At 67.3% G+C, this 112707-nt stretch carries 111 protein-coding genes, 3 pseudogenes and 1 other annotated feature; of the genes and pseudogenes, 50 read left to right on the forward strand and 64 right to left on the reverse strand.

From position 1 onward, the window contains the following. The first annotated feature begins 135 nt into the window (after positions 1-135). A complete protein-coding gene (locus RHM57_RS02375) occupies positions 136-762 on the forward strand; it encodes a TetR/AcrR family transcriptional regulator (protein ID WP_134563855.1) in 627 nt (208 codons plus the stop codon). Between the two features lie 89 nt (positions 763-851). Further along, a complete protein-coding gene (locus tag RHM57_RS02380; RefSeq protein WP_134449786.1) occupies positions 852-1364 on the forward strand; it encodes a CarD family transcriptional regulator in 513 nt (170 codons plus the stop codon). A 3-nt stretch (positions 1365-1367) separates the two neighbouring features. On the opposite strand, the gene RHM57_RS02385 is transcribed toward RHM57_RS02380, so the two are convergent. Beyond that, positions 1368-1793: a MarR family winged helix-turn-helix transcriptional regulator gene (locus RHM57_RS02385; RefSeq protein ID WP_134449787.1), complete on the reverse strand. Its 426-nt coding sequence runs from the start codon at positions 1791-1793 to the stop codon at positions 1368-1370. A gap of 147 nt (positions 1794-1940) precedes the next feature. Beyond that, the gene (locus tag RHM57_RS02390; protein ID WP_134449788.1) at positions 1941-3272 is read right to left on the reverse strand and encodes a bifunctional o-acetylhomoserine/o-acetylserine sulfhydrylase; all 1332 of its coding nucleotides are present in this window, start codon (positions 3270-3272) and stop codon (positions 1941-1943) included. A gap of 134 nt (positions 3273-3406) precedes the next feature. Between RHM57_RS02390 and RHM57_RS02395 the strand changes: the two genes are divergently transcribed. Then, positions 3407-3760, forward strand: a complete 354-nt coding sequence (locus RHM57_RS02395; protein ID WP_322189558.1) for an alpha/beta hydrolase — start codon at positions 3407-3409, stop codon at positions 3758-3760. 283 nt (positions 3761-4043) lie between these two features. Continuing rightward, positions 4044-4826, forward strand: coding sequence for an SDR family oxidoreductase (locus RHM57_RS02400; protein ID WP_134563858.1), 783 nt, complete (start codon positions 4044-4046; stop codon positions 4824-4826). Between the two features lie 105 nt (positions 4827-4931). Here the strand turns inward: RHM57_RS02400 and RHM57_RS02405 are convergent, their stop codons facing one another. Genes RHM57_RS02405 through RHM57_RS02415 form a run of 3 tightly spaced genes read right to left on the reverse strand, consistent with a single transcriptional unit; the run spans position 4932 to position 8930 of the window. Beyond that, positions 4932-6557 (reverse strand): cation acetate symporter, encoded by a 1626-nt coding sequence (locus RHM57_RS02405; RefSeq protein ID WP_322189559.1) that lies wholly within the window; start codon positions 6555-6557, stop codon positions 4932-4934. Continuing rightward, on the reverse strand, positions 6554-6910 hold the full coding sequence (locus tag RHM57_RS02410; protein ID WP_134560628.1) for a DUF485 domain-containing protein: 357 nt from the start codon (positions 6908-6910) through the stop codon (positions 6554-6556). The genes RHM57_RS02405 and RHM57_RS02410 overlap by 4 nt, the downstream gene beginning before the upstream one ends. 58 nt (positions 6911-6968) lie before the next feature. Next, the gene (locus tag RHM57_RS02415; RefSeq protein WP_322189560.1) at positions 6969-8930 is read right to left on the reverse strand and encodes an AMP-binding protein; all 1962 of its coding nucleotides are present in this window, start codon (positions 8928-8930) and stop codon (positions 6969-6971) included. Between the two features lie 88 nt (positions 8931-9018). Here RHM57_RS02415 and RHM57_RS02420 point away from each other — a divergent pair, with 88 nt between their 5' ends. From RHM57_RS02420 to RHM57_RS02460, 9 genes are read left to right on the forward strand one after another with little or no spacing between them, the layout of a single operon-like run. Beyond that, entirely contained in the window at positions 9019-9753 is a 735-nt protein-coding gene (locus tag RHM57_RS02420; RefSeq protein WP_322189561.1) for a GntR family transcriptional regulator, read from the forward strand. A 53-nt stretch (positions 9754-9806) separates the two neighbouring features. After that, complete coding sequence (locus RHM57_RS02425; RefSeq protein WP_134449794.1) at positions 9807-11342, forward strand: MmgE/PrpD family protein; 1536 nt, start codon at positions 9807-9809, stop codon at positions 11340-11342. Further along, positions 11342-12253 (forward strand): methylisocitrate lyase, encoded by a 912-nt coding sequence (prpB, locus tag RHM57_RS02430; RefSeq protein ID WP_134560634.1) that lies wholly within the window; start codon positions 11342-11344, stop codon positions 12251-12253. The genes RHM57_RS02425 and prpB overlap by 1 nt, the downstream gene beginning before the upstream one ends. A gap of 46 nt (positions 12254-12299) precedes the next feature. After that, positions 12300-13523: a bifunctional 2-methylcitrate synthase/citrate synthase gene (locus RHM57_RS02435; RefSeq protein WP_322189562.1), complete on the forward strand. Its 1224-nt coding sequence runs from the start codon at positions 12300-12302 to the stop codon at positions 13521-13523. Continuing rightward, a complete protein-coding gene (locus RHM57_RS02440) occupies positions 13492-14103 on the forward strand; it encodes a phosphoribosyltransferase (protein WP_134449797.1) in 612 nt (203 codons plus the stop codon). Before RHM57_RS02435 ends, RHM57_RS02440 begins: the two co-directional genes overlap by 32 nt. Then, positions 14100-14837, forward strand: coding sequence for a Type 1 glutamine amidotransferase-like domain-containing protein (locus tag RHM57_RS02445; protein WP_322189563.1), 738 nt, complete (start codon positions 14100-14102; stop codon positions 14835-14837). Before RHM57_RS02440 ends, RHM57_RS02445 begins: the two co-directional genes overlap by 4 nt. Positions 14838-14840: 3 nt before the next feature. Beyond that, a complete protein-coding gene (locus RHM57_RS02450; protein WP_322189564.1) occupies positions 14841-15536 on the forward strand; it encodes a uracil-DNA glycosylase in 696 nt (231 codons plus the stop codon). Between the two features lie 27 nt (positions 15537-15563). Next, a complete protein-coding gene (locus RHM57_RS02455; protein ID WP_134449800.1) occupies positions 15564-16142 on the forward strand; it encodes a GNAT family N-acetyltransferase in 579 nt (192 codons plus the stop codon). A gap of 3 nt (positions 16143-16145) precedes the next feature. Next, positions 16146-16535, forward strand: a complete 390-nt coding sequence (locus RHM57_RS02460) for a hypothetical protein (protein WP_134449801.1) — start codon at positions 16146-16148, stop codon at positions 16533-16535. A 28-nt stretch (positions 16536-16563) separates the two neighbouring features. Here the strand turns inward: RHM57_RS02460 and RHM57_RS02465 are convergent, their stop codons facing one another. Together RHM57_RS02465 and RHM57_RS02470 are read right to left on the reverse strand one after the other, a co-directional pair. Further along, positions 16564-17220: a hypothetical protein gene (locus RHM57_RS02465; RefSeq protein ID WP_322189565.1), complete on the reverse strand. Its 657-nt coding sequence runs from the start codon at positions 17218-17220 to the stop codon at positions 16564-16566. A gap of 57 nt (positions 17221-17277) precedes the next feature. After that, positions 17278-19350 (reverse strand): MMPL family transporter, encoded by a 2073-nt coding sequence (locus RHM57_RS02470; RefSeq protein WP_322189566.1) that lies wholly within the window; start codon positions 19348-19350, stop codon positions 17278-17280. 61 nt (positions 19351-19411) lie between these two features. Between RHM57_RS02470 and RHM57_RS02475 the strand changes: the two genes are divergently transcribed. The 3 genes from RHM57_RS02475 (at position 19412) to RHM57_RS02485 (ending at position 22152) form a co-directional block, all read left to right on the forward strand. Beyond that, positions 19412-19978 (forward strand): MarR family winged helix-turn-helix transcriptional regulator, encoded by a 567-nt coding sequence (locus RHM57_RS02475; RefSeq protein WP_134563866.1) that lies wholly within the window; start codon positions 19412-19414, stop codon positions 19976-19978. 82 nt (positions 19979-20060) lie between these two features. Further along, a complete protein-coding gene (locus RHM57_RS02480; RefSeq protein WP_134449805.1) occupies positions 20061-20573 on the forward strand; it encodes a Fur family transcriptional regulator in 513 nt (170 codons plus the stop codon). A gap of 37 nt (positions 20574-20610) precedes the next feature. Then, positions 20611-22152 (forward strand): catalase, encoded by a 1542-nt coding sequence (locus tag RHM57_RS02485; RefSeq protein ID WP_322189567.1) that lies wholly within the window; start codon positions 20611-20613, stop codon positions 22150-22152. 37 nt (positions 22153-22189) lie between these two features. Here RHM57_RS02485 and RHM57_RS02490 read toward each other — a convergent pair whose 3' ends face one another. Both RHM57_RS02490 and RHM57_RS02495 read right to left on the reverse strand, forming a co-directional pair. Then, entirely contained in the window at positions 22190-23062 is an 873-nt protein-coding gene (locus tag RHM57_RS02490; protein ID WP_134560645.1) for an SDR family NAD(P)-dependent oxidoreductase, read from the reverse strand. Then, positions 23059-23430: a Fe-S oxidoreductase gene (locus RHM57_RS02495; RefSeq protein WP_134561919.1), complete on the reverse strand. Its 372-nt coding sequence runs from the start codon at positions 23428-23430 to the stop codon at positions 23059-23061. Before RHM57_RS02495 ends, RHM57_RS02490 begins: the two co-directional genes overlap by 4 nt. Before the next feature lie 43 nt (positions 23431-23473). Between RHM57_RS02495 and RHM57_RS02500 the strand changes: the two genes are divergently transcribed. After that, on the forward strand, positions 23474-26446 hold the full coding sequence (locus tag RHM57_RS02500) for a hypothetical protein (RefSeq protein WP_322136331.1): 2973 nt from the start codon (positions 23474-23476) through the stop codon (positions 26444-26446). 31 nt (positions 26447-26477) lie between these two features. On the opposite strand, the gene RHM57_RS02505 is transcribed toward RHM57_RS02500, so the two are convergent. From RHM57_RS02505 to RHM57_RS02535, 7 genes are all read right to left on the reverse strand, one after another. After that, the gene (locus tag RHM57_RS02505; RefSeq protein WP_134560651.1) at positions 26478-27251 is read right to left on the reverse strand and encodes an ABC transporter permease; all 774 of its coding nucleotides are present in this window, start codon (positions 27249-27251) and stop codon (positions 26478-26480) included. Then, the gene (locus tag RHM57_RS02510; RefSeq protein ID WP_322136329.1) at positions 27248-28225 is read right to left on the reverse strand and encodes an ATP-binding cassette domain-containing protein; all 978 of its coding nucleotides are present in this window, start codon (positions 28223-28225) and stop codon (positions 27248-27250) included. Before RHM57_RS02510 ends, RHM57_RS02505 begins: the two co-directional genes overlap by 4 nt. A 114-nt stretch (positions 28226-28339) precedes the next feature. Then, entirely contained in the window at positions 28340-29785 is a 1446-nt protein-coding gene (locus RHM57_RS02515; RefSeq protein ID WP_322140676.1) for an NAD(P)/FAD-dependent oxidoreductase, read from the reverse strand. A gap of 31 nt (positions 29786-29816) precedes the next feature. Further along, positions 29817-30668, reverse strand: coding sequence for a crotonase/enoyl-CoA hydratase family protein (locus RHM57_RS02520; RefSeq protein ID WP_277612980.1), 852 nt, complete (start codon positions 30666-30668; stop codon positions 29817-29819). Positions 30669-30810: 142 nt separating this feature from the next. After that, complete coding sequence (locus RHM57_RS02525) at positions 30811-31644, reverse strand: arginase family protein (protein WP_134449814.1); 834 nt, start codon at positions 31642-31644, stop codon at positions 30811-30813. A gap of 96 nt (positions 31645-31740) precedes the next feature. Continuing rightward, complete coding sequence (locus tag RHM57_RS02530; RefSeq protein ID WP_134561924.1) at positions 31741-32472, reverse strand: PspA/IM30 family protein; 732 nt, start codon at positions 32470-32472, stop codon at positions 31741-31743. 82 nt (positions 32473-32554) lie between these two features. Further along, positions 32555-34672 (reverse strand): TPM domain-containing protein, encoded by a 2118-nt coding sequence (locus RHM57_RS02535; RefSeq protein WP_322140677.1) that lies wholly within the window; start codon positions 34670-34672, stop codon positions 32555-32557. A 193-nt stretch (positions 34673-34865) separates the two neighbouring features. On the opposite strand from RHM57_RS02535, the gene RHM57_RS02540 reads away from it, so the two are divergent. From RHM57_RS02540 to RHM57_RS02550, 3 genes are all read left to right on the forward strand, one after another. After that, positions 34866-35627, forward strand: a complete 762-nt coding sequence (locus tag RHM57_RS02540) for a gamma-glutamyl-gamma-aminobutyrate hydrolase family protein (protein ID WP_134449817.1) — start codon at positions 34866-34868, stop codon at positions 35625-35627. A gap of 44 nt (positions 35628-35671) precedes the next feature. Next, a complete protein-coding gene (locus tag RHM57_RS02545; RefSeq protein ID WP_198413723.1) occupies positions 35672-37072 on the forward strand; it encodes a M20/M25/M40 family metallo-hydrolase in 1401 nt (466 codons plus the stop codon). 249 nt (positions 37073-37321) lie between these two features. Beyond that, a complete protein-coding gene (locus RHM57_RS02550; RefSeq protein WP_322140678.1) occupies positions 37322-39952 on the forward strand; it encodes an ATP-binding protein in 2631 nt (876 codons plus the stop codon). Between the two features lie 37 nt (positions 39953-39989). On the opposite strand, the gene RHM57_RS02555 is transcribed toward RHM57_RS02550, so the two are convergent. The 7 genes from RHM57_RS02555 to RHM57_RS02585 form a co-directional block, all read right to left on the reverse strand. Next, on the reverse strand, positions 39990-41309 hold the full coding sequence (locus RHM57_RS02555) for an RNA polymerase sigma factor (RefSeq protein WP_322136324.1): 1320 nt from the start codon (positions 41307-41309) through the stop codon (positions 39990-39992). Beyond that, positions 41306-41683: a YciI family protein gene (locus RHM57_RS02560; RefSeq protein ID WP_134558712.1), complete on the reverse strand. Its 378-nt coding sequence runs from the start codon at positions 41681-41683 to the stop codon at positions 41306-41308. The genes RHM57_RS02555 and RHM57_RS02560 overlap by 4 nt, the downstream gene beginning before the upstream one ends. A 67-nt stretch (positions 41684-41750) precedes the next feature. Then, positions 41751-42488 carry a PIG-L deacetylase family protein gene (locus RHM57_RS02565; RefSeq protein WP_134561798.1) on the reverse strand — a complete coding sequence of 246 codons (738 nt, stop codon included), beginning with the start codon at positions 42486-42488 and terminating at the stop codon, positions 41751-41753. Continuing rightward, a complete protein-coding gene (locus RHM57_RS02570) occupies positions 42485-43732 on the reverse strand; it encodes a glycosyltransferase (RefSeq protein ID WP_322140679.1) in 1248 nt (415 codons plus the stop codon). Before RHM57_RS02570 ends, RHM57_RS02565 begins: the two co-directional genes overlap by 4 nt. A gap of 55 nt (positions 43733-43787) precedes the next feature. Beyond that, on the reverse strand, positions 43788-45017 hold the full coding sequence (locus tag RHM57_RS02575; protein ID WP_322140680.1) for a multidrug effflux MFS transporter: 1230 nt from the start codon (positions 45015-45017) through the stop codon (positions 43788-43790). After that, a complete protein-coding gene (locus RHM57_RS02580) occupies positions 45014-45838 on the reverse strand; it encodes an aldo/keto reductase (RefSeq protein WP_134561799.1) in 825 nt (274 codons plus the stop codon). The genes RHM57_RS02575 and RHM57_RS02580 overlap by 4 nt, the downstream gene beginning before the upstream one ends. A gap of 76 nt (positions 45839-45914) precedes the next feature. Then, positions 45915-46505, reverse strand: a complete 591-nt coding sequence (locus tag RHM57_RS02585) for a TetR/AcrR family transcriptional regulator (protein WP_134447203.1) — start codon at positions 46503-46505, stop codon at positions 45915-45917. A gap of 169 nt (positions 46506-46674) precedes the next feature. On the opposite strand from RHM57_RS02585, the gene RHM57_RS02590 reads away from it, so the two are divergent. From RHM57_RS02590 to RHM57_RS02605, 4 genes are all read left to right on the forward strand, one after another. Then, positions 46675-47928, forward strand: coding sequence for an aminotransferase class III-fold pyridoxal phosphate-dependent enzyme (locus tag RHM57_RS02590; RefSeq protein WP_322136320.1), 1254 nt, complete (start codon positions 46675-46677; stop codon positions 47926-47928). 128 nt (positions 47929-48056) lie between these two features. Further along, positions 48057-49685: an ABC transporter substrate-binding protein gene (locus tag RHM57_RS02595; protein WP_134558715.1), complete on the forward strand. Its 1629-nt coding sequence runs from the start codon at positions 48057-48059 to the stop codon at positions 49683-49685. A gap of 109 nt (positions 49686-49794) precedes the next feature. Further along, positions 49795-50808, forward strand: coding sequence for an ABC transporter permease (locus RHM57_RS02600; protein WP_322189568.1), 1014 nt, complete (start codon positions 49795-49797; stop codon positions 50806-50808). Beyond that, complete coding sequence (locus RHM57_RS02605) at positions 50805-51680, forward strand: ABC transporter permease (RefSeq protein WP_134447197.1); 876 nt, start codon at positions 50805-50807, stop codon at positions 51678-51680. Before RHM57_RS02600 ends, RHM57_RS02605 begins: the two co-directional genes overlap by 4 nt. 70 nt (positions 51681-51750) lie before the next feature. On the opposite strand, the gene RHM57_RS02610 is transcribed toward RHM57_RS02605, so the two are convergent. Continuing rightward, positions 51751-53442 (reverse strand): ABC transporter ATP-binding protein, encoded by a 1692-nt coding sequence (locus RHM57_RS02610; protein WP_322140681.1) that lies wholly within the window; start codon positions 53440-53442, stop codon positions 51751-51753. Positions 53443-53645: 203 nt separating this feature from the next. On the opposite strand from RHM57_RS02610, the gene RHM57_RS02615 reads away from it, so the two are divergent. Then, on the forward strand, positions 53646-55823 hold the full coding sequence (locus RHM57_RS02615; RefSeq protein WP_134447193.1) for a glutamine synthetase III: 2178 nt from the start codon (positions 53646-53648) through the stop codon (positions 55821-55823). Between the two features lie 72 nt (positions 55824-55895). Here the strand turns inward: RHM57_RS02615 and RHM57_RS02620 are convergent, their stop codons facing one another. Next, complete coding sequence (locus RHM57_RS02620; protein WP_322136316.1) at positions 55896-58433, reverse strand: FAD-dependent oxidoreductase; 2538 nt, start codon at positions 58431-58433, stop codon at positions 55896-55898. Between the two features lie 166 nt (positions 58434-58599). Between RHM57_RS02620 and RHM57_RS02625 the strand changes: the two genes are divergently transcribed. Together RHM57_RS02625 and RHM57_RS02630 are read left to right on the forward strand one after the other, a co-directional pair. Continuing rightward, a complete protein-coding gene (locus tag RHM57_RS02625; RefSeq protein WP_134447189.1) occupies positions 58600-58767 on the forward strand; it encodes a hypothetical protein in 168 nt (55 codons plus the stop codon). A gap of 458 nt (positions 58768-59225) precedes the next feature. Then, entirely contained in the window at positions 59226-60104 is an 879-nt protein-coding gene (locus tag RHM57_RS02630; RefSeq protein ID WP_322189569.1) for a hypothetical protein, read from the forward strand. Between the two features lie 76 nt (positions 60105-60180). Here RHM57_RS02630 and RHM57_RS02635 read toward each other — a convergent pair whose 3' ends face one another. Next, complete coding sequence (locus tag RHM57_RS02635) at positions 60181-61866, reverse strand: HNH endonuclease signature motif containing protein (protein ID WP_322136314.1); 1686 nt, start codon at positions 61864-61866, stop codon at positions 60181-60183. A 233-nt stretch (positions 61867-62099) separates the two neighbouring features. Here RHM57_RS02635 and RHM57_RS02640 point away from each other — a divergent pair, with 233 nt between their 5' ends. Together RHM57_RS02640 and RHM57_RS02645 are read left to right on the forward strand one after the other, a co-directional pair. Next, positions 62100-63002 carry a VOC family protein gene (locus tag RHM57_RS02640; protein WP_322140682.1) on the forward strand — a complete coding sequence of 301 codons (903 nt, stop codon included), beginning with the start codon at positions 62100-62102 and terminating at the stop codon, positions 63000-63002. Further along, complete coding sequence (locus RHM57_RS02645) at positions 62999-63643, forward strand: phospholipase (RefSeq protein WP_322189570.1); 645 nt, start codon at positions 62999-63001, stop codon at positions 63641-63643. Before RHM57_RS02640 ends, RHM57_RS02645 begins: the two co-directional genes overlap by 4 nt. Here RHM57_RS02645 and RHM57_RS02650 read toward each other — a convergent pair. The 3 genes from RHM57_RS02650 to hxlB all read right to left on the reverse strand — a co-directional run bounded on the left by RHM57_RS02650 (position 63632) and on the right by hxlB (position 65340). Continuing rightward, positions 63632-63958, reverse strand: a complete 327-nt coding sequence (locus RHM57_RS02650; protein WP_134447179.1) for an antibiotic biosynthesis monooxygenase family protein — start codon at positions 63956-63958, stop codon at positions 63632-63634. The two genes, RHM57_RS02645 and RHM57_RS02650, sit on opposite strands and share 12 nt — an antisense overlap. Positions 63959-64053: 95 nt before the next feature. Next, the gene (gene hxlA, locus RHM57_RS02655) at positions 64054-64677 is read right to left on the reverse strand and encodes a 3-hexulose-6-phosphate synthase (RefSeq protein ID WP_134558723.1); all 624 of its coding nucleotides are present in this window, start codon (positions 64675-64677) and stop codon (positions 64054-64056) included. Positions 64678-64755: 78 nt separating this feature from the next. Further along, a complete protein-coding gene (hxlB, locus tag RHM57_RS02660; RefSeq protein WP_322140683.1) occupies positions 64756-65340 on the reverse strand; it encodes a 6-phospho-3-hexuloisomerase in 585 nt (194 codons plus the stop codon). Between the two features lie 101 nt (positions 65341-65441). Here hxlB and RHM57_RS02665 point away from each other — a divergent pair, with 101 nt between their 5' ends. The 3 genes from RHM57_RS02665 to RHM57_RS02675 all read left to right on the forward strand — a co-directional run bounded on the left by RHM57_RS02665 (position 65442) and on the right by RHM57_RS02675 (position 67607). Beyond that, positions 65442-66740 carry a LuxR C-terminal-related transcriptional regulator gene (locus RHM57_RS02665; RefSeq protein WP_322189571.1) on the forward strand — a complete coding sequence of 433 codons (1299 nt, stop codon included), beginning with the start codon at positions 65442-65444 and terminating at the stop codon, positions 66738-66740. 94 nt (positions 66741-66834) lie between these two features. After that, positions 66835-67038 carry a hypothetical protein gene (locus RHM57_RS02670; RefSeq protein WP_134561807.1) on the forward strand — a complete coding sequence of 68 codons (204 nt, stop codon included), beginning with the start codon at positions 66835-66837 and terminating at the stop codon, positions 67036-67038. Positions 67039-67049: 11 nt separating this feature from the next. Further along, on the forward strand, positions 67050-67607 hold the full coding sequence (locus RHM57_RS02675; protein ID WP_322189572.1) for a hypothetical protein: 558 nt from the start codon (positions 67050-67052) through the stop codon (positions 67605-67607). A gap of 43 nt (positions 67608-67650) precedes the next feature. On the opposite strand, the gene RHM57_RS02680 is transcribed toward RHM57_RS02675, so the two are convergent. The 3 genes from RHM57_RS02680 to RHM57_RS02690 form a co-directional block, all read right to left on the reverse strand. Continuing rightward, a complete protein-coding gene (locus RHM57_RS02680; RefSeq protein ID WP_322136307.1) occupies positions 67651-68031 on the reverse strand; it encodes a VOC family protein in 381 nt (126 codons plus the stop codon). 135 nt (positions 68032-68166) lie between these two features. Next, positions 68167-68859: an alpha/beta fold hydrolase gene (locus RHM57_RS02685; protein ID WP_134447165.1), complete on the reverse strand. Its 693-nt coding sequence runs from the start codon at positions 68857-68859 to the stop codon at positions 68167-68169. A 74-nt stretch (positions 68860-68933) separates the two neighbouring features. Then, complete coding sequence (locus RHM57_RS02690; protein WP_322136306.1) at positions 68934-69554, reverse strand: dihydrofolate reductase family protein; 621 nt, start codon at positions 69552-69554, stop codon at positions 68934-68936. A gap of 203 nt (positions 69555-69757) precedes the next feature. On the opposite strand from RHM57_RS02690, the gene RHM57_RS02695 reads away from it, so the two are divergent. The 3 genes from RHM57_RS02695 to RHM57_RS02705 all read left to right on the forward strand — a co-directional run bounded on the left by RHM57_RS02695 (position 69758) and on the right by RHM57_RS02705 (position 73851). Next, positions 69758-70384, forward strand: a complete 627-nt coding sequence (locus RHM57_RS02695; RefSeq protein ID WP_322136305.1) for a TetR/AcrR family transcriptional regulator — start codon at positions 69758-69760, stop codon at positions 70382-70384. A gap of 76 nt (positions 70385-70460) precedes the next feature. Continuing rightward, positions 70461-71603 (forward strand): DUF6544 family protein, encoded by a 1143-nt coding sequence (locus RHM57_RS02700; RefSeq protein WP_322136304.1) that lies wholly within the window; start codon positions 70461-70463, stop codon positions 71601-71603. A gap of 109 nt (positions 71604-71712) precedes the next feature. Further along, positions 71713-73851, forward strand: coding sequence for an elongation factor G-like protein EF-G2 (locus RHM57_RS02705; protein WP_322189573.1), 2139 nt, complete (start codon positions 71713-71715; stop codon positions 73849-73851). 16 nt (positions 73852-73867) lie between these two features. Here the strand turns inward: RHM57_RS02705 and RHM57_RS02710 are convergent, their stop codons facing one another. The 9 genes and pseudogenes from RHM57_RS02710 to RHM57_RS02750 all read right to left on the reverse strand — a co-directional run bounded on the left by RHM57_RS02710 (position 73868) and on the right by RHM57_RS02750 (position 82489). After that, positions 73868-74305 (reverse strand): VOC family protein, encoded by a 438-nt coding sequence (locus RHM57_RS02710; protein WP_322136302.1) that lies wholly within the window; start codon positions 74303-74305, stop codon positions 73868-73870. 10 nt (positions 74306-74315) lie between these two features. Then, the gene (locus RHM57_RS02715; RefSeq protein ID WP_134447153.1) at positions 74316-74741 is read right to left on the reverse strand and encodes a hypothetical protein; all 426 of its coding nucleotides are present in this window, start codon (positions 74739-74741) and stop codon (positions 74316-74318) included. A 55-nt stretch (positions 74742-74796) separates the two neighbouring features. Then, positions 74797-75771 carry an NAD-dependent epimerase/dehydratase family protein gene (locus RHM57_RS02720; RefSeq protein ID WP_322136301.1) on the reverse strand — a complete coding sequence of 325 codons (975 nt, stop codon included), beginning with the start codon at positions 75769-75771 and terminating at the stop codon, positions 74797-74799. Between the two features lie 692 nt (positions 75772-76463). Further along, positions 76464-77219 carry an IS21-like element helper ATPase IstB gene (gene istB / locus RHM57_RS02725; RefSeq protein WP_322136270.1) on the reverse strand — a complete coding sequence of 252 codons (756 nt, stop codon included), beginning with the start codon at positions 77217-77219 and terminating at the stop codon, positions 76464-76466. Beyond that, positions 77216-78454 (reverse strand): Mu transposase domain-containing protein, encoded by a 1239-nt coding sequence (locus tag RHM57_RS02730; protein ID WP_322136269.1) that lies wholly within the window; start codon positions 78452-78454, stop codon positions 77216-77218. Before RHM57_RS02730 ends, istB begins: the two co-directional genes overlap by 4 nt. Positions 78455-78490: 36 nt before the next feature. Next, positions 78491-78877 (reverse strand): annotated as a pseudogene (locus RHM57_RS02735) (GNAT family N-acetyltransferase). Positions 78878-78919: 42 nt separating this feature from the next. Further along, entirely contained in the window at positions 78920-79369 is a 450-nt protein-coding gene (locus tag RHM57_RS02740) for a hypothetical protein (RefSeq protein WP_322136300.1), read from the reverse strand. A 233-nt stretch (positions 79370-79602) separates the two neighbouring features. Then, positions 79603-81276, reverse strand: coding sequence for a formate--tetrahydrofolate ligase (locus RHM57_RS02745; RefSeq protein WP_322136299.1), 1674 nt, complete (start codon positions 81274-81276; stop codon positions 79603-79605). Between the two features lie 622 nt (positions 81277-81898). Then, positions 81899-82489, reverse strand: coding sequence for a helix-turn-helix domain-containing protein (locus tag RHM57_RS02750; RefSeq protein WP_322140684.1), 591 nt, complete (start codon positions 82487-82489; stop codon positions 81899-81901). 102 nt (positions 82490-82591) lie between these two features. Between RHM57_RS02750 and RHM57_RS02755 the strand changes: the two genes are divergently transcribed. From RHM57_RS02755 to RHM57_RS02780, 6 genes and pseudogenes are all read left to right on the forward strand, one after another. Continuing rightward, entirely contained in the window at positions 82592-82798 is a 207-nt protein-coding gene (locus tag RHM57_RS02755) for a hypothetical protein (protein ID WP_322189574.1), read from the forward strand. A gap of 162 nt (positions 82799-82960) precedes the next feature. Further along, positions 82961-83371, forward strand: a complete 411-nt coding sequence (locus tag RHM57_RS02760) for a hypothetical protein (protein ID WP_322136296.1) — start codon at positions 82961-82963, stop codon at positions 83369-83371. Positions 83372-83571: 200 nt separating this feature from the next. Further along, the gene (locus RHM57_RS02765) at positions 83572-83853 is read left to right on the forward strand and encodes a glutaredoxin domain-containing protein (protein WP_322189575.1); all 282 of its coding nucleotides are present in this window, start codon (positions 83572-83574) and stop codon (positions 83851-83853) included. Between the two features lie 34 nt (positions 83854-83887). Further along, positions 83888-84253 carry a single-stranded DNA-binding protein gene (locus RHM57_RS02770; RefSeq protein WP_322136294.1) on the forward strand — a complete coding sequence of 122 codons (366 nt, stop codon included), beginning with the start codon at positions 83888-83890 and terminating at the stop codon, positions 84251-84253. Between the two features lie 71 nt (positions 84254-84324). Next, on the forward strand, positions 84325-84690 hold the full coding sequence (locus tag RHM57_RS02775) for a hypothetical protein (protein WP_322136293.1): 366 nt from the start codon (positions 84325-84327) through the stop codon (positions 84688-84690). Between the two features lie 619 nt (positions 84691-85309). Next, a pseudogene (locus RHM57_RS02780) lies at positions 85310-86521 on the forward strand (IS3 family transposase). Next, positions 85588-85700 (forward strand) — a sequence feature (AL1L pseudoknot). It overlaps the preceding pseudogene by 113 nt. A 119-nt stretch (positions 86522-86640) precedes the next feature. Here the strand turns inward: RHM57_RS02780 and RHM57_RS02785 are convergent. After that, on the reverse strand, positions 86641-87564 hold the full coding sequence (locus RHM57_RS02785) for a DNA-processing protein DprA (RefSeq protein ID WP_322189576.1): 924 nt from the start codon (positions 87562-87564) through the stop codon (positions 86641-86643). A 422-nt stretch (positions 87565-87986) separates the two neighbouring features. On the opposite strand from RHM57_RS02785, the gene RHM57_RS02790 reads away from it, so the two are divergent. Continuing rightward, positions 87987-88352, forward strand: a complete 366-nt coding sequence (locus RHM57_RS02790) for an ArsR/SmtB family transcription factor (protein ID WP_134558752.1) — start codon at positions 87987-87989, stop codon at positions 88350-88352. Here RHM57_RS02790 and RHM57_RS02795 read toward each other — a convergent pair. Then, positions 88325-88510, reverse strand: coding sequence for a hypothetical protein (locus RHM57_RS02795; RefSeq protein WP_322189577.1), 186 nt, complete (start codon positions 88508-88510; stop codon positions 88325-88327). The two genes, RHM57_RS02790 and RHM57_RS02795, sit on opposite strands and share 28 nt — an antisense overlap. A gap of 36 nt (positions 88511-88546) precedes the next feature. On the opposite strand from RHM57_RS02795, the gene RHM57_RS02800 reads away from it, so the two are divergent. Continuing rightward, positions 88547-89464 carry a cation diffusion facilitator family transporter gene (locus RHM57_RS02800; RefSeq protein ID WP_166790631.1) on the forward strand — a complete coding sequence of 306 codons (918 nt, stop codon included), beginning with the start codon at positions 88547-88549 and terminating at the stop codon, positions 89462-89464. Positions 89465-89504: 40 nt separating this feature from the next. On the opposite strand, the gene RHM57_RS02805 is transcribed toward RHM57_RS02800, so the two are convergent. From RHM57_RS02805 to RHM57_RS02855, 11 genes are all read right to left on the reverse strand, one after another. Then, positions 89505-89723, reverse strand: coding sequence for a helix-turn-helix domain-containing protein (locus RHM57_RS02805; RefSeq protein WP_322136291.1), 219 nt, complete (start codon positions 89721-89723; stop codon positions 89505-89507). A 14-nt stretch (positions 89724-89737) separates the two neighbouring features. Next, a complete protein-coding gene (locus RHM57_RS02810; protein ID WP_322136290.1) occupies positions 89738-90163 on the reverse strand; it encodes a recombinase family protein in 426 nt (141 codons plus the stop codon). Then, positions 90090-90332, reverse strand: coding sequence for an SHOCT domain-containing protein (locus RHM57_RS02815; RefSeq protein ID WP_198413625.1), 243 nt, complete (start codon positions 90330-90332; stop codon positions 90090-90092). The genes RHM57_RS02810 and RHM57_RS02815 overlap by 74 nt, the downstream gene beginning before the upstream one ends. A gap of 62 nt (positions 90333-90394) precedes the next feature. Continuing rightward, a complete protein-coding gene (locus tag RHM57_RS02820; protein WP_322136288.1) occupies positions 90395-91009 on the reverse strand; it encodes a DUF3105 domain-containing protein in 615 nt (204 codons plus the stop codon). Positions 91010-91321: 312 nt separating this feature from the next. Beyond that, positions 91322-91534, reverse strand: a complete 213-nt coding sequence (locus tag RHM57_RS02825) for a hypothetical protein (protein ID WP_134558755.1) — start codon at positions 91532-91534, stop codon at positions 91322-91324. A gap of 1 nt (position 91535) precedes the next feature. After that, the gene (locus RHM57_RS02830; protein WP_322136287.1) at positions 91536-91820 is read right to left on the reverse strand and encodes a hypothetical protein; all 285 of its coding nucleotides are present in this window, start codon (positions 91818-91820) and stop codon (positions 91536-91538) included. Beyond that, positions 91817-92488 (reverse strand): peroxiredoxin family protein, encoded by a 672-nt coding sequence (locus tag RHM57_RS02835; protein ID WP_322189578.1) that lies wholly within the window; start codon positions 92486-92488, stop codon positions 91817-91819. Before RHM57_RS02835 ends, RHM57_RS02830 begins: the two co-directional genes overlap by 4 nt. Beyond that, positions 92485-93462: a cytochrome c biogenesis CcdA family protein gene (locus RHM57_RS02840; RefSeq protein WP_322140686.1), complete on the reverse strand. Its 978-nt coding sequence runs from the start codon at positions 93460-93462 to the stop codon at positions 92485-92487. Before RHM57_RS02840 ends, RHM57_RS02835 begins: the two co-directional genes overlap by 4 nt. A gap of 110 nt (positions 93463-93572) precedes the next feature. Next, positions 93573-94652, reverse strand: coding sequence for a M56 family metallopeptidase (locus RHM57_RS02845; RefSeq protein ID WP_134558759.1), 1080 nt, complete (start codon positions 94650-94652; stop codon positions 93573-93575). After that, on the reverse strand, positions 94649-95014 hold the full coding sequence (locus tag RHM57_RS02850; RefSeq protein ID WP_243013566.1) for a BlaI/MecI/CopY family transcriptional regulator: 366 nt from the start codon (positions 95012-95014) through the stop codon (positions 94649-94651). Before RHM57_RS02850 ends, RHM57_RS02845 begins: the two co-directional genes overlap by 4 nt. A 140-nt stretch (positions 95015-95154) precedes the next feature. Further along, positions 95155-95748 (reverse strand): DUF305 domain-containing protein, encoded by a 594-nt coding sequence (locus RHM57_RS02855; protein ID WP_322136281.1) that lies wholly within the window; start codon positions 95746-95748, stop codon positions 95155-95157. A 922-nt stretch (positions 95749-96670) separates the two neighbouring features. Between RHM57_RS02855 and RHM57_RS02860 the strand changes: the two genes are divergently transcribed. Then, positions 96671-99070: a heavy metal translocating P-type ATPase gene (locus tag RHM57_RS02860; protein WP_322189827.1), complete on the forward strand. Its 2400-nt coding sequence runs from the start codon at positions 96671-96673 to the stop codon at positions 99068-99070. Between the two features lie 7 nt (positions 99071-99077). Beyond that, positions 99078-99635, forward strand: a complete 558-nt coding sequence (locus RHM57_RS02865) for a hypothetical protein (RefSeq protein WP_134558764.1) — start codon at positions 99078-99080, stop codon at positions 99633-99635. A gap of 52 nt (positions 99636-99687) precedes the next feature. On the opposite strand, the gene RHM57_RS02870 is transcribed toward RHM57_RS02865, so the two are convergent. The 6 genes from RHM57_RS02870 to RHM57_RS19530 all read right to left on the reverse strand — a co-directional run bounded on the left by RHM57_RS02870 (position 99688) and on the right by RHM57_RS19530 (position 104503). After that, positions 99688-99933 carry a hypothetical protein gene (locus RHM57_RS02870; protein WP_322136279.1) on the reverse strand — a complete coding sequence of 82 codons (246 nt, stop codon included), beginning with the start codon at positions 99931-99933 and terminating at the stop codon, positions 99688-99690. Further along, positions 99930-100859, reverse strand: coding sequence for a prolipoprotein diacylglyceryl transferase (lgt, locus tag RHM57_RS02875; RefSeq protein ID WP_322189579.1), 930 nt, complete (start codon positions 100857-100859; stop codon positions 99930-99932). The genes RHM57_RS02870 and lgt overlap by 4 nt, the downstream gene beginning before the upstream one ends. A gap of 80 nt (positions 100860-100939) precedes the next feature. Further along, a complete protein-coding gene (locus tag RHM57_RS02880) occupies positions 100940-102277 on the reverse strand; it encodes a peptidoglycan DD-metalloendopeptidase family protein (RefSeq protein WP_322140687.1) in 1338 nt (445 codons plus the stop codon). Continuing rightward, positions 102270-102869, reverse strand: coding sequence for a M23 family metallopeptidase (locus RHM57_RS02885; RefSeq protein ID WP_322189580.1), 600 nt, complete (start codon positions 102867-102869; stop codon positions 102270-102272). Before RHM57_RS02885 ends, RHM57_RS02880 begins: the two co-directional genes overlap by 8 nt. Before the next feature lie 479 nt (positions 102870-103348). After that, entirely contained in the window at positions 103349-103813 is a 465-nt protein-coding gene (locus RHM57_RS02890) for a hypothetical protein (RefSeq protein WP_322136276.1), read from the reverse strand. Positions 103814-104020: 207 nt separating this feature from the next. Then, positions 104021-104503, reverse strand: a complete 483-nt coding sequence (locus RHM57_RS19530; protein WP_369125151.1) for a DUF4395 family protein — start codon at positions 104501-104503, stop codon at positions 104021-104023. Between the two features lie 466 nt (positions 104504-104969). Between RHM57_RS19530 and RHM57_RS02895 the strand changes: the two genes are divergently transcribed. From RHM57_RS02895 to RHM57_RS02905, 3 genes are all read left to right on the forward strand, one after another. Further along, on the forward strand, positions 104970-105299 hold the full coding sequence (locus RHM57_RS02895; protein ID WP_134558771.1) for a metal-sensitive transcriptional regulator: 330 nt from the start codon (positions 104970-104972) through the stop codon (positions 105297-105299). A gap of 94 nt (positions 105300-105393) precedes the next feature. Next, positions 105394-105714: a heavy-metal-associated domain-containing protein gene (locus tag RHM57_RS02900; protein WP_134558772.1), complete on the forward strand. Its 321-nt coding sequence runs from the start codon at positions 105394-105396 to the stop codon at positions 105712-105714. Then, entirely contained in the window at positions 105714-108023 is a 2310-nt protein-coding gene (locus RHM57_RS02905) for a heavy metal translocating P-type ATPase (protein ID WP_322189581.1), read from the forward strand. Before RHM57_RS02900 ends, RHM57_RS02905 begins: the two co-directional genes overlap by 1 nt. 33 nt (positions 108024-108056) lie before the next feature. Here RHM57_RS02905 and RHM57_RS02910 read toward each other — a convergent pair whose 3' ends face one another. From RHM57_RS02910 to RHM57_RS02920, 3 genes are all read right to left on the reverse strand, one after another. Further along, entirely contained in the window at positions 108057-109088 is a 1032-nt protein-coding gene (locus RHM57_RS02910) for a LacI family DNA-binding transcriptional regulator (protein ID WP_134564075.1), read from the reverse strand. Between the two features lie 80 nt (positions 109089-109168). Beyond that, positions 109169-110545: a HAMP domain-containing sensor histidine kinase gene (locus RHM57_RS02915; protein WP_322189582.1), complete on the reverse strand. Its 1377-nt coding sequence runs from the start codon at positions 110543-110545 to the stop codon at positions 109169-109171. After that, a complete protein-coding gene (locus RHM57_RS02920; RefSeq protein WP_322189583.1) occupies positions 110542-111231 on the reverse strand; it encodes a response regulator transcription factor in 690 nt (229 codons plus the stop codon). The genes RHM57_RS02915 and RHM57_RS02920 overlap by 4 nt, the downstream gene beginning before the upstream one ends. Positions 111232-111371: 140 nt before the next feature. On the opposite strand from RHM57_RS02920, the gene RHM57_RS02925 reads away from it, so the two are divergent. Both RHM57_RS02925 and RHM57_RS02930 read left to right on the forward strand, forming a co-directional pair. Continuing rightward, positions 111372-111971, forward strand: a complete 600-nt coding sequence (locus RHM57_RS02925; RefSeq protein ID WP_322136273.1) for a sulfocyanin-like copper-binding protein — start codon at positions 111372-111374, stop codon at positions 111969-111971. Between the two features lie 69 nt (positions 111972-112040). After that, complete coding sequence (locus tag RHM57_RS02930) at positions 112041-112337, forward strand: SHOCT domain-containing protein (RefSeq protein ID WP_322136272.1); 297 nt, start codon at positions 112041-112043, stop codon at positions 112335-112337. Between the two features lie 72 nt (positions 112338-112409). On the opposite strand, the pseudogene RHM57_RS19535 reads toward RHM57_RS02930, so the two are convergent. Beyond that, positions 112410-112664: pseudogene (locus RHM57_RS19535) on the reverse strand (transposase); the annotation flags it as partial. Between the last annotated feature and the right edge of the window lie 43 nt (positions 112665-112707).

The raw sequence follows: 112707 nt of genomic DNA on the forward strand, positions 1-112707 counted from the left end.
AACGTCCCTTTGTTACGCGCGGCTTGTTTCGTGCGGCTGGAGACGTGCGGTTGGAGACGTGCGGTTGTTGCGGCGCTCATCCGGCCCCCTTGCCCACTTCTCGGACAGGTGTCCGAGAAGTGCTAGACTGTCCTGATGACCCGCACCGAGTATGTCCGAGAAAGCGTGGTGCGCGGTACAATCAGCGCCGTGCGTGCCTCGGACCCCCGGGCGGAACGCACCAGGCAGGCCATTTTCGCAGCGGTCCGCACGCTCATGACCCAGCGCGTCGCATCCGTCTCGGTCAGCGACATCGTGCGCACGGCCTCGATCAGCCGCAGTTCGTTCTACGCGCACTTCAGCAGCCTCGACGATCTCGCGACCGGGTTCCTCCGCGAGCAGTTCGCCGAGATCGGCGTGACCGGGTTCGACCTGCTGAGCGACGACCTCACCGGGGCCCAGGCCGCACGGGTCGGTTACCAGCGGCTCATCTCCCACATCGTGGAGCACTACCCGCTGTACTCGAGTGTGCTCGACCTGCCGATCACCCGCACGGCATACGACGACGAGATCGAAGCGTACTCGCGCCGCCTCGTCGAATCGCTCGTCGTGCTCTCCGGCACGCCCAGGGTCGTGCACCCCGAGTCCTTCGCCACCTACGTGGCCGGGGGAGCGCTCACCCTGATCAGCGCCTGGATGCGCGGCCAGCTCGACGTCACGGACGACGAGATCGTCGACCAGCTCGTCGAATTCCTCCCCGAATGGCTGGTCGACGCGGCCTGACGCCGCGAACCCGGTACCCCACACACCACCACACAACCGACCGACGATGGTCGCGAGAACCCCGCATCACCAACGAACAGAGGCAGCATATGAATTTCACCGTGGGAGAAACCCTGGTCTACCCGCACCACGGCGCGGTCACCATCACTGAAATCACGACCCGCGCCGTGAAGGGGATCGAGAAGAAGTTCATGACCCTCACCGTGCACGCGAACGACCTGACGATCAAGCTGCCGATCGAGAACGCCGAGCTCGTCGGCGTGCGCGACGTCATCGACAGCGCCGGCGTCCAGGCCGTGTTCGACGTTCTCCGCGAATCCTTCGTCGAGGAGCCGGGGAACTGGTCACGCCGGTACAAGGCCAACCAGGAGAAGATGGCGAGCGGCAGCGTCTACCGTGTCGGCGAGGTCGTCCGCGACCTGTGGCGTCGTGACCAGGAGCGCGGCGTGTCCGCCGGCGAGAAGAACATGCTCGTCAAGGCCCGCCAGGTGCTCGTCTCCGAACTTGCACTCGCCCAGAGCTCGACGAGCGAAGAGGCATCCGCCGTCCTCGACACCGTGCTCGCGAGCTCGATCCCCGCGACCGGTACCACGGCGGCCTAGGGATCACTCCGGCTCGCCGGTCCAGCCGAGGTTGCGGGCCACCCGCTCGAGGGTGGCCAGGGTCGTGGCGTAGTCGGCAGGGCTGACGTCCTGGGTCGCGGCATCCCGGTTCACCGAGACGACCTCGGCGAGGCGCTGGTAGGCGAGCCTGCCGCGGTCGGTGATCGCGTACCCGGACTCCGACACCGTGACCCAGCCGCTCTCGACGAGTTCGGCGAGGTGTTCGACGACGGTCTCACCCTCGGTGTCGAGGAACGGGGCGACCCCGCTCGTGAGCTGCTCGACCGAGGCCGGTCCGCGGGACAGCATCCCGAGCAGCTGCCACTGCCGCCTCGTCACCCCGTGTTCCTCGAGGGTCGTCGCGAATTGCTCGTTGATCAGTTGGTCGACGAGTTTGAGCCAGTATCCGATCGGTCGCAGGTCAGTCATACCGACAGGATATTCACGGACCCGTCATCCGGATCGTTCTCTGAACCAATTCGACGGAGATTGTGCCTCGCGCGGCCCGAAAACGGCCTGCAACGTACAATTCCGGCAGAATCTCCGTCGAATCGGTCAGGGGTGCTGCGGTGCGGGTCAGGCGTTCGCGCGCGAGGCCTCGACTACGGCGCGGGCGGCGGCGAGCCCGTGCTCGAGGTCGGCCTTGAGGTCGGCGATGTTCTCGATGCCGACGGACAGGCGCACGAGCCCGGGGGTCACGCCGCTCGTGAGCTGCTGCTCCGGCGTGAGCTGGGCGTGGGTGGTCGAGGCCGGGTGGATCACGAGCGAGCGGACGTCGCCGATGTTGGCCAGGTGGCTGAAGAGCTCGAGGTTGTCGACGAGCGCGCGGCCGGCATCCACCCCGCCCTTGAGCTCGAAGGAGACGACCGCGCCGACGCCCTTGGGCGCGTATTTGTTGGCGGTCGCATACCAGGGGCTCGACGGCAGGCCGGCGTAGTTGACCGAGGCGATGTCGGGGTGGCTCTCGAGCCATTCCGCGATGTCCTGGGCGTTCTGCACGTGGCGCTCGATGCGCAGGCTCAGGGTCTCGATGCCCTGGATCAGCTGCCAGGCGCTCGCGGGGGCGATCGCGCTGCCGAGGTCCCTGAGCAACTGAACGCGTGCCTTGATGATGTACGCGATGCCGTCGCCGACCGCGCCCGTGTAGCTGACGCCGTGGTAGGACGGGTCCGGCTCGGTGAGGCCGGGGAACTTCTCGACGTTCTTCGACCACTCGAAGGTGCCGCCGTCGACGATGACGCCGCCGATGATCGTGCCGTGGCCGCCGAGGAACTTGGTGGCGGAGTGGACGACGATGTCGGCGCCGTGTTCGAAGGGGCGGATCAGGTACGGGGTCGCGATGGTGCTGTCGACGATGAGCGGGACGCCGTTCTGGTGGGCGACGTCGGCGACGAGCGAGATGTCGAGCACGTTGATCTTGGGGTTGCCGATGGTCTCGGCGAAGAACAGCTTGGTGTTCGGGCGCACGGCGCGGGCCCACTCTGCTGCATCGTCCTGGTCCTCGACGAAGGTCGTCTCGATGCCGAGTTTGGCGAGGGTGTACTTGAAGAGGTTGTAGGTTCCGCCGTAGATCGAGCTCGAGGAGACGATGTGGTCGCCGGCCTGGGCGATGTTGAGCACGGCGAAGGTCGATGCGGCCTGGCCGGAGGCGAGCAGCAGCGCCGCGGTGCCGCCTTCGAGCGCGGCGATGCGCTCTTCGACGACGGCCTGGGTCGGGTTCATGATGCGGGTGTAGATGTTGCCGAACTCGGCGAGGGCGAAGAGGTTCTGGGCGTGCTGCGCGCTGTTGAACACGTAGGACGTGGTCTGGTAGATCGGGGTGGCGCGTGCGTTGGTGACCGGGTCGGGGTGCGCGCCAGAGTGCACCTGCTTGGTTTCGAACTGCCAGGCGGCCGCGTTGTCGCTCATGAAGAACTCCCTGTAATCCGTGACGAGCGTGGACCGTCCATCGCTCTTGGGTGCGAGTTTAGGCACGCGCTCGCGGGGTCGGCAATGTCGCCGAAACACGGCGTCATCTACGGGTGTGCCGCGGTCCGCCGCTCGTGTACACAGCGGGGTGGCTCAGTCACCTCGAGCTCAGCTGGCAGCTGCCCGAGGAGCGGGCGTTCTACGAGAGTCTGGCGGCGGACCGCCGGCTCATCCGGTACGACCGCGCCGGATGCGGCCTGTCGGCTCCGACGAGCCGGCCGCCGTCGATGGACTTCGAGCTAGAGCAGCTCGCCGCGGTCGTCGCGAAGCTCGGTCCGGAGCCGTTCGACCTCATCGGCACGTCGATGGGTGCGCTGGTCGCTGTGGCGTGGGCGGCGGTGCATCCGGATACCGTGCGACGGCTGGTGCTCCACGGCGGCGCGTCCGTCGCCTGTGCGGAGACGCTCACGTCGATAGCGGATGGGTGACGGGAGTCGCCCGCCCGATCCACCTCGGTGCACGAGTCCAGGTCTGGGAGGTGAGGATCAGCGACGGCCGCGACCGTCTCGTCTGCGTTTCGCGGTGCACGCTCGCGGTGATCGACAGGCCTAGCGACTACGTATCACCGCAGCTGCGCCCCTCGAGGAGCGGATCGCCGGACTGAGCGCGCAGGCGAGCGATGGCCGGGCGAACGACAGGGAAGCACGGCGTCATCTACCGGGTGTGCCCCGGGTGTGCCCCGACCGCCGCTCGTGCCGCCAGAATGGGACCATGGCAAACAAGCGAGTTGTAGTGACCGGTGCGAGTTCGGGAATCGGGGCGGCCACGGTGCGACTGTTCCGGGCCCACGGCTGGGACGTCGTCGGCGTGGCCCGGCGTGCCGACCGGCTCGCGGCCCTCGCAGCGGAAACCGGCGCCGATGTCTTCACGGCCGACCTGACGGTGCAGGCGGACGTCGACGCCCTCCGCGACTATCTCGCGGCATCCGGCCCCGTGCACGCCCTCGTGAACAACGCCGGCGGCGCCCGCGGCCTCGACAGCGTCGAGACCGCCCCTGTCGAAGACTGGGCCTGGATGTTCGAGATCAATGTGCTTGCGGTCAAGCGGGTCACGAGTGCCGTGCTCCCGCTGCTGCGAGAGACACTCCGCACGGATGCCGCTGGCAGCGCCGATATCGTCACGGTCACCTCCATCGCCGGGCACGTCGCGTACCTCGGCGGTGGCGGATACAACGCCGCCAAGTTCGCGGCCCACGCCCTCGTGGAGGTGCTGCGGCTCGAGCTCAACGGCGAGCCGATCCGGGTGATCGAGATCGCGCCCGGCATGGTCAAGACCGAGGAATTCGGCCTCGTCCGCTTCGGCGGCGACACGGAAAAGGCCGCTGCCGCATACGCCGGCGTGGAGCACCCGCTCACCGCGGAGGACATCGCCGAGACGATCGTGCTGAGCGTCGAACTGCCCGCCCACGTCAACCTCGACCTGATCACGGTCAAGCCCGTCGCTCAGGCGGCCCCGACGCGCGTCGCGCGCGGCCCCCTCGTCCCGAAGGACTGACCCGCGGCATCCGCTGGCCCGGCCAGACCCGGCCCGTGAACCGCACTCTTCCGGTCGAGAGTCACCCGTGGAGCGGGAACTCTCGACCGGAAAGGTAGCTGCGGGCTAGTGCTCGACGGCCTTCTCGGCGCCGTGGCCGGTGAGGGAGCGGACCGACATCTCGGCGGCGAGGAGAGGGTCCTCCTTGCGGGTGCTCGTGACGGAGCCGAGCCAGCCGAGGAAGAAGCCGATCGGGATCGAGACGATGCCGGGGTTGCTGAGCGGGAACCACGCGAAGTTGACCCCCGCGCCGAACATCGACGTCGGCGTGCCGGAGAACACCGGGGAGAAGATGATCAGGATCATCGCAGCGGCGAGGCCGCCGTACATGCTCCAGACCGCTCCGCGGGTGGTGAAGCCGCGCCAGAACAGTGAGTAGAGGATCGTCGGGAGGTTCGCGCTCGCCGCGACGGCGAAGGCGAGCGCCACGAGGAACGCGATGTTCTGGCCCTGCACGCCGATGCCGCCCGCGATCGCGAGGATGCCGATCACGATGACGGTGCGGCGGGCGACCTTCACTTCGCTGTCCGGGTCGCCCTTGCCCTTCTTGATCACGCTCATGTAGATGTCGTGCGCGAACGAGGTCGCCGCGGTGATCGTGATGCCGGCGACGACCGCAAGGATCGTCGCGAAGGCGATCGCCGAGATGAAGCCGAGCAGGAGCGGTCCTCCGAGCGCGAGCGAGAGGAGCGGCGCCGCGGAGTTGACCCCGCCGGGAGCCGCCGCGATGACGTCCGCGCCGACGAGCGCCGCTGCGCCGAAGCCGAGCACGAGGGTGAAGAGGTAGAACGCGCCGATGAGCCAGATCGCCCAGACCACGGAACGACGGGCCTCCTTGGCGCTCGGGACCGTGTAGAAGCGCATCAGCACGTGCGGCAGGCCCGCGGTGCCGAGGACGAGCGCGATCGCGAGGGAGATGAAGTCGAGCGGATTGTGCCCGTACTTGAGCCCCGGCACGAGGATGGCCTCAGCGGGCTTGCTGATCGAGGCCGCGACGGCAGAGTCGAGCAGGCCGGAGAAGTTGAAGCCGTTGATCGCGAGCACCCAGATCGTCATCCCGAGGGCTCCGATGATCAGGAGGAACGCCTTGATGATCTGGACCCAGGTGGTGCCCTTCATCCCCCCGATGAGCACGTAGAGGATCATCAGGCCGCCGACCACGACGACGACGACCGACTGGCCGAGCTTGTCGTTGATGCCGAGTAGCAGCGACACGAGGCCGCCGGCGCCGGCCATCTGGGCGAGGAGGTAGAAGAAGCACACGGCGAGGGTCGTCGTGGCTGCCGCAACCCTGACCGGGCCCTGCTCGAGCCGGAACGAGAGCACGTCGGCCATCGTGTACTTGCCGGTGTTGCGCATCAGCTCTGCGACGAGCAGCAGCGCGACGAGCCACGCGACGAGGAACCCGATCGAGTACAGGAAGCCGTCGTACCCGCTGATCGCGATCGCTCCGACGATGCCGAGGAAGGACGCCGCCGAGAGGTAGTCTCCCGCGATCGCGAAGCCGTTCTGCGGCCCGGTGAAGGACCGGCCGCCGGTGTAGTAGTCCGCGGCGGAACGGTTGTTGCGGCCGGCCCGGATCACGACGATCAGGGTGACAGCCACAAAGGCGAGGAAGATCGAGATGTTCAGGACGGGGTTGGTCTCCGTGGCCTTCACGGCGGTCTGGACGATCATGGCGCCGGCGCTCATTTCTGCTCCATCTTTTCGAGCTCTGCGCGGAGCGCTGCGCCCATCGGGTCGAGGGTCTTGTTCGAGAAGGACACGTACCACATGGTGATCGCGAAGGTCGTGACGAACTGGCCGAGGCCGAGCACGAGGCCGAGGTTGACCGATCCGACGACCGGGATGGCCATCACGGCGGGCAGGTAGGCGGCGACGAGCACGAACCCGAAGTACCAGACCAGGAAGAACACGGCGAGCGGGATCACGAACCGGTTCCTCCTCCTCTTCAGCTCGAGGAAGCGGGGCGATTGGGCGAAAGCGACGTAGTCGATCGACGACGGCGTCGCTCCCGGTCGTGCATCTCTCAGTGATTCCGTCATGGGGGCTCCTTTGCTCCGGTGAGGATGGTGCTGGGTGGTGCGGTCTGGGGGAGAGGATTCAGCTGGTGTGGGCGGTGCCGTGCACGGCGAGCTTGAGCGCATCGAGCACGGCAGGGTCCTCGATCGTCGGGGGAACCGTGTACGGCTCGCCGTCGACGATCTGGCGGATCGTCTTGCGCAGGATCTTGCCAGAGCGGGTCTTCGGCAACCGGTCGAGGATCGTCACGTCACGGAAGGCGGCGACCGGGCCGACGTGCTCGCGCACGAGTCCGACGAGTTCCTTGGCGAGGGTGTCGTGGTCGATCGTCGCCCCGGCCTTGAGCGTCACGAAGCCCGCGGCGCGCTGGCCCTTGAGCGGGTCGTGCACTCCGAGCACGGCGCACTCCGCGACCGACGGATGCAGGGTGAGTACCTCCTCGAGGGATCCGGTCGACAGCCGGTGCCCGGCCACGTTGATCACGTCGTCGGTGCGGCCCATCACGTAGAGGTAGCCGTCGGCGTCGAAATGGCCGGAGTCGCCCGTTGCATAGTAGCCGGGGAAGGCGGAGAGATAGGCGCTCGCATACCGCTCCGCGCTGCCCCAGACACCGAGCAGGGTTCCGGGCGGAAGCGGCAGGCGGATGGCGATGTTGCCCTCCTTGCCGACCTTCGTCACGGGCCGGCCCTTCGAGTCGAGGATCTCGATGGCGTAGCCCGCGACCGGGAACGTCGCCGATCCCGGCTTGGTCGGGATTTCCTCGATGCCGCGCGGGTTCGCGCAGATCGCCCAGCCTGTCTCGGTCTGCCACCAATGGTCGATCACCGGGCAGTGCAGCCCGTCGTTCGCCCAGTGGTACGTCTCGGGGTCGAGTCGTTCCCCGGCGAGGAAGAGGCCGGTCAGGCTCGAGACGTCGTACTTCTGCAGCTCGGCGAGCTCAGGGTCGACCCGGCGGATGGCCCGGATCGCGGTCGGGGCGGTGAAGAGCACGGTGACCTTGTAGTCCTCGACGACCCGCCAGAATGCGCCGGCGTCGGGGGTGCCGATCGGCTTGCCCTCATAGATGACGGTCGTCGCCCCGACGAGGAGCGGCGCGTAGACGATGTAGGAGTGCCCGACGACCCAGCCGACGTCCGAGGCCGCCCAGAAGACGTCTCCGGGCCCCGCGGCGTAGATGTTGCGCATCGACCAGGCGAGCGCGACGGCGTGTCCGCCGTTGTCGCGCACGATGCCCTTCGGATTCCCCGTCGTTCCCGAGGTGTAGAGGATGTACAGCGGGTCCTCAGAGCGGAGGCTCACGGGTTCGGCAGGGGTCGCGGCATCCTCTTCGGTCGCCCAGTCGAGCCAGGTGACGGCGTCCGTGCCCGTGTCTGTGTCCGTGACGGCGTAGTCCGCCGCGCTCCCGGGGATCGACTCGCGGTCCCGCACGATGACGGTGCGGACCGAACCCTGCGACCGGTCAAGCGCCTTCTTCACGAGCGGCAGGTATTCGACGACGCGGCCGGGCTCGAGCCCGCCCGACGCGGTCACGATCACGGTGGGCCGGGCGTCGTCGATCCGCACGGCGAGTTCGCTCGCCGCGAAGCCGCCGAAGACCACGGAGTGCACGGCGCCGATCCTGGCGCACGCAAGCATGGCCACGATCGCCTCCGGGATCATCGGCAGGTAGACGATCACCCGGTCGCCGACGCCGACGCCCTGGGCGCGCAGCACCCCGGCGAACCGGGAGACGCGGTCGAGCAGCCGGCTGTAGCTGATGCTGACCCGGGTGCCGCTCATCGCGGAGTCGTAGATGACCGCGGCCTGGTCGCCGCGGCCGGCGAGCACGTGCCGGTCGAGGGCGTTGTAGCTCGTGTTGAGCTCGCCGTCCGGGAACCAGCGCCAGGTCCCGGGCTCGCGCTCCTCGAGCGCGGTGCGCGGGGGCACGGTCCAGTCGATGAAGGCGGATGCCTCGAGCCAGAAGTCGGCGCGGGTCGCGGCATCCGTCGAGCGCAGCCAGGAGTCGCGGTAGCTCCCCGCCGTGCCTGTCGCTGTGTATGTCACTGTGAACCTCCCCATTGAAGCTCCTATGTATACATAGAATTCAGGAAGTCTTGCACACGCCGGGTAAAAAGGGAATAGCATGGCGTCTGTGTATACAGAAACCCCAACGTCGGGGAACACCACTCCGGTGGGTACCCGCACGGCCGCACCGCCGGTCGCCGTCGTCAGCGCGAGCGAACGCGCCTACCGCCAGCTGCGCGACGAAATCCTCGACGGAGTCCTCGCCCCGGGCGCCGGCCTCCTCGAGGTCGAGCAGTCCGACCGCATCGGCGTCTCGCGCACGCCGCTCCGGGCCGCCATCGCCCGCCTGATCGCCGACGGGCTCGTCGCCGGCCGCGCCGGCCGCGGCTTCATGGTCACGGAGATGTCCGTCGACAGCATCCACGAACTGTACGAACTCCGCCGCGCCCTCGAGGAGCACGCGGCCAGGATCGCGGCGACCCGGCGCGACCCCCACGTCTTCCTCGAGCTGCGCGACCAGTTCCGCACGGCACCCGAACTGCTGCTGCTGGGCGAGGCCGGACTGCACCGGTACTACGAGCTCATCGACGACTTCGACGACGCGCTCGACGCGGCAGTCGGCAACCCGTTCCTCGTCACCGCGCTCGCCAACGTGCGCACCCACCTCGCCAGGATCCGCAGGCTCGCCAGGCACAACCCGGCCCGGCTGCGGGCGGCGGCGGCCGAGCACCTGCTCATCATCGAGGCCATCGTCGCCGGTGATACCTCGCTCGCCGCCCACGCCACCCACGTCCACCTCCACCAGAGCCTCAGCAACGTCCTCGCCGCGCTCGAGGCGAACCCGGCCGCCCAGGCCGACTGAAGCACCAGCGCCCACCCGAACCACCGTCCAACCGAACCACCGAAGGGAACCCTGTGCAGCTTCACGATGTTCGAGTCCACCGCAGCGACGAAGACCTGGCCCGCACGGATCAGCTCGCCTGGAAGATCGCCGAGTGCGCGTCCGACCCGGTGGAGGTCTCCGCCGAGGTGACCGAGATGATCATCAACCGGGTCATCGACAATGCCGCCGTCGCAGCGGCCTCGCTCACCCGGCGACCGGTCGTCGCCGCGCGCTCGCAGGCGCTCGCGCATCCGCGCTCCTTCAACGGCGTCGGCGCGACCGTGTTCGGCGAACAGCGTTCCCGCCGGGTCTCGCCGGAATGGGCGGCGTGGGCCAACGGCGTCGCCGTCCGCGAACTGGACTACCACGACACCTTCCTCGCCGCCGAGTACTCCCACCCCGGCGACAACATCCCGCCGGTCCTCGCCGTCGCCCAGCACCTCGCCGTCACCCGCGGCCTGAGCGGGCGGGACCTCGTGCGCGGGATCGCGACCGGCTACGAGATCCAGATCGACCTCGTGCGGGCGATCAGCCTGCACGCGCACAAGATCGACCACGTCGCCCACCTCGGCCCGTCGGCCGCCGCCGGGATCGGCACCCTGCTCGGCCTCGACACCGAGACGATCTTCCAGGCCATCGGCCAGGCCCTGCACACCACAACGGCCACCCGGCAGTCCCGCAAGGGTGAGATCTCGAGCTGGAAGGCGTACGCGCCCGCATTCGCCGGCAAGATGGCCGTCGAATCCGTTGACCGCGCCATGCGCGGCGAGACGAGTCCGACCCCGATCTACGAGGGCGAAGACGGCGTCATCGCGTGGCTCCTCGACGGTCCGGAGGCTTCCTACCAGGTCGCCCTGCCGGGCCGGGGCGAGGCCAAGCGGGCCATCCTGGACAGTTACACGAAGGAACACTCCGCCGAGTACCAGGCCCAGGCCCTCATCGACCTCGCCCGCAAGCTCTACCGCGAGCACCCGGAACTCGCCGACCCGGCCAACATCACCCGGATCGTGATCCACACGAGCCATCACACCCACAACGTGATCGGCTCCGGTGCGAACGACCCGCAGAAGTACGACCCGAGTGCGACAAGGGAGACCCTCGACCACTCGATCCCGTACATCTTCACCGTCGCACTGCAGGACGGCAGCTGGCACCACGTCGACTCCTACCGGCCGGAACGCGCGAGCCGCGCGGACACCATCGCCCTCTGGAACAAGGTCACGACCGAGGAGGACGTCGAGTGGACCCGGCGCTACCACTCACTCGACCCCGCCGAGAAGGCCTTCGGCGGCCGGGTCGAGATCGAGCTGGCCAATGGCAAGCGGATCGTCGACGAGCTCGCCGTCGCCGACGCGCATCCGCTCGGCGCGCAGCCCTTCGGCCGGGCGGAGTACATTGACAAGTTCCGCACGCTCGCGGCGGGCGTGCTCGAGGAGGGTGAGATCCTGCGCTTCCTCGACGCCGCCGAACGCCTGCCCGACCTCGCCGCCGACGACCTCGACCAGCTCACCATCGTGGCCCGCAACGGCCTGCTCACCTCGGTCCCCATCCCGAATGGAATCTTCTGATGTTGTATTCGACACGCACCCCCGCCGCCAAGCGCGAGGGTTTCCGCCGCGACCTGGCCAGCGGACGCCTGCTCCGGTTTCCCGGGGCATTCAACCCGCTTTCCGCGCGCCTGATCGAGGCGAAGGGCTTCGAGGGCGTCTACATCTCCGGCGCCGTGCTCTCCGCAGACCTCGGCCTGCCCGACATCGGCCTGACCACTCTCACCGAGGTCGCCGGGCGCAGCCAGCAGATCGCCAGGATGACCGACCTGCCCGCGATCGTCGACGCCGACACCGGATTCGGCGAGCCGATGAACGTCGCGCGCACCGTGCAGACCCTCGAGGACGCCGGCCTCGCCGGGATGCACATCGAGGACCAGGTCAACCCGAAACGCTGCGGCCACCTCGACGGCAAGCAGGTCGTCGACCTCGAGACGGCCAGCAAGCGCATCCGCGCGGCCGTCGATGCCCGCAGGGACCCGAACTTCCTCGTGATGGCGCGCACCGACATCCGTGCCGTCGACGGTCTCGCCGCGGCCGTCGACAGGGCGAAGGCACTCGTCGACGCGGGCGCCGACGCGATCTTTCCCGAGGCGATGGCGTCGCTCGCCGAATTCGCGGCGATCCGTGCGGCCGTCGACGTGCCCGTGCTCGCGAACATGACCGAGTTCGGCAAGGGGGAGCTCTTCACCGTGCAGCAGCTCGCCGATGTCGGGATGAACCTCGTGATCTTCCCCGTCTCGCTGTTGCGCCTCGCGATGGGCGCCGCAGACCGCGGCCTCGACGCGATCGTCGAACACGGCTCGCTCGAGTCGATGCTGCCAGAGATGCAGCACCGCTCGAAGCTCTACGAACTGCTCGACTACGAGTCGTACAATCACTTCGACTCCGGCGTTTTCAATTTCACCCTCAACCCCACCCTGCCCGCCTAACACCCTGCCCGCGTAACCACGCACTCACCGCACGCGAAGGAGCGACATGAGTCAGAACGAACCAGCCGTCACCGAACCGACGGTCTACAAGGGCCTCGCCGGAATCGTGGTCGACCGCACCCGCGTCTCGAAGGTCAACGACCAGTCGAACTCCCTGCTCTACCGGGGATACCCGGTGCAGGAACTCGCCGCGCAGAAGAGCTTCGAGGAGGTCACCTACCTGCTCTGGAACGGCGAACTCCCGACGCCCGACGAGCTCGCCGCGTTCGAAGACGAGGAGCGGTCCCTCCGCCACCTCCAGCCCGCCGTGCGCCGCGTGATCGACGAGCTTCCCCTGACCGCGCACCCGATGGACGTCGTGCGGACCGCCGTGAGCCTGATCGGCGCCTTCGACCCGCAGGTCGACGACGCCTCCCCGGAGGCGAACAAGGCCAAGGGCCTGCGGCTCTGGTCCCAGATGCCCGCGATCGTCGCCTACGACCAGCGCCGCCGCCACGGGCTCGAGCCGATCGAACCGCGCGACGACCTCGGCTACTCGGCGAACTTCCTGTTCATGACCTTCGGCGAGGTGCCGGAACTCGTCGTCGTCGAGGCCTTCGACGTGTCGATGATCATGTACGCCGACCACTCCTTCAACGCATCCACCTTCACCGCGCGCGTGATCACGTCCACGATGAGCGACCTGCACTCGGCGATCACCGGGGCGGTCGGCGCCCTCAAGGGTGCGCTGCACGGCGGCGCCAACGAAGCCGTGATGCACACGTTCGAGCAGATCGGCCTCGGCGAAGGCTCCGGCGAACGAGCGGATGCCTGGCTCAAGGAGACCCTCGACGCGCATCACAAGGTGATGGGTTTCGGGCACCGCGTCTACAAGCACGGCGACTCCCGGGTGCCGACGATGAAGACCGCGCTGCTCACCCTGGTCGAGCACTACCAGCGCCCGGACCTGATCGAGCTCTACGAGCGCCTCGCGGCGGGGATGAAGGAGCGCACCGGTATCCTGCCGAACCTCGACTACCCGTCGGGACCGGCGTACTACCTGATGGGCTTCGACACCCTGACCTTCACGCCCCTCTTCGTGGCCTCCCGGATCGCCGGCTGGACCGCGCACATCATCGAACAGACCGCTTCGAACTCCCTGATCCGGCCGCTCTCGCTCTATGACGGGCACCCGGAACGGCACCTCGCCGCTGAACCGGAACCCGACCTCCAACCGGCCGGTGACCTACCATTGGACAATGGCATTCGAAGCAGACGACTCAGCAACTGACACGACCGGCATCCAGCGGGAAATCCTCGGCTGGGAGGACTTCGCCGCTGCCTCGCGGCAACTGGCCGTCGACGTGCTGTCGAGCGGATTCCACCCGGACGTCGTGATCGCGATCGCGCGCGGCGGCCTGCTGCTCGCGGGCGCGATGTCGTACGCGCTCGGCACGAAGAACTGCGGCAGCATCAACGTGCAGTTCTACACCGGGGTCGACGAACGCCTGCCCGAGCCGGTGCTCTCCGGTCCGATGCTCGACGCGCCGGCACTTGCCGGACTCAGCGTGCTGCTCGTCGACGACGTCTCCGACTCGGGGCGCACCCTCGCGCTCGTGCTCGCGATGTTGCGGGAGTCGGCGGCCGAGGTGCGCTGCGCGACCCTGTACACCAAGCCGCGCACGGTCCTCGTCCCGGACTACACCTGGCGCGAGACCGACGACTGGATCGTGTTCCCGTGGTCGGCGCTGCCGATCGTCGACGCGCCTGAAGTGACGGCCCTGCTCGCCCCCATCGTCGCGACCGTCGTCGCCCCCTCCGCAGTGGAGAATGTCGTCGTCGCGCCTGCCGTTGCGGGCGTCGTCGCATGAGCATCCACCTCGTCGGCGGCGGCTGGGCCGCCGAACACAGCGCGGCCGTGTTCGGTCCGTTCCTCGCCGAGGCGACCGTGCGTGCCACGGCGGCCGGTCGCGACGAACCCCGGATCGCGATCATCGCGGTGCGTGCGCCCGGCACCGCTGCTGTTGACGACGCCGCCCAGCACGCCGCGAAGCTCGCCGAGGCGCTCGGTGCGGCCGGGGTCTTCGAGGCGAAGATCACCGAACTCGCACTGAGCGACGCGGCGACCCTGCCCGCGATCGCGGACGTCGACGGCATCATCGTCGGCGGCGGGCTCACGCCCGCCTACCTTGCCGCACTCACCCCGATCGCAGGCGAGATCCGCCGCCAGGTGTCCGCCGGCGTGCCGTACCTCGGCTACTCCGCCGGTGCCATGATCGCCGCAGAGCGTGCCCTCGTCGGCGGTTGGCGCCTGGGCGAGGTCGAGGTCAGCGCGGAAGCGGCCTCTGAAGGCCTCGACGAACTCACCATCCAGTCCGGCATCGGCCTGCTCGACGTCACCGTCGACGTGCACGCCGCCCAGTGGGGAACCCTGTCCCGCCTCATCGCCGCAACCGAAGCCGGCCTCATCGACGGCGGCCTCGCCGTCGACGAGAACACCGCGCTCATCGTCGGGGAGGGCGCCCTCCGCGTCGTCGGCTCCGGCAGCGTCTGGCGGGTCAGCCAGTCCGAGAACGGCGTACTCGTCAGCACCTTCGGCGCCTAGGCCGTGATCGATCCGTCGTCGATCGACCCGTCGTCGATCGACCCGTCATCGGTCGACCCCGGCTGGGCAGCGGCCCTCGCCCCCGCGGCGGGCGCGCTGGCCCAGGCGACCGGTTTCCTCGACGCCGAGTCGGCCGCCGGGCGACCCTGGCTGCCGGCGCCGGCGACCGTGCTGCGCGCCTTCCGCGAACCGTTCCGGGCGGTACGCGTGCTCCTGGTCGGCCAGGACCCGTATCCGACGCCGGGGCATCCGCTCGGCCTCGCCTTCGCGGTCGATCCCGCCGTGCGGCCCTTGCCGCGGAGCCTCGTGAACATCGGTGCCGAGCTCCAGTCGGACGTCGGGGTGACCCTGCGCACCGGAGACCTCTCGGCCTGGTCGGCCCAGGGAGTGCTGCTGCTCAACCGGGTGCTCACCGTGCGCGCCGGTGAGCCGGGTTCGCACCGCGGGCACGGCTGGGAGGCCGTCACGGACCAGGCCATCCGTGCCCTCGTCGCCCGCGGCACGCCCCTCGTCGCGATCCTCTGGGGGAAGGACGCCGCGAGGCTGCGGCCGTTGCTCGGCAACACCCCGGTGATCGAGTCGGCGCATCCGAGCCCGCTGTCCGCGCGGCGGGGCTTTTTCGGGTCGAGGCCCTTCAGCCGCGCGAACGCGCTCCTCGCCGAGCAGGGCGCAGCGCCCGTCGACTGGACACTCGGGTAATCTGGAAGTCCGTGGGAGGAGCCAGCCATGCTTGAAGAGGAATACCAGCCGCGCCGGCAGTTGCCCAGGCACCTGCGCCCGGCGCCGGAGACCGAGGCTCCGTTCGAGTACTCGATGCGGGACGCGCTGATCACCGACCTGCCGTACATCCGCGAGATCTACAACTACTACGTCGCCAACAGCACGGTCACCTTCGACGTCGACCCGATGACCCTCGCCGCCTGGCGCAGTAAGTTCTACTACCTCGGCAAGCTCGGCATGCCCTTCATCGTGGCCGTGTCGCCCGCCGGTCAGATCCTCGGCTACGCGCTCGTGACGCCGTGGAAAGAGAAGCGCGCGTTCCGGTTCACCGTCGAGAACTCGATCTACCTCGGAGCGGCCTCGACAGGCAAGGGACTCGGCCGGGTGCTGCTCGGCGAGCTCATCACGCGCTCCAAGGATGCGGGCCTCAAGGAGATCATCGCCGTGATCGCCGACCAGGGCGCCGACGCGTCGATCAAGCTGCACCTCGACTTCGGGTTCAAGGAGATCGGCCGGATGGGCAAGGTCGGCTTCAAGTTCGACCGCTGGCTCGGAACCGTGCTGCTCCAGAAGAGCCTGAAGTAACCCGTGACCGATCCGGAGGTCTCGTTCGAGCTGCCGCCTCGACACACCGTGCTGCGGTCCTTCGCTGGGCACCTCGAAGCGCCGCCGGAGACCGTGTTCGTGCGGCTGCTCGCGGCGCTGATGCCCGCACCGAGCGAGGGGGTCGCCACGATCAACCGGCATTTCCGGGCCGATCCCGCCGAGCGCCTGATCGTGGTGCAGGGGGACTGGTGGTACCGAGGCGAGTACCGCGTGCTCGCGGAGGAGGAGGGTTCGCTCGTGCAGTACGAGATCATCAACGTCGCCCAGGCCTTCCACGCCGCCGGTGCGCTCACGGCCCGCTCGGAGCTCCGCGCGGCACCCCGCGCGTTCCAGACGCTGCTGACCAAGGTCGGCGGCCCGCTCGCCCGCTGAGCCGCACTGCCCCGTCCGGGGGCGCGGGTCAGGGCGTGAGATGCAGCGTGAACTCGGGTCCGCCGAGAAGCACGGCGAGCACGGATGCCCCGAGCCCGCCGGCGAGGAGCAGCCCCGGGTGGGCGAGCCCCACGATCGCGGATCGTAAGCGCGGGCTGGTCCGCAGGAAGTCCTCCGGAACCGCGTGCGCCTCCGGCAGCTCGCGCCAGCCGCGCAACCGCCGCAGGAACCAGCTGCACCGAACGACGAAGGCCATCCACAGTACGAGCAGTACCACCGGGATCGCCGCGAGCATGAGCGTGAAGCCGAGCCCGGTCACCTCGGCGTCATTGTCATTGGCCGCGGCCTGGATCGCCGTCGAGATCGACGAACTCGCGACCACGGACACCCCCCAGACCAGGAATGCCGCACACAGCGCGAGGAATCGCACGAAGAAATGGCCGAGCACCGAGTCGTTCGCGGGCGGAAGGTGGTCGCGCGGTGTGGCCGCGAGCAGCCACACTGTCGCCGCGAGGGCCGGCAGCGCGGCGAGCAGCACGACCGCGTACCAGCCGGGACCGGGAACCCAGGGCGAGAGGGCGTCGGAGGCGACCACGACACCCCAGAGGGCCAGCCAGGCCCAGCCCGACCGCAGCGGATGCCGAACGAGCCACGCCGGCAGCATCCGCTCGAGCACCGCAGTCATGCGGACACTGTACTCGCGAGGTCTGCCGGCGCTCGGCGCCCGGGGCTCGGTGCCCCGCTACTCGCGGAGTGCCGGGTGCGACGGCCACCAGAACCGGTCGCCGGTGAGGAACACGAGCGCGGGAACCACGAGGGTGCGGACGAGCAGGGTGTCGAGCAGCACGCCGAGGCAGACGATCACGCCGATCTGAGCGAGCGCGACGACCGGGAGTACCCCGAGCACGACGAAGACCGCTGCGATCAGGATGCCGGCGCTCGTGATCACCGCTCCGGTCGAGGAGAGGGCGCGCACCATGCCCTCCCGGGTGCCGTGCAGCCGGGCCTCCTCCCGCGCCCTCGTCGTGAGGAAGATGTTGTAGTCCACCCCGAGCGCGACGAGGAACAGGAACGCGAACAGCACGACGTTCGTATTGAAAGCCGGGAAGCCGAGCAGGTTCTGGAAGATCAGGTTGGAAGCGCCGAGGCTCGCGAAGAACGTCGCGAGCACGCTCAGGATCAGCAGGACCGGCGCGACGAGGGAGCGGAGCAGCAGGGCGAGGATGCCGAAGACGATCGCGAGGATCATCGGCAGGATCAGGTCCTGGTCGCGCTGCGAACTCGTGCGGGTGTCGAGGGCCGTCGCGTCTGTGCCGCCGACGAGGGAATCCGCGACCGCGCCGCCGGCATCCGCGTATGCGGTGCGCAGCGCGGTGATGGTGGCGAAGGTCGTCTCACTGCCCGGTTCGCTCGAAAGCGACAGGTTGAGCCGGGTGCGCCCGTTCGCGCTCTCGCCCGGCTGCACCGTTGCGACGCCCGCTGTCGTTGTGGCGAGGCTCGCGGCCTCTGTCGCCGAGGCATCCGGTGCGAGCACGATGGTCTGGCTCGTGAGCCCCGACGAGAACGAGGCGTCAACGATGGCCTGCGCCTGCACCGATTCCGGGTTGCCGAGCAGCTGGTCCGCCTGCGAGAGCCCGACGGATGCCCCGACCAGTCCCAGACTCAGGGCGCCGAGCCCGAGCGCGGAGGCGACGATGATCGCCACAGGGTGCCGGGCGACGCCGCGGCCGAGCCGGGACCAGAATCCGGTGTGCACGCGGGGCGACGCGGGGTCGTAGCGCGGCACGAACGGCCAGAACAGCCCGCGGCCGCAGACGACGAGGGCGGCGGGAAGGACGATCAGGGCGAACAGGATCGCGATGACGACACCGATCGCGCAGGCGAAACCGAGCGCGCGGTTGCCGGAGAGCTCGGCGAAGAGCAGGGTCAGCAGGCTCAGCGCGACGGTCCCTCCGCTCGCGGCGATCGCGGGGCCTGCGCTCCGCACGGCGATCCGCATCGCCTCGTTCCTGCTCTCGGTGTGCAGCAGTTCCTCGCGGTAGCGGGCGACGAGCAGCAGTGCGTAGTTGGTGCCCGCACCGAAGACGAGCACGGACTGGATGCCCGAAACGCTTGCGTCCAGGGTGATGCCGAACGGCCCGGCGAGGGCGCTCACGACGACGCCGGCGAGCCCGTCGGCCAGTCCGACGACCACGAGCGGCACGATCCAGAGCACGGGGCTGCGGTAGGTGATGATCAGCAGTACCGCGACGACGATCACGGTCACGAGCAGCAGCCGGAAATCGGCGCCCGCGAAGGCGTTGGAGATGTCGGCCTGGAACCCGACCGGCCCGGTCACGTAGGAACTCAGGCCGGAGGGCAGGTCGCTCGAGGCGGCCGAGCGGATGTCCGCGGCCGTGCCCTTGACGTCGGCGCTGACGGCGGCGGCCTCGAGCGGCACGACGCTGATCGCCGCGAGCCCGTCGTCGCTGAACCGGGGCGTGGTCGCCCGCGGGGCGGTCGACAGTGCGCCGAGTTCGGCGGCCTGCGCGGTGATCGCGGCCTTGTCCGTCTCCGTCAGCGCGCTCTCCGCGCCGGTCGTGTCGCCACCGCGGTTCCAGACGACGATCGCGGAGGTCTGCTTCGCCGAGGGGAAGTCGGCGAGGAGGGCATCGACCCTGGCAGCCTGGCTCGACGTGGGCAGCCCGGACGTCGGGAAGTCGTTCCCGGCGCTCTTCGGCAGCAGTGCGAACAGCAGTCCGACGGCGATGACGGCGCCGACGAGGACGACCCAGGCCGTGCGCCGACCCGTGATGATGCGCACAATCCCGAGCACTTTTCCTCCAATAGTCCTGATTGCTAAGCATCCTAGCAATGTCAGGACTAGTATGGCGGTCATGGCAGAGCCTCGCAAGTCCCCGCTCCCGGCTGGTGCACCAAACGGTGCGCCGACCGGCGCCGTCCAACCCCTTGTCGGCGACAACGACATCGGCCTGCCCTATTCCGGCGAGATCGGCACCCAGCTGCGGGAATTCGTGGTGCTGTCCCGGGCGTTCGAGCGCCAGGTCGGACAGGCCCTCGCGGTGAATCCGACCGACCTGTCCGCAATGGAACACCTGATCACGGCCGGTTCGCTCACGCCGAGCGAACTCTCCCGGCGGCTCGACATCTCGACGGCCGCGACCACCCTTGTGGTTGACCGGCTCGTCGCACTCGGTCATGCCCGGCGCGAGGCGCACACCTCGGACCGGCGGAAGGTCGTCGTCCTGCCCGCAGCGAAATCGGTGGAGAAGGCCGTCGGAGCGCTCATGCCGGTGATCGGGGGAGTCGCCACGGTCACCCGTGACCTCCCGGCGGAGGAGCGCGAGGTCATCGCGGCCTTCCTGTCGCGGGTGCTCGACGTCTACCGCGGCGCCCTCGCCGGCGGCGCCGATGGTGACGGCGACACCGCTCCCCGCTCCTGACCCCCGCTTCCTGAACATCCGGCGTTTCTGAACATTCGGTGAATTGTTTTGAGGAAATCAAAACAACTGTTAGCGTGAGGGCATGACGACGACCGGGACGCCGAGCAAAAACCCGGGATTCTCGCGGCCGGGCGAGCCAGGGCAGCTCGGTGACAGCATCCGCCGATCGGGACTCAAGGTCACCGCGCCGCGCCTCGCCGTGCTGCGGGCCCTCGACGATTCCCCGCACGCGAGTGCCGAGCGGCTCTTCGCCGTGGTGCGGACCGAGTTGCCCGGAACGTCGCTGCAGGCGGTCTACGGCGTGCTCGCGGCCTTCACCTCGGCGGGTCTCACCCGCAGGATCGAACCGTCCGGGTCTCCTGCGCTCTACGAGCGCCGGGTCGGCGACAACCACCACCACGTGATCTGCTCGCGCTGCGCCGCCGTGCAGGACGTGGACTGCGCCGTCGGCGAGGCGCCCTGCCTCGAGCCGAGCGACGCGGCCGGTTTCGCCGTGCACGCCGCGGAGGTCACCTACTGGGGGCTCTGCCCCGACTGCCAGGCCGCGGGCGCAGAGCCCCATCTCCCGGCCGGCCATCCACCCACTCATCCCTGACCTACGCAGTGCACATGTAGTCGAACAAAGGAGCAGCATGACCACCGAGTCCAACAGCGAGTCCAACAGCGAGTCGAACACCGGGCCGATCAAGCCGACCACCACCCAGACCGGAACCCCCGTCGCGAGCGACGAGCATTCCCTCACCGTCGGGACGGACGGCGTCGCGGCCCTGCACGACCGCTATCTGGTCGAAAAGCTCGCGCAGTTCAACCGCGAGCGCATCCCGGAGCGGATCGTGCACGCCAAGGGCGGCGGAGCGCACGGCGTGTTCGAGGTCACCGGCGACGTGTCCGCGTACACCCGCGCCGCGGTCTTCCAGCCGGGCACGAGCACCGAGACGCTGCAGCGATTCTCGAGTGTCGCCGGCGAGCAGGGCAGTCCGGACACCTGGCGCGACGTGCGCGGCTTCTCGGTCAAGTTCTACACGACGGAGGGCAACTACGACATCGTCGGCAACAACACCCCGGTGTTCTTCATCCGCGACGGCATCAAGTTCCCCGACTTCATCCACTCCCAGAAGCGGCTGCCCGGCTCCGGCCTGCGCGATGCCACGATGCAGTGGGACTTCTGGACCCTCTCGCCGGAGTCCGCGCACCAGGTCACCTACCTGATGGGCGACCGCGGCCTGCCGCGCTCCTGGCGCGAGATGCCCGGCTTCGGCTCGCACACCTACCAGTGGATCAATGCCGCCGGCGAGCGCTTCTGGGTCAAGTATCACTTCGCCTCCAACCAGGGCAACGTCGAGATGGAGGGCTCTGAGGCCGAGCTCATCGCCGGCGCAGACGCCGACTACTACCGCCGCGACCTGCACGACGCGATCGAGGCAGGCAACTTCCCGTCCTGGACCGTCTCGGTGCAGATCATGCCGTACGAGGACGCCAAGACCTACCGGTTCAACCCCTTCGACCTGACCAAGGTCTGGCCGCACGCCGACTACCCGCTCATCGAGGTCGGTGTGCACACGCTCAACCGCAACCCGCAGAACTTCTTCGCCGAAATCGAGCAGGCCGCGTTCTCGCCGGCCAACTTCGTGCCCGGCATCGCGGCGAGCCCCGACAAGATGCTGATGGCGCGCATCTTCTCCTACCCGGATGCCGCGCGATACCGGGTCGGCACGAACTACGCTGAGCTGCCCGTCAACGCCCCGCACGCAGCCCCGGTGAACAACTACTCGCAGGACGGCGCCGGCAGGCACCACTTCAACGCTCCAGAGGCCCCGAACTACGCGCCGAACTCGCTCGGCGGCCCGGTGGCCGACCCGCTGCTCGCGGGCGAGGGCAGCTGGGAGAACGACGGCGAGCTGCTCCGTGCCGCCGCCGTGCTGCGCAGCGAGGACAGCGACTTCGGCCAGGCCGGGACGCTCTATCGCGACGTGTTCGACGACGCGGCCAAGGCCCGCTTCCTCGACACCATCACGGGTGCGATCAGCGGCGTGCAGCGCCCTGAGGTCACCGAACGCGCGATCTGGTACTGGACGAGCGTCGACGCCACGCTCGGCGCTGCACTGCGCGCGAACCTCGCGACGTGGGCAGAGGCGGACATGCTCGCAGAGGCATCCGCCCAGTACTCGGAGTAACGCGGTACTCGGAGTAAGCGGGCGGACGCCGTAGCGGCTATTCGAGGGTGGGTGCGGCCTGGGCGGTCGCAGCCACCATCGCCCCGCTGCGCTCCCAGAGGGCTGCGGCGAGCGCCGGGTCGTAGGCGAGCTTGTTCGCCTTCGCGACCAGGCGCTTGTCGTAGTACTCGCCGGAGATCCATTCGTCCAGGGGAGCCGTGGCGAGCCAGACCAGGGTGTCTGCGCCCTGCTCCGGTGTGATCAGCATCCGCTTGAGCGGGGTCTGGTAGATGAAGCGCATCACGCTCGTCGAGTTCGACGAGAAACTCGTCGCGACGACGCCGGGGTGGAACGCCGCAGTCGTGAGGCCCTGCTCGTGGTAGCGGTGGTGCAGCTCGCGGGTGAAGAGGATGTTGGCGAGCTTGGCGTTGCCGTAAGCCCGGTTGGGTGAATACTTCGCGCTCGCATCGAGGTCGTCGATGTCGAACCGGGCGTAGACGCTGTTCGCCACGCTCGCGGTGTTGATCACCCGGGCGTGGCTCTCCAGCAGCCGGTCGGTGAGGAGCGTCGTGAGCAGGAACGGCGCGAGGTGGTTGACCTGGAAGGTCTTCTCGTGGCCGTCGACGGTGAGGACCCGCTTGCCCATGATGCCGCCGGCGTTGTTGGCGAGCACGTCGATGCGCGGGTAGCGCTCGAGGAGGGTCGCGGCGAGAGCGCGCACCTCGTCGAGGCTGGCGAAGTCGGCGGTGAACGAGTCGGCGCCGAGCGGTGCTGCGACGGCGGCGGTCTTGGCCGCCGAGCGTCCCACGATGACGACGGATGCGCCGGTGCGGCTCAGCGCGCGGGCCGCGGCCGCGCCGATGCCGTCGCTGCCCCCGGTGATGATGATGGTGCGAGCGGACGGTGCGGATGCTTCGGACGTGTCGGTCATGACTTCCTCTTGGTCAGGTAGCCGCCCTTTTCCAGGCCGGCCTCGATTTCAAAACGGTTGGTGAGCGGGTTGCTGCCGGCCGCACGGTAGAACAGCGGGAACAGCATGCCGTAGCGCTGCCACTGCCGTTTGTGCACGGCCTCGTGTTCGAGGATCGCGTCGGAGACGTTGTCCCGGGTGAGGTAGCAGCCGCCGACGCAGGACCCGCCGCGGCCGAAGGCCCAGTTCGGCAGGCCACGGAAGACGATCAGGCCGCCGCGCCGCTCGACGCGCCCGGTGCTGAGGAGCCCTCCCCAGACCAACCCGACGGCCGTCGCATAGAGATACCCGGCCCTGCTGAGGGGGGAATCGAAAAGGATCCGGAGCATCACTCAAGCGTATGCCGCCTGACCGGCACTTAGAGTTAACCCCGTGCGAATTCGACTGCTGGGCGGACTGAGTGTCGAGCACGACGGACGGCAGGTTCCCGTGACGGGGTCGATGCAGCTCGCCGTGCTGTTCCGGCTTGCCGTCGACGCGGGAACGGCGGTGAGCTACCGGGCGATCTCCGAGGACGTCTGGTCCCGCGATGCGCCCGAGAACCAGCGGGCCGCCCTCCAGTCCATCGTCTCCCGGCTCCGGGCCCAGCTCCCTCCCGGAGTGATCGAGTCGACGGTCGGCGGCTACCGCCTCCTGCTCGCCAGGTCCGATGTCGACGCACTCCGTTTCGAAGACCTCGTGGCCGAGGCGGTTGCCGCGGCGGGGACTGCCTTGCCGGCGGATGCCCGACGCGCCGCGCTCGCGGCCCTCGCGCTCTGGGCTGGCGAACCCTGGATCCCGTCCCCGGACTTCGACTGGTTCCTCCGCGACCTCGCCCGCGACCGGGCCAGGGCACTCGAACTCACAGCCCTGGATAGCGCAGCCCCGGATGGCTGCGCACCCTCCGCGGCCCGCGGCATCCCGGTGTCCCTCACCCGCCTCGTCGGCCGGGAGCGTGAACTCGCGGCGATCGAGGAGCAGCTCGCCGTGTCCCGGCTGGTCACGATCGTCGGAACCGGGGGAATCGGGAAGACGCGCCTCGCGCTCGAAACGGCAGCGGGCATCCGTGGTGCCGTGCTCGTCGAGCTCGCCCCGGTGGGTCCGGGCGAGGTGCTCGCCGCGGTGCTCGCGGCCACCGGGCGCGAACTGCGCACCTCGGACGCGCCCGTCGAGCCCGTCGGCAGCCTCGAACGGGTCGTCGAGGCGCTTCTCGGGCGCGCGGTCGTGCTCGTGCTCGACAATTGCGAGCACGTCATCGACGCGGCCGCGCGGCTCGCGGAGAGCCTGCTCGGCGTCCTGCCCGCACTGACGATTCTCGCTACGAGTCGCGAGCCGCTCGGAATCCCCGGCGAGTCCTTCGTTACCGTCGGGTCGTTGCCGCACCCGAGCGAGTCAGAGCTCGAGGCAGCCATCGACACTCCGGACACGTCGGGGTCGCCGGAGCGCCTGCGCGAGTTCGCCGCTCTCGAGCTGTTCGGCCAGCGGGCCCTCGCCGCGCGGGGCGCCGGCCTCGCTACCGGGGAACTGGCCGGCGCCGCCCGGATCTGCGCGCGCCTCGACGGGCTGCCGCTCGCCCTCGAGCTTGCCGCGGCGAAGCTCCGCACGATGACCCTCGACGAGGTCCTCGACGGCCTCGACAATCGCTTCACCCTCCTCACCGGCGGGTACCGCACGGCACTGCCGCGGCACCAGACCCTCCGCGCCCTGATCGACTGGAGCTGGAGCCTGCTCTCGGCGGACGAACGCACGGCGCTCGGCCGGCTCGCGGTGTTCCCCGCCGGGATCGACACCCGGGATGCGGCCGACGTCGCCGCCACGGCCGGGCTCGTCGGGGCATCCGTCTTCGAGAGCCTCGTGGACAAGTCGCTGCTGCACCGCGAACGCGGACGCTACCGGCTGCTCGAGACCATCCGCGAATACGGCATCGAACGGCTCGCGGAGGCCGGGACCCTCGCGGCCGAGCGCGCGGCGCAGGCCGGATACATCGCGGTGCGGGCGGAGGCCGCCGATGCGCTGATGCGCGGGCCGCGGATCCGCGAGGCGATCGCGTGGTTCGACGCCGAAGACGACAATGTGACTGCGGCGCTCCGGTACACAACGAGCGCGCGTCTCGCCGAGCCCGCGGTCCGGGTCGCGCTCGCCTGCGTGTGGTACTGGGGGATCCGGGAGCGGAGGGACGAGCTCGGCGTCTGGCTCGGCGCGGTGAGCGAACTGGCCGCAGAGGTCGACAGCGATGAAGCACGCGCCATTGTGCTGTTCACGCCGGTCGTCCGGGCCTTCTCCGCAGAGGAGGCCAATCCCGATGCCGCTCGTGACTCGGCACTCGTCCCCGAGGCGCTCGCCGAGGCCGCACGGCGTGCGTTCGACGCGTGGGCGCAGGACCCGCCGGGGAGGGGCGGCGAACTGATGCAGCTCGCCTTCCCGCTCCTGTCCGCGTTCCGGACCTCGTTCGGCGAGGAGGGCTGGATGCTGCGGGTGCGGATCCCGAGCGGCGAGGAACTCGGCCTTGATCCCTGGCCCGCGGCCATGCTGCACGTGATCCGGGCCGCCACGGCGCAGAACCGCGGCGACATCGCCGAGCTCGGCGAGGCATCCGCCCAGGCCGTGCGCGCGTTCGAGGCGATCGGCGACCTTTGGGGCCTCGCCCTCGCGCAGCAGATGCGCGCGGAGTGGTTCAGCCTGCAGGGGCGCCTGGACGAGGCGCTCGACGTGACGGACGCGTCGACCGCGAACATGAGCCGCATCACCTCGAGCTGGGACCTCGCCCAGCAGCAGGCGCTCGCCGTGTCGATCATGCTGCGGCAGGGCAGGCTCGCGGCGGCGCGGGAGCGCGCGGATGAACTCCTCGCCGGGGCTGCGGAGTCCGGCAATATCTTCACCGTGATCCAGGCCGAGGCCACCGCACTCGTGCTCGACCTGAACGACCGCGACACGGGAGCCGCGAGCGCCCGGCTCGCCAGGATCGAGGACCTCGCGTCCGGCTGGCCGAACATGCCCGCCCAGCTCGTCGCCATGATCGGGGTGCGCCGCGCGGAGCTCGAGCTGCTTCAGGGCGACGGGGATGCCGCGGAGCGGGCCATTCGAGTGGCCGCCGGCGCCGCGATCGCGAGCCTCGACCACCCCGTGATCGGCCAGGTCGCACTGAGTCTCGGCGGCCTCGCGCTCGCCCGCGGGCAGGTCGAGGAGGCCGTGCGGGCGCTCGACCTCTCGTCTGCGATCATCGGGGCATACGACCGCCTCGAACCGAGAGCGATCGCGATCGAACAGGCCGCCGCCGCCCAGGGCATCGACCGGGCGACGCCGGCGCCCTCCTCGCGCCCGCACGCCCTCGCGACCCTTCGCGCCCTGATCGACCCGGCCGGCTGATCCCGCCCCCCGCGCGCGGGAGGGAATCGCGTTAGAGCTTCGTGCGGTATGCGCGCATCGCCAGGGGGAAGAAGACGCCGACGAGGACGACGCAGGAGAGCAGCACCCAGAGGACTTCGCCGCCGACGCTTGTGCCCGGGGTCATGATCGAGTTGCCGACCAGGAGGCCGCGCATCGCGTCTGTGACGTGGGTGACCGGGTTGATCGCGACCCAGCCCTGGAGCCAGCCGGGCATGGTCGCCGCGGGCACGAACGCCGAGGAGCCGAAGGTGAGCGGAAAGACGATCAGGAACGACAAGCCCTGCACGGCGCCCGAGCTGCGGGCGAGCATGCCGATGAACACGGATGTCCAGCACAGGCTCATCGCGAACACGATCATGAGCACGATGGCCGTCACAACCGAGTACCACGGGGTCAGGAAGCGGAAGCCGATCGCCGCGCCGAAGGCGAGGGTGACGCCGATCGCGATGCTGTGCCGCACCACGTCGCCGGTCACGGCGCCCATGAGGGGTGCGGACCGGGCGATCGGCAGGGACCGGAACCGGTCGAACACCCCGTTCTTCAGGTCGGAGTTGAGGTTGACGCCGATGGTCATCGCCGTGGTCATGATCGTCTGCACGATGATGCCGGGAAGCGCGAACTGGAGGTAGTCCTGGCTCGTCCCGGCGATCGCGCCGCCGAAGATGAACACGAAGATCACCGTCATCACGATCGGCTGCACCGAGACGTCGAGGAACTGCTCGGGGTTCCGCACCATCTTGGTGACGGTGCGCTGGGCGAGGATCAGCGAGTCGCGGACGATCATGATGCGGCTCCTTCCGTGACGAGGCCGGGCGCCGAGGGTACTGCCGGCGTGTGACCGGTCAGGGAGTAGAAGACCTCGTCGAGGCTCGGGAGCCGCAGCGAGAGCTCGGTGACGGCGATGTTCTCGGCGTGCAGCCGGGCGACGGTCGCGGTGAGGGCATCCGCGCCGGCGACGGGGACCGAGACGAGGCTCGGGGCTGGAAACTCGGGGGCGCGGGTGCCGACGGAGGCGAGCAGGGCGGTGACGCGGTCCAGGTCCCGGTCGTCGGCCGGCCGCACCTCGAGGGTCTGCCCGCCGACCTGGCGCTTCAGGCCCTCCGGGGTGTCGTGGGCGATGACGAGACCGTGGTCGATGACGGTGATCTCGTTCGCGAGGGCATCCGCTTCTTCGAGGTACTGCGTCGTCAGCAGCACGGTCGTGCCCTGGCGCACGAGGGTGCGGATCATCTCCCAGACGTCGTCGCGCTTGGCGGGGTCGAGGCCCGTGGTCGGTTCGTCGAGGAAGACGACGCTCGGACGGCCGATGAGCGAGGCCGCGAGGTCGAGGCGGCGGCGCATGCCGCCGGAATAGGTCTTGGCGAGGCGGCCACCGGCGTCGGTCAGCTCGAATTCCTCGAGGAGCTCGGCGGCGCGGGCCTTCGCATCGGAGCGGGACAGCCCGAGGAGGCGCCCGATCATCACGAGGTTCTCGACGCCGCGCAGGTCCTCGTCGACGCTCGCGTACTGGCCGGTCAGGCCGATCCGGCGGCGCACGTCGACGGGGTGGGTGACGACGTCGAAGCCGGCGACCGTGACGGTGCCGGCGTCGGGCTTCAGCAGGGTCGCGAGAATGCGCACGGCGGTGGTCTTGCCCGCGCCGTTGGGGCCGAGGACGCCGAGCACCCGGCCGGGTTCGACGGTGAGGTCGATTCCGGCGAGTGCCTGGGTCGTGCCGAATCGTTTGGTGAGCCCGCGGGCTTCGATTGCTGCGGTCATGGTGCCTCCTGGGTAGGACACCAGTAGACAATTCCCCCGCTGTCGCCCCGCTGCCGTGCGCTGTCAGCGGCTGTCAGCCGCCGTCAGCGCCGGCTGCGGGCAGCGGATGCCGCGCTACGGCCTGCCGTATGCCTCCAGCAGGCGCAGCCAGACTTCGCTCATCGTGGGGTAGGCCGGGACCGCGTGCCAGAGCCGGCTCATCGGTACCTCGCCGACGACGGCGATGGTCGCCGCGTGCAGGAGTTCCGCGACGTCCTGGCCCACGAACGTGACGCCGATGAGCACTTCCCGGTCGAGGTCGACGATGGCCCTGGCCATGCCGGTGTAGCCATCGGCCTGCAGGCTCGCTCCGGCGACGCTTCCGATCGGATAGTCGAGCACCCGGATCCGGAGGCCGGCCTTCTCTGCCGCCGCCTGGCTGAGCCCGACCGAGGCGACCTCGGGATCGGTGAAGGTGACCTGGGGGACGGCGGAGTTGTCTGCGGTGGCGACGTGGGTGCCCCAGGGGGAGTCGTCGACGGCCCGGCCGGAGGCGCGGGCGACGATCACGTCGCCCGCCGCCCTCGCCTGGTACTTGCCCTGGTGGGTGAGGAGGGCCCGATGCGTGACATCGCCGGTCGCGTACAGCCAGTCGCCGGCGAGGTCCGCCGCGTCGCCCTGAACGAGCAGGGTGTCGTCTACGGTCAGCCAGCCGCCGTCGGGAAGCCCGACGGACGCGAGCCCGAGGTCGTCGGTGCGCGGTGCGCGACCCGTCGCGACGAGGACCTCTGTCGCGGTGACGGTTCCACCGCTCGCGAGGGTGAGTACGACGTCGCCGTCGGCAGAGCGCATCGCGAGAACGGGAGCCTCGCCGGTCAGAACCGTCGCTCCCGCCGCGCGCAGGGCCTCGATGACGAGTTCGCCGGCGAACGGTTCTTCCTTGCCGAGGAGGGAATGGCGCACGATGAGCGTGACCCGGGCGCCGAGCGACGTGTACGCCGTGGCCATTTCGGCCGCGGTGACACCGCCGCCGATGATGGCGAGGCTCTCCGGGATGTGCTGGACGCTCGTGGCCTCGCGGCTGGTCCAGGGGTCGACGGTGCCGATCCCTGGGATGTCGGGCAGCACGGCGGAGGACCCGGTGCTCACCACGACGGCGTGCCGGGCCGTGAGCACAGTCGTCGTTCCGTCCGTGCCGGTGACGGTCACCTCGCGCACGCCGCTGAGGCGGGCATGCCCGCGGACGAGGGCGATTCCCGCGGAGTCGAGCCAGCCGACCTGGCCGTCGTCCGCCCAGTGGCTCGTGAACGAGTCCCGGCGACGCAGCACGGCGGCGACGTCGAGCTCACCGGTCGCGGCCTCGGCGGCTCCGCCGACCCGGCGTGCGACGGAGAGTGCCGCTCCGCTCCGCAGCAGGGCCTTGGACGGCATGCACGCCCAGTACGAGCACTCGCCCCCGACGAGTTCGCTTTCGACGATGATCGTGCTCAGCCCGCCCTGAACGGTGCGGTCTGCGACATTCTCTCCGACGGCGCCGCCGCCGATCACAATGACGTCGTAGGTCGTGGTCTGGTCGTTCATGGTGTCTCCTGTCGTCGATGAGTCACGTGGTTCAGCGCCCCACGAATTCCGCGGCGGTTCTGGTGCGGAATGCTTCCATGCCGATCCGGGCATCCTCGCTCGCGGCGAGCACGCCGAGGGTCGGCTGCAGCCCGGCCTCCGCGACGGCATCGCCGAGTCGCACGGCGTCTCGCGCACTCGCGAGGGTCGCCTGCACCGCGAGCGGGGCCTGGGCGGCGATCCGCCCGGCGAGCTCGAGCGCCCGGTCGAACTCGGTGCCGTCGGGGACGACCTCCTGCACGAGCCCGATCCGCAGGGCCTCCGCGGCATCGAACATGTCACCGGTGAGGATCCAGCGCATCGCATTGCCCCAGCCGACCGCGCGGGGGAACCGGATCGTGGCTCCGCCGAACGGCAGGATGCCGCGGGCCACCTCGATCTGCCCGAACCGCGTCGAGGCGGCAGCGACCGAGATCTCGCTCGCGAGCATGAGCTCGATCCCGAGTGTGAGGCAGGTGCCCTGCACGGCCATCACCACCGGCTTCGAGACCGCTCGGCCGTCGACCTGCCAGGGGTTGACCCCGCCGTCCGGCACCATGTCGATGCCGTCCGGGCCGAGGCGCGGGCCGATGTCGGCGAGGTCGAGGCCGGCCGTGAAGTGCTCGCCGACGGCGTAGACGAGGCCGACCCTGAGCCCGGGGTCGCGATCGAGCTCGCCGTAGGCAAGGGACAGCTGCTGCAGCATCAGCAGGTCGGCGGCGTTGCGCTTCTCCGGTCGGTTCAGCCCGATCAGGAGCACGTGCCCGCGCCGCTCGGTCAGCACCCGGAGTTCCTGGTGGGCGCGGTCCTGCCCGCCGGGGTCGTGCTCTGTTCGGCTCTGTTCGGTGCTGCGCTGCTCGCTCACGGATGCCTTCCTGGTGCTGGTGGGTTTCGGGGCGTTGTCCGCGGTGCAGGACAATGCAACGTCGGAGTTTTGCGCGACCCGCGGCATCCGCTGCCCGGATTCACGGCGTGTGGCGAAAATCTCCGACGTTGCGGTGCGCGGGTCAGCGGGTGAGGGCGCCGATGATCCGGAGGATGCTCGGCAGGTCGTCGTTCGCGGCCTCGGGGGAGGCGGGCGCGAAGCCCGCGATCGTGGCACCGGCGAGCTCGAACTCGGCCCTGAGCGCGGTGATCGTGCGGCCGAGGGTCTCGACGCTCAGTCCGAAGGGCAGGAGGTTCGAGAGCCCGGTCAGCACGGAGGGGTCGAGCACGTCGAGGTCGAGGTGGATGTAGAACGCGGTCGCCCCCGTCGCGCGGACCGCGGCGAGAATGCCGTCCGGCGTCTCGAGCTCCTCGATCGACAGGCAGCGGATGCCCGCCGCACCGATGAGCTCGGCTTCGGCCGGGTCGATGTCGCGGGCTCCCGCGATCACGATCCGGTCGAACGGCACCCGTTCGTCCGCGCCGAGCACGAGCCCGTCGACACCCTCGCCGGCGATCGCCCGGAGCACCATGCCGCCGAAAGCTGCGGAGGGCGATGAATCGGGGGTGTGCAGGTCGGGGTGGGCGTCGAGCCAGACCACGGCAAGGCCGCCCGGATGCCGCGCCGAGGCGTGGCCGACGGCCGCGAGCGAGACGCCGCACTCGCCGCCGATCGTGAGGACGGGGGTGACGCAGTCGCGCAGCGCACGGGTGAGGCGCTCGCGCACCATGACGAGGCTCGAGAACCGGTCGATGCCGGTGTCCTGCGCGTCGCCGGCCTCGACCGGAACCGGGACTTCGACGGTCGCGGAGGACGGGAGATCACCCCGGATCGCCTCCGCACCATCGCTGAGGCGCATTGCGCGCGGAGAAACCGAACCCTGCCATTGCGGCACGACAACGAAGGAGGGAGCCATACTCCAGTATGCGCCTCGCGGGTTGTCGCGCGCGAGGGCACCGCGCACGTTCTCCGAACTCAAAAGTGTGCCCTCTCGGCGGTTTAGCGCCGTGGGCTACTTCTCGATCTCGCTCGCGCCGGAGGACTTGAGCGCCGCCAGGCGGGCGTCGACCTCGGTCAGTTCGCCGAGGTCTTCGAGGCTTTCGAACTGGGCGTCGAGGCTCGACGCGGCGAGCTCGTTCGCCCCGCGCACCTTGGCCTCCTCGCGGCGGATCTTGTCCTCGAACCTGCTGACCTCGCTCGTGGGATCCATGATGTCGATGCTCTTGACGGCGTCCATGACCTTGGTCTGCGCCGCGGCTGTCTTCGACCGGGCGATGAGCTCGTCCCGCTTGGCGGACAGCTGGCCGAGCTTCTCCTTCATCGCGTTGAGACCGGTCTTGAGCTGTTCGACGACGGTGGTCTGCGAGGCGATCTGCGGCTCGGCGGCCTTCGCCTCCTTCTCGGACTGCAACTGGCGGCCGAGCGCGACCTTGGCGAGGTTGTCGAATTTGTCGGCGTCCACGGTGTTGCCCGCTGCGCGCAGCTCGTCGGCCTTGCGGCTCGCGGCGAGTGCCTTCCCGCCCCACTCCGCCGCGGCCTCGACGTCCTCCCGGTGGTCGTCCTCGAGGAGGCGCAGGTTGCCGATCGTCTCCGCGATGGCACCCTCGGCATCCGAAATGCTGTTGCTGTAGTCGCGCACCATCTGGTCGAGCATGAGTTTCGGGTCTTCTGCCGAGTCGATCAGGGAGTTGATGTTCGCCTTGGCCAGTTGTGCGATGCGGCCGAAGATGGATTGCTTGGTCATGACAGTGTCCTTTCGAGTGATTCTGCGGGCGGGTCCAGTGTGGCGCGTGTCTGTGTGCTTCCGCTGTATGGGGTGAAGTGAGTCAGAACCTCCCGCCCCCGCCGCGGCGGGACCGGGTGCCCGCACCGCCGAAGCCGCCCGGCAGGCCGAACCCGCCGCCACCGCCCCGGCCGCGCGAACCACCGAAGGGGCCGCCGCCGCCGAATGTGCCGCCGCCGAAGAGACCGCCACCGCGGTTACCGGAGAGAACCGAGTTGATCAGGATCCCGCCGAGGACGGCGCCGAGCATGCCGGACCCGGTGCCGCCGCCCTGACCTCCGCCCTGCCCGAGGCCGGTACCGAGGCCGGGCCCGCCCGCGAAACCGTCGACATCCGCTCGTGCCAGGGTGATCGACTCCGCGGCGAGCGAGCCGGAGCGCTGCGCGGCGGTGAATGCGGAGCCCGGGTCGGTCGCGCGGGTGCCGTCGGCCTGGGCGAGCAGACGTCCGGCTTCGGCGAGCCGGGTGCGCGCCTCGGCACCGACGGCGCCGCGCCTGGCCGTGATGAAGTCCTCCGCCGCCGAGACCTGGCCGTGCGCGGAGAGCAGGGCCTGGTCGAGTGCGGCCTCGGTGCGCTGCGCCTGGGCGGCTGCGTCCCGCACCCCCTGCAGCGCGGCATCCATGCGCGCGTTGGTCGCCTCGAGCCGGCCGAGCAGTTCGAGCGGGTTGATCGGTCCGGCGCCGAGCCGGGCGGAGACCTCGGCGACGGCGCGTTCGGTGTCGGCGATGACGCCGGCAGGGGTGGCGGGCAGCGCGCGGGCCGCGGCGAGATCCCCCTGCAACTCCGCGAGTGTGGCCGAGACCCGGTCCGCCGCCGCGGAGAGGTCGGTTCCGAGCCGGTCGACGGCATCGAGCAGCAGCCCGGCCTGGTCGACCGATTCCTCCGCCGCACGGATCCCGACGGCTGCTCCCGGCGGGTCGCTCTCGATCCGTTTGCCGGCCTCCGACAGTGCCGTGCGTGCGAAGGCGATGCGCTCCCTGGCCTGGTCGGCATTGTCGGCGACGGTCCCGAGTGCGGCCGCGGTATACCGGCCGGCGAGTTCGGCGATACGGGCGGCGGCGGGCGCGATCCTGGTCTCGGCGGCGTCGGTATCGTGGGTAGCGGATGCCGCGGCGGCCGGAGCGTTCTTCTCCAGCTGGCGCAGCGCGGCGAAGTCCGCCGCCTGGTCGTCGAGGGTCGTGTTGGCCTGCTCGCAGCCGTCGAGGATGGCGAGGAACCAGTCCCTGCGCTGCTCCTCGGTGTCGGGGACGGCGTCGTCGAGCTTCTGCTGGAGGGTGAACGCGGCCCGGAGCGCGGCCTTCGCGGAGTCGAGGGCCGTGCGGAACGCCTCCGTGGCCTCCTGACCGTACTGGGCGAGGGCGAAGCCGAGCTCCTGCTCGCTCGACGTCACGGCGTCATCGGTCTGGACGAGGGCGGTCGCCGCCCGCCGGGAGAGCTCTTCGGTGGAGAGGGCGGCGGGCTGCCCGGTTCCGACGGGAGGCGCTGCACCGGCTGCACCGGCTGCACCGGCTGCAGCCACCGCCGCGCCCCGCCGTCTGCGAGCGAAGAACACGATCGTCCCCGCGACGATCGCGATGAAAACGACGAGCGCCACGAGGATCACCGTGAGGAGGCCGCCCCCGGAGGCCCCTCCTCCGGGATTCGCGGTACCGGGGGTGAGCGAGGGCGCTGGAACCGGCTGGCCGCCGATCGTCGCCGCGAAGCCGTTCGCGGCGCCGATCGCCGCCCCGGCCCAGTCGTTCACGCGCAGGGCCGGTTCGATCGCGACGGTTTCGACCTCCAGAAGTTGCGCATCCGTCAGGCTCGAATTCTGCGCGACCGAGAGCTGGTACTGGCGGTCGCTTGTTGCGACGGCGAGCAGCACGTCGTTGGTGCCGAGCCCGTTCTCGTCGGCGGTCTGGTCTGCCCACTGCTGGCGGTCGGAGACTCCGGTGAAGCTGTCGACGTAGGCGACGAAGAGGTCGGTGCGGGTCTCCGCGTAGAGCCGGTCGAGGGCGGCGGTCACCTCCGCGGTGCGGGAGCCGAGGGCGCCGACCCTGTCGACCACGTGGCTCGACCCGAAGCTCGGGGGATCCTCGGCGGATGCCGGAGTCCCCGGCCCTGCCCCGAGGCCCACGACCGCGAGGACGACCCCCAGAAGCAGCAGGCGTCGTGACCGCATGGACTCGCCTCCTTCGGCGCGGGAATGGCAGGCGAGGGCGGGTGCCCGGTGCCCTCCTGCCGCGAGCATAGAACGGCCAGACCCGCCCGTCTACGAACCTTCTGTTGCGGACTGTGACGGCCCCGTTCGCGTCCGGAGCCGGCAGTGCCCACACTGGGAACACCGCACACGATGAAACAGCCTGGAGGGCAGCATGGCCGAGACCACCGCCCCGCGCCTCGCGGTCGTCGAGGTCACCGGAAGCCGCCCGGACCGCCCCGCGTACCACGCCAAGGTCCAGGTCCTCAACGGAACCGTCGTGGCCGCAGCCGAACAGGGCGGCTGGGCCGTCACCCGCCTCGCCGCGGCCGACATGACCATCGCCACCCTGCTCACCGCGACAGCGGATGCCGACGCGATCGTCATCCTCGGCGGGGAAGACATCACTCCCCGTTTCTACGGCGGCGTCTCCGGTTACCCGGAAGAAACCCTGCATTTCCCGGTCGCCGACGACGGCCAGCTTGCGCTCGTGCGCCGCGCCCTCGAGCACGGCACCCCGCTGCTCGGCATCTGCCGCGGCCTCCAGATCATCAACGTCGCCCTCGGCGGCAGCATCGTGCAGCACATCGACGAAGGCATCCACCGCAACGTCGACGTGCCGATCGACCGGATCCTCCGCGAACACACCGTCGAACTGCTCGAGGGTACCGTACTCGCCGACAGCCTCGGCGGCGCGTTCGCCGCCGTGCAGAGCGCGCACCACCAGAGCGTCGACCGCCTCGGCACCGGCCTCCTCGCCGCAGCGGTGGCCCCCGACGGGCTCATCGAGGCCGTCGAGCACGAGTTCGCGCCGATCACCGGCGTGCAGTGGCACCCTGAGGCCCCCGACGCTCCCGCCGACCAGCTCCCGCTGCTGCTGAAGAGCCTCGAGCGCCAGCTCGCGGCCATCGAAGCGGCCGGTCGTATCGCGGCCTGAGCTGAGCTGAGCCGACCCGAGCCCGGCATCCGCTCGGGTAGAGTGTGGGCACCTGTCGAAAGGACCGCACCATCGCAGACGACACCCTTCCCGGCAGCATCATTCCGGGCAGCACGCACCCCGACGACGCGCTCACCCGCGCCACTGTCGACCTGCTGCGCGACCTGATCCGCAACGCCTGCGTCAACGACGGCACAGCAGACTCCGGCGGCGAGATCCGCAGTGTGCGCACCCTCGAGGGCTTCTTCGCCGGCTCCGGCCTCGACCTCGAGGTCGTCGAACCGCACCCGGGCCGGGCCTCCCTGATCACCCGCATCCACGGAACGGACCCCGGCGCGCCCTCCCTCGCCCTCGTCGGCCACCTCGATGTCGTCCCCGTGCACGAGGCCGGCTGGAGCCGCGACCCGTTCGCGGCGGAGATCGTCGACGGCGAGATCTGGGGCAGAGGCGCTCTCGACATGCTCTGCCTCACCGCGAGCTACGCCGCCGTCACACGTGCCATCGCGACCGGTTCATTCCGACCCCGGGGCGACCTCGTGTTCGCGGCCGTCGCCGACGAGGAGGCCGGCAGCGGCCTGGGCGTCGAGTGGCTCACCGAGAACCGCCTCGACCTGATCGACGCCGACTTCGTCCTCACCGAGTCCGGCGGCGTGCCCGTCGGCCCCACCCCCTCCATCTCCACGACGATCGGCGAGAAGGGCCTCGCCGGCCGTCGCCTCGTCGTGCACGGCACCCCCGGGCACGGTTCGGCGCCCTGGGGTGCCCGCAACGCCGCCATCATCGCAGCGGATGCGGTGTACCGGCTCTCCCGGTACCACGCGCCCGTGCAGATCACCCCGGACTGGCGCCGCTACGTCGCTGCGCTCGACCTCGACCCGGCGCTCGCCGCCCGGCTCCTCGACCCCGTGCGCATCATCGACGCCCTGCACGAACTCGGCACCCTCGCCGGCTTCGCGCACGCCTCGACCCACACGACCGTTTCGCCGAACGTCGTGCGGGCCGGTGACAAGGACAATGTCATTCCCGCCCTCGCGACGGTGACCCTCGACATCCGGGTGCTGCCCGGCATCGCGGCGGCGGATGTCGACGCCTACCTCCGCGAGGCGCTCGGCGAGCTCATGGCCGACGTGACGATCGAGGGCGAGGGGTTCGAAGCCGCGACCCGCTCTCCGATCGACACACCGCTCTACGACGCCCTCGGTGCGGCCGCTCGCCGGGCATACCCGAACGCCGACCTGCTGCCGATGCTGAGCGTCGGCGGCTCAGACGCCCGGTTCTACCGCCGCCGCGGCATCCCCGCGTACGGTTTCGCCCTGCTCAGCCGGCGCTGGGACTACGGAATGTTCCGCCAGCTCTTCCACGGCAACGACGAGCGGATCGACGTCGAGTCCGTCTCACTCACGGTGAACGCCCTCGACGCCGTCGTGCGGGACCTGCACGGCTGATCGCTTCACGCGGGGAGTCCCGGGGTCGAGCCGCTCGCAGTTGATAAATTGCATGCAATGCTGCACTGTAAGTAGCAGTTGACGTCCGTCGTCACCTGCTCCGGACCTGCGCTGAGGATGGCCAGTGCATGCACGGGCGGCCGCCGGGGCGACGACCCGGACGAGAGGTCGATTCAGGTGGCACAGCGCGGGTCCGCCAGCGTCGCTTCTCTCCTGCCCGACGCGCCGGGATCGATCCGGGTCTCGTTCATGGCGATTCTCATCGGGACCGTCGCATACGCCGCGTCGACGTTCCTCGTGACCGGCCCCGGCCGCCCCGGGTGGCTCGACGGCTGGTTCTACATCGCGCTCGAACTCGGAGCCGCGACCCTGGTCGGAGCTCGAGTGGTCCTGCGCCCGATCGAGCGCCCCGCCTGGGGAGCGCTTGCCGGCGCACTGTACGCCGTCGCGCTGTCGGACGCGGCCGGCACGGCGGCGGCCGCAACGGACCATGACGCCGCCGGCGTGCTGGATGCGTTCGCCTTCGCACTCGACGCAGCCTTCTTCGGGCTCGCCTTCGCCGGGCTGGTCCTGCTGGTGCGGAAGCGGCTGCCGCCGTCAACGGCCTCCGTGTGGCTCGACGGTGTGATTGCAAGCCTGGGTCTGCTGTCGATCGCGTCTGCGCTCTTCTATCGCGCCGCCGACGAGATCACCGTCGACAGCCTGATCTCCCTCGTCTACGCGGTCGCCCCGCTCGTGCTCGTCGCCATCCTTGTCGGCACGGCCGCCGCCCTCGGCCGGCGTCCGAGTCAGATCTGGGCGCTGTGCACAGCTTCATTCTCGTTGATGGCCCTGGGCAACCTCATCCAGGCGACCGGCCTTCCCGGGCTCGATCTGCCGGGAGCGCCGGTCAACGCGCTCTGGCCGCTCGCCGCCCTGCTCCTCGTGGCCGCGGCCTGGCGGTCCCGGAGCACCCCGAGGCCGGTCGGGTCGGATTCGGCGTTCGTACTGGCGATTCCCTCGATATTCACTCTCGGCGCCCTTGCGGTTGCCCTGGTGAATCAATTCACCTCCCTGTCGTACTTCTCGATCGTCACCGCCGTCGTGACCGTGATGGCTGGTGCCCTGCGCCTGTTGTTCGCGGTGCGGGATGCTGATCGGTTGCGGGTGCGGCAGGTGGAGTTGAATGTGAGTCTGGGGTTGGCGCGGGATGCGGCGTTGGCGGCGACGACGGCGAAGTCGGCGTTTCTGGCGACGATGAGTCATGAGATTCGGACGCCGATGAATGCGGTGATCGGGATGACGGGGTTGTTGCTGGATACCCGGTTGGACGCGGTGCAGCGCGATTATGTGGAGACGGTGCGGCGCAGCGGGGACCTGTTGCTGGATCTGATCAATGACATCCTGGATTTTTCGAAGATCGAGTCGGGTGGCCTGGAGTTGGAGGATCGTCCGTTCGATCTGATTTCGGCGGTGGAGGATTCGGTCGGTTTGTTGGCGGTCGCGGCTGATAAAAAGGGTTTGACGTTGTTGTGTGATTTCGCGGATGGGTGTCCGTCGTGGGTGAGCGGGGACGTGACGCGGTTGCGGCAGGTTCTGGTGAACCTGGTGGGTAATGCGGTGAAGTTCACGGAGTCGGGCACGATCATGGTGCGGATCGAGCCGGCCGGGCTGGTCGTTCCGGGGGAGTCCGGGGTGGTGGCGCTCAGGTTCCTGGTGTCGGATACCGGGATCGGGATTCCTGAGGATCGGATGCCGCGGTTGTTCCAGTCGTTCAGTCAGGTGGATGCGTCCACGACGCGGGTGTATGGCGGTTCGGGTCTGGGGTTGGCGATCAGTCAGGCCCTGGTCGAGATCATGGGGGGCCGGATCGAGGTGACGAGTACCGTCGGGGTCGGCTCCACCTTCGCATTCACCATCGCCTGGCCGCTCGCCGCTCGCCCGGAGCGGCGAGCGGCGACCGGCGTCGACTGGCTGAGCAGCGGTCGCCCCGAGCGCCGACGCCGGGATGACGCCGCGACCCACGAGAGTGCCGGGCGGGAACGCCCGGGGTCCGGGTCGGCAGACCCGTCCACTCTGCCCGGTCGATCCTCGCCGATTCCCCCCACCCCGGGGCTGCGCATCCTGCTCGCCGAGGACAACGTCATCAACCAGAAGGTCGCTCAGTTGATGCTCGCGCGCGGCGGCCACCGCGTCGACACCGTGAGCGACGGGCTCGAGGCCGTGCAGGCCGTCGGAGCCGTCGCGTACGACGTCGTGCTGATGGACGTGCACATGCCCGTCATGGACGGCCTCGAGGCCGCGCGCCGGATCCGGGGTCTCGGTGACAGCATCCGCCAGCCCGTGATCATCGCTCTCACCGCGAGTGCGACCACGGAGGCGAGGCAGGCGTGCCTCGAGGCGGGCATGGACCTTTACCTCACCAAGCCGATCCGGCCGGCCGAACTCGCGGAGACGCTGGCAACGGTGACGGGGGCGGGAACCGTTCTCGGCGACTGCCCGGATGCAGCCCCCATCGCTTCCCGTCCTGACGATGCCGTGATCGACTACGAAGTCCTCGGCTATCTCGACGACGTCGGCGCGGAAACCAAGGGCTGGCTGCTCCGGAGCTTCGCCGGCCAGGGCGAGAGCAGGCTGCGCGCGATCAGCGCCGGGATCGAAGCCCTCGACCACGAGCACGTGGTGGAGCTGGCGCACCGCCTCCGCGGGAGCAGCGCGACGGTCGGCGCGAGCGCCCTCGCCGCCGTCTGCGCCGAGATCGAGGCGGCGGCGACGCGGCAGGAGCCGATCACCGCGGGGCAGGTCGCCCGGCTCGGCACGGCGATGGACCGCACGCTCTCGGCCCTTGAACCGTTCATGCACCCCGTCCGTGAGCCAGAGCCCGAGCCGGAATCGGCCTGAGCCGAGCCGTCAGCCCGTGCCGATCAGGCCGTGCCGATCAGGCCGTGCCGAGCAGCGCGCACTGCTCCTGCAGGCGCGAACGGATGCCGGCGTCGGCGCACAGCGCGATCGCCCGTTGGTAGGCGACCCGGGCATCCCTCACCCGGCCGGCCTGGGCGAGCAGGTGTGCGCGGGTCGCCCAGGCCGGTTGGAAACGATCGGCGCCCGGCAGCACGGCGACGGAATCGAGAGCGGCCAGTCCGGCCGCTGGTCCCTCGACCGCGCCGACGGTCGCCGCGAGCGCCACCCGGGCGCCGAGCGTGGGCGCGATCCGCACGAGCGCGCCGTAGAGGGCCAGAAGCGCCGGCCGGTCGGTCTCGCCCGAGCGAGCCCGGTCGCAGTGCACCGACTCGATGGCCGCTTCCACCTGGAATCGTCCGATCCGGTCGAAACCGTGGGCCCGCCGGAGCAGCATTTCCCCCTGCCGGATCAGCTCGCGATCCCACCTGGCCGGATCCTGGTCGTCGAGGGCGATCGTTGATCCGTCCGGTGCGGCGCGTGCCGGTGCCCGGGACAGCGAGAACGACAGCAGCGCGGCAAGGCCGAGCACCTCGGGCTCGCGCGGAAGCAGGGCCGCGAGCACGGTCGCGAGGTACAGCGACTCCGCCGCAAGCGACTCACGCACACTCGGCCCGGCAACACCCTGCCAGTCGATCGCATAGGCGCCGTAGATCGCCTCGAGCACCGCGGGGAGCCGCCCGGAGAGTTCGCTCAGCCCCGGCACGGTGAAGGGGATCCGCGCGTCCCGAATCCGCCGCTTCGCCCGCACGAGGCGCTGCGCCATCGTGGATTCGGGCAGCGAGAAGGCCACCGCGATCCGGGCCGCGTCGAAACCGAGCACCGTCTGCAGCATCAGGGGCGTGCGAATGCCGGGATCAATCGCCGGGTGCGCGCAGACGAAAAGCAGTTCAAGGCGCTTGTCGGGGATCTCATCGGGGTCGACGTCGTCGAGCGAGAGCGGTGCGGGCGGATCGAGCGACCCAGAGAGTCCGAACAGCACGGTCGGGTCGAGCGGCACGGTTCGGCGCACGGCGGTGGACTTCCAGCGGTCGCGGAGACGATTGCGCGCCACCGTGAGCAGCCACCCCTCGGGGTTGCCGGGAATGCCGGCCGCCGGCCACCGGGTCAGCGCCTCGAGGAAGGCATCCGCAAGGGCATCTTCGGCGGACGGGATGTCGCCGCCCGGCGCCGCGAGCAGCGCGAGCAGCCGGCCGTAGGACTCCCGGGCGACGGATTCCGCCCGCGCCCTGGCCGTGTCCCTGGCTGCGTCCGTGGCTGCGCCCGCGGCGGCTGCGTCGTGCGCGCCCGCTGCGGTCATTCCTGGCCGCGCCATGCTCCGTCCCGGAAGATGATTGCCGACGGACGGATCTCGACAGCCCCGTACTGGGCGGCGGGGCACTGTTCGGCCCATGCGATTGCCGCATCGAGGTCTGGCACCTCGATCACGAAGGTGCCGTTGAGGCGCTCCTTGGTGTCCGCGAACGGGCCGTCCTGCACCCGGAGCGCGCTGTCGCGCACGGTGACGGTCGTCGACGCGGACACGGGCTGCAGGATGTCGGCCGAGATGAGTACCCCGGCGGCGTCGAGCGACTTCCCATAGGCATCGAAGGCCGCGCGTCCCCATTCCATCATCTCGTCGCTGATGTTGGCGTCTTCGGCTTCCTGGCTGATCACGAGCAATGAGTAACGCATCAGACTTCCCTTCGTCGTTGTGATACTGACACCACAATGACGAGCGAGCACGCCCCGAATCGACACCTCAGCGGGCGCGCAACCCGATCGACGTCGTGATCGCCTCATGCTGGCCACCGGAATGCACAAGATGCAGGCCGTCGCCGGTGACCGTGAGCTGGCTCCGGTAGCAGCGCAGGGCGGCCGTCGTCACGGCGCGACGGGCCTCGAGGTCGAGCCATTCGGCATCCGCTGCCGGATCGAGCACGATCTCGGCGAAGGGGGTCTGCCCGGCGAGGCATGCCGCACGGGCCGCCTCGTGCATGCGCACGTGGTCGGGGTGGCCGTAACCACCGCCGTGGTCGTAGCTGATCACGAGGGCGGGCCGCACGTGCCCGATGAGCGCCACGACATCGGCCGTGACCTCGTCGAGGGGAGCGACATAGAGGGCATCGGCGTCGGCGTCCGCGGCCGGACCGGCGAGTCCCTCCCGGATCCAGCTCATGCCCGAGTCACGGTAGCGGCGCGGCGGCCGTCCTTCGGCGCGCGCGGGAGCCTGGCCGAGCCAGAATCGGTCGGCGATCCCGAGGACCTGGGTGGCTCTGTCCAGCTCGTCCTCGCGAACGCGTGCGAGCGCCGCGGTGCCCTCGAGCCCGGACAGCGGCCCGGCGACGACTTCGCCGCGCTCGCCACGGGAGGCGGTCAGGAGCGACACCCGGGTGCCGCGCGCGACGAGTTCGGCTGCGAGGGCTCCGGTGGTGAGGGTTTCGTCGTCGGGGTGCGCGTGCACGAGCAGGACGACCGGGAGGCCGTCGAGGATGCTCACGCGATCCGCAGCCCGCGTCGGTCGTCGTACTCGTCCGCGGAGCACGGCTCGAGCAAGCCCCGGTACACGTCCAGAAGACCCCGCGCGCTGCGCGGCCAGTCGAGGCGTTCGGCGCGGGCGCGGGCGTCGACGGACAGCCGGCGGGCGAGGTCGGGATCGCCGAGCAGGGTCGTGATCGCCGCGCCCCAGGCCTGCGGGTCGCGGGAGCCGAGCACGATCCCGGTGTCGCCGTCGAGCACGGCTTCGCGGAGGCCCCCTGACGCGGAGGCGACGACGGGCACTCCGCTCGCTGCCGCCTCGAGGGCGACCAGACCGAAAGTCTCCGAGTGGGAGGGGATCAACACGACCCTGGCGTCGCGGAACAGCGCCGCGAGATCGGCGCGGGTCTGCGGGCCGAGGAATCGTACGGTGTCGGCGATCCCGTTCCGTTCGGCGAGGTCACGGAGGCCATCGATATAGCCGTCGAAGTCGCCGGAGGCGTCGCCCGCGATGATGAGCTCCGGCCGGAGTGCCGCAGGGACCGCCGCTATCGCCTCGACCGCGAGGTCGAGTCCCTTGAGCGGCTGCAGGCGGGCGGCGACGATCGCGTAGCCGGGGTCCTGCTCGGTAGTGCGGATGCCCGGCGCCGGGTGGAAGAGCTCTGCGTCGACCCCGGGGGAGACCACGAAGATCCGCTCTGGCGAGCCGCCGAGCCTGGTCACGATCGTGTCGGCCTCGGCGTTGCTGATCGCGACGAGGGCGTCGGATTCGCGGGCGAGCCAGGCTTCGCCGCGCATCCGCCCCGGTGACTCCGGCCGTTCGCCGGCCGAGAGCGGCGTCGAGGGGTCTGCGGCGATGCTGTGGAAGCTCTGCACGTGCGGGATGCCGCGGCCCTGGGCGAGCGGGAGCGCGGCCATGCCGGAGAACCAGTGGTGCGAGTGGATCACGTCGTAGTCGCCGAGGGCGGCCAGGCCGACCCGGAATTCGTCGATGACCGCCTCGTGCGCCCCCTTGCTGATGGGTTTCGCCGGCCCGGCCTGAAGGAAGCGGAGGGTGAGGCGCGGTGCGAGGACGACGGCGTCGGGAAGTGTGGCCGAGGACCGGCGGGTCACGATGTCGACGGTGTGGCCGGCAGCGGCCATGGCCTCCGCCTGCTGGCGCACCACGACGTTCATGCCGCCGGCGTCCCCGGATCCAGGCTCGTCACCCGGCGAGGTGTGCAGGGAGACGAGGGCGATGCGGAGGCGGGAGGCTGCGGGGGACACCCGTGAATCTTAACGCAGTCGCCTGAACCCGCCCTGCCGAACTCCGTCGAATGGGTCAGCGGGCGAGGGCCGGCACAGATCGCGGCCGCACGAGCCACCACAGGGCCGCGCTCGCGAAGACGGCGCAGGCGAGCATGACCGCTCCCATTCCGAGTGCGTCACCGGTGATGAACACCCCGACCAGCGGAGTGACGATTCCCGCGACGGTGAAGTTCATTGCGCCGAGCAGCGACGCCGCGAGTCCGGACTCCGCCCCGTGGGGTGCGAGGGCGAGGCCCTGCACGCAGGGAATGCAGACCCCCACGGCCATGATCGAGAACCAGAGCGGGATGACGACGAGCGGAAGCCCCCAGCCCCAGACGGCTGCGGTGCAGATCACCAGGGCGGACATCACGAGCACGGTCGTGCTGAGGGCCAGTAGCCACTGCGGGGCCAGCCTGCCGGCAAGGCGCGCCCCGAGCTGGGTGCCGAGCACGAAGCCGAGGGCGTTCACCGAGAACAACAGCCCGTACTGCGCGACCGAGAACGCGTAGACGCCCTGGAACAGAAACGGTGAACCGGCGAGGTAGGCGAACTCGCCTCCCCAGACGAAACCGCCGACCAGGGCGAGTCCGAGGTAGCGGCGGTCCCGGAGCAGCCTGCCCATCCGACCCGGCAGCGCACGGATGCCCGACTGGATCCGGTTCTCGATCGGCAGGGTTTCCCGGATGCCGATCACCGAAGCGAGGGCGATCACCGCACCGTATGCGGCGAGCACCACAAAAATACCCCGCCAGTCGATCCACTGCAGCAACTGCGAACCCAGGATCGGCGCGACGATCGGGGCGAGCCCGTTGACCATGCCGAGCCGGGACAGCATCCTGAGCATCGGGATTCCGGAGAAGAGGTCACGCACGAGCGCGAGCGACACGACGCCGCCGGCCGCCGCCGCCGCGCCCATCAGGAAGCGGAAGGCCGTCAGCGCCTCGACGTTCGGGGCGAACGCGCAGGCAAGAGACGCGAGGATGTGGACGAGGGTCGCGACGATGAGCGGCCGGCGCCGACCGATGACGTCGCTCCAGGGGCCGACAACGAGCTGGCCGACGGCGAGGCCGATGGTCGTGGCCGCGAGGGTGATCTGCACGGCCGACTCGGAGGTGTGCAGTGCCGCCGCGACCGCGGGGAAGGCGGGCAGGTACAGGTCGATCGTGAACGGCCCGAGCGCGGTCAGGGCGCCGAGGATGAACACGTACCGCAGGCGGTGACCCCGGCTGAGCAGTTCGCCCGGGTGCGCGGACGCGGTCATGCCCACTCGTAGTACGACTCGTCGACGCGACGGCCGACAGAGAGAGAGTCGATGGTCGCCATGTCTTCTGCGTCGAGTTCGAAGCCGAGGATGTCGATGTTCTCCCTGATCCGGTCGGCGGACGCCGACTTGGGCAGGGGAACGGTACCGAGCTGCAGGTGCCAGCGCAGGATCGCCTGCGCCTCCGTGACCCCGTGCGCCCGCGCGATCGAGGCGATCTCGGATGTGCCGAGGGCGAGGCCGCGGCCGAGCGGCGACCAGGCCTGGGTCACGATGCCTCGCTCGGCGTGGAAGGCGCGCAGCTCCGGCTGTGAGTGCAGGGGGTGCAGTTCGATCTGGTTCACGCTCGGGACCGTCCCGCCGAGCGCGATCACCTCCTCGACCTGCTCCCGCGAGAAGTTGGAGACGCCGATCGACCGCGCGGCACCGGAGCGGTTGACGTCTTCGAGGCCGTCCCAGGCCCGCAGGTGAGTTCCGACGGAGGACACCGGCCAGTGCACCAGATACAGGTCGACGTAGTCGAGTCCGAGGCGATCGAGGCTGTTCCTGGCTTCCTCGCCCGCGGTCAGGTGGTGCGTGTTCCAGAGTTTCGTCGTGACGAAGAGCTCCCCGCGGGGAATACCGCTCCGGCGGATGCCGATACCGACGCCGCGCTCGTTGAGATAGACGGCGGCCGTGTCGATCGAGCGGTACCCGGCGGCGATGGCCGCTTCGACCGCACGAGCGGTCGCCTCGTCGTCCATCGCGAAGACGCCGAAACCGAGTTGCGGGGTCGTCGCCCCGGTATTGAGAGTGATCCTGGGGAGTCGGGTCGGCGGCATGGGGCGCTCCGTTCGGTCGCATTATTATCGGACGAGCGTCCAATATAAAGCGAGCCTAGCGTCTTGCCGCGTGGGCTCAGGCCCGGATGCGGGCAATCAGGTCGTCGGCGAGCTGCTTCTGAAGCTCCGGAGTCATCAGGTCGGGGAACAGTACCGACTGCAGCGAGATCCCGTCGATGAACACCAGGATCTGGTCGACGAGCAGTCCGAGATTCGTGTCGACGGCCAGGTGCCCACCCGCCGCGGTCGACGTCAGCACCCCGAGCCACCAGTCCCGAGCGACCTGCGCGGACTCCTGCCGGACCAGCTTGAGGCGGGGATCGTTGAGTGCCCTGCCGATGTAGCTGATGTCGATGACGGCCTCGATCCGCCGGTTCTCGTCCATCGGCAGCGTCTCATACAGCGTGGCCCTGAGTGCCTCGATCCCGGTTGACCGGCCGATCTTCTCCTCGACGCGGCGGAAGACCCGGTCATAGGCCAGGCGGTGGGCCTGAACGAGGATGTCGTCCTTGTCTGCGAAATAGTGGGCGAGCACGCCGCTCGAAACGCCGGCTTCCTTCGCGATCTGGCGCACCGTGGCCGCGTCAAGTCCGCGGGTCGCGATCACCCGCCAGGTGGCCTCGAGCACCTCAGCGCGCCGTTCCTCGTGGTCGACAATCTTCGGCATGTGTTGTGTCTCTTCCTCGTTCGCCCCAGTCGACTGCGGGAACCCATCGGCGAGTCCCCGGTTTTTGGACGCATGAGTTAATTTACTCGCTTGTAACAGGGCAGAAACTTATTTCGGACGCGTGTCATAAAAACTGTGAGGACAGCACAGACGAGGAAGTGAGCCAGGGATGACCATCACAGCACCACAACAGATCGAACTGCCCCTTGACGCCGCCCTGCGAGCCCGCGCGGGGAAGGTCATCCCAAGCGGGATGTACGGGCACATGAACGTGGCCCTGATGCCGTCGGGGTTCCCCCAGTTCTATGCGGAGGGCAAGGGCAACCGCCTCTGGGACGTCGACGGAAACGAATATCTCGACTTCATGTGTTCCTTCGGCCCGATGATCTCCGGCTACGCGAACCCGGTCGTCGACGCGGCAGCGCTGGCCCAGCAGAAGCGCGGCGACGCCCTCGGTGGCCCGACCGCACGCATGGTCGAGCTCGCCGAACTGATGGTCGACACCGTCGCACACGCCGACTGGGCCATGTTCGCCAAGAACGGCACCGACGCCACGAGTCTCGCGGTCACGATCGCCCGGGCGGCGACGGGTCGGAAGAAGCTGCTCAAGGGCGGCACGGCCTACCACGGCGCGAATGCCTGGTTCAATCCGAACCCGCTCGGCAGCACGCCGGAGGACCGCGCAAACATCATCGACTTCGAGTTCAACGACCTCGCCTCGCTCGAGGCTGCCGCAGCCGAAGCCGGCGGTGATGCCGCGGCGATCATCCTCTCTCCATTCCGGCACGACGCCCCCGGCTCCACAGACCAGTACATCGTCGACCCGGCCTTCGCCAGGGGAGTGCGGGCGCTGGCCGACCGGATCGGCGCCGTGCTGATCATGGACGAGGTCCGCACCGGCTTCCGACTGCACACCGGCGGCGCGTGGGAACCGCTCGGCATCGATCCAGACCTCACCGCCTTCAGCAAGGCAATGGCGAACGGCTACGCGATTTCGTCGGTCGTCGGCATCGACTCCCTCCGCCAGTCGGCCGCCGACATCTTCGCGACCGGATCGTTCTGGTACGCGGGTGCAGCGATGGCGGCCGCGATCGCCAACATCGGCCTGCTCAAGGCGACCGACACCCCCGCCCAGATGAACCGGGTCGGCCAGCTCCTGCGCGACGGACTTCAGAGCCAGGCCGCCGCGCACGGCTTCACGGTCTTCCAGAGCGGGCCGCCCGTGATGCCGTTCCTGCGCTTCGAGGACGACGAAAGCCTCGCGACAGCCGCGGCCTTCACCGACGCGGCGGTCCGGCGCGGCGTGCTGCTGCACCCCGCGCACAACTGGTTCCTCTCCACCGCGCACACCGAAACGGATGTCGCGTGGGCGCTCGAGCGCACCGACGACGCGTTCGCCGAGACGCGCGCCCTGTTCGGCTGACCCGTTCGACTGACCCGTTCAGCTGCCACCATCGCCACCCTTCCACCATCAGCACCCAGGCTCCGACGCTGCAGCCACCTTGAGAACCGGCGGGACGGCCGGGTCCGCAACCAACAGAGGAGACTCACGTGCACACGAAACAACGCTCCACCCGCTTCAAATGGCGCTCCCTCGTCGCGATGGCCGCGACCGCAACCCTGCTGCTGACCGGCTGCAGCGTCGGAGCGGCCACGACGGCTGTCGCGAAACACGATCTCGTGATCGCGAGGGCGATGGACCTGACGACCCTCGACCCCGACCGCGGCTACTGCGACACCTGCCAGATCGTCTTCACGGCACTCTACGACCGGCTCGTGATCGTGAGTCCAGAGGACTCGAAGACCCTTCAGCCCGGGCTGGCCTCGACCTTCACCGCGAACGCCGACAACACCCAGTTCACCTTCGGACTCGACCCAGCGGCGACCTTCTCGGACGCCTCGCCCGTCGAGCCGAAGGACGTCAAGTGGAGCCTGGAGCGCCTCGCCAACATCAAGGGCAGCGCCTCCTACCTGCTCGCGGGCATGTCCTCGATCGACACCCCCGACGCGAAGACCGTGGTCGTCAACTTCGCGGCGCCGAACTCCGCGTTCCTCGCGATCGTCGCGGCGTCGTACCTGGGCATCGTGAACAGTGACGTCGCCAGCGAGCACGGTGCATCCGCCGCGGCCGACGCGTCGACTGCGGACACCGCAGAAGACTGGTTCCTCTCCAACTCCGCGGGAAGCGGCCCGTACATCCTCGACAGCTACACGGCCAACAGTGCCGTGAAGCTCACGGCGAACCCGAACTACTGGCGCACCAAGCCGACCTTCGACACCGTGACGCTCAAGGAGGTCACCGACTCGAGCTCGCAGCTCCAGCAGCTCCAGCAAGGTGACGTCGACATCGCCATGCAGATCAGCCCAGACGCCCTGGACCAGCTCAAGAACACCCCGACGGTCACGACGGCGGCCGTCGATTCGTTCAACTACACATACATCGCCCTGATGCCAGGTGCAGAGGGCGGGGCTCCCCTCGCCGATGTCCGGGTGCGGGAGGCGATCAAGGACGCCATCGACTACGACAACATCGTCAAGACCCTCGTCGCAGGCTACGGGAAGCTGCAGGGCTCTCCGATCCCGAACGGCTTCGAGGGAAGTGAGAAGGTCGCCCTGCCGAGCTACGACGTCACGAAGGCGAAGGCGCTGCTCGCAGAGGCCGGCTACCCGGACGGCTTCACGATCAGCTCGACGTACCCGAAGATCGTTGCATACGGCGTCGACCTCGACCTGCAGATGCAGGCCATCCAGCAGAACCTCGCTTCGGTCGGCATCACGCTCGAACTGACGCCGGTCGACTTCAGCCAGTGGGCCGACGTCATCGGCGGCAAAGGAACCCCGATCACGGCCGTGTACTTCGCCCCTGACCACACGGACTCGAGCCAGTACGTGCAGTACTTCGGCCTGATCCCGAACGGCGGATACGTCGCCAACTTCGCCTCTCTGGCCGGCAAGACGGTCAACCAGGCCGAGGTCGACGGGCTCACGACTGCGCTCGCCCAGACCGGAGCGGAGCGCACGGCGAGCTACCAGGCGCTCGCCCAACTGATGGCCGACGACGTCAATATCCTGCCGATCGTCAATCCGCAGTTGATCATGGCCCACGCGAGCGACATCACGGGGGTGACGTACAGCCCGTGCTGCAACGTCGACCTCGGGGCGCTCGGGCTCACGAAGTAAGCCACTGCCCAGCGACAGTGCGGGGCGCGGACCCGGTCCACGCCCCGCACTGTCGCCCTGTACCGTCGCCCCGCACTGTACCGTCGCCCCGCACTTTACGGAGTTCCAGATGCTTCGCTTCATCCTCAAACGGATCGCCATCCTGCCGCTGCTCCTGCTCGGCATCGTGACGATCGCTTTCGTGATCTCGCGGCTGTTGCCGGCGAATCCGATCGCCTCGCTCGTCGGCGAACGCAACCTCAACAATCCCGAGATCGTCGCCGCCGCCAAGGCGCGCTGGGGCCTCGACCAGGACCTCTTCACGCAGTACCTGAACTATCTCGGTCACCTTTTCCAGGGCGACCTCGGCACCTCCTTCAGCACCAAATCGAGCGTGACGAGCGACCTGCTCAGCCGTCTTCCGGCCACGATGGAGCTCACGATCGTCGCCCTCCTGATCGGCACACTCGGCGGCATCGCCCTCGGCGTGATCTCGGCGAGCCGGAAGGACCGCTTCGCCGACCACCTGAGCCGGTTCTTCTCCCTGCTCGGATCGTCCCTCCCGGTCTTCTGGACCGGCCTCGTCTTCCTCTTCGTCTTCTACGCCCAGCTCGGCGTTCTCCCCGGCCCCGGCCGGCTTTCGGCCAGGATCGAACCTCCCGCGAACGTCACTGGCTTCTACACGGTGGACTCACTGCTCGCCGGCAATATTTCGCTCTTCCTCGACGCGGTCAGCCACCTGATCCTCCCGGCGTTCATCCTGGGCTGGGGGCTGGTCGGCACGATCAGCAGGCTGGTCCGCGCCTCGATGCTCGATGAGATGCACGCGGACTACGTGCGCACCGTGCGCGCGAAGGGCCTCAGTGACGGGTTCGTGATGCGGCATCATGTGCTGCGCAACTCGCTCACCCCGGTCGTCACCATCGTCGGCTTCGCGTTCGGCGCGCTGCTCACCGGTGCCGTGCTCGTGGAGCAGATCTTCTCCTGGAACGGGATCGGCTCGTACGCCGTCGGCGCCACCCGCACCCTCGACTACCCCGCCATCAACGGGGTCACCCTCGTCGGCGGTGCCATCTTCCTCCTGGCCAGCCTGGCCACCGACATCGTGTACGCCGTCGTCGACCCGAGAGTGAGGCTCGCATGACCGCGATCTCGTTGCCCAGCCTGGCCGGAAACGCCCGCGACCTGTGGAAGCGCGGGTCGGCATCCGCCTGGCTGCGCCCACCGATGATCTTCGGATACGTCGTGCTCGCCTTCTGGATCGTCGCCGCCGTCGGCGTGCAGTGGATCGCGCCGTACGACCCGATCAAACAGGTGGGCGAACGGCTGCTCGCGCCCAGCGGGACGCACTGGTTCGGCACGGATGCGCTCGGTCGCGACGTTTTCAGCCGCACCCTCTACGGTGCCCGCTATTCGCTCCCGATCGCCGCGGTCGCGATCGTCGTCTCGGTGACGATCGGCAGCGTGCTCGGCGCCGTGGCCGGCTACTTCGGCGGCTGGGTGGATGCCGTGATCATGCGCATCGCGGACATGACGATGGCATTCCCCGCGATCCTGCTCGCGATGGCGGTCGCCGCCTCGCTCGGCCCCGGCCTGAACAACGCGTTGATCGCGATCGTGATCGTCTGGTGGCCGATCTATGCCCGGCTGATGCGCGGTCAGGTGCTCTCGATCAAGCAGCGGGAGCACGTCGAATCGGCCGTGGCGATCGGGGCGAGCGGTCCACGGATCCTGTTCCGGCACATCGTGCCGCAGTCGCTGACGCCGATCCTGGTCAACGCGACCATGGACCTCGGCCAGGTCATCCTGCTGGTCGCCTCGCTGAGTTTCCTCGGCCTCGGCGCCCTGCCGCCCACGCCGGAGTGGGGTGCGATGATCACCGACGGCGCCAAGAACTTCTATCAGCCGTGGATCGCCGCGGCCCCCGGGTTCGCGATGCTCACGATCGTGCTCGCGATCAACTTCATCGGCGACGGCCTGCGGGACGCCCTCGACGTGAAGGCCACCCGCCGCTGAGTCGCCGGCAGCACAACAGGAAGCGGCGCCCGGACTGTGTCCGGGCGCCGCTTCGTTGGTCCGGCGGGGGTCAGCTCGCGATGCGGGCGCCGGGGATCGCGGCGAGCAGCTCCCGCGTGTACGACTCCCGGGGCGAGTCGAAGATCTCCTCCGGGGTGCCGCTCTCCACGATGACGCCGTTCCGCATCACGTGCACGAAGTCGCTGATCTGCCGCACGACGGCGAGGTCGTGGCTGATGAACAGGTAGCTCAGGCCGAATTCATGCTGGAGTCGCATCAGCAGGTCGAGGATCTGCGCCTGCACGAGAACATCGAGGGCGGACACCGCCTCGTCGAGCACGATGAGTTCCGGCCGCAGCGCGAGCGCGCGTGCGATGGCGACGCGCTGGCGCTGGCCACCGGAGAGTTCGTGCGGGTAGCGGTCTGCGGTCTCTGCGGGGAGGGCGACCGCGTCGAGTAGTTCGAGCAGCTGGACAGCCCGGGATTCCTTCGTGCCCCAACCGTGGACGACGAGGGGTTCGACGATGGTCGCGCCGACCGTGAAGAGTGCGTCGAGCGAGGCGAACGGGTTCTGGAACACCGGCTGGACCCGGCGACGGAAGTCGAGGAGTTCCTTCTTCGTGAAGCCGCTTGTCTCGGCGCCTTCGAAGGTGATCGACCCGGAGGTCGGTGCGTCGAGCCCGAGCACGAGTCTCGTCGTCGTCGACTTACCCGAGCCGGACTCGCCGACGATCGCGACGGTGCTGCCGCGGGGGATGCTGAAGGTCGAGCCGGCGAGGGCGACGAACCGCTGCGGGCGCGACAGGAACCCGCTGCGCACGACGAACTCCTTGCGTACCTCGGAGAGCTCGATGATGTTATCGACATGGCCCGTTCCTGCGGCCTGATGCGTCGCGTAGGGCGTCGCCGCCCGCGTCTCCCCGCGGCGCACGGCGAGGCTCGGCGCCGCCAGGAGCAGGCGCTTCGTGTATTCGTGCTGGGGATCCTCCAGGATCTGGCGTGCCGGGCCATGCTCGACGATGCTGCCACGGAACATGACGAGCACCTCGTCGGCGCGCTCGGCCGCGAGGGCGAGGTCGTGCGTGATCATGAAGAGCGCTGTGCCCATTTCCTCCGTCAGTGCCGAGAGCTGGTCGAGGACCTGCCGCTGCACGGTGACGTCGAGGGCACTCGTCGGCTCATCAGCAATGAGGAGCTGTGGGCGGCAGGCGAGCCCGATCGCAATGAGCACGCGCTGACGCATGCCGCCGCTGAATTCGTGCGGGAACTGCCGGAAGCGGCGTTCGGGCTCGGGGATTCCGACCATCCTGAGCAGCTCGATCGCCCGGATGCGTGCGGCGGAAGGCGTTGCGCCATGCGCCTCGAGGGCCTCGGTGATCTGGTGGCCGATCCGGTAGACCGGGTCGAGGTTCGACATCGGGTCCTGCGGCACGAGGCCGATGCCGGCCCCGCGCACCCCGGCCATCTGCGCCTCGGAGGCGTGGGCGAGGTCGACGCCGTTGAAGAGGATTTTCCCGGAGGTGATGGTCGCGTTCGGTGCGAGCAGGCGGTTGATCGCCGCGGACATCGTCGACTTGCCCGAGCCCGACTCGCCGACGACGGCGAGCGTGGACCGTGCGGACAGCTCGAGGTTCGCGTCGGAGACCGCGGTGAACACCCCCTGGGCGGTCCGGAAGGAGATGGACAGGTTCTGGATCGAGAGCAGCGGCCGCCCGATGGCGGTTTCCGGGGCTGCAGTCGCCGTGGCAGTTTTATCGGACATGCGTCCAACATAAACGCGTCGCGTTTCGGCGAGTCAATGCAGTGTTTCGGACAGGTTTAATCTGGAAGAGAGGCCGGCGCGGGGTTCTGGTGACTGAAACCGTCATTCATCGGAAACATCCTCGCCACGCGACCTCCCTAGATTTAGGCGCATCCGAATCCGCACCTAGTCGCGGAGCAGCATGCCGTAGCAAAGGGGTATTCATGAGTGGAAACAGCGCCCGCCGTCAAGCGATCAGGGATGTAAGGGCTTATGTTCCTCCGGCCCCGAGCTATACAGCGACTGAGACGCCGGGAGAGATCTTCGGCGAAAACGTCTTCAACAAGGTCGTCATGCAGAAGCGGCTGCCGAAATCCGTCTATAAGTCCGTGATGGCGACGATCGAAAACGGCGCCAGGCTCGATCCGCTCGTAGCGGATGCCGTCGCATCCGCGATGAAGGACTGGGCGCTCGAAAAGGGTGCGACCCATTACGCCCACGTCTTCTACCCGCTCACCGGGCTGACAGCGGAGAAGCACGACAGCTTCTTCGAGCCCGTCGGCGATGGCACGGCGCTCGCCGAATTCGCGGGCAAGACCCTCGTGCAGGGCGAGCCCGACGCATCGAGCTTCCCCAACGGCGGCCTGCGCAACACCTTCGAGGCTCGCGGGTACACCGGCTGGGACGTGACGAGCCCGGCATACGTGCTCGAGAACCCGAACGGCAACACCCTCTGCATCCCGACGGTCTTCGTCTCGATGACCGGCGAAGCGCTCGACCACAAGACCCCGCTGCTGCGCTCGCAGCAGGCGATGGGCGAACATGCCGAACGCATCCTGCGCCTCTTCGGGCACACCGATCCTGCCCGCGTCGTCTCGTTCTGCGGCCCCGAGCAGGAGTACTTCCTCGTCGACCGGCACTTCTTCCTCGCCCGCCCCGACCTGCTCAACTCCGGCCGTACCCTGTTCGGCGCGAAGCCGCCCAAGGGCCAGGAGTTCGACGACCACTACTTCGGCGCCATCCCCGAGCGGGTGCTCGGCTTCATGATGGACACCGAGCGGGAGCTCTTCAAGCTCGGGATCCCCGCGAAGACCCGGCACAACGAGGTCGCCCCCGGCCAGTTCGAGATCGCGCCGATGTTCGAGCGCGGAAACATCGCCGCCGACCACCAGCAGCTGCTCATGACGACTTTCAAGTCAGTCGCCAAGAAGCACGGGATGGCCTGCCTGTTCCACGAGAAGCCCTTCCAGGGCGTCAACGGCTCGGGCAAGCACGTCAACTTCTCGCTCGGCAACAACGAGCTCGGCAGCCTTCTCGTCCCGGGAGACAACCCGCACGACAACGCCCAGTTCCTGGTGTTCTGCGCCGCCGTCATCCGCGCGGTGCACAAGTACGCCGGACTTCTCCGCGCCTCGGTCGCCTCCGCGACCAACGACCACCGCCTCGGCGCCAACGAGGCCCCGCCGGCGATCATCTCGATCTTCCTCGGCGACCAGCTCGCCGACGTCTTCGAGCAGATCGCCCAGGGCCCGGCAACCTCGTCCAAGGACAAGGGCTCGATGGTGATCGGCGTCGACACGCTCCCGGTGCTGCCGACCGACCCGGGCGACCGCAACCGTACGAGCCCGTTCGCGTTCACCGGGAACCGGTTCGAGTTCCGTGCCCCCGGTTCGATGCAGACCGTCGCCGGCCCGATGGTGACGATCAACACGATCATGGCCGAGTCGCTCGATTACGCGGCGACCGAGCTCGAGGCCGCCGTCGCCGGTGGCACTGACTTCGACACGGCCGTGCAGAGCCTGCTCACCCAGATCATCACCGACCACGGCGCCGTCGTGTTCAACGGCGACGGGTACTCCGATGCCTGGCCGATCGAGGCGGAGAAGCGCGGGCTCGCAAACCTGCGCACGACCCTCGACGCGCTGCCCGAACTCATCACCGAGTCGGCAATGGACCTGTTCGACAAGTACAGGGTCTTCAACCACCGCGAGATGCACAGCCGTTATGAGATCGGCCTCGAACAGTACGCTCTCACCATCGGTGTCGAGGCGCGCCTCACGCTCGAGATGGGGGCGACGGTCATCCTCCCCGCCGCCGTGCGTCACCAGACCGAACTCGCGATCAACATCGGCGCCCTCACGGCCGCCGGCGTTGAACCCGACCACGCCGCACTGAGCGAGGTGTCCGCCCCGATCACCAAGCTCCGGTCCGCGCTCGCCGTGCTCCGGGACGCGCTGGCCGGCGGATCGGAAGAGACCGCACTCGGCGAGGCCGAGCACGCTCGCGACGCGCTGCTTCCGGCGATGTCCGCGGTCCGCGCCGCCGCAGATGCCCTCGAAGAGATCGTCGCGGACGACCTGTGGCCGCTCCCGACCTACCAGGAGATGCTCTTCATCCTGTAACCGCAGAGCACGTACGTCCTCCGCCCGGTCAGCCTGTTTCTGCTGGCCGGGCGGATGCGCGTTCTGACCCGATCAGATGAACAGCGTCGTCGTCGACTCGGCCGCCTCCCCGAGGAAGGTCGCGACGCCGCCGAGTTCGACGCCGTCCATCAGGTCGGTCGGAGCGATCCCGAGCAGGTCCATCGTCATCGTGCACGCGATCAGGCGCGCCCCGCCGGCCTGCGCGGACGTGATGAGATCGGGCAGCGACGAGACCGAGTTGTCCCGCATGACCTTCTTGATCAGTGCCGCACCGGCACCGAGCATATTCATCTGCGACAGCGGCATGCTGCCCGCGCTCGAGGGCATCATGGTGGCGAACATCTTGTCCATCAGTTTGCGTTCCCGCTTGGGCGGGTCCGTGCGGCGCAGGGAGTTGAGCCCCCAGAACGTGAAGAACATCGAGACCTCTTCGCCCATCGCGATCGCCCCGTTGGCGATGATGAAGGCGGCCAGCACCTTGTCGAGGTCGCCGGAGAACACCACGAAGGAGGTCTTGTTGGGTGTCGGCGAGCTCACGATGCCGACGGATGCCGCAGGCCGGGTCGCCAGAGCGGCCCCGCCCTTCCGCATGGTCGCGACGTAGCCAGGGCCCTCCGGCGAAATGGCGACGAGCTCGTGTCCGTTCCGCCTGGCCCAGGCCGGAGCGTCACTGGCGAACCCGGGGTCGGACACGTGCACGACAACCTCGTCGCCGGCATCCAGTGTCTTCATCTTCTCGGATAGCTTCATGATCGGGCCTGGGCAGGCGAGTCCGGAGCAGTCCAGGTCGACCTGCACGCCGGTGCCGTTGGCGAGCAGGGCGGCCTGCGCGGCGGCCTTCGTTGCAGCGGCCGTGAACTCGGCTGCTTCGGCGTAGGTGGTCATCGGCAGCGGGGGTTCGTCGCTTTCGGGCTCGACCTCGTGCCACGACCGGAAGGTGTCCGACCCGCCGGAGAGAGTGGCGACATCCGTGAACCCGCGTTGCACGAGCGCGCGGTAGGCGAGGTAACTGCGGAACCCGACCGCGCAGTACAGGCGCAGCGGCCCGGTGCGGTCCCAGAGCTCGCATTCGAGGCGGATGCTTCCGAGCGGCACGTTCTCGGCGCCCGGCAGGTGCCAGATCGAGAATTCCTCCGGGGTGCGCACGTCGATGAGCCGAGCCCCGGCAGTCGCTTCCGGGTAGTCCTGGGCGTACCAGAGGGTGAGGTCGCCGCGGAGCACGTTGCTCGCGACGAAGCCGGCCATGTTCACCGGGTCCTTCGCGGAACCGAACGGAGGAGCGTACGCGAGCTCGAGCTCCTCGAGGTCGTAGACGGTCTGGCCACCGCGGAGGGCGGTCGCGAGCACGTCGAGGCGCTTGTCGACGCCGTCGAAGCCGGCGGCCTGCGCGCCGAGGATGCGCCCGGTGTCGGGGGCGAAGAGGACCTTGAGCTGCATCATCGCGGTGCCGGGGTAGTAGCCGGCGTGGCCGGAGGGGTGCACGTGCACGGCCCGGTACGGGACCTCGGCGGCGAGGAGTTGCCGTTCGGTGGCGCCCGTTCCGCCGGCGACCATGTCGAAGATCTTCACGATCGAGGTGCCCTGGGTTGAGCGGTAGTCGGTGTTTCGGCCGCAGATGTTCTCGGCGGCGACCCGGGCTTCGCGGTTCGCGGGTCCGGCGAGCGGGGCCAGCCAGCGCCCCGGCAGCACGGTGTGCGGCGTTTCGACGGAGTCGCCTGCCGCCCAGATGTGCGGGTCGGAGGTGCGCATGTGCGTGTCCACCGTGATCCCGCCGCGGGCGCCGAGCTCGAGCCCGGCCGCCTTCGCGAGCGTGGTGTTCGGGCGCACCCCGGCGGAGAGGATCACCAGGTCGGCCGCCAGGACGGTCGAGTCCGTGAGCTCGACGTTGAGACCGCCGTCGGGGCGGGCCGCGAATGCGGCGGCCGCAGTCGACAGGTGCAGGGTGATGCCGCGACTGCGGAGGTGGTGTTCGACGGGGACGGACATCTCGTGGTCGAGGGGCGGCAGGATCTGGTCGCTCATCTCGACGACGTCGACGAGGGCGCCGCGGTGCTTGAGGTTCTCGGCCATTTCGAGGCCGATGTAACCCGCGCCGATCACGACGGTGCGCACGGGTCCGCGGGCGCCCGTCGCGGCGAGGGCGATCGCGGCATCCAGTTGGGCCTTGATGGCGTCCATGTCGCCGATCCGGCGCAGCACGTGCACGCCGGGCAGGTCTATCCCCGGCAGGGGAGGGCGGAGTGGTTCGGCGCCCGTGCAGAGCGCCAGTTCGTCATAAGGTTCCTCGTAGCTGCGGCCGCCGTCGACCTCGCGGACGGTCACGGTCTTCGCGGCACGGTCGATTCGCAGCACCTCGTGTCCGACCCGCACGTCGATGTCGAGGGATTCGCGCAGACTTTCCGGCGTTTGCAGGAGCAGGCGGCTGCGATCAGCAATCACTTCGCCCACATGGTACGGCAGACCGCAATTCGCAAACGAGACGTGATGACCGCGCTCGAGCACGACGATCTCAGCGAACTCGTCCAAACGGCGGGCGCGGGCGGCGACGGATGCGCCGGCTGCGACCCCGCCTACGACAACGATCTTCATGGGGTGCCTTTCGTCGGCCGGGACAGCGATTCGGCCAACCCGGCATATACCCCCGTGGGTAATTGGGGGACTGATTCTGACACTACACCCGCGGGATACCGCGGACCGTGCACTCTCAATACCCATGGGGGTATAGTGAGTGCTTTCACCCACGAAGGAGCTGCCGATGTGCCACGCCAAGACCTGTAAGACCTGCGGGAAGACCACCTGGGCCGGCTGTGGCCAACATGTCGACCAGGTCATGCGCGGAGTGCCGAAGTCGCAGCGCTGCCCCGGGCACGAGAACGAACAGGCGTCCGGTGGCTTCCTGTCCCGGCTCTTCGCGGGCCGCTAGCCTGCTCCGAATTCAGGAGTGGACCCTGTGCAAGCCAGGGTGTAGGTGGATGCGCCGAACGCGTCCGCGGGGCCGACCTGCCGTCCCAGGTCTTCCTCTTGCCACGGAGTAGAGTCTGATTCTCGGCTCTGACCTGCCTATCCGTTGCCGCACTGCGGTCACTAGGATTGAAAATGGGACTTCGGAGCACATCAGTTGTACTCGGTTTCGAAGCGGGGGCGCTGCGGCGCTGCGATTGTGGGGAGATGGACATGCGCGCTCGTTCACGTTCGGCCGCTTGTGTTGTGGCTTTGACAGGGTTGGTTCTGCTCGCCGGCTGCACGGGCCCAGCCCCAGCCTCGCCCGCCTCCGTTTCGGCGACGGACCTGGCGACCGAGACTCCGACGCCTGCGACCGCGTCGGCCGGGCAGACCCGCCCGGCCGCTGTCTTCGGCGGCGATTGCGCCGCAGTCCTCACTGTGGACGAGGTGGCCGCGGCGGTTGGTACGCACGTGACCAGTTGGGCGGCGGCCAGGGCGAGCTCACTTGCGGAGAATCCCTACTATGCCGTGGTGCCCGCGCGTGGTGGCATCGACTGCCAATGGTCCGTGGAGGAGAGCCCCACGTCGGCCTATCTCAGTGCCGTGGTGGTGGCCGCTGCATCGGTACCGACCGACACGGTGGACCAGATCGCCTGCTATGGAGCCGACGTGGCTGATTCTGCGGAGTCGGGGGCCTGCCGCATCAGCGCTACTGTGGCTGGATATTGGCTCAGCGCTGACGTCTATACGGCAGTCGGAACCGTTAACGAGGACGCCCGTAACGCAGCGACAAAGCTTGTCGCGACGTTCTCGGGTCGCGCATTGGCGGCGGGCACCCCGGAGGTGGCGGCAACGCCCATCGGCGCCTGGGAGCGCGAGGATTGCGCAGCACTATCGACCGCTGCAGACATCACGCACGCTGTCTCCAGCCCCGGACTCGCGGTCAGGTCCAATGACTCAGAGGGTACCGAGGGCTCAGAGGGACGTTTCGCGGCCAAAACGAGCACAGGCGCATTCGCATGCGGCTGGTCGCAGTCGCCGATACCAGAAGGCCAGATTGGATCCTTCAGCGTCATCGCGTTGCCCGGTGGGGCCTGGGCGCAGGAGGACATCGCGCGGACGACCGGCGCCGAGAAGGTGTCAATTCCCGGGGTCGACGGCGTGATCCGGATTCCGAATGAAGCTGGCGGCTATACCTTCGACGTTTTCGACGGAGTCAACTGGCTGCAGCTATCGACGGACATTTCGGCCGAGTCGAATCTCGACCAGTTGATTCCGGCGATCCCAGCGCTCGTCAACGTTCTCAACGCCGCCTGAGCGGCGTCGGGTCGAGCCCCCGACGAACCGGAACGGCGCGTCAGGGAAGACGACGGTGAGGCGGGTTCGGCCTCGGTCAGTCGCGGTTGGGTGGTCCGGTGAGGACCTGGTGTGCGCGGTGCCTGTTCGGTGGCCGCCAGAGTCGTTGCGGGTCGATCAACCCAGGCGCCCGCACCTGCGGTGAGCCCTTCACCATCCGGATCTCCCACCCAGAGGTGTCGATGCTGTGGTGATGGAACCAGCACAGTAGGACACCGTTGTCGACGTTGGTCGGTCCGTCCTGCGCCCAGGGCTTCACGTGGTGTACTTCGGCCCAGTGAGCCGGGGCTTTGCACCCGGGGATGATGCAGCCGCCGTCGCGGGCGGTGATCGCCCGGCGTTGCGCCCGGTTGAAGTACCGTCGTTCCGGACCGAGCTTGAGGACCTGGTTGTTTTCCCCGAAGAGGACCCCTTGGAAGCCGCCGTCACAGATGCGCTGGTGCACCGTCTTCAGCGATACCGGGGCCTCAACCCCGTCGATCCAGCCGACGCCGATCCCGGAGGTGAGGTCGGCCGCGTTCACGTGCACCATCACCGTCGGGGCGGATCCGCCCATGCTGGGCGTGTCCTCGTCGCGGGCGGCGTGTTCGAACAGGGCCCGGAGGATGTCCGCGCGTTTCTCCCCACTCGTGCGGGTGTCCGCGCGCCGCTCCCGCAGCTCGGCCTCGATCACCATGAGCTCCGGGCCCGTACCGACGTCACTGTCGGTGCCCGCGGTCTCGGCGCCGGGGATCATCTGTCCGGAGTCCATGAGGGCCTGCTCCTCCGCGGTGGGGAACGCGGGCCGGGCGTGGAAGCTGAGGAAGGCGTCGAACATCGTGTTCATGATCCCGAACAGTTCCGGCGTGACTCCGCCCTTCACCGGATACAACCCGTTCTTGAGTTGGCCGAAGCCGATGTTCGATTTCGCCTCGAACAGGTCCTCGGTCGGGAGGACCCCGTCGGGGTCCAGGGCTGCCTGCCACTGCGCGACCATGCCCCGGATCAGGTCCGTGGTCACCGGGACACCTGCCCCGGCCAGGTTCTCGGTCTCCGGGGTGATCAGCCCGGCCGCGGACGCGACCAGGGCCCGCTCCGCCGTCAACAGGTCATCCGGGGCCACCCGGTGGCTGATCACCTGCAACCCCGCCACGATCAACTCCGCCGTCTCCACCCCGATCTCCCCCGCCGTCAGGGCGGCCCCGACCGTGGGGAACAAGGGCGGCAGCCAGCTGCTCCCGCCGCACGGCCGCGGTAACACCGCGTCGCCGAGCTTCGTGCGCCGCTTCACGTCTCGGGCCGAGACCCGCGTCACCCGGGTGAGGACATCCCACGGGCCCGTGCAGCCCATCCGCCAGGCCAGACCCTCCCGGCCGAGCACCCGGGCCCGCCGGTCCACATCCGTCGCCGTGCTCACCCGGGCCGCATCCACCGTCCGCCCGATGGCCTCCACGGTGCTCAGCGCCGTGACCGCTTCTGTGTCGCTGAGCAGCCCCAGCGGGATCGCGGCCAGGGCGTCTGCGAGAACCGCCTGGGCTTCGGCGAGCCTTGCGACAGCATCCGCATGCACCGACGGCACCGACCCCGCCAATCCTTCAGCACCCTCGAAACCCTCGGCAACCGCGACCGCAACCGGATGGGCCGACTCGGTGGATGCGCGGCCCACCGTGGTGGGCTGATCGCCCGCGGCCACTGAATCGTGGGCCTGCGGGGTGTGTGACTGGGGATCTGAAGCTCCTGCCATACCCCGATTCTACCCCGAATCGAACACGAATACGAGATCTACTCAGTTTATTTAGGCCATCGAGGTTTGAGTGTCAGACTTAAATATCATTCTGAGCGCAAATTCGAGAGTCTCCTGAGCGGCCTGGAAAGTTTACTTGACGCTTCAAGTAATGCTGCTAGAGTATTGGTTGTCGGTTCAACTAAGCGGGTTGGGCATGACTTGTGAGCCCGACGCGACCGCAGGAGACGAACATGACACTGACCACTGACCTCACCGGATCCCGCGCCGCCACAGGCGACCTCCTCGCGGCGACGACAGGCATGGATGCCGTCACGCTGCGCGTCGGCGACCTCGCGTTGATGTCCTCCTACTACCGCGAGGCGTTGGCGCTCGACCCGATCAGCGCGCAGGGCACCACCGTCGTGCTCGGTCGCGGCACGACCCCGCTCGTTGTGCTCGAGCACACCCCTGGCCTGCCGGTTCCCGCCCGCAGCCAGGCCGGACTCTTCCACACCGCCATCCTGTTCGACACGAGCGCCGGCCTGGCCGCGACCGTGCTCCAGGCCGCCCGTGACCAGCGTTCGAGCTTCGTCGGCAGCGCTGACCACATCGTCAGCAATGCCTTCTACTTCACCGACCCTGAGGGTAACGGGATCGAGCTCTACGTCGACAGGGACCGGTCGGAGTGGGTCTACAAGAACGGCCAGGTCCAGATGGACACGCTTGCGCTCGACCCGAGCGCCTTCCTGCAGAAGAACCTGCCCGCGGACGGGGGAGAATTGGCCGTCGGTCCGGCCAAGGTCGGCCATGTTCACCTCCAGGTCGGTGACCTCGAGATGGCCCGGCGCTTCTACGTCGACGCCCTCGGCTTCGAAACGACCCTCGACTTCCCCGGCGCGCTGTTCGTGAGTGCCGGCGGCTACCACCACCACATGGCGATGAATGTCTGGAACAGCCGCGGCGTCGGTCCGCGTGCCGCGACCCTCGGCCTCGCCGACGTGGCGATCACCGTTCCCGGCCGCGCTGATCTCGATGCTGTGGCCGAACGACTCCGCCACCGCGCGATTCCGCTTCACGACGACGGCACCAGCATCCGCGTCGACGACCCCTGGAAGACCCGCGTCACCCTGACCGTCGGCGAGGCCTCGGCGTGAGCCCCGCCATCGAGATCACGGCCCGCCGCGACGGCGTCGACCCCGCGCTCCCGTCGACCCGCCCACTCCTGCTGCTTCTGCATGGTTACGGTTCGCACGAAGGCGACCTGCCGAGCCTCGCCGCCTACCTGCCCGACGCGTTCGACTGGGTGTCGCTGCGTGCGCCGCTCGGTCTGCCGACCGGCGGGTTCGCCTGGTTCCCGATCACTGTGCCGGGGCGCCCGGGCGCAGAGTCCGTCATCGAGGCAGCGGATGCCGTACTCGCGTGGCTGGACGCCCACGTGCACCCGGGCACGCCCGTCGTTCCCCTCGGCTTCTCGCAGGGCGGCCTCATGGTCACCCAGCTTCTCCGCCAGGCTCCCGGGCGATTCCCCGCCGGGGTCGTCCTCTCGGGATTCACCCTCGATGCCACGCTCCCAGGCGATGAGGTCCTTGCGGCTACACGCACGCCGGTGTTCTTCGGCCACGGAGATGCCGACCGGGTCATCTCCGCGGAGACGACAGCACGGGCGAGCGCCTGGCTGCCCGGCCACAGCACCCTGACCGAGAAGGTCTATGCCGGTCTGCCGCACTCGATCTCCGCAGAAGAACTCGACGACGTGTCGCGGTTCCTGACGGAGGCCCTCGTCTCAGTTGGCTGAACCACCGGCAACGGTGTATGACCACAGCTCGCTGCTCACACCGACCGGGCGCGCAGCGGGCTTCCCGTCCTGCGGGGCCTCGCTGCGGTGCCCGTGCGCGAAGGCGGGCGACGTGGACCACGCCTGGAAGGACTCCTCGTCGGCCCAGCGCGTGATGACCAGCCAGGTGGTGCGATCGTCGGTCGGCTGCAGCAGTTCGAAGCCTTCGAAGCCCGGGGCGTCGTCGACGGCCCCTGCGCGGGCGGCGAACCGGCGAGCCAGCTCATCGCCGTTGTCGGCTGGGACAGTAATCGCGTTGATCTTGATGATCGTCATCGGGCTTCCTTCTGTTGTGAATGCGGTGGTGACCGCGTCGTTCGCCCCATGCTGCCACCGCTGGCTGCATGAACCCTCGGTGGCTCGCCTGACTCCTAGATGATCGCGGCGCGCAGCTCCGCGGCCGAGGCGGCGGGGTCGGCGGCGCCGTAGATGGCGCCCCCGGCGACCGCAACGGTGGCGCCCGCGCGCTGGACTCCCCGAATCGTGGACAGGTTCACGCCACCTGCGACGGAGAAGGGAACCTTCGCGGTCTCGCCGTCGTTGAGGAGGGTCTGGAAGGTGAAGCCAGGCTCCGCCTGCTCGTCGAGACCGGCGTGCATCTCAACGAAGACCGCTCCGAGGCCGGTGACCTCACGGGCCCTGGTGACCTTGTCGGCCACACCGATCAGGTCGACGACGATGCCCTTGCCGTGAGCGGTGGCGGCCTTGACCGCACCGACGATCGTGCTGTCTCCGGCGGTGCCGAGCACGGTCACGTAGTCCGCTCCCGCGGTGAAGGCCAGGTCGGCCTCGAGCTCGCCGGCATCCATCGTCTTCAGATCGGCGAACACGAGCTTGTCGGGGTGCGCGTTCTTGATGGCGGTGACGGCGCGCAACCCTTCGCTCTTGATGAGCGGGGTGCCGAGTTCGATGATGTCGACGTGCGGCGCGACCTGGGCGGCGAGGGTGAGGGCGGCGTCGAGAGTGGTGACGTCCATGGCGACCTGCAGTTTCATTGCTGATTCCTTACTTCGGTTGTGCTGGGTTCTTCCTGGTGCACCGCGGTCGCGGCCCAGGGAGGCATCCGGTGGGTGTTATTCGAGGTTCGCGTGCCGGGGCCAGAGCTCTTCCGCCGTGGCGCCCGACATCTTCCAAAGCGCGTCGAAGAGCGCGTCTCCGACGAGGACCAGCGACTGCTCGAACAGTCCTCCGGAGTACTGGGTAGAGAGAACACCGGCGTGGTCCTGTTTCGTTGCGGCCGGGATCACGACGATCACGTCCGCGAGTTCCCCGAGAGGAGAGGTCCGGTCCGTTGTGATGGCGACGACGCCTGCTCCGACGCCTGCCGCGGTGGAAGCGGCGCGGACGATTCCGGCCGTCGTTCCCGAGCCGCTTGCGACCAGGAGCACGTCCTGGCCAGTGATCGCCGGGCTGGTCGCCTCGCCGACCACGTGCGCATCCAGGCCCAGGTGCATCAGGCGCATTGCCGTCATCTGCAGGGCCAGGCCCGAGCGCCCGGCACCGAGCACGAAGACCCGACGTGCGGTGCGGATCCGCTCCGCGGCCCGGTCGAGATCGCTCGGGGACTCCGTGACGATCCGCTCCACGATGCCGTCGACTTCGCCGGAAATCCGGCGCAATGAGTCGGTGGTACGAGCGAATGAAGTGGAAGGTGTCATCTCTCGATCGTGCGCTGCACCGTTCGCGTCTCAGGCCACCCGAACGAGCGGATGTGACTACTCCTTCGGGTAGGTTGCCGCACTTTGAGTAGGGTTGATCTATGTCAGAAGCGAGTAAGTCCCCTTCGATCGAGTTGCTCATCGAGCTCCGGCAGGTACTCGCGAACCCGCTGCTCGGCATTGCGGGGGCCTTCTCCGCCCTGCTGCAGCAGCGCATCCCGCACGGCGCCCTGGTTATCTTCACCGAGGACTGCACGGGGCGCCCACAGAAGAAAGCCGGCCAGGCGGAGGTCATCGACCACGTCACCATCGCGGAACTCGACATTCTCCGCGATACCGTTGCGGCGCGAGGCGGATCGATATGGAACGAACGGGCGCTGCTGGCCCGGTCGGAGCGAACGATGTCGGCCTGGATCGCTTTGACAGGTGCCCTTCTGGTCCTGACCGATCCCGACCTGACCGGGGCGACCCCGACCGGAGTCCGTGAAACGAAGGACCTCGTCGCCGCACTCTGGGAACTGGTCGCGTCGGGCATCCGCAACCAGGTCGTCGTGGCCGCGCCGGACTATCTGCGCGATTCGCGGATGGCGTCGCGAGACCGGGCCACGCTCATCGCCGAATTGACGGATGCCCACTCCACGACTTTGGAGCTGCTGCTCGCGGTTCTGCGTTCGCGCCAGACCGGAGACGCGGCCGCGCGGCAGACGGCGATCGACCTGGCCGTCGCCGCCATGGTGCAGCTGCGCGCGGTGAGCGACCGCGACCGCATCCTGTCCGAGGAGCCGGTCGCCCGGGCGTTCGAGCGGCTCCGAAATGACCTGAGGCCCCTGGCCCGCTTCGGGGACCTCGACGTGCAGTTCATCGAACCGCCCGTCAATGGCCGCGCGTTGCCGGGCGAGGTCGCCCACGCCGGACGTGCGATCGTGCGCGGTGCCGTCCTCGCCCTGGTCGATCAGCCCGGGGTCGCCCGAGTGCGGGTGCAGTGGGACTGCGACGGCCACAACCTGCTGATCAACATTCGCGATGACGGTCCGGGTGACTTGTCCACTGAGACGCCCAGCGTACGCCAACTCGTCGCCCGGGTGGCGGCACTCGACGGCGACTTCCACGTGGATGCCACGCCGGGGTGGGGCTCGGACATTGTCGTCTCTCTACCCCTCGACCCACCCTCGTCAGCCACTGCGCCGGCGGCCGGATGGGGCCTGACAGTACGTGAGCAGGCCGTGCTCGACCTCGTGGCAACCGGGGCGCGGAACCGTGCGATCGCGGAGGCCCTGTCGATCAGCGAGAACACGGTCAAGTTCCACGTCGCGAACGTGCTGCGCAAGATGGGGGCAGTGAACCGCGCCGAGCTGGCTTCCCTCGTCCGCCAGGCAGAGACGCCATCCGCCCTGGTCTGACCGGGTATTCACGCCCTCAGAATAAAGCGGCATTGACCGGCGATTCGTGTGATGCTTGGCGGACAGTGGTTTCGGAATCGGGGAAGGATTCTTCATGACTGCAGGTGGCTTGATGATTGTGCTGATAGCGGGTGGGGGACTGGTGCTGGCGGTCATCGTTCTTGCCGCGTTCTACCTCCTCTCTGCCCGGCCGCGTGCCAGGGCGGCGGCTCGCGAGCTTAGGGGTTCGAATCCCGAGCTGTCGCAGGCGTTCGCGCAGTTCCAGGCGGATGTCGAAAAAGGCCAGAGAGGCCTGTGAAGGGATCGAGGATGGCCTGCACCCTGACTCCCGCCCGCGGATTCTGGATCGGTCTGGTTCTGACCGTTCTCGGACTTGTCGCAGTCAGGTTGCTGTACACGTCTCTGTTCGGCGCCGTAAACCCGGACTGGCTGTCGAGTGATCTGGTGCGGCTCGTGGGAGTGCTGTTCCCCGGCGTTCTGCTGCCGTTGGGGATGGCCCTGATGGTCGCGTCGGTGGTCGTGCGCGCTTTGGCGGACAAAGCAGCGGTCACCATCAGGGATCCACTGGAAGCCGCGGAAGATGCGCCGACCTGGCCGCTGCGGCTCACGTCTCGCGCCGCACTCATTCTCGGACTCGTGCTCGCGGCGATCGGCTTTGTCGTCCAGCTGAACATCTCGACCTGGACCCAGACGATTCAGGGAGATTCGACCTTCCTGAGAGACTTCGTCGTCTACCTGGGCGGACCGCTGAGCGACCTTCTGCTTCCGCTTGGCGTACTTCTGATCGCCGGAGCCTGGATACTCCGGACGATCGAAGATCGCGAAGGCTCTGACGCGGGGACGCGCGGCGGGGACGAAAACCGCTAGGTCACCGCGCCAGAAGATCTATCCCCAGCAACGTCAGGATCGGTCAAGCGGGGCCGGCGACGCCGATGAGGTTTCCGGCGGGGTCCCGGAGGTGTCCGATGGTGATTTCAGCGCCCTCATTGCGTTGCGGCCCGAGAGCGACGGTTCCACCCAGCTGCTGGGCGGCCTCGAGCGTGTCGCTCACGCTCGCGACGCCGACGTAGAAGATCGAGTGCGGGGCGAATCCCTCGCCCCCGCCGATTCCGCCGGCTGCCGGTGCCCAGCCGGGTTCCGGGGTGATGAACGAGTATTCAGCGGATGCGGAAATCGCGGGTGCCACCGGGGCGCCCGCGGGTGCATCCCAGCCGAACAGCGCCGAATAGAATTCACGCAACCGGGCCGGGTCGGGACCGATGAGTTCGAAGTGCACGACGGGATTGCCCATGCGCTCAGCCTGCACCGGAGGCTCGCCCCGCGCTAGCCTCCGTGCATTCCGTGCATTCCGTGCATTCCGTGCATTCCGTGGCTCATCGGGCCAGCGTGTGCCGCTCGCAACGGTTCGAGGACGGTTACGGCTGCTTCACACTGACTCGAGCCAGGCGGCTACGGCGTTGCGCGCTGCTGCTGGCTGTTCATGAAAGAGCAAGTGACCGGCGCCCTCAATGATGGTGACTGTGGCTGCAGGCATTGCGGCGGCGGTCTCTTCGGCAGCGTCGCGGGCGATCAGACGATCCGCGGCTCCATGGATGATCGCTGTGGGACAGGTTATGGACGGCAGTATCGAGCGGAGGTCAGCGCGCTGAACGACGGCACGCTGCTGGCGAAGGAAAGCGGCCGGGCCGACGGGCGCCGTCATGGCTCGCCACGTCGCCAGCAGCGTTTCGTCAGACTCGTTGTCTGCTGAGACGACACCGGGGAAGGCGGCGTCGACGAGAGCGTCGAAATGTCCGTTCTCGACGAGTGTGGACTGCCGGGACCGCGCGGTGATCTGCTCCGGGGTGTCGGCTCGGGCGGTCGTGCTCACAAGGGCGAGGGCAGTGACCCGGTCGGGTGCCTGCCGGACCACTTCCAAGGCGACGTACCCTCCCATGCTTGTTCCGAGAACAGCGATTTCACCGGCGTTCTCGCGGAGGATTCGTTCCGCCATGGCAGCGATCGTATCGTCGTGACGGGTATCGGCCAGGGTGACCTGACCGCGCGACCAGACCGTATTGATCACCGGTGCGTAAGCGAGGGGAGAGCAGAGCAATGGCGGAACCATGACGATCTTCATGTGTCCAGTGTCTACCGGGCCACCGACAGTCGGGTCGGGCTCCGCGCGAGGTCGTGAATCTGACAGCAGTCTTCTCAGGTCATGTCGCCGGTCTCCGGGGTCGAACCCTTCCAGCCGTAGCGCAGGAGAATCGTGCCCTTCTCCGACGGAGTCCCGGCGCCGAGTAGTTCGAGGGACGCAGGCGGCCCGTCGGGTGGGAAGAGGCGCTTGCCCGCACCCAGCACGATCGGGTACACCCAGAGGTTCAGCTGGTCGAACAAGCCGTCCGCGACGAGAGTGCGGGCGAAGTCGATGCTGCCGATCACGTGGATCTCCTCGTGCCGCTCGCGCAGCACCGCCAGCTCAGCGGCGAGGTCGCGACCGAGCTGGTGTGAGTCGCGCCACGTGAGGTCCGGCGTGCCCCGGGACACGACGTATTTGGGGATCGCGTCGAATTTGTGTGCGATTTCGGACGCGGACCCGTCGAGCTGGTCTGGCCAATACCCGGCGAAAATGTCATACGTCCGCCGCCCCAGAAGCAGGGCGTCCATGGTCTGGATTCCTGCCATTATCTGGGCACCGTCTGCTTCGTCGATCAGGGGCGCCTGCCAGCCTCCGAACCTGAACCCGCCGTCGGTGTCTTCTTCAGGGCCCCCGGGAGCCTGGGAGACTCCGTCGAGCGTGGAGAACAGGTCGATGTGGATGCGACCGGTCACGAGAACTCCTTCCGTCGCGGCGCTGAGCCGCCTCATCGAGCACCATGCAGGCCAATCGCCACCGTGTCAAGAACCCCCAGGGGGCCGGCCGGCTTGGGGATGAGGTTACAGGTAAGCGCGAGGCGGTTCCGTAACGCCTCGTTGCGTAACTCGACGACATCAGTTACGTTACTAATAGGAACGTAAAAGGGAAGGCGGTTCTGGTGTCCGAGTCACCGATGGCGCCGCGCCGGCCCGGCGGTCGGGGCAGCGATGTGGGCCGCCCACGCGATCCGGGCACGGACAGGTCGATTCTGCGAGCCACGATCGAATTGCTCGCTGAGGTCGGCTATGCCCGCCTGACCGTGGCGGAGGTCGCCCGGCGGGCCGGCGTGAGTAAACCCGCCATCTATCGACGGTGGTCGCAGAAGTCGCAGCTCGTCGTCGAGGCGATGGTGACCCAAATGCGTCCGGCACGGAGCAGCGCGACCGGCAGCGCCGCCGGCGACCTGCTCTTCTTGACCGAACAGCTCATCGACATCCTGACCCGGACTCCGCTGGGGCGCGTTCTGCCCGGCCTGGTGGCAGAGATGGCCGCCGACCCCGTGCTCGCCACCAGTTATCGCGAGCTGATCATCGAGCCCAACCAACTCGATTGGCGCTCTGCCGTCGAGCGCGGAATCGCCTCCGGCGAGCTCGCCGCCGATACGGACACCGACTTCGTGCTCAACTCGCTTGCCGGGCCGTTGTATTTCAGCCTTTTGATCACGGGTGCGCCGATCGAACCCGGCTACGCGCGCGCGGCCGTCGATCTGGTGCTCGCCCGCTTTGGGACGGGCCCCGGCGAATGACCGGCAACTCGACCACTCGACGTCTGCGCACTCGTGTAGACCCCCTTCCCGTTTACTGAGTGCGGGCGGTGCTCCCGTGAGGACCCTCGCGCGGTGGTTCGTCGTCCTGATCCTGATCGCACACGGATCGCTCCACCTCCTCGGCGCTGCCCACGGTCTTGCCTGGGCCGAGGTGGCGACGCTGACCGAGCCGATCGCGCCGGCGCTCGGCGTGGTGTGGCTCGCCGCCGCGATCATGCTCGTCGCGACAGGAGTGCTGTTCGCGGCCCGCGCACGGATGTGGTGGGTCGCCGGAATCATCGGCCTGCTGATCTCCCAGACCGTGATACTGACTTCGTGGAGCGACGCCAAGGCGGGAACCCTCGCCAACCTCGTGCTGCTCGCGGCGCTCGGCTACGAGTTCGCGTCGAACGGACCGAGAAGCTACCGTGCCGAGTACCGGCGTCGTGTCGCAACCGCGCTGCGTGAAGCCGAACCCGACACGGGCGCGCTGGTGTCGGAATCCGACCTGGCTCATCTCCCGGCACTGGTCGCCGAGCATATTCGCCGCTCCGGCGCTGTCGGCAAGCCCCGGGTTTCGACCCTGCGTGCCACGATCCACGGCCGGATCCGCGCAAGCGCGACATCACGGTGGATGACCTACACCGGCGAGCAGGTGAACACGTACGGCCCAACGCCCAGTCGATTGTTCTGGATGGACGCCACGATGTTCGGCCTGCCGGTCGACGTACTGCACGTGTTCGTCGGCCGGTCCGCCACGATGCGCGTCAAGCTGTGCTCCCTGCTGCGGATGATGAACGCCGCTGGGCCTGAGATGGACCGGGCGGAGACCGTGACCCTGTTCAACGACCTGTGCATTCTGGCCCCGGCGGCACTCATCGACGCGCCGATTGCCTGGCAGCAGATCGACGACACTCATGCCAGGGGCGTATTCACGAACGGTGCGCAGACCGTGAGCGCCGACCTGACCTTTCGCGACGGCGATCTCGTCGACTTCCGCTCGGACGACCGGATGAGCACCTCGCACGATGGCTCGACCTTCACGCCGCAACCGTGGTCGACGCCGGTACGGGACTATCGTGCGTTCGGCTCCCGCCGACTCGCCGCCCATGGTGAAGGCCGCTGGCATCCAACCGCCCCGCCGGGCGAGTTCGTCTACCTCGAATACAACCTCGACGCCATCACCTACAACGCCGGTACTGCAGCGACGCGCGTGTGATCACTCCCGGGAACGCGACCGCCCCGGCCCTTGCCGTCCGGTCCTGCTCGGGTGTCAAATCGACTACAACGGTGCGGGAAAGTCGAGACAACGACGTCAGGAGCTGCTCATGTCCGGAAAAGGCACACACGGCACGTCCAACGGGACGACGGCACCACCGGATCGTCCGGAGAAGATCCGAAACGTTGCCCTGGTCGGCCGCTCGGGGGCTGGTAAGACGATGCTCTCCGAAGCGCTCCTTGTGGCCACCGGCACCATCAACCGGATGGGGTCGATCCTCGACGGCACGACGGTGAGCGATTCCGATCCGTCCGAGATCCACCAGCAACGTTCCGTGACGCTCTCGGTGCTTCCGCTGGTTGTCGACCAGGTGAAGGTGAATCTGCTCGATACCCCGGGCTACGCCGATTTTGTCGGCGAACTGCGAGCCGGCCTCCGGGCGGCGGATGCTGCGCTGTTCGTCGTCTCCGCCGTTGACGGTGTCGACGCGGCCACATCCGCACTCTGGGCGGAATGCGAGAGCATCGGAATGCCGCGCGGCGTCGTGATCAGCCGGATCGATCATCCGCGGGCCCGCTACGAGACGGTTCTGACCGAACTCCAGCGCGCCTTCGGCTCCTCGGTGGTGCCGGTCTACGTGCCGATCCGCACAGCCGGGGAGATCACCGGGTTGCTGGGGCTGCTCTCCGGAACGGTATCGGACTACTCGGCGGGCACCCCGCGTCCCGCCCGTCGGCAGGCGAACGACGTCGAACGCGCCGACTCCGAGTCGGCGCGAGCCGTCCTGATCGAGGGCATCATCGCCGAGAGCGAGGATGAGACGCTGATGGATCGCTATCTCGGCGGCGAAGAGATCCCCCTCGACACCCTGATCGCGGACGTGGAAATCGCCGTCGCCCGCGGGTCCTTCTTTCCCGTGCTGGCGGCATCCGCTGAAACCGGGGTAGGGGTGGCGGAGGTGCTCGACCTGTTGACCGGGGCCTTCCCGTCGCCGGTGGAACGCGGCGTGCCGGCGGTGGCGGAGCTGGACGGTCGGCCGATCGAGACTCTGGCGTGCGATCCAGCTGGGCCGCTACTCGGCGAAGTGGTGCGCACCACCATCGATTCCTTCCTTGGGCGGGTCTGCCTGGTGCGGGTCTTCTCCGGCACGATCCGGGAGGACTCGACCGTGCACATCGGTGGATCCGGGCTGGTCGATCGGGGCCGAACGGACCACGACAGTGATGAGCGAGTGACGCACCTGCAGTTCCCGATGGGGTCTTCCCTCAGCCCGGCACCGTACTGCGTTGCGGGTGACATCTGCGCGCTCACCAGGATGTCGAGCGCCGAGACCGGCGACACCGTGTCCGCTCCGGAGAGGCCGATGCTGGTCACTCCCTGGGAGATGCCGGAGCCGCTGATGCCCGTCGCCGTGCAGGCGGCGACGCACGGCGACGAAGATGCGCTTGCGAGGAGCCTGGCGAAGGTCGCCGCCGTCGACCCGACACTGCGCGTGGAACGGAACGCCGAAACCCACCAACTGATCCTGTGGTGCATGGGGGAGGCGCACGCCGAGGTCGTGCTCGACAGGCTGCGCGGCCAGGGTGTGAAGGTGCAGACCGTCGGTGTCATGACGCCGCTGCGGGAGACGTTCGCCCGGCCCATTGCCGCGCGGGGACGGTATGTCAAGCAGTCCGGTGGGCACGGGCAGTACGCCATTTGCGACATCGAGGTCGAACCGCTCGAACGCGGTGCGGGCTTCGAGTTCGTCGACAAGGTCGTCGGCGGGGTGGTCCCGAACCAGTACATCGGGTCGATCGAAAGAGGCGTCCGGGCACAAATGCAGAAGGGCGTTTCCGCCGGGTTCCCGGTCGTCGACATCCGGGTGAGATTGGTCGGCGGCAAGGCGCACAGCGTCGACTCCTCGGATGCCGCATTTCAGGCCGCCGGGGCGCTGGCGTTGCGCGAGGCCGCAGCCGCGAGCCGGATCCAGCTGCTGGAACCGGTCTCCGCGGTGACGATCAACGTGCCGGACAGCTATGTGGGCACGGTGATGACCGACCTGTCCACCCGCCGGGGTCACCTGACCGGGGTCACGTCGGTCGGAGAGGAACGGAGTGAGGTCACCGTCGAGATTCCGGATGCGGAGTTACTGCGGTACGCGATGGATCTCCGGGCCCTGACCGCGGGAAGTGGACGATTCCGTCGCGCCTACCTGCGGCACGAACCGGCGCCGTTGAATGTGGCGGCTGATTCCGTGACCCTGTGAGTCGGTCAGGTCTTCTTCAGTTCTTTTTCAGTTCCTCAGCGAGCATCACGATGATGCCGCTGGGGCCGCGGACATAGGTGAGCTTGTAGACGTCCTCATAGGTCGCGACGCCGCGAAGCGGAAAGCATCCGTGCGTCGCGGCTATCGCAAGGGCTTTGTCGAGGCTGTCGACGGAAAAGGCGATGCGATGCATGCCGATCACGTTGGGACGAGTGGGCTCCGTCTCGATCGCTTCGGGATGGATGTACTCGAAGAGCTCGAGACGCCCGTGACCGTCTGGCGTCTGCAGCATCGCGATTCTGGCGTGGTTGCCATCGAGGCCGACGGCGGTGTCGGTCCACTCGCCACTGACTTCGTCACGGCCCATGACCGTGAGACCGAGGTCGGTGAAGAAGGCGATCGTTGCTTCGAGGTCGCGAACGGCGATGCCGACATTCTCAAGCTTGATGGACATGCGTTTCATGCTACTGAACCGGATCGATCCCGGACCCTGCGGTCTCGTCGGCCACCCTGAACGCCCGTCGTATTCCGCCTCGCGCGAGCATGAGAACGATGATCAGCACAGTGACTTGAAAGAAACCGCCGAGACGGACGGCATCTCCGAATGCCAGGGCGACCAGTTCGAGCACCAGGAACTTGCTCCCCGGCAGCAGCAGCACCAGAGTGATTACGTTGACGATTCGAACCCAACGAGTTTCCGCCGAGCGGATCCGCGCGACGATATTCTTCTTGACCAAGAGCACGAGTTCAAGGACGACCTTGAGCAGGATCGCCGTCAGCAGTGCCAACAGGAAGCTTTCGGAGATGACGTCGGGAAACAGCTCGATGAACATTCCCAGCACCACGAGATAGACCAGCACGTCGACGAGGTCTATTGGGCGGATCCGCATGCCGCGAGTATAGCGACAGCGCCCGGACCGCCTTCGGACCCGACCTATTCGTTCATCATTCGCTGAGTTCGCCGATAAGGCGGAGTTCGTCTTCTCGGCTGAGTCCCGCTCGTCGCTCTCGGCCCAGGCCGCGAATTCGTTCGTCTGCGAGTACATCGTGCACGGTCTCGTGGATGCTTCGTTCCATCGCCCCGGATTCGAGGAACCGTTGGCGGCTGCGTTGGAAGAACGCATCCGCGCTGCGGGGAAGCCAAAGGGGCAGGGAGCGGGGCCCAGCCCAATAGTTGACTCCGTGTGCGACCAGCCAGTCGTCTTCCGCCGGGATGAGTTCGCCATCGTGGCCTGCGACCTGCTGTGCGGCAGCAAGAACGTCTGCGAGCTCCCGTTGGACGCCGACAGCGTTGTAGGTGCCCGTGAGACCGAGGTGACCGGCAGCGATGATCCACGCAGCGAGGTCCCTGACGTCGATGAACTGCGCGGCACGGCCATGAGCATCGGGTACGAGAACAGGCTCATGCGAGGCCAGGGCCAGGCGAGCCACCCAGTAGCTGAACCTGTCACTGGTGTCGCCCGGCCCCACGATGAGACCGGGTCTGGCGATGAGGAGACGGTCGCCGACGGCCCGGGATGTGACCCGTTCGGCGGCGACCTTGGCGTGGGCGTACTCAGCCGGGTCGGTTGGTTCGGCGAGATCGGCGTCTTCATCGGCATCCGCTTCACTGTTGCTTGCATACACGGAGACGGAAGATACCAGCGTCCAATGCGGGGTGGTGCCGGCCAGAGCCTCCAACGCCCCGGTTACGAGGCCGGCTTCGCAGCTGAGCTCGATGACGTCATCCCAGGTGCGATTCCTGACTGCATCGTAAGCGTCCGACGCTCGCCGGTCCGTGCGCACGAGGGTCGCGCCCGTGGCTACCGATCCCGACTCGCCGCGCGCCAGGCAGGTGACGTCCTCGCCCGCCTCAACCAGCTGCTGGGCGATCTCGCGGCCGAGCCAGGCCGTCCCGCCAAGGATGAGTGTGTGCGTCACGCTCAACAGCTAAGTGCATCAGACATGCGAAGACCGGGCGGTTCGCCACGAGCGCACAGCTCGGAGGAACCGAAGGCGACCGTGGTTCGGGCCTTCGATAACAACGGAGCATGGGTGGGTTTCCTCCGGGGGCACGCGGAACGCGACAACGGGGGATAGTCGTCAGGTCAGGGCGCTCACTAGAGTGGCCTCATCGTGTCGCTCGCGCAGAGTGCGAGCGCGGGGACTGTGCGATTGTACCGCGGCGGCGTCACGAAGATTTCAACTTTTCTTGGGGGACGAAGTGGCAGAACATGAACCGTGGTTTGGTCCGAAGAAACTGGGTGGCGGCTGGGGTCCGCGCACGTGGCAGGGATGGCTGATTCTTGCCGTTTTCACCGTTGCGGTGGTTGTGGTCACGATCATTGCGACGACGCACACCTAATGCGAATTCAGTTCGCGGAGCATCCGGCTAGGAAGGACAGGTCACAGACGTAACCCGTAGACGGAGCGGACGTCTATAGCTCCGCCACGGTCATCCTCTTCGAATTCAAGGCCGATCTTTTCCGCGACGCCTCTTGAGGCCCGGTTATCGGGGTGGATGATCGCGACCAGGTGAGCTGCCCCCAAGACGTTTCGGGCGAAGTGTTGACGCCGACCCAAAACAGGGCCAATAGTGCCGTTTGAAAACAGGACCACTATGTGTGTTTCTACTATGCCGTATCGGCGGCGGGCTGGTGGCTTTTGAGCCGGTAGCTGTTGCCTTTGAGGCTGAGGACGTCGGCGTGGTGGACGATGCGGTCGATCATCGCGGACGCGACGGTGGGGTCGCCGAAGACCTCGCCCCAGCGCCCGAATGACAGGTTGCTCGTCAAGATCAAGGACGCGTGTTCGTAACGGCTCGCGACGAGCTGGAAGAACAGGTTCGCCGCGTCCTGGTCGAACGGAATGTAGCCGACCTCGTCGCAGATCAGCACGCTGTAACGGCGGAGGCGGATCAGTTCCGCGGCGAGCTTGCCGCGGGAATGGGCCTCTTGGAGGCGGGCGACCCAGCCGGTCGCGGTGTCGAAGAGGACGCGGTGGCCGTGTTTGGCGGCTTGGACGCCCAGCGCGACGGCGAGGTGGGTTTTGCCCGTGCCGGGCGGCCCGAGGAGCACGATGTTCTTCGCCTCGGTGGCGAACACGCTCGTGCCGAGGTGGGCGATCAGGTTCCTGTCCGCGGAGGGCTGGTGATCGAAGTTGAAGTCCTCGAGGGTCTTGTGGCCGGGGAACCGGGCCGCTTTGATCCGCAGGGCCGCACCGGACGCTTCCCGCTCGGAGACCTCACGGGAGAGCACCGCGGCAAGGTATTCCTCGTGGGACCAGCCCGCGTCGCGGGCCTGGTCGCCCAGGCGCCGGAACGCGTCACCGATCCTCGGGGCGCGCAGCGCGCGGGCGTAGTACTCGATCTGAGACGCCGCCCCGCTCACGCGAGCCTCCCCAACTCGAGCAGGCCGGGCCCGATATCGACACCGAACACGTCGTCATAGTCCGACAGGCTCGCCGATTCGACGAACGCGACGTGGGCTTGGGGCCGTTGATGGCGGTGCAGGGTCTGGAACTGGCGCCGGAGCACGGCGGCCTGGGCGACATGGTCAGGGTCGGTGATGGTCAGCTGACGGGCCCAGGCCCGGTCGTGAGAGGTCACGGTGACACCGTTGTGGGCGACGTGGACTTGGTCAAGGTCAGCGCTCACGTCCACGAGCCTGCCGATCAGGGCCGGCGCGACGGAGTAGTCGTTGGAGTGCACCCGGACGTAGTAGTCCCGGGGCAGACGCACCGTGTTCCGGAACAACACGTCTGGCGCCACCGGCGACAACGGCCGCATCGCGGCCCGGTCCTGGTCGATCAAGTCGACCGGGCGGGCGCGCCGGGACCGAGAGTGACGCGCGTTAGCCACGGGCAGCCAGGACGCGAGCTGCTCGTTGAAGTCCTGCGGCGACAGGAACACTCGGCCCGGCATGAACGACGAGCGGAAGAACCGGTTCCGCCGCTCGACCATGCCCTTGGACTCCGGGTCCCGGGCCTTGAGGAGCTTGACCTCGGTGCCGAGAGTGCCCGCGAACGCGGCCGCAGGCTCGGTGAGCTTGCCACGGCCGATGCCGGACTCGTTGTCCCAGAGCAGCCGTCGCGGGACCGCGCGGGCAGCCTGGAGCAGGGACCACATCCCGCCGAGCAGATCCGGTGTCTTCCGAGACGGCAGCATCAGGGCTTGGAAGAACCCCGAGAACGTGGACGTCATCACCAGCACCGGCGGCGTGCCCTGCTGCCCGTGGCCGAGCGGGAGGTCCTCGTGGGGGAACCACAAGTCGCACTGGACCTGCTGTCCGGGCTCGTGCACGAGACGGTCCGCGGGGTCCGGCGGCACGTACTCCGGCCGGATCCCAGCGACTTTGTCCCGGAACACCGACGCAGACCCGAGCCAACCGACCCGTTCCGCGAGCGTTGACGCGGCCATCGTCGGCGTCACGGCCAACAACACCCGAACCTGCGGGGCGAACGCGTCAAAACTCGACCCGACCGCGGGCCGCTGGTACTTCGGCAGCCGGTCCGTTTCCAACGCCCGATCCACCGTTCCCCGAGACACCCCGACGAGCCGGCCGATCTCCCGCTTCGAGTGCTGGCCCGTGGAAAACAGTTGGCGAATCTTCGCCCAATCATCCATATTGATCACCTTCCATAATGGTCGGTGGCCCTGTTTTCAATCGGCGATACTGGCCCTATTTTCGGTCGGCGTTAACACGAAGTCGAGGCAAGCCGAAGCGGCCTCGGTTGCGTAGCCTCGTCCCTGCATCTTTGCCCGCACGTGGTAGCCGACCTCAAGTTCGGGTCGGCCGTTGACGGCCTGCCAGGTGAGGCCACAGTCGCCGACGAACTCACCCGCTTTCGTCTCGATGACCCACAAACCATAGCCACGCTCGAGGTAGTTGCGCTTGTTTCAGTCGATCCACCCCTGGGCCTCCTCGCGGCTCTTGGGTCGTGGGTAGTACTCCATTACGTCCGCGTCAGCCAGCATGGCGGCCATGTCATCGAGGTCAGCATCGGTCATGTTCCGAAAGGTCAACCGGTCTGAGTGAGGGAAGGACATGCTCCGACCATAGGAGGCATCCGTGCCCGAGGGAAAGGCCGACTAGGTCTTGAGCGGCTTCCAGCGTGGCACTTCCTGCACAGTACGCGGAGGCGCTTTTCTCAGCCGGGTCGAGGACCTGAAGTACAAGAACGCCAGTGATGCGTCGACCATCACGCTGATCGCGACGTTGAAGATCAACTCCGGTGGCCCTGTGGTCGCAACGACCACGCCATTGGCGGAGTTCAAAACAAACAGGGATCCGACGATGTACCCGGCTCGTGGCCGGGACGTCATCCTCCACCAGGCGCGGGGTGGTTCTATCGGTTCGCCCAATCCGCGGAAGGACCGCACCCCTCCGAAAATGAGCAGGATGCTCAGCGAGTTTGCCACCACGGCGTACAGCGGATTCGGCAACCTGAACGGCTGGATCGCAATTTCGATTGCGGCCAGCGCGATCACCCCGATAAGGATGTATGCGACCTTCCAACGCGTCTTACGCAGGCGAATCATGGCTTGAGCCTACTGGCGAGGACGATCGCCCCGGACCGCGCTTGACGTGAACACGCATAGGGATCAAGACGGGTGCCTCAGTACGACCGTTGCTGATATGAGGGCACCCAGGACACCTCTGTCATAAGGACCAAGCCGAATCACTATTCTCGAGTTGATGTCCTGGGATTCAGGTACTGGGCTCCCCGGACCTAAACACGGAGCGAGTTATCGCGCCCAAGTATGCACACGCATCAGTCGTTCTGCATGAGTCCTGCAATGCGTCCATCCGGAAGCAATCGGATGTTGCGCGAGGCGGGCACTCTTGGAAGCCCGGGCATGGTCAGTACGGATCCCGTCATCGGAATCAGGAATCCCGCCCCCGCCGAAAGACGAACCTCCCGGACCGTGATGATGAAGTTACGGGGGCGACCGGCAATTCTGGGGTCGTCAGTGAGGGAGAGGTGAGTTTTCGCCATGCAGATGGGGAGATTCGCGTAGCCCAACTCCGCGATTCGGGCGATGTCCATCTCAGCAGTCGGGGTGAACACCACATCGCTGGCGCCGTAGACCACCGTGGCGATCTTGCGGATCTTGTCGTGCGGGGAATCCGATTCGTTGTAAATGAACCGCGGCTGCGGAGGTGCCACGTCGGTGGGATCGACCACTTCGCTCACCACCCGGGCGAGATCCAGCGATCCTTCGCCACCGCGCGCGAAGCCGTCGGCTCGGGCGAATCGAACTCCGCGCTCAGCGACGGCTTCTTCGACCAGTAGAAGTTCCGACTCGGTATCGTTCGGGAAGAGATTGATCGCGACTATCGGCGTGAGGCCGAATGCGCTCGCCGTGGCGAGATGATGCTCGAGGTGTTGCAGTCCTTTGATGAGCGTGGCGGTATCTGGCTCACCGCAGATCGCGACCGGCGCGCCCCCGTGCATCTTGAGAGCCCGCAGTGTGGCCACGATGACGACGGCGCGTGGCCAGATCCCTGCGAGACGGCACTTGATATCGAGAAATTTCTCTCCACCGAGATCGAACCCGAACCCTGCCTCGGTGATCGCGTAATCGCCGAGCTTCATCGCGAGGCGTGTCGCGACCACACTATTGCAGCCATGCGCGATGTTGCCGAAGGGCCCGCAGTGCACGATCGCGGGGCCGCCCTCCTCGGTTTGCACCAGATTCGGTCGCAACGCGTCGCGAAGCACCACCGTCATTGCGCCCGAAGCCCGGAGGTCTCCTGCTGTGACTGCTTGCCCGGCATGTGTTCGCCCCACCACGATGCGAGACAGGCGGTCCTCCAGATCCTTTAGACCTGACGCGAGGGCCATGATCGCCATGATCTCGCTTGCCGCCGTGATGTCGAAGTGTTCCTGACGCGAGACGTCGTCGGTCTTGGGATCAATGCCAACAATGCTTCGCCGGAGAGCACGGTCGTTCATGTCGAGCGCGCGTCCCCAGGTGACCTGACCGGGATCGATCACGCCCCTGCCAGGGATCTCTTCTCGAAAGAAGATTGCGTTGTCGACGAGCGCCGACAGTAGATTGTGGGCGGTGGTGATCGCATGAATGTCGCCGGTGAAGTGAAGATTGATGTCGTCCGCGGGGGTGAGCGAGGCTCTGCCGCCTCCAGTGCCTCCGCCCTTCGCGCCGAACACCGGACCGAGTGATGGTTCCCGCAGAGCCAGAACGGCGTTCCGTCCCAATCGACGCAGACCCATCGCCAGGCTGATACACACCGTGGTCTTGCCCTCACCCGCAGGCGTCGGGTTAATCGCGGTAACGAGCACGAGTCGACCCTTGCCGTTCGCGGGGCGGTTGAGCAGGTCGAGCGACAGCTTTGCTTTTCCCCGACCATACGGCTCGAGGTCGTCAACTCCGAGACCCAGCTCATCCGCCAGTTCGGCGATGGTCTGGGGAGCGAATGGCATAGCCAAACGTTATCAACGCCGATTGTCAATGGCCAATTCGGATCATCAGGAGCTGGGGATGCACACCCGGGGCCAAACCTGGCCTTGCGAAAGGCATCCGTCGTGCGCACAGGAGCTCGACGCTCAGAGCACTCCACGAGCAGAACTAAGCCACAATTTTCAGCGCCTACTTGTACCGCGGTCGATGCGTGTGGATCGATACGGGCCTGTGACGCCCACATGCGTTTTGGACAAGATCGTCCGAACTTTGTGGCAAAATTCCGAGCAAACGTGCCACGCGACAGTGTGCCCCCAGGCAGATTCGAACTGCCGCCCCTGCCTCCGGAGGGCAAAACGAGCCCGGAGAACAGCGGGATTTCTGTCCGTATCCCAATGATTTACTGGCCACTTGGGTCATGCGGAGGTGATGGAATCACCTCGAAATTGCACCAATTGAAGTCAAATTGAAGTCACGCGGTAGGTCTCCGACACGCAGCATTTGAGGCTCCCTCCTAGGTAATGCGACGGTCCTCCCGTTGGTTGCTATTGCTGGGAAGCATTAGGCAGCGCGCTGTTGCCAGCCGAGGAACGCGTGGCGTATTTCGCCGAATACGCGGCGCAACTGGCAACCGTCCTGTTGGGTTCAACTGTCGAGATTCCATCCTGCTGATACTAGGTATGACGTGAGCTGGGCGATGCGGCGGTTGATGTCGTCGAGTCGTTGTTGGGTGGTGTCCCACGCCCGGCTCTCGTCGTCGAGGCCTCCAGGGGCGCTGAGCGCTGTTTCCACGGCCACATTGCTTGCGAGGCGTTTGCCTTCGCGGTGGAGGGCGTCGAGTTCGCGCATTGCTTGGAGTTGGGTGCGTTCGGAGCGTTCGTCGGTGGTGGTCCACCGGTAGGCTCCGTCGGTTTCGCCGGAGATCCAGGCGTCGAATTCGATAACGGTCATGCTGTCGAAGGCGTCGCTGAGGTTGGGGAGGTCGAGTTCGTTCGTTGGATTGCCGATGGGGGCCAGGAGGAAGAGTGGGGTGACGCCTAGGGCGTGTGCGATGTTGAGGAGCTGGCTGACGGCGAGGTCGGACTTCCGGCCGGCTTCGATGTTCTGCAGGATCGCTTCAGTGACATTACCGCCGGGGATCATGTCCGCGAGCTCCTTGGTGGTGCGGATGCCGCGGTGCTTGCGCACGGCTTGGATCCGGGTGCCAATGCTCGCCTCAGTGCGAAAATCTGTCATGCAGACAAGATACTATGCAAACCCTTGTCAAATGTTGGAAGTCGCCATATTGTGTTTTCAACATTGGAACAGCCGAATGGCTGTTATAGAGACAGGATGATTATGGACGACGACTATATCCTCCCGGCCACCGTGGGCGAGATCACCGGATTGAAGGTGGGCGCTCTGGCTCAGCTGCGCTATCTGGGGCGGGGGCCCCGGTTCTACAAGCCCACACCCCGCACGGTGCTCTACAAAAGGTCCGAGGTACTCGCTTGGGTCGAGGCCAGCGCCACGACCAGCACGTCGGATCCGGTCCGCAGCCGCTAACCGGCCTCACGTCACCGAAGCCGACGCCGGTGACGTGGAAGGGCCCCGGGTGGCCGCCCGGGGCCCGAGATCGTCACCAGCAGAGGAGTCGATCCATGCACATGCTATCGAGCACCTCCGACACTGCACTGGCGTCGCCCCGTGAATTGCGGTGAGGGCCCGGTGGGCCTGTTCGCGGCGAAGAACGCGGTCCTGGTCGCTGCCCGGTTGGGACTGGGAAACACGGCGACCCGGTTGCTGCTGCACATGGCCTTGGAATGCTGGGACGACGCCGACAACCCGGGCGAGCAGCCTCCGCGACGCTATTTCGGCGGACGGGAGTCCTCGGCGATCGCACTTGGGTTCGTGGCGCCATCGAACGCATCCACGCCCGCTCATCGGGCCGTCAAGCGTGCGGTGAAGGAACTAGTCGACGCGGGCGTCATCACTCGCCTCAGATCCGGGGGAGTCGGTATGACCGCCGAGTTCGAATTGAACCTGAACAGCGCCAAACCTCCGGCCCCGCACCGCACCTATCCCGAGATCGACCTTTTCCCCGAGGACCCGCTAGGGGGTCGGAAATTTGCCCCCTGAGGGGGACCAATTAGTTGCCCCCTTAGGGGACCAAAAAGTTGTCAATTCGGGGACCAATTATTGGCCCCCTTAACAGTAAAGAACAGGAAGAACAGAACAGAAGCAGTATGCGCGCGCGAGACCAGCCTGTGGATAACTCCGCTGGCACCTCATGACTTGACGCCAAAGGCACACCGAGATGGTTCGACAAGGAGAACACCATGAACGGCATCGTCACCGTCTACAGCAAGCCTGGCTGCGTGCAGTGCGCCGCCACCGTCCGCAAGCTCACCCAGCACGCCATCGACTTCACCCTCATCGACGTCGCGCAGGACCCGGTCGCGCTCGAGTATGTCACGGGCCTCGGTCACGTCCAGGCGCCCGTCGTAGAGGCGCCAGGGGTGTCCTGGAGCGGATACAGGCCCGACCTAATCAACTCTCTCAGAACGCGTCTCGACCTCTCAAACGGCGAAATTCGGCCCACCCGGTCCGACTCCAAGTAGTACCCACGCACCGCCAATCGTGAAGGAGCACACCATGTCCATACGCACTATCACCGGCAACCTGGCAGCCGATCCGGAGGTCGTACCGGCCGGATCGATCCTGGTCACGAAGTTCCGGGTGATCGAGAACACAGGCGAGTACCGTGCCGGCGCCTGGCACGCGCACGAGGCGGCGACGACGCACTTCGTCGAGGCCCGGTTCGAACTCGGCGAGAACGTCGCCGCGACCCTGCACCGGGGCGATCCGGTCGTGGTCGTCGGCCGTGAACACACCGAGATCTGGGGCGGTCCCGAAGCCCGGCGCTCCGGCCGTGTTCTGCAGGCGGATGTCGTCGGACCCGATCTGAACCGTGCCGTCGCCCAGGTTCGCCGTACCCGCACACCCGACACTGACGAGTAATGACGCTCAAGAAGACCTGCGGGTGGGCGGGCTGTGCAGTCCGCACGCCCCAATCTGTGAAGGAGATTCTGATGGACATCAGCGCCGAGAGCGCGCAACTGATCAGCGCCGAGCAACTCCGCCGGGCCGCCCGCGAACTCGCTCACAGCACCCGAACTGTTGAGCATCCGGGGGACTCCTACGAGTTGCTCGGCCGGCTGATGAACGCCCAATGCTTGCTGGGGCAGGTGTTCGAGCAGCTCGCCACCTGGCACGCAGGCACCCAGGATGGTATCCAATACGACGGTGAAGACGGTCGCGGTGCCGGACAGGTCGCCGGCGTGATCCGGGCCGAGCTGGCCCTCCGGGACGCCGCGGACCTCGCGGACAAGGCCGACGACGCCGTGATGCTGGCGCTGACTGCGAACGGCGTCATCCGCTGGTACGACTACTCCTAGACCCGCTCCGGAGGCCTCCGAAGCGGGTCTGCAGGGTGATTTCGGCGCACGAATTCCGGGCAGGAATCGGCGGTCTGGGAGGTCGGTTTTTGGGGCTGCCTATTCGTTTGGGTATTCGTTTGGGTATTCGTTGAGAGCGAATACCCAAACGAATAGGTATGGGGCCTCTTTCCCTGTCCCACCGCGACCCCCTCGCTGCGCTCGCTTCCCAACCCCCCACACCCAACGGCTTTGTGTGGGGGGTTGGGAAGTAAAGGGGTAGTGGTGGGACAGGGAAAGAGGAAGAAGTGTATGAGAGAGATAGGTAAGAGAAAAAACAAAAAACAAAAAACAAAACTAAGTACAAAAAACAAGAACAAGGAACAAGGAAAACAGGACGAGCTAGGTCAGAAAATCAGGCGTTTCAGAGCGGACGGAGATTGCGACGATGGTGCAGTGGACAGACCGTGACGAGGCAATGGTCAACTGGCTACTGGTCGTGCGACTGGCAGAAATGGATGCAATCCGCTGGGCCCTCGGGGCACTGTCCGGGTCCGGGGTTCCCGTGGGCACTGAAGGCACAGCAGTGTTGCGCCCCGGGTTTAATGGAGGTTCTTGATCCCTTGGAAGGTTGAGAATCATGACTCCACATCGGAAATATCCGGACGAGTTGCAAGAGCGAGCGATCCGGTTGGTCCTGGATTCCCGTGACGAGCCGGGCGGACGTCGAGGCACGTGCGCCCGGGTGAGCCAGCAGTTGGGCATCTCGTCGGAGACGTTGCGGAAGTGGGTCGCCCAGGTCGAGATCGACGAGGGCACCCGCCCGGGCGTGCCGACCGACGCCACGGCCCGGCTGGCCCAGCTCGAGCGGGAGAACAAAGAGTTGCGGCGGGCGAACGCGATCTGGCGGAGCGCGTCGGCTTTCTTGGCGGCGGAGCTCGACCGCCCCGAGATCAGGTAGTTATGTTCATCGACGAGAAGAAGAGCGAGTTCGGGGTCGAGCCGATATGTGGGAGTTGCAGGTCGCCCCGTCCAGCTACTACGCGGCAACGTCCCGGCCGCCATCGAAACGGTCCGTGTCCGATGAAGTGACCGCCGCCCGGATCCACGCCGTCCATAAGGACAACTACGGGGTCTACGGGGCCCGGAAGGTGCACGCGCAACTCCACCGCGACGGGCACCCGGTGGCCCGCTGCACCGTCGAACGCCTGATGCGCCGCGAGGGCCTGCGCGGGGTGCGACGCTCGAAAGGCCCCCGGACTACGATTCCCGGGCCCCTCGCGGAGCGCCCCGAGGACCTCGTCAAACGGCACTTCACCGCGCCGGCACCGGCATGCCTCTGGGTGGCGGACATCACCTACATCCGCACGGCTGGGTCTACGCCGAGTTCGTGCTCGACGTGTTCTCCCGCCGGGTGGTTGGCTGGCAACTGTCGACCTCCCTCCACACAGACCTCGCCCTCGACGCCCTTGAGATGGGTTTCTGGACCCGCCGCCGCGCCGGCCGGGACCTGTCCCAGCTCGTGCATCACTCCGACCGCGGCGTCCAATACCGGGCGATTCGCTACACCGAACGCCTTGCCGACCGCGAGGCCGTGGCCTCGGTCGAGTCCAAGGGCGAGAGTTACGACAACGCGATGGCCGAAGCCTTCAACTCGCTTTTCAAAGCAGAGCTGATCCGGAACCTCGGGCCCTGGCAGAGCATCGACGTCCTCGAGTTCGCCGTCGCCGAGTACATCGACTGGTTCAACAACCGCCGACTCCACGGCGAGATCGGCCTGATCCCGCCCGTCGAAGCTGAGACAAACTTCTACTCACACCCGGACATCACACCGATGAAACGGGCCCAATAGAGCCTCTACAAAACCCGGGGCTTGCCACAGTGGGTCGTCCGGCTCGAGGGCGCGGGACTGGTGGAGCCGGCCCGGCCGACGTACCGGGACTCCTCAATCGTGTGACCAACGTGCGAAGGTTAGAGCCAGTCGGCGTCGTGCTGACTCGTGACTACACTCGCACCGAATTCGCTGGCGAGGAGCTGGTAGCCGGCCACCGTCGAGTCTGACCCCGACCCGGGCACTGCACCGAGGGGACGGCCTAGCTCGACCGCGTACTCGGCCGCAGTGAGAGCATCGGATGAAACGCTTGCTTCGACGACGATGGTCTTCGACGACACGGCGGCCATCAGCTGGCCGCGCCGAGCGAACTGCCACCAAATCGGCGTCGCCCCCGGTGGCACCTCACTGATGACGGCACCGCTCTCTGCGACGTCGTCGAGGAGTGCGCCGCGGTCAGAGGGGAAGCGGGTGTTGACGCGGCCGGCGAGTACGGCGATCGGGTGCCCGCCGGACGCGACGGCCGAGGCCAGGGCGGCGTGGTCGATGCCGCGGGCAGCACCGGACACGATCGCATACCCGCGGGCCCCGAGCCCGGACGCTAAGTCAATCGCCATGTGACGCCCGTACCCGGTCGAGTCGTGATCCCCGGTCACCAGAACGCTCCGCATCGAGAGCACCGCAGGGTCGCCGCGCACCCACAGAATCAGTGGCGACGCCAGACGTAGGTCCTCGAGCTGGACCGGCCAGTCAGGGTGGGACGGGGTGAGCACGTGGTACCCGGACTCGGCGCTGGCTCGGATGCTCTCAACGGCCGCCGCACGGTCAAAGCACGCCCGGAGCTGCGCGCGGAGCCCGGAAATGCCGAAACCCACCACCGCACTGTTGGGCCCGTCCACGAGTAGCTCCAGGGCTGGCTCGGCCCCGATTGCAGCGACGAGGGCGCCGACGCGGGGGTCTCCGGGTTCGGCCAGGGCAGCCCAGATAATCCGGGCGGCTGTGTCCCGGGTTAGGGAAGTGCTGGTTGTGGTGCTGAGTGTTTCGACAACGCTGGTGTACGTCATGATCTCGCTCCCTCTGGTCAACCGACAATTTTGTTTGCCTTCCGGCGAGAGAATCGATAGCGAGCGAGAGAGCCGGAGTGCCCAGAATTTCGGGCGAAATAAGGGAGCTTGCGACCGCGCCCGAAAATCTGGGAACGCAGGATCGAAGCGAGCTACGATCGGCAGCCGAAAGGTCAACAAAACAAGAAAAACCCGGCCGCGCAGCGGCTCCGATCAAGTCGTCCGGGCGGCCGTGGCCGCTTCTAAGGGAGTCGTCTGGCGCGCATTCGCTCCCTCTTCTCAAGGGTTCAGCAATCGAAAGGGCGCGACGAAAAGCAACTCAACGGCGTAGCAAATCACTCGCCCCGTCGGCGCGAAGCCGTTGACTTATATATCGAAACATTTTGTTGGCCACTCGGGACTCATCGTGCAATAATCTGCGTATGGATGCAGATAAGCAGATTTGTGGCCGCGAACCCGACAGCCAGTTCGTGGAGCTCGCGGTCGAAGTATTCGGCATGCTGGCTGACGCCACCCGCGTGCGGATAATTCTTGGTCTGCGCAACGGTGAGCTGTCCGTGAATCAACTGGCGGATGCTGTCGACAAGTCGCCGGCAGCCGTATCTCAACACCTGGCCAAACTCCGCCTGGCGCGGATGGTCACCACTCGCCACGAGGGGACCCGAGTGTTCTACAGGCTAGAAAACGAGCACGCGAGTCAGCTCGTGTCGGATGCTATCTTCCAAGCGGAACACACCCTGGGAGGCACCCCTCGTCATCATCACACCCGGGACGAGGCCAGCGCATGAATACCCCGCACCTGCATCCACATGAGGATGATCGTCCGCGTGACGCCCAAGCCCAATCCCACGAGCACGAGCATGACCATGACCATGACCATGACCATGACCACGACCACGACCATGACCACGACCACGACCACGACCACGACCACGACCACGAGCATCCGACCGGGTTCACAGGGTTCTTATACGGGCTTTTCGTGCCTCACAGCCACGATGCCGCAGACTCGATCGATGACGCATTGGAGGCAAGTACCCAGGGAATTCGAGCGGTCAAAATCAGCCTGTTCATCCTCCTCGGCACGACCATACTGCAGTTCGCGGTTGTACTCGCGAGCGGTTCAGTGGCGCTGCTTGCCGACACGATTCACAACTTCTCTGACGCCTTAACCGCAATACCTTTATGGATCGCGTTCATCCTCGGACGGCGCATTGCGTCCCATCGCTACACGTACGGTTATGGGAGGGCCGAGGATCTCGCTGGCCTCTTCATCGTCGGCGTGGTTGCCCTTTCGGCCGTCGTAGCTGCGTGGCAGTCGATCGACCGCCTCTTCCACCCCCAGCCCCTGCACAACCTGTGGTGGGTGTTGGCCGCCGGCCTGATCGGCTTCGCCGGCAATGAGATCGTTGCTGTGTACCGCATACGCGTGGGACAGCAGATCGGGTCTGCGGCCCTTGTCGCCGACGGCGTGCACGCTCGGATCGACGGGTTCACTTCCCTTGCCGTGGTTGTTGGTGCGCTCGGGGTGATGCTGGGTTTCCCGCTCGCCGATCCAATCGTCGGGCTGGTAATTTCCGCGGCGATTATCGTTTTGCTCTGGGGGACAGTGCGAAGCATTGGACGCCGCATCATGGACGGTATTGAACCGGAACTCGTGGACCGAGCCCGTTCGGCACTAACCAGCACTCCCGGCGTTTTGGACGTTTCGACAGTCCGGCTGAGATGGGTGGGGCACCGCCTTCACGGCGAGGGGTGCATCGTGGTCGCCGATACGTCCTTGTCCGTGGCGGAACGCGTTGCCGACGCCGCCCAACACCGCCTGAAGCGAACGATGGCGAATGTAGATCATTTTGCGATCCAAACGGTCACTGCGGGATCGCGGCCTGTGGAGAGGTAGGGCACGAGTATCTCACCTGGATTGACCCACGACTACCGCGTCAATGCTGGATGTCGTTGATCCGGCGGTAGAGCGTGGAGCGGGACATGCCGAGACTACGGGCCACCTGTGAGGGGTGTTCGCCGGATTCGATGAGTTGGAGAGCGGTCCGGATTTGTTGTTCGGTGAAGGTCGCCCTGCGGACGACGCGGCGCGTGCCAGAAGGACGTCGTTTGAAGACGCTGTCTCGGATGCGTGCCCGTGCGACCTCGAATTCCATACCAGCGAGAGCTGTCAGGACTGTGAGGACAGCGGTCGCGTCGAGGGTGCTGGCTTTGTCTGGGGCTCGGTGATGTCGAGAACTCGGAATCCGGCCCCGCTCGCCCGCAGCCTCTCCGCAATCGTCAGGAGGTCGGGAGTGGATCGACCTAGGCGGCTCAAGGTGGTGATGATAAGGGTGTCTCGCTTCTGGAGGGCGCCGATGGCGTGGTCCAACTGGGACTGCTCCGTGCGAAAACCACGGTCGACATACAGGTCCTCTACACGAACGCCCACAGCGACGAGGGTACGTTCCTGATGGTCGACCTTCTGGTCTCGCGGTATTACTCGGGCGTACCCGATCAATGTGCCCACGATCGTCGCTCCGCTAACCGCCGTTGAGGGTTTCGCGGCGCTGTCGATATTCGTTTTCGTCGATCTCACCGCGGGCGTAACGTTCATCCAGGATTGTTCGAGCCGAGCTGTGTCCGGCCGTCTTGCCCTGCTCGGGGCGATCTCCACGGAAGAGACGGTAGACGACGAAAGCCAAGGCGACGATGCCCCCGATTGCGAATATCCACGCAAAGATCATCCACGGTCCTGTCCAGCCCATTCCGCCGTATCCCATCATGGTGTGCTCACTTTCTCGTGACGTTTAATCGTGGATTTGGTGTTCACTGGCGGCGCCGCACGTCAGAACAACTTGCCCGGTCCGTCCAGGCCTCCGGTGCAGGGGGAGCCGGGTTCTGGAGCAGTTGCGGCGCCCCGGTACTTGGCGATGAATGCCGCGAGTCGGGGATCGGCCGGGTCGCTGATGTCGAGCTGCGTGCCCCATGCCGATGCGACGATCGACGACGGGAGACCGGCGAATGGAGACAGGATCGCGTATGTCGATGGGATCTCTTTGCGCAGAGCTGCGAGCTGATCACCCCTCACTTTTGAAGCGTCGTAGGTGACCCACACGGCGCCGTGCTCGAGCGAGTGCACTGCGTTTTCGTTGGGGACGTTGTCGGAATACACGCCACAGTTCAGGAGCGTGACGGAGTGGTCTCCGCCCACCGGTGGCAGCGGATTGTATTTCACCGTGCCGGTGACGTGCTGGGAGGTCTGGTTCGGGAAGGTTTGTACGCCGTCAACGGATGTCGGTGCTGCCGCGTTCTTGGGGGCGCCGCTGGTTGTGACGACGAGGACGATGACGAGCACGACGATCCCTGTAGCGGACCAGGCTGCGGCGATTCCGATCTTTCGGTTCCGTTTCGCTTTTGATTGTTCGCGCTTGAGGGTGGCGACTTTTTCTGCCCGGCGCACGGCTCGTTGCTGTTTGACTGTTGCGGGCGCGGATTCGCGACCTCCGCCAGCTGAGTGGTCGTCCGAGTGTGGGGGTGTTTCACGAGCCATGTCAGCGGTCCTTCGGTTCAGGTGAAATATACCCGACGGTGACCTGTAACGACTTGAGTTCGGCTCGGGCGGCCTGAATGTCCGCCTGGACGTCCGTCGCCGGCTTAGAGCAGCACCCGGCGTCACCCGGGGCGGTTCGGCTGCGCAGCATGGGGCGCATGCAGAACCGCCAGGTCAGAGCCGCGGCAACGACGGTCGCGACCAGGGAGATCAGAATGGGGATCACGCGGTCGGTCCGGTACCGGGGTGGCGATCATCGAATGCCGCGGCCTGTGGACGAAGGGCGGCCACTTCGGCGCGCAGGCGGGCGAGTTCTTGTTCTTCGGGACCGTCGACGGTTTTACCGTGGCCGCGTCCGCGCATCATGAACCACATCATCAGGCCCATTCCGACGGGGCAGATAAGGGCGGGGAGGATATAGAGGAATTGCTGCATGTCAGGATCCTTCTGGTTGTGTTGATTCGGTGGTTTCGAGCATGGTGGTGAATTTTCGCCGGAGGGCGCGGGTAGATAGGCGCCCGTGCGCGATCAGCCGGCCGTTGGCGACGAGCCCGGGGGTGAAGGCCAGGCGCTGTTCACGGGCGATCGCACGACCGGTGTCGCTGTTCACGTCGACCTCGTCGATCTGGAGGGGGAATTCGGCGGACAGTTCGGCCAGCACTCGTTTTCCCGCGATACAGGAGGGGCAGTCGCTTTGAGTGAGCAGGGTCAGGGCGATCATGAGGTGGTATCGGTCTTCAGGTCGAGGAGGAGTTGGTCGACGGGCACGAACATGGTGTATTTCGGAGCCCCGCCGTAGTCGGCGCGCCACTTGATGGTGCCGTCGGGGCCGACGAGGATGAAGCTGTGTCCATCGGTGCTGGTGCCCATCATGCCGAATTCGTTGGCGTGGTACTTTTTCGAAGTGACCAGGTCGGGGTCGGACAGGACCGGAGTTTTCAGGCCCATGTCGGTGGTTTTCCGAGCGATCTGCTGGGCCGGGTCGGTTGTGATGGACACGACGGCGTCGATTCCCGCGGCCTGGAGCTTCGCGGCGTCCGTTTCCAGGCTGGTGATCTGCGTCCAGCATGGTTCGCAGGCCAGGCCCTCCTGAAAGAAGAGCAGCACGTTTTTGCCGGAGTAGTCGGCCAGGGACACCTGTCCGCCGGAGTTGTCGGCGAGGGTGAATCCGGGTGCGACCTGACCGATGCCGGGGGTTCCGACGTCGTACGACGACTGCGTCGTCGTACCGGCGGCTGCCGTCTTCGGGGTGTTCGCGCTGGCGAAGACGCCGTATAGCCCGGCGAGGACGATACCGGCAATCAGCAGCCCGGTGATCCAGCCGAACCAGCCGGGGCGGCGCGATCGGGCTGCGGGAGCCTTTTGCGTGTTTTTGGGGGCGGAACTCATTTGGTGGTGTCCTGTCCTGTGCGTGCGGGGGTTTCGAGGGCTGCATCGCTGCAGCAGCTGGATTCAGAGTCGGCGGACCGAGCCGGCCCGTCGGGTGTTGCCAAGGTTGGTTCCGGGGGCTTTGGCTCGGTGTGGCGGGTGGCGCGCCACACGAAATAGCCGCCGGAGGCAACCAGCGCGATCGCCACGGCCCAGCCGGGAAGCCAGCCGAGGGCCTTGGTCGCGACGGAGACACTGTGTTGGAGGTCGGCGCCGAACTGGGCGAGCCAGCCGCCTGAGGTCATGCCGGGTCCGACCGCGGCCTGGATATAGGTGAGGATGGCCATCACGGTGAGTAGCACGGCGGAGGCGAAGCTGCCGACGGCGAGGCGGCGGCGGTACCGGCCCAGGTGCAGGGTGATCTGGCGTCCCTGAAGCCACTTGCTTGAGCCCCAGTCCCTGCGGTCCCAGACCAGCGCCAGGACGGCGAGGGGGGCGACCATTCCGGCCACATAGGTGAGGCCAACGGCCAGTGCCGCGGGGAACGAAGCCGTTGCGCCGGAGAGGACCGCTACGCCGATCAGTACCGGAGCGCAGCACGAGCTGGCCGCGCCGGAGAACACTCCGAGTCCGTAGACCGAGGCGAGGCCGTGACCGGCGGGAACGCGGCGGGCGAGCATCGGAAGCTGCAGCTTCCAGCCGAACAGCATTGCGATTCCTCCGATCAGCATTGCCGTGGCGGCGATCGTGAAGACGATCGCGTGCTGGCCGGAGATCAGGCCGATCAAGGCCGTTGCTCCCAAACCGATCGGCACGATGATGGTCGCGACCCCGGCAGCGAAGACCAGGGTCGCTCCCACGATGCCGGAACGCCGACGCATGCCCGACGCCAAGTAGGCGGGCAACATCACCGATACGCAACAGGGCGCGAGCAGGGCAACCAGGCCCCCCAGGAAGGCGGCGAGCAGAGTGCCGCCGAACAGTAGATTTTCCATATATTCGTCGCCTTCACTCGGGCCGCGTCCTGCGCGGACATTCACCTATCCTCCTAAGGAGATTAGGTGATTGTGAAGCGATTGTCTAGCTGGCGTGCCGAAGCTGGGAGTCAGCTGGAGAAGCGACCCTCGTCCATGCTGTCGACGGCACACGGGGTGTGCATGGTGGGAGTTGCCGGCGCGGGCGCGCTGCCGGATCTTGGAGAAAGGGATGCCGACAGGCTGGTTGCCGGCTCAGCGGGGCAAAACGCGTGATCTGCGCTTGTGACGGCCGGCCAGCCGAGGGCCAGTCCGGGCGCGATCAGCAGGAGCGCGATCGCTACCGACACCGCACACACAGGGAAGCGGCCCACTGACTGGCGCGGAGGAAGGAGCCGGCGAACCCGGGCCGCAGCCCCAGGTCCTGCCGCTCCGAGTGCGACGGCCGGCACCGCGTGCGGGGGCACGGCAACGACGGCCAGGAGCGCTGCCGCAACCGTGAGCCGGTGCGTTCGTTCAGCCGCGACATCATCGGCACGAAGTTCGACCAGGCGGGCCGTCTCGCGCGCGGCCAGCTGGAAAGGCGGGAGCCTCAGAAACGCTTGGGACAGTGCCACGGAGAAGGCCAGGGCGAGGTCATGCCGCTCAGCGAGGTGTGCGCGCTCGTGCGCCAAAACCGCGACGAGTTCTTCGTCCGTCAAGGCATGCAGTGCGGCCGTGGTGACGACGGTGCGCCGGTGGATTCCCGGCATGCAGTAGACGGCCGCTTCCGCCGATTCGAGGATGACGATGTCGCGATCGGCATCCGGGCGCCCGACCATGTCGAGAACGCGACGATGTGCATTGCGCTCTCGGGACATCCGGGCGCCCGTAGAGGCCAGGCCCCAGAAACTGCGGGTGACAACAGTGCCAGCCAGCAGCGCCCCGCCGATACCGACGGCGGCTCCGGTCGGTGTCGAATACTGCTGCTGCAGCGCCATTGCGCAGGATTGCAGGACCTCGATTGGGCCCTTCCCGCCGAGGCCGGCGATCGGAATCGCAAAGGACAGGCCGGCGAGGGCGAGAGAACCCACGACCGCGACCGTCAGGGCCTGCCAGGTTGCGATAGCCAGCCGGGGGGCGCGATCAACCCAGTTCGCTCGCAGCAGGAGTGGGGGTGCGGCGACGGAGAGCGTGATCGCGTAGAGGGTCAGGGTGATCGCGACAATCACGGCTGCGGCTCATTCTCATGCGCAGCGGCCAGCAGCCGGCGGAGTTCTGCTGCTTCGTCGTTGGGCATTTCGTCGACGAAGCCTACGAGTGCTGCCGCCCGGTCGTCGGCGAAGGACAGCGCCTCGCGGATGAGTCCTGACACGTAGTCGTCCCGGGTGGCGGCGGGACCATAGCGGAATGCGCGGCCGTCCCGTTCCTTGCTGAGCCAGCCCTTGCGGTTAAGGATCTCGGTGACCGTTTGCACGGTGTTGTAGGCGAGCCCGCGATTGAGTCGGTCGAGGATTTCCCGTACCAGGAGCGGGTTCTCGGCCTGCCAGACCTCGTTCATGATCGCGTTTTCCAGATCACCGAACTTCGCCATGGTCGAGCCCCTTCAAAGTGTTGGTGTAACTCGCGAACGGACCAGAAAATGAAGGTCAATCTAATCCTAGTCACCTAAGGGAATTAGGCGCCCGGGGCCGCGGAGCGCCGATGACGCTCCGCGGCCTGTTGGCGGGGCGGTTACAGGGTGGCGAGGATGTCCTGCATCTGCTTGATCTGCGCCGTCTGGTCGGCAATGATCTTCGTGGCCAGCGCCTGTGCTTCCGGGTTCTGCCCGTCCTTGAGCTCGACGTTGGCCATGTCAATCGCGCCCTGGTGGTGCTGGATCATCTGCTCAAGGAACAGCTTGTCGGCGGCCGGGCCGGTCGCGGCGTCCAGTGCGGCCATGTCGCCATCGGTCATGGAACCGGAGCTCATGTCCATTCCAGGCATGTTGGTGGCGGTCGCACCCCAGGCCGTGACCCAGGAGTTCATCATCGTGATCTCCGGCCCTTGGGCTGCCTTGATCTGCTCGGCGAGAGCGGTGACACGAGGATCGACCCCGGTCTTGTCGAGCATGGTCTGGGCCATGGTGATCGCCTGCTGGTGGTGGTCGACCATCGGCATGGCGAACGAGACGTCGGCATCGTTGAACACCGCCGTCGATGCGGCGGGGGCGGAGGATGCGGATGTACTGGCGCCGCCGGCCGTGGTGGCGCCAGCCGAGCACGCGGACAGGGCGATTGCCGCGGCTAGCGCGGTGGCGGCCAGGAGGGGAAGGCGAAGGGAAATCATGGGAGTCCAATCTGTCAGACAGGGGGGGAATCTGGTCCACGAGGGGAGATCCGGAGGTTAGGAAGGTGCTCGCGGGCAGAGCGAGTCACGGAAAAGTCGGGAACGGAGAGTGTGCGCCCGTGCCGGGTGCAAACGCGCTGCTGGCCGTTGATCAGACGCGACTGATCGACAGGACTGTCAGCGAGGGTGGTCGCTGTAGAGGCAGGCGCCGCGCCAGAGCGGGAACTGCGCGCTCAGCAGGGCGGTCAACAACGATGGGAATTGCGTGTTGGGCTGCAGAATTGGGGGAGTGCGCGATAGGGCCGGCAGTACAGGCGGACCCTGTCATGAGGCAATCGGCGGTGCACATGCCGAGACACGTCGACGGCAGGTTCGACGTCCCGTGGAAAGAGGCCAATTCCGAATCGAGTTTTGAGTCCTCGGTGCTTGCGGCTGAAGGGTCTGAATGCGCAGCAAGCATGGCGTGGGCATTTGGTGAGGCTTCGGATTCGACCGCCATTTCCGCATGCATCGCCACCAAGCCGAAGACAACGGCTGCAAGGGAGAGGATTCCGAGGAGCGCACGGCGCAGCCGCGCGGCCGATAATGCGCGCACACGTGCCTGGGCGTCCACCACGCTGTCCCCTTTCTTCCCGTCGCTTTCTTCCCGTCGCGGTTCGGACGTGGCAATCCTCACACTGTAGCCAACGGATGCTCCCCGTGGCCTGAGAGAGCCGACCAAATTCCCCGAAGAAACGCCCAGCTTCGCAACGCGGAGAAAAGCGCCCCGTTGCTTCATCGAGGTGGTCGCATGAACGCGGATACCCTTAGGGGGTATAAGATGGTGGGTATCGGCAATCGGGGACACAGCGAACCGGCGCCGGGCACTATCTATGTTTCAGAGAGGATCGTTCGAATGAGCCAGTCGACCGAAACCACGATCATGCAAGTACGGGGCGTGGGGTGGGCGTCATCCAAAGCCGTCGCGGATACGGTCCTGTCGCGACGCCCCGGCGTGCTGGGCGTTGACACGAACGTCGTCGCGCAGACGGCGACAATCACTTTCGACCCGAGGCAGACATCGGTCGATGACCTCGCCCAATGGGTGCGCGAGTGCGGGTACCACTGCGATGGGAAGTCCGTACCGGATCACATTTGCGACCCGCTTGCCGCCAACAGTGCCACCCCAGACCCTGCCGCGGCCCATGCAGTTCCCGAGGTCACGGCGCCTGCACATTCCAGCGCGACATCGGAGAGCACTGAGCAACCCTCGGTTGCCCACACCGCGCATGCGGCGCCTCCGACGAGGACGATGCAGGACGCCATGGGGCACGGCGGCGGCCATGGCTCTATGACGATGGCTAGCATGATCAGGGATATGCGCAACCGGTTCCTGGTGGCCGCAGTCCTGTCCGTTCCGATCACGCTTTTATCGCCGATCGGTCGCGAGGTCATTGGGTTCACTTTTCCGGCACCCTTCGGGCTCCGTGACGACGTTGCGGCCCTGATCCTTTCACTGCCGGTGATCTTCTACTCCGCATGGATCTTCTTCGACGGCGCCTACCGGGCATTGCGGGCGAGAACGCTCGACATGATGGTGCTTGTGGCCGTCGGCGTCGGATCGGGCTGGCTCTACAGCGTCGTGGTCACCCTGACCGGCGGCGGCGACGTCTTCTACGAGGCCGCCACTGTCCTGGCCAGTTTTGTGCTGCTGGGGCACTGGGTCGAAATGCGGGCACGGGGCGGCGCCAATGACGCCGTCCGCACCCTGCTCGAGCTGGCCCCCGCGCAGGCCTTCGTGATCCGCGAGGGCGAACCCGTTGAAATTCCCACCGCGGACATTGTTCCGGGCGACCTGATGCTCGTGCGCCCGGGATCCAAGGTCCCCACCGACGGCGTTGTCGAGTCCGGTGATTCCGATATCGATGAATCCATGGTCACCGGTGAGAGTCTTCCCGTGGCCAAGACGGCCGGCTCCGCGGTGATCGGCGCGACCGTGAACACCACGGGCACCCTCCGGGTCCGGGCGACGAAGGTGGGCGCGGACACCGCACTGGCCCAGATCGTCGCGCTCGTGCAGGAGGCGCAGAATTCCAAGGCTCCCGGCCAGCGCCTGGCCGACCGGGCGGCGTTCTGGCTCGTACTGGTGGCCTTGATCGGCGGAATCGTGACCCTGGCAGTGTGGCTGCTGGCAGGCGCAACCGTGCCGGCGGCGATGCTGTTCGCGATCACCGTAGTCGTCATCACCTGCCCGGACGCGCTCGGCCTGGCGACCCCGACGGCGATCATGGTCGGGACCGGCCTCGGCGCCAAACGCGGCGTCTTGTTCAAGACCGCGACCGCGCTGGAAACAGCCGCACGGATCGACACCGTCGTGATGGACAAAACCGGCACCCTCACCCAGGGCAAGCCGGAAGTGACCGACTTCGTCGCAATCGGCATCGACGAGGACGAGCTTTTGGCACTCGTTGCCGCCGTGGAGCGCGAGTCGGAGCATCCGCTTGCCGCTGCGGTGGCCAGCTTCGCCGCTGGTCGGGGCGTGACCGTGGGCGACGCCGTCGACTTCGAGAACGTACCCGGGCACGGGGCTGGGGCGACGGTGAGTGGGCGTCGGGTGCTGGTCGGAAACCGCAAATTGATGACCGCGCAAGGCGTCGATATCGAACCAGTCAAGGTCCAACGCGATGCGCTCGCGTCAACGGGACGCACCGCGGTCCTGCTCGCCGTGGACGGCAAGGCTGCCGGCGTCGTTGCACTGGCGGATGCCGTGCGCCCGACCGCTGCTGCCGCCGTGGCGGCCCTGCATGACGCCGGCATCCAGGTCGTCATGCTCACCGGAGACAACGAAGCCACCGCCGCACGCATCGCCTCCCAGCTCGGGATCGATACCGTGATGGCAGAGGTACTGCCCGAAGACAAGTCCGCGAAGATCACGGAACTCCAGGCCGCCGGCAAACGCGTCGCCATGGTCGGCGACGGCGTCAACGACGCCCCGGCATTGGCGCAGGCCGACCTGGGGATCGCAATCGGGGCAGGCACCGACGTCGCCATCGACACGGCGGACGTGGTCCTGATGCGCTCCGATCCGTTGGATATCCCTGTCGCGTTGCGCATCGGAAAGGGAACCGTGCGGAAGATGCGTCAGAACCTCGGCTGGGCGATCGGGTACAACGCCATCGCCCTGCCAATCGCCGCCGGTGTCTTCTTCCCCGGGTTCGGCATCCGGTTGACCCCGGAGATCGCGGCGATCTCGATGTCCGGTTCCAGCGTGATTGTCGCTGTCAACGCGCTGATGCTGAAGCGCCTTCGCCTGCCACAGCCCGCTGAAAGCGCCAAGGAGTGAGTTGTCTGTGACCCGCATCCCTACTACCCGTGACGCGGTTCGCACGATTTGGGATGCCGGAAAGCCTCAGTATGACGGCGTCACGGACGCGGTGACCGCGGGCAAGGTCCTCACCGACCTGGTCCGTGCCATCCTCGATATCCTCGCCTATCGCCAGCTGGCGTGGGCGCCCGACGCCATCCAACTCGTATCCAACGATCGGGAGAGCTACCTCCGCTACGAGGCCGGTGACGACGTCACCGCGGACCTCGCAGTGCTCCTGTCGCTGGCACTGTCGGGCCACGCGGCAGACGGCATCGCCCTCGGAGACATCATGGGCGGCATGCCCCCGTGGATCTCCGTGCGCATCCTCATCCTGGCCTCGCCCGAGGGAGCCTCGATGAACCGCCTGGACCTTGACCCGGAAGGACCGTGCACGGTGTCCTGGTACGGGCCGTTCGACGGAACCCAATTCAGCGAAATCGCAATCGGATTCGCACTGTTCCTCACCCACCTCGTCGCCAACGTGTTCGATGACGACGAGGGTCGGGAAACGTTCGAGGAATCCTTCGCATGGGTCCACTAATAAATCCGGGACTGACCTGGAACGGCCGAGCTGGGCCCGGGCCGGCATCCATTCACTTGGGTTTGTGCGATGACAGGTTGGCGCCGATGATCACAACAACGGCCGCTACCGGATAGCTGACCAGGAGCTCAATCCAGACCGGGGGATGCGTCACTGTCGCCGGGTCCAGGTGCCCGAGCCAGTGAGTCACAGCAATCAGGACCCCCGCAACCATCACCAGCTGCCCTGATCTCAGAAAGAGGCGTCGTCGACGCTTGAGGCTGTCTGACCTGTCCTGGGCGGTACTGTCGGGCGTCATGGGTTCCCCGTGCCGTCCGGTGACGCGGGGCCGGCCGGGGCGCTGGGTGCCGGGTCGCTCGTGCCGGGCGTCGGCGGCGTCCAGGCTCGCCCCGGAAGGTACGGGCTGTTCTCGGGACCTGGATGGCGTCGCGACTGCACGACGATAAGTACGATCCCGATGAGGGCGATGACCATCGCCGTGATCATGTTGATCTTCAGGCCCACGAGTTGGAACTCGGTCGGGTCGAGGCGAAGTGCCTCCAGCCAGGTGCGACCGATCCCGTACCAGAGCAGGTACAGGCCGATCGCATTCCCCCAGCGGAGGTTGAACTGTCGTTCGACGAGCAGGAGAACGGCGACGCCGAAAAGATTCCAGAGGATCTCGTAGAGGAAAAGCGGCTGGAACAGGGTTCCGGCCGGCAGTCCGGCCGGAAACGCCGGGTTGGTCGATTCGATCTGCAATCCCCACGGAAGCGTGGTGGGAGCCCCGAAGAGTTCATGGTTGTAGTAGTTGCCCAGGCGCCCCATGGCTTGCGCCAGCAGCATCCCCGGTGCGAGCGCATCGGCGAACGAGAGGAAACGCAGCCCGGAGCGGCGACACGCAATGTACGCCCCGGCCGCCCCGAAGAGTACCGCCCCGAAGATGGCCAGGCCCCCCTCCCACACGTAGAGAGCTTTCCAGAGGTCGGCGCCGGGAAAGAAATAGTCTCCCGGATGAGTCACGACATGGTACAGACGGCCGCCCACGATGCCGAGGGGCACCGTCCACAGCGCGATATCCAGCACGAGGCCGGGCTCGCCTCCGCGTCGGGTGAGGCGCCGGGACGTCAGCCACACCGCGGCCGCGATCCCGGCGAGGATGAACAGGGCATAGAAGTGGATCCGGAGCGGACCAATGCTGAAGAAACTGATGTCGGGGCTGGGGATGCTGGCGAAGAGAATCATGGACTCGTTCGGCTTTCTCGGGGTGGTGATGGTGCGCGGGGAACATTCGAAACAGATAGGTGCGGGAGGCTCGGGAAGTGTTAGCCCAGGGTCACGCCTCGCGCGCTCATGAAGGGTTGCGGATCAATGCGTGCGCCATCGACGCGAACTTCGAAATGGAGATGGCAGCCACTTGACGCGCCGGTCGTGCCCACGTCAGAGATCACTTCGCCGGCGCCGACGCTCTGGCCGACGCTGACGTGGAGAACGCTGTTGTGGGCGTAGCCGGTTTGAACGCCGTTGCCGTGATCGATCAGGATCCAATTGCCGTAGGAACCGAGGTACCCGGCGTACACGACGGTCCCGCCCGTCGCCGCACGCACAGATCGGCCACACGCTGCTGCCAGGTCGGTTCCGTAGTGAAAGGGGCCAACCCCGGCCACCGGCTTATTCGGTCGGGGTCCAAAGGGGTCGCTGATCCAACCGGAGACGGGAAGAGCCCAGCCCTGAGCGCTCAGCTGCCCCGAATCGCGCCCGCTGCCGGTCCCACTGCCATGTGCTTTCGCGTTCGCAGCGGCGCTAGCGGCTGCCGCCTCGGCTGCTGCCGCTGCCGCCGCTGCCGCAGCCGCAGCCCGGGCTTGTTCGCCCTTGGTGAAGTCCGCTTCGGTCGCCTGACGGTTTTCTTGTAAAACCACGAGTTGAGCCGCCATCGTGGTCGCATTGTCTTGCTGTTCAGCAAGTTTCGCCTGCAGTGCGGCGTCGGCCGCCGTGGCTTCTACCAGGGCCGTCTGGGCCTTTTCGGAGAGGCTAGCGAGAATGCTCTTGGCCACGGTGGCCTGGTCGGTCAAGGCTTGCGCGGAATTCCTCTCGCTGGCCGCCTTCTTGTAGATCCCGTCGGTTTGCTCGGTGAGTTTGCCCATCCGGGCCAATTCTGACAACAACTCGTCCGCTTTCCCACTATTGAGGAGGAGCGTCAGGCTCAGGTCGGCGCCACCGGAACGGGACAAGGACGATGCCAGCCGCCCCGCCTGTTTTTTGGAGGCGTCGGCGCGCTGAGTGGCGTCGTCGGCCTGTCCCTGGAGCTGGCCGGCACGGTAGTTCGCCTGGTCGAACGCTCCCTGGGCAGCCTCGAACTCGCTGCTGCGCTGGGCCTGAAGTAATTTCGCGGTCTCTACTTGCGTGTTCAACGCCGAGATAAGATCCGTGAGCTGAGTGATCTGGGCTTGCTTGGCGGTTTCACTATTTCGGGCGTTCTGGACGTCTCCCCACGATGGGTACTCGGTTGCTTGGGCTGGCGCCGGAATGCCCGTGAAGGCAATAAGGACCAGTGCCGTCAGGACCGCGACCCATGTCGGGCGGCCCGGCTTGGAAGAGCGACTCTGAGCCGCGGGTTCACGAGAAGCCAGGCGACCACCTCGACGTGCGGCCGAGTCAACCAAGAGTGACTCCTCGCGCGCTCATGAACGGCACCGGGTCGATCTGGGTGCCATCGACGTGGGTTTCGAAGTGGAGGTGGCAGCCGCTGGACGCACCGGTAGTGCCCACTAGGGAGATGGTTTCGCCCGCGGTGACGTTTTGTCCGACACTGACGAGCATTTTGCTGTTGTGGGCGTATCCGGTTTGGACGCCGTTTCCGTGGTCGATGACAATCCAATTCCCGTAGCTGCCATTCGAAGCAGCGAACACGACGGTGCCACCGGTGGCGGCGACGACCGGGGTGCCGCACGAGGCGGCCAGGTCGGTTCCCTCGTGGAAAAGCCCGACGCCTTCGACGGGTCGATCCAGTCGCGGTCCGAAAGGGTCGCTGATGAATCCGGCCACGGGGAGCGCCCACGCCTGACCGAGGAGCTGGCCGGTATCGCGGCCGCCAAGCGACCGCACCGAGAGCCCGGCGCTCGACGATTTCTTAGGGACGACTTTGGGTATGACTTGAACCGAGTAACCGTCGCGCGTGATCACGCCGGCTGCGACAGTGCTGCTGACTTCCGAGTACTGAACACCCTGCCGTGCAGCACTGGGAACAAAGGGCACCGTGGTCGACGCCTCCGTTGAGACCGCCACCGCCGGCAGAGACGTCGTGACCGCAAGAAGGGTAACAGCGAGGAGCGCTGACCAGGCTACGACTCGGTGTCGAAGGGACGGGTGCGGGCGCCTGGGAGCCGTGGATTGTCTCGGCGGTGCAGCCCGGCGCGGACGCTCCGACTCGCGACGAGCGCGGCGGGTACCCGGCTCAGCCGGCGCACCGAAGGCGGTTGGACGGCCCGAGTCGTGAACTCGAGCACGATGGGTGTGGGAGCGCGGGGACGCTGAGGAATGCATAAGACGTGTCCGAAATCTCGCCGAAGGCGGGGAGCATGTGAAGACCAACGATGTGGGGTCCGCTCAGGGTTCGAGGGACCGGACCCGTGACAGTGACGGGTCAATCGGGACGTGATCCGGGTGTACGCACACAGCAGTGCGGATCGTCGCCGAAGGCGAACGGAGACCAATATCCCCGCCAATGACCGTGATCAGATACGGCTAATCGACAAAAGTGTCAGTGAGGGAAAGTACACATGATTGCGGATCTCGGCGACGACGCGGACAAGGCCACCGCCACCGTCCTTGAGCGTCTGAAAGAGAGCAGGGCGCCGAAGAAGGAGGACGATGGCGACCACCGTGATCAGCACGATGCACCCTGCCGCCATCAGAGCGCACCCCACTGCGCAGTCCGTGCCGCAGGTATTGAGCGCCGACAGCGGGCCGACCCGATCCTCCGACGTCGCTAAGACGTTGTCCGCAACGGCCGGGGTCTCGCCATTCTGCGCCGAGAATTGAGTGACTCCGGCGACCGCTCCCTGAACACCGTCATGGGCGTCGAGCATCGAATGCAAGGCGAGCAGGCTAACCAGCACGCCAACGAGGGCCAGCGAAACGGCGAGGGCACGACTCAGAGCGCGTGGTCGGGAACCGGAAGTACCGGAGCGTCGAGACATGCGCGACTCTCCTCTCCCGTGTCCGCGTCGCCGGCGAAAAGCCAGCACATACCCCCCTAGCGTACGCGGAGAACTCGCAGCCAGCTGGCAACTTCCTGAGCCGGGCGGCAGCCGCAGGAGAATTCAGGCTGATAGGTGTTGGTGGTGGTGGCTGTCCGGGGAGTGTTCAAGCTGTGGATAATGGCCTTGTGAACGCGTTCCCGCCGGTTACCTTGTCGCTGCGTGGGGGAAAAGAAGTCTGTAGAACCACGATCCGAGGCACCAATGAGTGGTGGTGAGTATCGTGCCTCCCAGAGCGACCGCTCCTCCCAGGACGAATCCCAACGCTGACACTCCGTAGTAGAAGGACAAGGCTGAACCGGCAATGAGCACGGTGGACAGGAGGTAGGAAAACTGCCGGGGACGCGGCGTGGGGGGAAGCGGGGGCGCGCGAAACATGTGGCGTACGCCCAAGTTGTAAACCAAATCGAGAATCATGCCACGAGGGAATAACGCCCCGGTGAGGGGAACGATTGCCCCCACTCCAAGAAAGATAGGCGACTGTAGAGCCAATCCGACAAGGATTAGGACGGTGCCTACTGCCGGAGTGAATCGTAGGGGCCCTGCGTAACAGGACTTGGCGTCATCATCGAGACCTCCAAATCCCTGTTTATTCAGGTTGGTCTTCGTGAATTCTCTCAAGGCCGCCATTTCAATTCCTTAGTGTTGGACATAGACAGTCCCATGCGGTTATGGACAGTGAACACTTGCGCCGCTTTGAAGGTCTGCCGTGTCGCTAGGCTAGTGCCGCTCGGTCACAGGATCATGCAAAGGGTTCGGGCCCAGACTGGAAAGCCCCCGGTCATCGGATCTCCTGCGGCAGGCCGACAAGCCGCATCCTGAGCCTGAGATCGAAAATCAGCGATGCGTCGTATGGTGTGGCGCGCAGGCAGGTGCGCGGGTTTGTCTCCAAAGTCGCATGCTCACGGCCCGTGCGCGCAGTGCACTCGCAAGCCATCCCTGACCGCGGCGATCGCCAGGTGTGAGGCGGCATCAGCGATCTTCTGGGCTGTGTCCACGGTCGTCATGCCCGACGCTCTGAGACCCGTATTGGGGATCCAACGTCCTGTACCATAGGGGGGTATGAACGATCGTGCGAAGGAAGGGTAAACCAGCCATGACAAACGTGAGCGCAACACCTGCGGGTGCGGAGCTCCATAGCGGACCGCACGGCTACATCTCCAACAAGGACGACTATCTGAAGCGGCTGCGTCGAATCGAGGGCCAAGCCCGCGGGCTCCAAGGCATGGTCACTGACGAGAAATACTGCATCGACATCCTCACCCAAGTGTCTGCGATGACCAGCGCGCTGCAGTCAGTGGCTCTCGGACTCCTCAACGACCACCTCAACCATTGTGTGCTCGACGCCGCGGTGCGCGGTGGAGACGAGGCAGAGGCCAAAATCAAGGAAGCCTACGACGCCATCGCCCGCCTAGTGCGTTCGTAATCGTCGCGCGTACCGGACCCGGTGGCATTTTGGTACCCCCAAGGGGTATAGTGGGAATATACCCCGTTGGGGTAACCGAAAGGACGTATCACTCATGAGCGAAACCACAGTAAACGACCTGGGCCTGACCGACGCCTCCTGCGCCTGCGGGACACACACTCAGTCCAGGGCCAATCAGGCCGCCGCTCCGGCCGACGGGGCGACGAACACCTTTCGGGTGCTGGGAATGACGTGCTCACACTGTGTGGCCAGCGTGACGAAGGAAATCGGCAAGTTGGCTCGCCCTGAGGATGTGAACGTTGACCTCGTCCCCGGCGGAGTCTCCCTCGTCACTGTTACCGGCGCCCCGCTCGATCGCACGGCTGTCGCCGCGGCCATCGACGAGGCCGGCTACGAGTTGGTCGCTGAGTCCTGATGAGCGGCGTCCGGATGGGCGGCGAACACGTCGACCTTCTTGTTGGCGGGATGACGTGCACCTCGTGTGCTGCGCGCATTGAGAAGAAGCTCAACCGCATGCCCGGGGTCGAGGCCACGGTGAACTATGCGACCGAGAAGGCCAGCGTCTTTGTGCCGGAGGGCACGACTGTCGCTCAGGCGATCGCCGTGATCGAAGAAACCGGATACACGGCCGAGCGTCCGAAACCGCCGGAGGCAGTTGCCGACGAGGCCCCGAGCCAGCAAGACCGAGACGTCGCCAGTCTCCGCCAACGACTGATCGTTTCCGCGATTCTGGCAGCGCCGGTCGTCGCGATGTCGGCAATTCCGCCGCTGCAGTTCATCAACTGGCAATGGCTCGCCCTGACTCTGGCTGCACCCGTCGCCGTCTGGGGTGCCTGGCCGTTCCACCGGGCCGCCTGGACGAACTTTCGGCACGGTGCGGCCACTATGGACACGCTCATCAGCATCGGTGTGTTGGCCGCCCTAGGCTGGTCGCTCTTCGCGCTTTTCTTCGGTACGGCGGGCATGCCCGGTATGACCATGGCATTCAGCTTCACGGCCAGAGCTGATGGTGGCGCGAGCGAGATCTACCTCGAGGTCGCATCCGCGGTCACCGTCTTCATCCTTGCTGGACGCTACTTCGAAGCACGCGCCAAAAAACGATCCGGCGCGGCACTACGTGCGCTGCTCGAGCTGGGAAGCAAGGAAACCGCACTCCTCCGCGACGGCGTCGAAACCATCGTGCCGACCTCCTCGCTCGTCGTCGGTGACCTGTTCGTGGTGCGCCCGGGCGAGAAGATTTCAACGGATGGTGTCGTGGTCGAGGGCGTGTCGGCGATCGACGCGAGCATGCTCACCGGCGAAGCGGTTCCGGTCGAAGTCGGTCCGGGCGCCGTCGTTGTCGGGGCGACTCTCAACTCGGGCGGCAGGCTCGTCGTCCGGGCTACCCGGATCGGCGCCGACACCGAGCTCGCCCAACTCGGGCGCCTCGTCGAGCAGGCCCAGACCGGCAAAGCGGATGTCCAACGTCTGGCGGATCGGGTATCCGCAGTGTTTGTGCCCATCGTGATCGCCCTCGCCCTGGGCACCCTCGTGGTCTGGCTGAGCCTGGGCGCCGGACCGGTCGTCGCCTTCACCGCCGCCGTCGCGACCCTGATCATCGCCTGCCCGTGCGCGCTCGGGCTGGCCACCCCGACGGCCCTGCTCGTCGGCACCGGCCGTGGCGCGCAGCTCGGCATCCTGATCAAAGGCCCGCAGGTCCTGGAGTCCACCCGGCGCGTCGACACGATCGTGCTCGACAAGACGGGCACCGTGACCACCGGGCAAATGACCCTCGTCGCGGTCGTACCCATCGGCGCCCTCAGTGAAGTTGAGCTTCTCGGCTTCGCGGCCGCCGCAGAAGCGGGCTCCGAACACCCGGTCGCCCGCGCCATCGTTTCCGGCGCGCGTGACCGGATCGCCGTACTTCCCACGGCGGAATCGTTCCAATCCGCAGACGGCCTCGGTGTGCAAGCTGTCGTCGACGGCCGGATTGTCTTGGTCGGCCGCCCGCAGTGGCTGACCGACCACGCCGCCATCGCTTTCCCGCCCGAACTGGCTAACGCTCTGGCCGCCTGTGAGAATCAAGGTCAGACGAGTGTCGCCGTGGCCTGGGACGGGGTGGCCCGCGGCATCCTCGCCGTTGCAGACACCGTCAAGGACACGAGCGCCGCCGCGATCACCGAGTTCCGCCGCCTGGGCCTGACCCCGGTGCTCCTGACCGGGGACAACGCGACCGTCGCCCGCAGCGTCGGCACCCTGGTTGGCATCGACGACGTGCGCGCCGGGGTTCTCCCCGCTGAGAAGGCCGAGGTCATCCGTGCGCTCCAGGCGCAGGGCCGGGTCGTTGCCATGGTCGGCGACGGCGTGAACGACGCCGTCGCGCTCGCCACCGCCGACCTCGGCATCGCCATGGGCACCGGCACCGACGTCGCGATCGAGGCGAGCGACCTCACCCTCATCCGCAGCGACCTCGTCGCGGCAGCGGATGCCATCCGGCTGTCCCGGCGCACGCTCGCCACGATCAAGGCGAACCTGTTCTGGGCCTTCGCCTACAACGTGGCCGCGATCCCGCTCGCCATGCTCGGCCTGCTCAACCCCCTGATCGCCGGCGCCGCAATGGCGCTGTCCTCGATCTTCGTGGTCAGCAACAGCCTCCGGCTCCGCGGATTCCGCGGGCTTGACGTGGCCATTGACCCCTCTCGCTCCACGAGTACGGCAGCGGAGCGGTCGACTACCCACGCCTGATGGCCAGCGCAGCATCAGAGTGATCGCGTGATATCAGACCGGTGCGGCACCGCTCGACTTGGCGGGTGGTGCCGCACTCTCACGGATGACAAGAGCCGGACCGTCCGAGGCAAACCCTCGCCCGAGGGAACCCGCTATCAACCCCTCAAGTACCAAGAAAGCGCGATTGCCCACTCCGGCGAAGTCTTGTTTCACTGTCGTCAGCGCGGGACACCACAACGCCGAAAGCGGATGGTCGCCGAAACCAACGACACTGACCTCAGCAGGGACAGATCTTCCGCCTTCGGCGAGACCGCGCATGACTTCCATGGCGAGAACGTCACTGCCACAGAAGACCGCTGTGACGTGAGGCGAGCGGGCCAATTGGCGTCCAATGGCGCATCCCGAGTTCGGTTCTTCACTGGAATGAATGACCTCCGGAATCGCGGCCCCCGCTGCACGAAGGGCACGGCGCCAGCCCACGATCCGTTCGTCCTCATTCGGCGAGGCGCGAACGCCGACACAGTGCACCGTCGTATGACCGAGCCCCAGGAGGTAGGCCACGAGTTCCTCCGCTGCTCCAGAGTCATGCAGTGGAACGTGCGGTACGACTGTTTCGGGCGATCCTGCCGCAGCGACCGTGAAGATTCCTTCTGGGATTCGGTGGAGCGTGGCAACCCCTGCCGCATCGGAGGTGAGCACGATCACACCAGCAATTGCCTGGTCAAGGACGAGCGACAGAGACTGATCGATGCTGTCGTCGTCGGCATCGCCGACCGCGGTGAGGCTCATGAGGTAACCCGCTTCTCGGGCACTCTCCTCGATGCCTCGGATGATCTCCGCTTGTTCGAAGGCCAACGTGGTTCCGGCCAGTACCGCAACAATGCTGGCACGGCGGCTTGCCAAGGAACGGGCTGCTGAGTTCGGCCGGAACCCGAGTTCGTTAACCGCGGCGCGAACCCGCGTCAGCCTGTCGTCACTGACGCGTGCGGACCCATTGAGAACACGAGACACGGTCGCGATGGAAACGCCGGCCAGTCGAGCTACGTCATCGACTGTTGGATTGCTTACGTTGTTCTGGGACATTAGGCCCCACTTTAGGTCACACAAATTCAAGAACGCGCGCCAGCTCACTCAGGGAACCGTGTTAACAGAGACGTCGGTGGTTATCGGGCCCCGATTCCGGGAGCCCGTGTTCCCGGCAGCCGAATGGTGATTCCCGTTCCCGTTCCCGGCGCGGACGTCGCATCGACGGTGCCACCGTGCCCGATGACGAGTTCGCGGACCAGGGCGAGGCCGATACCCGAGCCGGACACGTGTGCCGCCTCCCGGCCCCGCCAGAGCCGGTCGAAGATGTGCGGGAGCTCGTCGGCGGCGATGCCGGGGCCGGTATCGCCGACAGCCAGTACCGCCCGGCCGTCGTCGACCGTCACGGTCACGGTCACGTAATCGCCCGGCCGGCAGTAGCGGGCGGTGTTGGCAAGCAGGTTGCCGACGGCCTGGTGCATCCGGTCGGCGTCTGCGCGCACCCAGGCCGGCCCGACCGGCTCCGCGATGATGGTGAGACCGGCAGCCCGCAGCCGCGGCTCCCACTCGGACAGGGCGGCGCGGGCGACCTGGGCGAGGTCGACGGCGGCGAGGTGCAGTGACAGTCCTGCCGTCTCGACCGCCGACAGTTCGGCCAGGTCCGCGACGATGCGTCCGAGCCGCAGCGACTGGTCATGCAGCCCCGCGAGGCTTTCGGGTGTCGGCTCCACGAGGCCGTCACGCAGTTCCTCCAGGCCGGCCTGAAGGGCCGCGAGCGGGGTGCGCAACTCATGGGCCACGTCCGCGGTGAGAGTGCGCCGATCACGATCGGAGCGGACGACCGCGTCGGCCATGCCGTTGAACGCGGAGGCCAGCTCGCCGAGCTCACCCGGAGCCGGCTCGGTGGCCCGAGCCTGCCGGTCTCCGGTCGTGAACGACCGGGCGGCATCCGTCATGGCCCGGATCGGGCGGACGAGCAGCCGGGTGACGAACCAGCTCGCGCCGAGCGCGATCACGAGGGCGACGACGGCGGCGACGGCGATCCAGGACCAGGTGACGTCGAACACGGTTGTCCCGGCCATCATGCCGAACGTCATCCGAACCGTGCCAACCTGGGCGCCGTCGACCATGACCGGTGCCGAGGCCACGGTCTGGCCCATAGCCGACCCCATTCCCATGCCCTGCCCGTCGGCGTTGCCGCCCATCATTCCATCTCTCGACTGGACAGGCGTACCCGTCATGTCCACCACAGTGAGCCCGGCGGATGCGGCGTCACCGATTGCGAGGGTGCGGCCCAGTTCCGCTGTCGCCCAGTCTCCGGCCGATCGATAAGCATCGGCGGCTGCTGCGGCCGCGGAGTCCGCGATCTGCTGTCGGTCGGCCTGCTGCGTGACCTGCACGCCTCGATCCACGCCGACCAGGGCGGCGACGCTGAGCACGAGCACCGACGACACGGCCACGAGTGCGAATGCGAGCAGGAGCCGGCGTCCCAGCGAGCCGAGGCCCAGGATCCTCATGACGGCTCGTCCTGACGGAGCGCAAGACGATAACCGACGCCGAGGACCGTCTCGATGATGTCGGCGCCGCCCGGCCCGAGCTTGTGGCGCAGATTCTTGATGTGGGAGTCGATGGTGCGCTCATACCCGGCGTATTCGTAGCCGCGCACCCGATTCACCAGCTCATACCGCGAGTAGACCCGCCCAGGAGCGGTCGATACCGCCGCGAGGAGTCCCCATTCGGTCGGAGTCAGGTCGAGCGCAGCGCCGTCGAGCCACGCCTGGTGGGCACTGTCATCGATTCGCAACCGTCGGCCGCCGTAGCTTGTCGGCCCCGTTGTGGTCGTCGAACCGCCATACCGATGTAACACGGCCTGCACGCGCAGCACGACTTCGTGGGGGCTGAACGGCTTCGTCACATAGTCGTCTGCACCGAGTTCCAGCCCCTGGATGCGGTCCTCCGTCGTGCTGCGCGCCGTGAGGACGATCACCGGGACGGTTCCGAGAGTGTGGATTTCCCGGAGGATGTCGGTTCCGTCGATATCGGGAAGACCCAGATCGAGGAGCACCAGCTCGCACGCGGACAGGAGGCGCAGTGCCTCCACACCAGACGTTGCCGTGAGCACCGCGAAGCCGGCTCGTTCAAGGTAGCGGCGAAGGATGTCGCGGATGTCACGCTCGTCCTCGACGACCAGCACGGTGGGCATACCTCACCCTAACGCGCGTCCTTTGGGCGAAGACTCCGTCGCCGCAAACCTCCACACCATCTCCACACGCACGCCAGTCGAACTGCACAGCGGACGCGCAGAGTGGGGAACATCAACCCACTCGATGGAGGAGAAACATCATGAGCAGGAGCATACTCACCGCTACCGCGATCGCTGGCGCGGCCGCGACGATCATCGGTCTCACCGGGCTGTCCGTCGGTGCCGTCAGCGCCATGAGCGGCAGGGGGCCGGATTTTGGTGCGGCGGCCGGATCGTCCTGCGCAACGCCACAGCTTGCTGGCACCGTCGTGAACGTGTCGCTGCGGAACATGGGGGGTTCCATGATGGGCGGCGACAACGGGATGATGGGTGGCAACACCGGGAACGGAATGATGCACCGCGGTGCCATGAATCTGAGCCTCGACCGGTCGAGCGTCAGTTCGGGAACCGTATCCTTCCTCGCCACCAATGACGGCAGCATCAGCCACGAGCTCGTCATACTTCCGCTCGTGGATTCGCACGTCGCGGGTAGCCGGTCGATCTCCGGCGAGCACAAAATCGACGAAACCGCCAGCCTTGGCGAGGCCTCCGCCACGTGCAAGGCCGGTGAAGGTACCGGTATCGCCCCAGGCAGCGCCGGCTGGGTGACCCTCGACCTCCCACCGGGACGGTACGAAGTCATCTGCAACCTGCCAGGCCACTATGCCGCCGGGATGTACCAAGAACTCACCGTCACCTGAAAGTGACGGGCTCAGCGGAAGCCGCGGAGACTCTCAATCAATCAAAACCGAACAAACGAAGGAGACAAAATGATGTGGGGCAACGGAATTAACATGGCGTGGGGTTGGCCGTTTGGGCTACTGGTCATCGTAGGCATCGTGCTGCTCGTTATTTGGGCGGTTCGCTCCGGTGGTGGCTCGGCGCAGCGCAACGGTCAGCAGGCGGCGTCGATGCCCGATGTGGGAGCCGCGCAGCCGAGCAAAGCCCGTTTGATTCTGGACGAGCGCTTCGCTGCTGGCGACCTGCGTGCGGAACAGTATCGGGAACAGCTGAAGGTGCTCGGTATTCCAACTCCCGGCGTCGACGAGGGCAACCGAGAGAATTAGATCAAGATCTCCTGTTCAGGAGGGCGCCCTTATGTTTTCATCGAGCGACGAGCTAGCGGCCGGCGTGAGCTATTAAGTGCCGACGCGGAGTATGGCGTAAAGGACGTCATAGCGACGTCGGGCGAGGGAGACGAGGGCGTGGTTGTGTTATTGCCTTGGGCGACCTTGCGATGGTCGTAGGTCCGTCAGACCGGATCTCGATGCGCGGTGAGCGCAGAGAAAAACAAGGCCCATTTGAGGATCCTCTTTTCGACGGGATGGGTGATAGCCATGGATGGATGTACCGGAGAGCCGGGTTACTGGGGCGAGTCCGGCGTAGGCGGCGAGTTGGATGGACCGCAAGCGTATGGCAGGGCCAGCCGTTTACGCG

Source organism: Cryobacterium sp. 10S3 (assembly GCF_034344045.1).
Taxonomy (GTDB): domain Bacteria; phylum Actinomycetota; class Actinomycetes; order Actinomycetales; family Microbacteriaceae; genus Cryobacterium; species Cryobacterium glucosi.

Excerpts from the sequence above, each read along its gene's own strand:
- RHM57_RS02375 (WP_134563855.1), top strand. The coding sequence starts at position 136 with ATGACCCGCACCGAGTATGTCCGAGAAAGCGTGGTGCGCGGTACAATC.
- RHM57_RS02380 (WP_134449786.1), top strand. The coding sequence starts at position 852 with ATGAATTTCACCGTGGGAGAAACCCTGGTCTACCCGCACCACGGCGCG.
- RHM57_RS02385 (WP_134449787.1), bottom strand. The coding sequence starts at position 1,793 with ATGACTGACCTGCGACCGATCGGATACTGGCTCAAACTCGTCGACCAA.
- RHM57_RS02390 (WP_134449788.1), bottom strand. The coding sequence starts at position 3,272 with ATGAGCGACAACGCGGCCGCCTGGCAGTTCGAAACCAAGCAGGTGCAC.
- RHM57_RS02400 (WP_134563858.1), top strand. The coding sequence starts at position 4,044 with ATGGCAAACAAGCGAGTTGTAGTGACCGGTGCGAGTTCGGGAATCGGG.
- RHM57_RS02405 (WP_322189559.1), bottom strand. The coding sequence starts at position 6,557 with ATGAGCGCCGGCGCCATGATCGTCCAGACCGCCGTGAAGGCCACGGAG.
- RHM57_RS02410 (WP_134560628.1), bottom strand. The coding sequence starts at position 6,910 with ATGACGGAATCACTGAGAGATGCACGACCGGGAGCGACGCCGTCGTCG.
- prpB (WP_134560634.1), top strand. The coding sequence starts at position 11,342 with ATGTTGTATTCGACACGCACCCCCGCCGCCAAGCGCGAGGGTTTCCGC.
- RHM57_RS02435 (WP_322189562.1), top strand. The coding sequence starts at position 12,300 with ATGAGTCAGAACGAACCAGCCGTCACCGAACCGACGGTCTACAAGGGC.
- RHM57_RS02440 (WP_134449797.1), top strand. The coding sequence starts at position 13,492 with ATGGCATTCGAAGCAGACGACTCAGCAACTGACACGACCGGCATCCAG.
- RHM57_RS02445 (WP_322189563.1), top strand. The coding sequence starts at position 14,100 with ATGAGCATCCACCTCGTCGGCGGCGGCTGGGCCGCCGAACACAGCGCG.
- RHM57_RS02455 (WP_134449800.1), top strand. The coding sequence starts at position 15,564 with ATGCTTGAAGAGGAATACCAGCCGCGCCGGCAGTTGCCCAGGCACCTG.
- RHM57_RS02465 (WP_322189565.1), bottom strand. The coding sequence starts at position 17,220 with ATGACTGCGGTGCTCGAGCGGATGCTGCCGGCGTGGCTCGTTCGGCAT.
- RHM57_RS02475 (WP_134563866.1), top strand. The coding sequence starts at position 19,412 with ATGGCAGAGCCTCGCAAGTCCCCGCTCCCGGCTGGTGCACCAAACGGT.
- RHM57_RS02480 (WP_134449805.1), top strand. The coding sequence starts at position 20,061 with ATGACGACGACCGGGACGCCGAGCAAAAACCCGGGATTCTCGCGGCCG.
- RHM57_RS02485 (WP_322189567.1), top strand. The coding sequence starts at position 20,611 with ATGACCACCGAGTCCAACAGCGAGTCCAACAGCGAGTCGAACACCGGG.
- RHM57_RS02490 (WP_134560645.1), bottom strand. The coding sequence starts at position 23,062 with ATGACCGACACGTCCGAAGCATCCGCACCGTCCGCTCGCACCATCATC.
- RHM57_RS02495 (WP_134561919.1), bottom strand. The coding sequence starts at position 23,430 with ATGCTCCGGATCCTTTTCGATTCCCCCCTCAGCAGGGCCGGGTATCTC.
- RHM57_RS02505 (WP_134560651.1), bottom strand. The coding sequence starts at position 27,251 with ATGATCGTCCGCGACTCGCTGATCCTCGCCCAGCGCACCGTCACCAAG.
- RHM57_RS02510 (WP_322136329.1), bottom strand. The coding sequence starts at position 28,225 with ATGACCGCAGCAATCGAAGCCCGCGGGCTCACCAAACGATTCGGCACG.
- RHM57_RS02515 (WP_322140676.1), bottom strand. The coding sequence starts at position 29,785 with ATGAACGACCAGACCACGACCTACGACGTCATTGTGATCGGCGGCGGC.
- RHM57_RS02525 (WP_134449814.1), bottom strand. The coding sequence starts at position 31,644 with ATGGCTCCCTCCTTCGTTGTCGTGCCGCAATGGCAGGGTTCGGTTTCT.
- RHM57_RS02530 (WP_134561924.1), bottom strand. The coding sequence starts at position 32,472 with ATGACCAAGCAATCCATCTTCGGCCGCATCGCACAACTGGCCAAGGCG.
- RHM57_RS02535 (WP_322140677.1), bottom strand. The coding sequence starts at position 34,672 with ATGCGGTCACGACGCCTGCTGCTTCTGGGGGTCGTCCTCGCGGTCGTG.
- RHM57_RS02540 (WP_134449817.1), top strand. The coding sequence starts at position 34,866 with ATGGCCGAGACCACCGCCCCGCGCCTCGCGGTCGTCGAGGTCACCGGA.
- RHM57_RS02550 (WP_322140678.1), top strand. The coding sequence starts at position 37,322 with ATGGCGATTCTCATCGGGACCGTCGCATACGCCGCGTCGACGTTCCTC.
- RHM57_RS02555 (WP_322136324.1), bottom strand. The coding sequence starts at position 41,309 with ATGACCGCAGCGGGCGCGCACGACGCAGCCGCCGCGGGCGCAGCCACG.
- RHM57_RS02560 (WP_134558712.1), bottom strand. The coding sequence starts at position 41,683 with ATGCGTTACTCATTGCTCGTGATCAGCCAGGAAGCCGAAGACGCCAAC.
- RHM57_RS02575 (WP_322140680.1), bottom strand. The coding sequence starts at position 45,017 with ATGACCGCGTCCGCGCACCCGGGCGAACTGCTCAGCCGGGGTCACCGC.
- RHM57_RS02580 (WP_134561799.1), bottom strand. The coding sequence starts at position 45,838 with ATGCCGCCGACCCGACTCCCCAGGATCACTCTCAATACCGGGGCGACG.
- RHM57_RS02585 (WP_134447203.1), bottom strand. The coding sequence starts at position 46,505 with ATGCCGAAGATTGTCGACCACGAGGAACGGCGCGCTGAGGTGCTCGAG.
- RHM57_RS02590 (WP_322136320.1), top strand. The coding sequence starts at position 46,675 with ATGACCATCACAGCACCACAACAGATCGAACTGCCCCTTGACGCCGCC.
- RHM57_RS02600 (WP_322189568.1), top strand. The coding sequence starts at position 49,795 with ATGCTTCGCTTCATCCTCAAACGGATCGCCATCCTGCCGCTGCTCCTG.
- RHM57_RS02605 (WP_134447197.1), top strand. The coding sequence starts at position 50,805 with ATGACCGCGATCTCGTTGCCCAGCCTGGCCGGAAACGCCCGCGACCTG.
- RHM57_RS02610 (WP_322140681.1), bottom strand. The coding sequence starts at position 53,442 with ATGTCCGATAAAACTGCCACGGCGACTGCAGCCCCGGAAACCGCCATC.
- RHM57_RS02615 (WP_134447193.1), top strand. The coding sequence starts at position 53,646 with ATGAGTGGAAACAGCGCCCGCCGTCAAGCGATCAGGGATGTAAGGGCT.
- RHM57_RS02620 (WP_322136316.1), bottom strand. The coding sequence starts at position 58,433 with ATGAAGATCGTTGTCGTAGGCGGGGTCGCAGCCGGCGCATCCGTCGCC.
- RHM57_RS02625 (WP_134447189.1), top strand. The coding sequence starts at position 58,600 with ATGTGCCACGCCAAGACCTGTAAGACCTGCGGGAAGACCACCTGGGCC.
- RHM57_RS02635 (WP_322136314.1), bottom strand. The coding sequence starts at position 61,866 with ATGGCAGGAGCTTCAGATCCCCAGTCACACACCCCGCAGGCCCACGAT.
- RHM57_RS02640 (WP_322140682.1), top strand. The coding sequence starts at position 62,100 with ATGACACTGACCACTGACCTCACCGGATCCCGCGCCGCCACAGGCGAC.
- RHM57_RS02650 (WP_134447179.1), bottom strand. The coding sequence starts at position 63,958 with ATGACGATCATCAAGATCAACGCGATTACTGTCCCAGCCGACAACGGC.
- hxlA (WP_134558723.1), bottom strand. The coding sequence starts at position 64,677 with ATGAAACTGCAGGTCGCCATGGACGTCACCACTCTCGACGCCGCCCTC.
- hxlB (WP_322140683.1), bottom strand. The coding sequence starts at position 65,340 with ATGACACCTTCCACTTCATTCGCTCGTACCACCGACTCATTGCGCCGG.
- RHM57_RS02665 (WP_322189571.1), top strand. The coding sequence starts at position 65,442 with ATGTCAGAAGCGAGTAAGTCCCCTTCGATCGAGTTGCTCATCGAGCTC.
- RHM57_RS02670 (WP_134561807.1), top strand. The coding sequence starts at position 66,835 with ATGACTGCAGGTGGCTTGATGATTGTGCTGATAGCGGGTGGGGGACTG.
- RHM57_RS02675 (WP_322189572.1), top strand. The coding sequence starts at position 67,050 with ATGGCCTGCACCCTGACTCCCGCCCGCGGATTCTGGATCGGTCTGGTT.
- RHM57_RS02680 (WP_322136307.1), bottom strand. The coding sequence starts at position 68,031 with ATGGGCAATCCCGTCGTGCACTTCGAACTCATCGGTCCCGACCCGGCC.
- RHM57_RS02685 (WP_134447165.1), bottom strand. The coding sequence starts at position 68,859 with ATGAAGATCGTCATGGTTCCGCCATTGCTCTGCTCTCCCCTCGCTTAC.
- RHM57_RS02705 (WP_322189573.1), top strand. The coding sequence starts at position 71,713 with ATGTCCGGAAAAGGCACACACGGCACGTCCAACGGGACGACGGCACCA.
- RHM57_RS02710 (WP_322136302.1), bottom strand. The coding sequence starts at position 74,305 with ATGTCCATCAAGCTTGAGAATGTCGGCATCGCCGTTCGCGACCTCGAA.
- RHM57_RS02715 (WP_134447153.1), bottom strand. The coding sequence starts at position 74,741 with ATGCGGATCCGCCCAATAGACCTCGTCGACGTGCTGGTCTATCTCGTG.
- RHM57_RS02730 (WP_322136269.1), bottom strand. The coding sequence starts at position 78,454 with ATGGATGATTGGGCGAAGATTCGCCAACTGTTTTCCACGGGCCAGCAC.
- RHM57_RS02740 (WP_322136300.1), bottom strand. The coding sequence starts at position 79,369 with ATGATTCGCCTGCGTAAGACGCGTTGGAAGGTCGCATACATCCTTATC.
- RHM57_RS02745 (WP_322136299.1), bottom strand. The coding sequence starts at position 81,276 with ATGCCATTCGCTCCCCAGACCATCGCCGAACTGGCGGATGAGCTGGGT.
- RHM57_RS02750 (WP_322140684.1), bottom strand. The coding sequence starts at position 82,489 with ATGACAGATTTTCGCACTGAGGCGAGCATTGGCACCCGGATCCAAGCC.
- RHM57_RS02755 (WP_322189574.1), top strand. The coding sequence starts at position 82,592 with ATGGACGACGACTATATCCTCCCGGCCACCGTGGGCGAGATCACCGGA.
- RHM57_RS02765 (WP_322189575.1), top strand. The coding sequence starts at position 83,572 with ATGAACGGCATCGTCACCGTCTACAGCAAGCCTGGCTGCGTGCAGTGC.
- RHM57_RS02770 (WP_322136294.1), top strand. The coding sequence starts at position 83,888 with ATGTCCATACGCACTATCACCGGCAACCTGGCAGCCGATCCGGAGGTC.
- RHM57_RS02775 (WP_322136293.1), top strand. The coding sequence starts at position 84,325 with ATGGACATCAGCGCCGAGAGCGCGCAACTGATCAGCGCCGAGCAACTC.
- RHM57_RS02785 (WP_322189576.1), bottom strand. The coding sequence starts at position 87,564 with ATGACGTACACCAGCGTTGTCGAAACACTCAGCACCACAACCAGCACT.
- RHM57_RS02790 (WP_134558752.1), top strand. The coding sequence starts at position 87,987 with ATGGATGCAGATAAGCAGATTTGTGGCCGCGAACCCGACAGCCAGTTC.
- RHM57_RS02795 (WP_322189577.1), bottom strand. The coding sequence starts at position 88,510 with ATGCTCGTGGTCGTGGTCGTGGTCGTGGTCGTGGTCGTGGTCATGGTC.
- RHM57_RS02805 (WP_322136291.1), bottom strand. The coding sequence starts at position 89,723 with ATGGAATTCGAGGTCGCACGGGCACGCATCCGAGACAGCGTCTTCAAA.
- RHM57_RS02810 (WP_322136290.1), bottom strand. The coding sequence starts at position 90,163 with ATGAACGTTACGCCCGCGGTGAGATCGACGAAAACGAATATCGACAGC.
- RHM57_RS02815 (WP_198413625.1), bottom strand. The coding sequence starts at position 90,332 with ATGATGGGATACGGCGGAATGGGCTGGACAGGACCGTGGATGATCTTT.
- RHM57_RS02825 (WP_134558755.1), bottom strand. The coding sequence starts at position 91,534 with ATGCAGCAATTCCTCTATATCCTCCCCGCCCTTATCTGCCCCGTCGGA.
- RHM57_RS02830 (WP_322136287.1), bottom strand. The coding sequence starts at position 91,820 with ATGATCGCCCTGACCCTGCTCACTCAAAGCGACTGCCCCTCCTGTATC.
- RHM57_RS02835 (WP_322189578.1), bottom strand. The coding sequence starts at position 92,488 with ATGAGTTCCGCCCCCAAAAACACGCAAAAGGCTCCCGCAGCCCGATCG.
- RHM57_RS02840 (WP_322140686.1), bottom strand. The coding sequence starts at position 93,462 with ATGGAAAATCTACTGTTCGGCGGCACTCTGCTCGCCGCCTTCCTGGGG.
- RHM57_RS02850 (WP_243013566.1), bottom strand. The coding sequence starts at position 95,014 with ATGGCGAAGTTCGGTGATCTGGAAAACGCGATCATGAACGAGGTCTGG.
- RHM57_RS02855 (WP_322136281.1), bottom strand. The coding sequence starts at position 95,748 with ATGATTTCCCTTCGCCTTCCCCTCCTGGCCGCCACCGCGCTAGCCGCG.
- RHM57_RS02860 (WP_322189827.1), top strand. The coding sequence starts at position 96,671 with ATGCAAGTACGGGGCGTGGGGTGGGCGTCATCCAAAGCCGTCGCGGAT.
- RHM57_RS02870 (WP_322136279.1), bottom strand. The coding sequence starts at position 99,933 with ATGACGCCCGACAGTACCGCCCAGGACAGGTCAGACAGCCTCAAGCGT.
- lgt (WP_322189579.1), bottom strand. The coding sequence starts at position 100,859 with ATGATTCTCTTCGCCAGCATCCCCAGCCCCGACATCAGTTTCTTCAGC.
- RHM57_RS02890 (WP_322136276.1), bottom strand. The coding sequence starts at position 103,813 with ATGTCTCGACGCTCCGGTACTTCCGGTTCCCGACCACGCGCTCTGAGT.
- RHM57_RS19530 (WP_369125151.1), bottom strand. The coding sequence starts at position 104,503 with ATGGCGGCCTTGAGAGAATTCACGAAGACCAACCTGAATAAACAGGGA.
- RHM57_RS02895 (WP_134558771.1), top strand. The coding sequence starts at position 104,970 with ATGACAAACGTGAGCGCAACACCTGCGGGTGCGGAGCTCCATAGCGGA.
- RHM57_RS02900 (WP_134558772.1), top strand. The coding sequence starts at position 105,394 with ATGAGCGAAACCACAGTAAACGACCTGGGCCTGACCGACGCCTCCTGC.
- RHM57_RS02905 (WP_322189581.1), top strand. The coding sequence starts at position 105,714 with ATGAGCGGCGTCCGGATGGGCGGCGAACACGTCGACCTTCTTGTTGGC.
- RHM57_RS02910 (WP_134564075.1), bottom strand. The coding sequence starts at position 109,088 with ATGTCCCAGAACAACGTAAGCAATCCAACAGTCGATGACGTAGCTCGA.
- RHM57_RS02915 (WP_322189582.1), bottom strand. The coding sequence starts at position 110,545 with ATGAGGATCCTGGGCCTCGGCTCGCTGGGACGCCGGCTCCTGCTCGCA.
- RHM57_RS02920 (WP_322189583.1), bottom strand. The coding sequence starts at position 111,231 with ATGCCCACCGTGCTGGTCGTCGAGGACGAGCGTGACATCCGCGACATC.
- RHM57_RS02925 (WP_322136273.1), top strand. The coding sequence starts at position 111,372 with ATGAGCAGGAGCATACTCACCGCTACCGCGATCGCTGGCGCGGCCGCG.
- RHM57_RS02930 (WP_322136272.1), top strand. The coding sequence starts at position 112,041 with ATGATGTGGGGCAACGGAATTAACATGGCGTGGGGTTGGCCGTTTGGG.